This is a genomic window from Coleofasciculus sp. FACHB-542, assembly GCF_014695825.1.
In the GTDB taxonomy this organism is placed as follows: domain Bacteria; phylum Cyanobacteriota; class Cyanobacteriia; order Cyanobacteriales; family FACHB-T130; genus FACHB-T130.
Map to the genome: position 1 here is coordinate 1 of NZ_JACJPB010000027.1, position 114,020 is coordinate 114,020.

Sequence of the window (114,020 nt, forward strand, 5' to 3'; positions counted from 1 at the left end):
CTCTTGCTAAATGTTTCAGAATTTGTAATTCTACATCCATTGCCCTACTTACCTTCCAGAGTTTTTTCTTTTAATCCTTTTATTCAGAATACTCGGAAAGTGACAGAAGAGGGGTAGAACTAGAGCTGACAGCAGGAGACGAAGAAGGATGGTGGGAGCTGGATGAATTAATTAATCATTCTCTAGAACTCATCGGAGCTGATTCCAGCTCTTTTGATGCAGATGATTTTTATCCAGTAACTCCTACAGACCTTTTTACACAAATCTACGCAACTGAATTTTATGTTTCTTCGTTAGGTGTCACTCTCGACCAAAAGACACAGGAAGCATTTGACTGTCTGAACCAGCTTTTTGAGCATTGTGGTTTGATTTTCCCGTTTGAGAAGGTTTGTGTAGTATGCGATCGCCCGACTAAAATCTTGCTCGACAGCCAAGATCGCCTACATGCTGAACGTGAACCCGCGATTCAGTTTGCCGATGGATGGCATACAGGATATTATTATCACGGTGTGAAATTACCTGAAAAATATGGCAAATTGCATCCCCATCAATGGCAGGCGCAATGGATTTTAGAAGAAGACAACGCCGACCTGAGGCGAGTGCTAATTCAGGGGATTGGCTATGCACGAATTTGTCAAGAATTACAAGCAACTGAATTAGATTCTTGGCAAGAATACACTTTGCTAAAACTTGATGCTGATATTGATGGTTTCCAGCCTGATGATTTTGATGATGATGCTCAAAAAGAGCCAATTCACTTGCTGAAAATGACCTGTCCTAGCACAAGCTTTATTCATGCTATGCGAGTTCCGCCGGATATTATATCGGCTCGTGCAGCGATTCGCTGGATCAATTGGGACATCGATCCAGAAGAATTTTCTGTGCAAACCTGAATAGTAAGTTTTAGAGTAATTAACCACAGATAAACACTGATAAATTATCTTGCGTTTCTTTGGGGTTTAATTTTGAAAAGGTTGATTTTTAGCGCTACTTACTTAAATAAAATACAGACCTAACCCCTAGCCCTTTACCTACTAGGGAAACTACCGTGTATACATAAGTCTTCTTGAACTTGCAAGTCCCGTTTTGATCCCCCCAACCCCCCTTAAAAAGGGGGGCAATCAAGTCAAAGTCCCCCTTTTTAAGGGGGATTTAGGGGGATCAATTAACGTTTTGCTAATTAATGAAAGATGTGTATACACCGTAGACTAGGGAAGAGGGAAAGACCCTCTCCTCGTAGGAGAGCGGTTTGGGGAGAGGTTAAGTTTGTGTATCGCATCCAACTTCTGACACTATAGGCAATAATTTTATCTATACATAACAAAACGTCAACATGAACTTACCCGAATCAAGCAGATTGCAATTTACCCCAAATTTGAATATCTGCCGCGTACTCAATGGAATGTGGCAAGTGTCAGGCGCACATGGAAGAATTGACTCAAAAGCCGCGATCCAAAATATGTTTGATTACATGGATGCAGGCTTCACGACTTGGGATTTAGCCGACCATTATGGCCCCGCTGAGGACTTTATTGGAGAGTTCCGGCGACAATTAGTAGCAAGTCGTGGTGAAGAGGCGCTGTCTAACTTGCAAGCTTTCACAAAATGGGTACCAAGACCTACTAAAATGACGCGCAAGTTGGTAGAAGATAACATTAATATCTCCCTAAGAAGAATGGGAGTTGATTCCTTAGACTTAATGCAGTTTCATTGGTGGGATTACCGCGATAAAAACTACTTGGATGCGCTCAAGTATATGGCGGAACTCCAAGAGGAGGGAAAAATCAAGCATCTAGCTTTGACAAATTTTGATACAGAACGTCTGAAAATTATTACCGAAGCAGGTATCAAAATTGTGTCCAATCAGGTGCAGTTTTCTCTGATTGACAGGCGTCCTTTAGCGAACATGGTGCAATTTTGTCAAGAGAATAACATCCAGCTTTTTGCTTACGGGACACTCTGCGGCGGCTTGCTGTCAGAAAAGTACCTGGGACAACCAGAACCGCGAGGAGGAGAACTGAAGACGGCTAGCTTGCGAAAATACAAGAATATGGTGGATGCGTGGGGTGGTTGGAGTTTATTTCAAGAGTTACTTTCTGTCCTCCAAGAGATTGCCCAGAAGCACGGGGTAAATATCTCGAATGTGGCGGTGCGTTATATTCTAGAGCAGCCAGCAGTCGCCGGTGCAATCGTCGGCGCACGGTTAGGGGTGTCGGAACATATTGAAGACAATGCCAGGGTGTTTGATTTGATACTGGATGCAGAGGATGATCGGCAAATGAATGCGATCGCTCAACAATCGCGCGATCTATACCAGGTTATCGGTGACTGCGGCGACGAGTACCGACGATAAGCCGCAACTTTGCTACGGTTAACCACCCTGTAAGGGTAGCTGATTTTTTTCTTAAGATCGGATAACAAGGACGATTCAGCCCAAATACGTTTACAAACAAATCACCTATGAGTGCAAACGCCATTATTACTGATAACCCGTTACTCATCGGCAAAGGGCTGCCCCCGTTTGATGCCATCAAGCCGGAACACGTCGTTCCGGGGATGACGCAGCTACTGGCTGAACTAGAACAGGAACTTGCCACCCTAGAAACCCAGGTAGAGCCGACTTGGAGCGGTTTAGTCGATCCCCTCCAACAACTGGTAGAACGCTTAACCTGGAGTTGGGGGATTGTCGGTCATTTGATGGCTGTGAAAAATAGCCCCGAAATCCGCGAAGCGCACGAAACCGTGCAGCCAAAAGTGGTGCAGTTTTCCAACAAGCTGAACCAAAGTAAGCCGCTGTATGAAGCATTTAAGGCACTGCAAAGTAGCAACGCTTGGGATAGCCTGGAATCAGCCCAAAAGCGGATTGTAGAATCAGCGATCAAGGATGCCGAACTTTCCGGTGTTGGGTTGGAAGGAGAAAAGCGCGATCGCTTCAACGCCATTCAACTCGAATTAGCAGAACTTTCTACCAAGTTCTCTAACCACGTCCTCGACGCCACTAAAGCATTTAGCCTGACCCTCACCAACAAAGAGGAAGTTGACGGCTTACCGCCCAGTTTAGTGAGTCTAGCCGCTCAAACTGCCCGTGCTGCTGGCGAAGAAAATGCCACCCCTGAAAATGGCCCTTGGCGCATCACCCTGGATTTTCCCAGCTTTGGCCCTTTCTTGCAGCACAGCACCCGTCGGGACTTGCGCGAAAAGCTTTATAAAGCCTATGTCAGCCGTGCATCGAGTGGCGAGTTGGATAACACCCCACTCATCGAACGCATATTGCAACTGCGCCAAGAAAAGGCAAAGCTACTCGGTTTTGACAGTTTTGCCGAGTTAAGCTTAGCCCGAAAAATGGCTCCTAGCGTTGAAGCAGTTGAGGCGCTGCTAGATGAACTGCGCGGCGCTAGTTATGATGCTGCTAAGAAGGAATTAGAAGAATTAAAAGCGTATGCTGCTAGTAAAGGAGCCGCAGAAAGCAGCGACTTGAAGCACTGGGATATCAGCTTTTGGTCGGAACGCCAGCGGGAAGAAAAGTTCGCCTTCAGTGCAGAAGAGTTACGCCCTTACTTCCCCTTACCGCAAGTGCTAGATGGGCTATTCAGCCTCGTCAAGCGGTTATTTGGAATTACCGTCACGGCGGCTGATGGTCAAGCCCCAGTGTGGAATGAGGATGTGCGTTACTTCCAGATTGCCGATGAAACAGGGAATGCGATCGCATACTTCTATTTAGATCCTTTCAGCCGTCCAGCCGAAAAGCGCGGCGGTGCCTGGATGGACGAGTGCCTAGTCCGTGCCAAAATTATCGAAGCTGGCACGCCCACCACACGCTTACCCGTCGCCTATTTGGTCTGCAACCAGACTCCCCCAGTCGATGGCAAACCCAGCCTGATGACCTTTGGCGAGGTAGAAACCTTATTCCACGAATTTGGTCACGGCTTGCAACATATGCTGACCAAGGTGGATTATCCTGGGGCGGCAGGCATCAACAATGTGGAATGGGATGCTGTAGAATTACCCAGCCAGTTCATGGAAAACTGGTGCTATGACCGACCCACTTTGATGGGAATGGCGAAGCACTACGAAACCGGGGAAACCTTACCAGAGCATTATTACCAAAAGCTGTTGGCAGCACGCAACTACATGAGCGGTACTGGCACGCTGCGGCAATTGCACTTTAGCTTAGTTGACATCGAACTGCACCATCGCTATCAACCGGGTGGCAATGAAACTGTGGCTAATGTGCGGAACCGCATTGCCAAAACCACAACAATTTTGTCCCCTCTGCCAGAAGACTCCTTTTTATGCGGGTTCGGACATATCTTTGCTGGCGGCTATGCGGCGGGTTATTACAGCTACAAGTGGGCTGAAGTTCTCAGTGCTGATGCCTTTGCAGCTTTTGAAGACGCTGGTTTAGAAGATGAGACGGCTGTAGCTTCTACAGGTAAGCGCTTCCGCGACACCGTGTTGGCGCTGGGTGGTAGCTTGCACCCGATGGAAGTGTTCAAGTCCTTCCGGGGACGCGAACCGAGTACGGAGCCTTTACTGCGCCATAGCGGCTTAGCCGTGGCGTCGCGTTAAGGAATCATTTCGCCGGGAAATCTCGCCGGGAGTAGAGAGAAATCCCATCCTGTAGAGACGTAGAATTTTGCGTCTCTACAATTCCTAAGATTTTGCACAATCTGTGTGCGTTCACATTTGTGCGTTAGCACTTGTGCGTTAACACTTAGTCATCCGACTTGATAATTTTGCTGAGTTTTATAAAATTAATACTTGCATATAAGCAAGGATTCGCAAATGCCGTCTAATGTTGTTGTTGGGAATGCTCATAGTGAAGGTGCAAATCGTTCTGGTTGGTTTCTCGGTCATTTTATAAACCCAATCGACGACATTCGTTCGACTTCCAGCCTAGAAGTGAAATGGGGTATTCACCCAGCAGGAGATGGTAGATCCGAATGGGCAATGAATGAGGAAGCAACGACACTTTCTATCCTGATTAAAGGACGATTTCACGTTAAATTTCCAGAGCAAGAAGTCTTATTGTCTCGTGAAGGCGACTACGTTCTCTGGTCTCCAGGCGTGCCCCATTCTTGGTCTGCTGAGTCAGATTGTACCATTCTGACTGTCCGCTGGCCCTCGAAGTTGGGAGATAGTGTAGCAGTTAGTTAATTGCTTTCAATATCGCGTTAATCATCAAAAAAATTCATGTTTGCACAGAAAATTATTCTGGATTAATTCCCCAATTCACCCAAGCGATCGCTTCCCGTGCCGATATCATCTCAGGTGGTACGCGCAACACATGAATAAATCCGGTGCTTGGGCAAGTCATCTTCAACAAAGATATTGGCTCAACATCAATATCAGTATCAATTTTAAATAAAGTGTATTCTTGATAAGAATCTAACTCAATTGCTCCTAATTCCTGGGCAATTCTATCGTAGCCAATTCCCTGAATTAGCACTCGCCGTAGTTCGGCGTTATCTTCTTCTATTATCCATTTAGCTTCCCACTGTGTTGGGTGTAGCTTGCCGTATTTTTCAGGTAATCTTACCCCATGATAAACGTAGAGGCTGTATCCGTCTGCAAACTGGATCGCGGGTGCGCCTTCCGCGTGGAGGCGCTGCTGGTTGTCCAGGGAGAGGATGCGAGGGCGATCGCAGACAATTACCATCTTCTCATAAGGGAAAATACAACCGCAATTCTTGGCTATTGTCTGAAATGCTTCCCATTCTTTTTGCTTATACTCAAAATTTAATACGTTAATGCAAAAGTCATACAAACTGCCCGAACTAACCCATTGAGCGGGTTCAATATATATATCATCATTACCAAAGATAATATTCAGTAGGTTTTCCTGTTGGCTAAGGTTATCCGTTTCCTGGGATATGCGATTTGCAAGTTGATGATTCGTTTCACTTCCTATGAGTAAATCCTGTAGTATTAACCGATCCACCAAATTATTTGGTATTGGTATATCAAGCTGTACCCACATTTCCTCGCATAGCTTCTGTATTTGCTTTTCTTTAAATTCTATTTCCTCCCATAGTTGATTTCGCACTTGCTCCATTGTTTGGAAGAACATTATAAGTTCCTCCGTTAGTAACCCCTCTAATTTCCAACTTATATCATTATGTAGTTCGCTACCCAGTCGGCTCATAACTGTATTACAAAAACTAGACTTTATAGCTGATAATAAATAGTCGGAAAAATCTTGGTTAAATATTCTTCTGGTTTCATACAATTCTCCATATATTCTATTTTTATCTATGACTAATTGTTTGTCGCTACCTACTGCATAAGGACTATCGTAAAAAAGTATCTCTGGTTCAGATAATTCAATCAAAATATAAACTGCTTTTACCGCTTTAGCAGCTTTTTCTCTATCAATTGGCTCAGTTGAATATGCTATATCTCTCCACTTCTCCCGATAAACCGGAATTAAAGCTTCTTGTTCTGGAGTCAGCTTTTCAATCTTTTCCTGTGACATACTGCGGCGGCTTTGCTGAATATATCTGGTGCAAAAAAGACCCCGGCGATTAGAAATCGCGGCTACACAAACAAAGTCCGCCTTCGCGGACTAAGAGTAAATTCCTCTTCAAACCTGCGTAGGCAAGTTTCGTCTGTGTAGACGCGAATTACATTCGCCAAGGCGTTCTCATTACCCAACCTCTAAGGGCACAGGGCGCAATCTTCCGGCTACTTCAACACTGGGAAAATTTGGATCGAAAGTCAGATTTTCTAGTCCATCTTTGAGAAGTACAAAAGTATCCTCAATCTTTGCACCCCGTACACTGGGATTCCAGGCGATAGCCATATTTTCTTCCAACGTGTCATTAGTCGTCGGATTCGCTACAACTTCTCGCGCCAAATATCCAGTCGTTCCACCTTGATGATGTTCTCGGATGGCATTAGGATATCCGTGCTTTTGATAAACATCAGCTAAAGTGTCATAAACTGCATTCAGAGCGATTCCAGGCTTTAAAAAATTCAAAGCTTCCGCTTCAATTTGCCGGACATCACCATGCAATTTAGCACTTTCATCGGACGAACCGAATGATACAAATCGGGTCAGATTCGCATACAAACCATGTCTTCTGGCGCAAAATACCAGCATCGCTTGCCGTCCAATCTTTTCACCTGTGGCGGTAGCATGACGGTACAGCGGCAAACGTCTCTCGCCTGCTACCAGAGTCAGCGCTGGATGTATCCCCCTCGCCCATAATGCCTCGGCACCCGCACCGGCAAGCTGATATTCTGTCCAATCCGGCTTGGCGGCTTTGAGTACCTCTGTCATCGCCTCGCTTGCCTGACGCCCTAACTGGCGATATCGCTCCAGCTCGCTCGACATCAGGGTTCGTTTATGCTGTTGTAGAGACGCGGGTAATCGCTTTTCGACATGAGGAATCGGGCGATCGCTTAAAATTTTCCCCCCATTGGTCGCTTGCTGCACAAAAGATTCACGCGCCGCAGCATCAGCCCAAGGATTCGCATAATGCTGAAAATTTCCGGGAATTTCCTCATCTTTTAACCGCTGCGCTTCGATTTCATCGGTTAATATCCAGGCATCCTCAGCAGTCACCAGCACTTCTGCGATTCCAGTTTCAGCCGTCAGCAGTACGGTGCTGGAACCGCCAGCAGTCGCCCAGGCGAACCAATCGGTGCCGCGCAATCGCAACCCCTGCGCGTCAGCTTCCGTTAAGGCGTTTCGGATTAACTCTAGTTTCTGAGAGACTTCTTCACTAACTTGATTCATAACTCACCTCTTACAGCAGGAAATTCCTCCCCCAGCCCCTCCCGGAAACGGGGAGGAAACTGAAGTTCTTGCCCCTTCCCTGCAAACGAAGGGATTCGGGGGTTAAGTTTTGATTCACAACCGCACAGGATTCTCAAGTGTGATGACGACAGCTTGCAACTCCTTCACCTTCTCCTCCGGAAGCGCATCATTGGCAAACATTCCTGCGGCTAGTTCGGTTCCCGCCAGGTACTTAAGCCGATCCTGAGTCCGATAGGGAGGATACAACTCTGCGTGCAGATGTGCTTCTGGGTGCGGATTTCCATCGGTGGGTGCTTGGAACCACGCCATCAAGTAAGGGAAAGGACGATTCCACAAACCGTCATACTTGAGAGTGACAGTTTTTAAGGCTTTGGCGAGTCCTTGGCGCTGCCCATCTGTCAGATCCACAAATGTAGCGGTGGGCTGAATCGGGGCAATCCAGACTTCGTAAGGGTAACGGGCGAAAGCGGGGACAAATGCGATCGCTTCCTCATCCAGATAAATAATTCGCTGATTATCCAAAATCTCTTTTTGGATCAAATCTTGCAGCAAACCCCGCTGATGTTCCTGATAATACGCTTGTTGCCTCTCTAACATCCGCGCTGGGACGGGTGGAACAAACGGATAAGCGTAGATTTGCCCGTGGGGATGCTGTAAAGTTACCCCCATCTCGACCCCTTTGTTCTCAAAGGGCAGTACATACTGAATCTGGGGCATTTCGCCTAAAGCGCGAGTGCGATCGCCCCAAACTTGCAACAATAACTCTAATTGATCCAGTTCTAAAGAACTGAGGGAAGCTTGCGGATCTTGCGTAAATACGACCACTTCGCACGCGCCGTTTGCTGGGAGAGTCTGCACAATGCTAGCGGGTGGATTGTGCGCCCCCAAAGCCATTGAGGGAAAGCGGTTGTCGAACACCGCCATATCATATTTCCCCTGCGGGAGTTCCGTCGGAAACTGAGGATCTTTGGTAGGTGCTAACGGATTGTATTCTGGGGGCGGCATAAAAGTCCGCCCCTGACGGTGACTTGCATAAGCAATCCATTCGCCCCGCAACGGATGCCAGCGCAGGTGAGGATTCGCCTGCACTGGCTCATTACTAGGGCTAGTGGCTGTAATTTCCTCCGCAATGGGGAATCTGCTGTATAGAATCAGCTTGCGACCATCCGGCTTCAACAGCTCCTGGGAATACATTGTTTTCTTGCCCCAATGCAGCTTTAACTGTTGTGAGCATAACGTCCTCTTCGTCTTCCTCACCCCTGCCTAGAGTTGCATATGCGATCGCTTCGATAGGAAATTTCGGAGTCCGGTCGGCATATAGCAGTCCGTTCGCTTCTTGGTAGGTATCGGTCAACTGGGTGTAACAAAAACCGCTAAATAACTCGACTCGGTTCACCACATCTAGTAGCGCCGTATACCGGATTTGCAGTTCGGAGACATCATGGGAACGCACATATCCCCAAGCTTTTTTATCTTCCCGACCCGCATAAGCAATACCGCCAAACTCAGTCAGCATGATCGGCTGTCCTTGATGAGGATAGCCATCCAGCGTCAGAACCCGCCCACCCGGACGTTGGCGATCGAAAAGGTCTGATAGCTTCACTTCTGGACCGTAGCGTTTTGCCATCCGAGTCGGCTTATTATCGTAGTCGTGGATAGCCAAAATATCGGTCGCCGCACTTTCCCAACCGTCGTTACCGATGACTGGACGAGTTGGATCGAGAGTCTTGGTCAAATGATACAGTGCTTGGACGCAGTGCTGGTGGGCTGCTGTCGCTGTCAAATCGGGAACACCCCAAGATTCGTTGAAGGGCACCCAGACCACAATGCAAGGATGGCTGGCATCGCGTTCAATGACCTCAGTCCACTCCTTGGTAATCCGTTCCACCGCTTTAGGAGAGAAGCGATAGGCGCTGGGCATTTCTTCCCAAACCATCAGTCCTAGCACATCTGCCCAATACAAGAAGCGGGGGTCTTCAATCTTCTGGTGCTTGCGAACCCCGTTGAATCCCATTGCTTTGACTAGTTCAACATCTTGCCGCAACGCTTCATCGGAAGGTGCGGTCATCAGAGTTTCCGGCCAATAGCCTTGGTCTAGAACCAGTCGCAGATAGTAGGGACGACCATTGAGCATAAAGCGATCGCGCTGGATTCCCACCGTCCGCATTGCGGTATAGGACTTGATTTCATCCAGCAACTCGCCATTAGACCACAACTGCACTTCAACATCGATCAGAGTTGGCTTTTCTGGACTCCAAAGCAATTCGTTGCGGTAGTCGTCAATACCAGGGTCAGAAAGGGCAATCCGTCGGTGAATCTCTCCGTGGATTACTTCATAGGTATCGTTGACTAGCAACTGGCAGCCAACGGTTAGTTTTACCTTTACCTCGATGCCATCGCACTGGTCACCTGCAACAAAAGCTTCAAAGCCAATTTCCCAACGCTCAAAGTGCGGCGTCCAGCGGATGCGCTCAATATAGGTAGAAGGAACGATCTCCGCCCAAACGGTCTGCCAAATCCCAGTGGTGCGCGGGTACCAAATACTGTGCGGTTCCAGTTGCCAATCTTGCTTACCACGAGGTTTTGCCAAGTCTTGGGGGTCGTCTTGCGCCCACACTGTTACCCGCTGCGGTCCGTTCTCATTAAATACTGGCGTAATATCGATGCTGAAGGGAGTATGTCCGCCTTCATGGTCAGCCATAAATTGACCGTTGATCCACACGCGGGCGCGATAATCTACCGCCCCGAAGTGAAGCAGCACCCGACCTGCACCCTTAACAATGTTAAATTCTCGCTCATACCAGCAGTTCGGGTGAAACCCTGTGTCGCCAATGCCACTTTTTGAGGATTCTGGCGCGAAGGGAACTTCAATTGTATGCGTCCACCCGGAAACATCTGAGGGTCGAGTTATTTTCCCCTCATCGTCATAAGTAAACTTCCACGGACCGTTGAGACAAATCCAATGCGATCGCTGTAACTGCGGACGCGGATATGCTCTGTCGAACTGGTCAAAATTAGACTGAGTAGCGCCGCCAGACGCGATATAACAATTCTCCAGCCATTTCCCCAAAGAGTGCATATAGTCATCTATCCAAGGTTATATTTCTAGAGTACCCATAAATATCTGAGTACTAACTCTTTTAAGTGTTTTTCTATAAAATTTTTTAAATGTCTACACAGTCTGGATTTCAGCGATTTAAGGTTATTTTTTTCTAGCAAAAATACAGTTTAAGAACCAAGACTGTTTAATGCCATTAATACGATAAGTAATGCCTATCGTTATTACTACATCCATTTGCCAATCTTTTCCGGATCGAGGTACGTTACCTCTGTACCACATATCCGGCTACTGTGTTATCGACGCCTCAAAATTGTAAGTCTTATCGTGACTCAGATACGTAACTTTTTGTTTGAGTTTCGTTGCAGTAATAGCTTGCATAAAATCCTCTAACGACGATTTAAAATTCGTGTAATCGTTGGAGTGAATTGGGATGGCGTAGAAAGAACAATTTATTGAATTGCCTTAACGCCTTGCTTGGCATCGATTATCAGACGAATTGCGAATGCTTTTGTTCCATACAAGTGCAGCAAAACCAAATCGATATCTGAATACTGTCGAGGAATTTCCTTCAGTTGTTGGTTAGCGAAGGTATTGCCAGTAATAAAGAGACGAAATGCCGTCTTCCCAGAAGCAGGTTGAAGCTTTAGCAGACTCGCATAACAGGTGGTAGTACGGCTGTGAGGAGCATCGACCCGTGTCTTCCAGGCATCGACTTAAGCTAAAAATCAACATTCCCCTTGGTAACAGTTAAAGGTTCCAAGTTTTGAGCAGATTAGGTTGCATTAAACTCCCTTCTTTATTAATTGTAGCAGTTGCGGAAAGGGAAGATATGATGGGAATGTTTGTATTCAGTTTTTGCTCGGCAATGCACTCGAAACGAACTTTGTGCATTTGCGAGAGTAGAATCAAATCGATCGACGGCAGATCGTTAAGATTTATGGCGGGATTTTTCCAGTGATGTGAGCGAAGATATTCGCCCAAATGCACTCTCTCTGGCTAATGGAAAAAAATTGGATTGGTCAGAATTGTAAATCCGGCGTTATGTCAGGATAACTGTGATGGTTGCAATTAAGAAAATTGGGAGATGTTATTAAATTGGGTTATTTGCCGTTCGCAGAAAGAGTATATTACTGTTGCTTCATTGATAACGTACCTTTTCTCAAGAGTAGGATACGTTAGCACAACGCTTGTCAGGCATTGTTAGAAGCAAAAGAGTAATAATTTTGCTGCGTTCATCGTTCAGGAACACACGCTCCAATTTCGGAGAAGAATCGCGAAAACTTAACGATTTAACGAGCCGAAGCAGGCTGGACAGGCGAGCTGGTAGATTTCAGCTTTGGTGAATATGCTGACTTTGACAAGGTTTCTGATATAGGATTAACATTAGCTCGCGCTAAGCTTCCTAAACTTTGAAATCCTTCTGACTTATTAAAGGTTTCCAAAACCTGATCTAAACCCGTCATCTCCAATAAAATCCTAACCTGTTCGCTCTTGGAATAAAGTAAAATTTTGCAACCTGCGGAGCGGGTAAGCCTCACCATTGAAACAAGAGCCATTAAGCCAGAACTACTGATAAAAGTGACATTTTTGAGATCGAGGAGAACAAATTTGACTCCTGCGTCGATCAGATTCTCAATTTCTTGATGAAACTGAGCTGCTCTAGAGCTATCAAAAATGTCTGGGGATTTAACGATTTTAAAAAGAATGCTCATCTTAAAAACCTCAATGGGTAAATGGACTAAGGTGAGCAGTGCCCACCTTAGAGTGGGTTAAAGTATCGATTTTTACAGGGAAATTTTGGATTCTTGGAAGTAGCGGGCGATCGCATTTTCCAGCGACGGCAACAGTACCCCTCGTTCGCTGCCCAGAACGCTGTAGATTGGGCGTGGTGCCAATAGCCTCAGCGCTTGCATGGGACAAGCTTCAATTCGGGTAGCATCGAAACCAGCTTTCTTTGCAGCAAACCGTGCCAAATCTGCCCAAGAACTCTCACCAGGGTTCGCAATGTGCCACAAACCGTTCTCGCTATCAATTAAGAGGTCAAGGCTGGCATTGACCAGATCCGGAACGTAGGTCGGTGAAACGACCGAATCTTCTGCCGCAATAAAGGGTTTTCCTGCCGCTAGGGTGCGGAGCGCCATTGTAATAAAGTTGTACTCGTCCCACGGCCCGAAGAAGGCGCTGGTGCGGACGACGAGCGACGAGGGATGAAACTTTAGAACTTGCGACTCAGCTTCTACTTTGCTGCGTCCATACACATTGAGCGGTGCAACAGCATCGCTCTCCACATAAGGAGCAACACCAGTTCCATCAAATACCAGATCCGATGAGAAGGTGAGCAACGCCACTTTCTGCATCGCGCAAGCAGCCGCAAGAGTTGCTGGGCCAACTGCGTTTTCGCGCAGACAAGCATCCGGTTCGCGCTCCGCATCATCTACGCGAACGTATCCAGCCGCATTTACAACCGCCCAAGGCTTGAGTTCAGCCAGTACCCGCTTAACCGAGGCAGGATGGGCAATATCCAGTTCCTGACGGTTAAGGAGGTGATAGGGGATACCCCGGATGTCGCAAATTCGAGCAAAAGCTTTCCCCAGCGTGCCTCTCGCTCCAATAATGGCGAGCGGACGCGGTGAGGAAGAACGGACAGGTGTGGAGGTGCTTAAGTACTGAGGACTGAGGTGCGTTTCTGGGTTTTTGTGCCTCTGCGCCTCTGTGCCGTTGCTCTCCGCAACGGGTGGATAGAGCAGTCGCTGGTTTCTATGCCACCATCCTGGCACATCCAAAAGGGGATGGTGAGGCATCTCGCCGCGTGCCAACTCGCGCAGCATATGGGCGATCGCCGTTGGGCGGGGTTCGGGCGATCGCAAGTCGAACACCCCAGGCTCGTAATGACCGTTATCTTTTGTTACCAAGCTAGTCCAGTCATAAGAACCCAGGAGCGACCAAGCGGTGATAGCCCGCAGATCGATGCCTTCGGAACGCAGACGGGTTGCTGCTTCCCACACCTCTTTAACCCAGCGCAGTTGTTCCTCGCGGGTGCAACCGTGATGGACTTCAGTGACCGCAATTGGCAAGCCGTAGCGTTCCCATGTCTCTTTGATTAGCGTGTAGGGTCCGGCGATTCCTTCAGCACGCACCCGCACTGCCTCGACATCTGCGTACTGCTGCCGCCCATTTCCCCCATGCGTCCACTGGGGATAGCGTTCTAGGCGCTCATCCAGAAAGCGATCGCTCGTTAAGTAGTGGTTAATCCCAATGATGTCCGGCGGGCAGGGATTTTCTAAAAACCACTCCAGTTCAGCTTCAGGAATTCCAACTTTACATAGATATTGCCACATCGGGCGATCGGGATTGAGGCGACCAGACAGCAGATCGAAACTCAGCCAGCGACGCTCATTTTCAAACTCTGCTTGGTACGCCATCTGTGGCGTGCTGAACACCTTGCACAAGTCCTCGGTTTGCACCAGCTTTGCGTCTGGGTTAACTTGGCGAATGGCCTGCATTGACAGGATTGTGCCGCGGAGTTGCGTCAGCAATGCCTGCAAGAAAGTTAAACTATCCCGACCGTGAGGATACCAGTGACCGTATAATCCGCTAAAACGCGCTGTCGTGAGCGGCTCGTTAACAGGGGTGTAATTTTCCACCCACGGATAGCGTTGGGCAACGGCTTCGGCGAACTGGGCAAGCCCAGAGGCAAAGGTGGGATTCACCAGGCTTGTATGACGAGGGCCACTGCCGTGGTGAACTAAACCGACAATGGGACGGATACCGAGTTCGCGCAAACGTCCCAGTCGTTCATCCGCCCAAGACCAATCGGCGCTATCTGGCCCATCAGGGGCAGTTAATTCCCAGAGGATCGGGTAGCGAATGGCACTTACGCCGAGTTCGGCAAACAAATTGAGATCACTTAAGCGCGTTTTGTGGCCGTTTCGTTCCAACTGGTTGAAATAGCGATCGCCTACGCGGTTAACGGTACACTCTACTCCAGCCCACATCTCCAATTTAGAGTTTTGAGTTTTGGGCTTTGAGTTTTGAGTTCGTTCAGAATTGCTAATGATTAGTTCTTTACTTAAGGCTGCTCTTATCATTCCTCACCCCCGAATAACTTGTGCATGAAGTGTCAGTAGCCCATGACTCATGGCTATTGTTTCCGATGTTTTATTCATCGTTCATGGCAGTAAAAATGATTCAAGCAAGCATTAGTCATTAGCAAATCCCTAATGACTAATGACTGTTGACTACTGACTAATGACTAACGGCTTTTCCGTGACCGTTTCCGTTTGTAGTTGCAACTTCTGTCTGCGGGCGTTGCTCAACGATTTCACTGAGAGAAACATTCTGGGTGTAGTTGCTTCTCGCTTCTACAGGTTCTAAAGTGATTGGTTCCTGTTTCGTGCCAATCTGTTTGTGAACCGTGAGCGCCTGAGCCACGCATTGATCCATGTTGTAATACTTGTAGGTCGCCAACCGTCCGACAAAATGTACCCCCGGCGTTGCATCAGCCAATGCCTTGTATTTCTTGTAGAGTTCGGCATTTTCTGGGCGAGGTACTGGGTAGTAAGGATCTCCCTCTGCCTGGGGGTACTCGTAAACGATGCTAGTTTTACTGTGTTCTTGTCCGGTCAGATACTTGAACTCAGTGATGCGCGTGTATAAATGCTCATTGGGGTAGTTTACGACTGGCGCTGATTGATGCACAGGCTTGTTGTGCGTTTCATGCTTGAATTCAAGGGAACGGTAGGGAAGCTTTCCATAGCGGTAATCGAAGTAAGCATCAACAGGCCCGCTGTAAATCATTTCCCGGTACGGAATGACTTTCTGAATTTCCCGATAATCGGTGTTCAGCATAATTTTGATGTTCGGATGAGACAACATCTTCTCGAACATCCGGGTATAGCCGTGCAATGGCATCGCTTGATAGCTATCGGTGAAATATCGATCGTCTCGATTGGTACGGGTAGGCACCCGTGAGGTGACTGACTTATCGAGATCCGAGGGATCGATTCCCCATTGCTTGCGCGTGTAGTTCCGGAAGAATTTTTCGTACAATTCCCGCCCTACTTTGCTGACAACTACATCTTCGCTGGTACGGATCTGTTCTTTTTTCTCAGCAACCGAGGCGAAAAATTCTTCGAGTTGAAAGGAGGTGAGACTCAGTCCGTAAAGTTTATTAACGGTGTCGAGGTTGATGGGCATGGGTACCAGTTGACCGTCTACACTCGCCAAAACGCGGTGTTCGTAAGAGCGCCATTCGGTGAATTTGGAAAGGTACTCAAAGACTTCGCGGGAGTTGGTATGAAAGATGTGAGGGCCGTATTTGTGTACGAGAACGCCCGCATCATCGTAATGATCGTAAGCATTGCCGCCAATGTGCGATCGCTTGTCAACCACTAGAACCTTCTTGCCCGACTGAGTCGCCAGCCGCTCTGCAAGGACACTTCCAGCGAACCCTGCACCCACAATAAGATAATCGAACATTCTAAAAGCCTCGCTTATTTAATAGAAATATGGCGGTGAAACCCTTACGGGAGTAAGGGAAAAATGAAACAGCTACCCTTGGGTAGAAAGTAAAAATTGAAAAACTGAAAAGTCAGAAAATCAACCAAAAACCAGTCCTGATTCGCTTTGAGCGGACTAGCTCAGGATGTTTGTTGAGGTTTGTTAACCGAGGTAACTCCTGCACGCTCGTCCATTTGAGACGCTGAAGTTTTGGCAACGCGATCGCGCAATTCTTGAGATACACTCGTGTCGTTCATTACACCCTCAATCAGTTGCATCATCCGCGCCCAAGTGGAATCCCACGAATTCTGCGCTAAGAAAGCATCCACCTGACTCAGCCATGCCGACCGATCGTAATTTTGCTCGATTGCTGCTTCGGCTGCGGCGACGAAATCTGCGACGGTATCTGCAATCTGCACTAAACCCATCTCTCCGTAAGGACGAACGACATCCCGGATCGAGGTAGATACAACTGGCTTCCCAGCGGCGAGGTATTCTGGAGTTTTGGTAGGGCTAATAAAGCGGGTTGACTCGTTACGAGCAAAAGGCAACAACGCTACATCCCACCCAGCAAGATATGCAGGCAATTCTTGATAAGACTTCCCACCCAGATAGTGAAGATTGGGATGTTGGGGCAGCTCTTTGGGGTCTATTTTGACGACTGGGCCAATGATAACCAGATGCCAGTCAGGTCGCGCTTGGGCCATGCCACTCAGCAGTTCCAGATCCATGCGCTCATCAATTACCCCATAGAATCCCAGACGCGGGTGGGGAATATTTTTTTGATCTGCTGGTTCCTCTGTCAGAGTTTTTGCTTGTGCAAAGTGCGCTCTCTCGATGCTACTGGGGAAGGCGTGGGCATTCGGGTGCTGGTTGCGCTTGGCTTCGTAAAGGCTCTGTCCGCCTGTAAATACCAAATCTGCACGTTTAAAGAGTTCGGCTTCGCGCTCAATCATCACGGGTGGCGCTCCCTTAAATGCAGATAGCTCATCCATACAGTCGTAGACAACGACTAAAGGATCTAAGTGGTCTGCGATCGCGATTGCCATCGGTGTGTAATACCACAGAATATACTCGCGGATCTGCGCTTGTGCTAACAAATCATCGAGCATCCCCTTTTGAGCAGCAATGATTTCTTCCTCACTCATTCCTTCGCTCAAGTAAGGCACCACCACCGAGACACCACTCTCGCGGAGGCTAACATCCAGCCGCCAAGATGGATCGGAACTGAAAATCGGTTCTTCAATGAAGAATACTCTTCGCTGCTTTGCACAGCGGCTCAAGAGATGTTGCGGTCGTTGGTAGACAAAATCCCAACGCAAATGCGACAAACAAATGAGCGCCGGTGTATTTGACAAGGAATCAGAACCATCCGACTGTAATGTTGGAAATGCACTCGCTGAGGGAGACTCAAGTGCATCTTTTATGGAGAACTGTATCTCCCATGCCCCACCATTACTCACACTATTCTTTATCAAATTTTTGGGCTGGGACATAAATAGCCTCAGATATTTCGTAGATTGGATTTAAGCTTTCAGAATCGCCTACCTACACACAAAGAAGAACAAAGTGGAAAGCCTTGAAGTGAAAAGAACACTTAAAATTAATTCCTAGCTATAACTACAAAAAGCAGCTAGAAATGATGTTTTCCTGCCTTGTTTACCCTTTTTGCGACTCTAAAGCAGTTTTATTGACTTCGCACTTCTGCTTAATTTATCGGGTTTTATTACCATCCGCTTCTGCCTGGAGAAGGAATTTGCTGCCACTGCTAAAAAAATAATAGCTATTGTTGAGTTCTAGCTTCTACCAGAGGAATGACGCGACTTCTTCCTAAAGAATAAATTTAATGTTAAATTAGTTTGTGCTAAATAATACAAAACACCTAAGTATAGTGACTTCTAATGGGAGTAAACAAGAGATGCGGGTGGGTTGCAGGACTTAGAAGACAATGCTTCCAAGTAGCAGCATTATTGCATCCCTATTCGATGGCTGTAGTAGCTTCAGTAACGAGCGCACGTAATCTCACGTAATTTGTTTTACGCCGGTTTATCATTTCAGGTGCTTGCATTTTAGGTTATTCAATAAGAGTTATATTCGCCGAAGCTGTGCGCTTAGCGATCGCTCTAAATGGATTGAATAAAGGTGAATTAAATGCTTTTATCCTAAAAAAATACAGCACTAAATTTATATAATTTATGCTTTATGTATCACCTTTAGTAGCAAATACAAAAGGTGTGCAAAAGTTTTTCGTAAGTATTTTAATAGCTAAAGCTACTAAAGAAAATATCTTATTTAGGCTTTAAATAAAAACCTTAATAATATATTAATAATTTTTATTGAGCGTGGAGTATACTTCGAGGAATTGCCTCAAAAGGCCTTCTGCAAAGTTACTGAACAGTAGATAGTAACTTCTCTAGGAGAATTTGGCGAACCTCCCAAAGGGAGTGATGAATCTTGACTCTGTTTTACAAACTGAGCATTGAGCGATCGCTTGCTCAGAGAAACTGTAAAGCAGATGGATGAAAGGGGAAAATAGCCAAGGAAAGTTAATAACGAAGGGAAAATATTTTCCCCTCAATGACACAGTCTCAACTAATCACTAAGCTTATCTGCTGTGCTATCGGGAGAAGCATAGCATAGCATAGCTCCCCATAGAACTGTTTGTATTTTTAAGCACACACTGGCTTAAAGTAAAGTCAATCCTTCAGGGAGAGGTGGGTCTGTTCCTCTGGTAGAAGTAAAGAGAACTGATGGCAGTTATTCTTCCTAAGAGCGATCGCATCTGAGGAGAATAGCAAAACGCTCTGGTAATTCCAGACCCGTATTCTAAACCACGATCGTCCTAGATCGGGACTTCATGAGCGGGAAGTATATCCAGTCTTCGTAATTTAGCTGCCCATGAAGTTAACAAGACTGTTTTTGAATAATAACAAATCGCAGAGTTCTAGAGAATAAGAAAAACCACTACGATGAAACCTTCTAATTTGTCCAAAGTTCTTTTTGCAAGTACCTTTGCCCTCACTGTAGCGGCTCTACCCTTAACTCTGCCTTCTGTTGCCCAAACAGGCGGTGGTGCTGGTGGTTCAGCTTCCGGTACTGGTACGGGTGCAGGTGGCGCAACTTCTGGTACGACGGGTGCAGGCGGTGCAACTGCCGGTACCACAGGCGCAGGCGGTGCAACTTCTGGTACTACTGGCATCGGTGGCGGAACTGCCGGTACTACAGGTGCAGGCGGTGGCGGAACTGTCGGGACAACGGGCGCGGGTGGCGCAACTGCCGGTACCACTGGCATCGGTGGCGGAACTGCCGGTACCACTGGCATCGGTGGCGGAACTGCTGGTACCACTGGCATCGGTGGCGGAACTGCTGGTACCACTGGCATCGGTGGCGGAACTGCTGGTACCACTGGCATCGGTGGCGCAACTGCCGGGACAACGGGCGCGGGTGGCGCAACTTCTGGTACGACGGGTGCAGGCGGTGCAACTGCCGGTACCACAGGCGCAGGCGGTGCAACTTCTGGTACTACTGGCATCGGTGGCGGAACTGCCGGAACCACAGGCGCAGGCGGTGCAACTCCTGGTACCACTGGCATCGGTGGCGGAACTTCTGGTACCACGGGTGCAGGTGCTACTTCCGGGACAACGGGTGCAGGTGGCACTACTTCAGGGACTTCTACTGCTCCTTACGGCACGGTCACAACGCCTGGGGGCGCAACTACAGGAACTACCACTGCTCCTGACGCCACAACTACGACGCCTGGAGGCACTACTTCAGACACAACTACGGTTCCCGGTAGCACAACTCCTAATGGAGCTACTACAGACACCACCTCTTACCAAGGAGTTCAGTCTGAAAGACGGGATCGCAACTCCAGTTGGGGCTGGTTAGGCTTGCTGGGTCTAATCGGTCTAGCTAATCTGTTCCGTAAGCAGAACCATGAAACTGCACGTCAGCGTTAAATCAAGGCGTGCAAGTATTTAAAAACCAAAGCTAACAACAAAGCCCTGGCTGTAAACCAGGGCTTTACTCATATATATGTAATTTTTCAAAATTTAGGAAAGTTTAGGCGATCGCTTTCAAGCTTTACACAGATCCCAGAATTGAATCCAGACCCCATTGATGCTTCAGCAAGTTCTGATAGATAGTGTCTCGAATTATCATTTGCTTATGTAGCTGAACCAAAAATTGTTGAGCTTGCTCGCGAGACATATGCTGCACTTGATCTGCAAAAGAAATTAGGCTAAATTCTTGCTCTAAAGACAATTCAATGGGGCGTTCCATAATATTCTCCTGTGCCCAACTAGGCCAAAAACTAAAGTTAAGTAATTGATATGTGTCTGAAAATGAAGCTAAATGAACTAGTTTATTTAAACTTCTTTTGTTGCCTGACAATTACAAAATATCATTTTCAAGTTTGCAGCTTCCTCTTCCACCCGATGTAACTTTAATTTCCTTAAGAAATAATCCGATAGATTTATTCAATAAGGATTAGCCAAATATGTAACACTTCTTTGCATTCAGGCTGTTTGAGCTGTCGGAGAGTGAAGGGCAGCACGAGCAGACTAAAGTTGGATAATGCCCATCTGCTTGCGTGTCAGATTGAGAGAGTCCTTTGTCACTATCGGATCTATCTGAACTTTTTTACAGGACACAAGAAAAATAAACTCTCTTTCCGCAGTGATGGGTAAAAAATAGGCATCTCAGGGAAGGAAGGCTAGAAGGTTAGGCTATTCTGCCGTATTTGCTTCAAATAAAAATCGCTAATTCCTGAATTAAAGCGAATCTGCACAAATTAAGCCATTTATTAATGCTTTTGACCATTTTTGGATCTATCCCCAAACAAGGAACATACTTCTAAGCAACCCTTCTAAGAGAAAATATCCACTTAAACTAAATAGCAAGCTCCTTCATCTATAGACCTGTCCGAAAGCTCAACTCCAAGCGAACAGCACAAAATATAACTACTTGTCAGCCAGGTTTAGTGACTCGCTAGCAGCGTAGGTTATCAAACCGAGCGCCCCTCACCGTCGCCGGGAGGGATTGGGAGATGCAGGTTTGCCTCTGAAGATAAGAGGAGGGGGTTCTACTGTCCCCCTTAAACGGGTATCCCTAATCTACATAGCGATTGTCCTGATATAGCTAGCTCAAAGCTGAAGCCAACAGATAACAAAAAGGCTTCCTAGACCCTTCTTCTTCCAGGCTCTGATCTAATGAAACAACTCGCTATTTCTCAATTCCGTAAATATGGCTTAATTGGCGTTATCTCATGCGCCACCATGCTAGGGACAAGTTTCTGCCTCTTGAGTCAAGCAAAAGACTATTCCGCTACTCAAGGTCATCCCTCCCTTGCTTCTGGCTTAATATGGCCCACTCAAGGGAATCTCACTCAAGGCTTTAATACTTATCATGAAGGAATTGATATTGCTAATAGCACTGGAACTCCGATTGTTGCTGCCGCATCGGGTACAGTCATCAAAGCTGGTCGTGATGATTCGGGATGGGGATTAGGCAACGTAATAGAAATCCAGCATCCTGATGGAAGCCACACGGTGTATGGTCACAATAGTCGTCTTTTGGTGAGTAAAGGTCAACAAGTTACTCAGGGTCAAGTAATTGCTGAGATGGGTTCGACAGGGAATAGTACAGGCCCTCATCTCCACTTTGAGTATCATCCTGATGGTCGTCTAGCGGTTGACCCGGCTGCCGGATTGCCCTCTTTAGTCGCAGGCAGGATTCCACCGCCGCAAAGAGCAACCGCTGCGCCTAAACCGATTGATCTGCCTCCAGTGGTTTCTCAGACTGTACGCAACAACGCGGACACGAGAGGCAACACCAAACTTTACCCGAATCTAAATGTTTATTCTGGGGGTCGTCAGCAAGGGAACTCTCTTCGAGTACCGCGCGCGATCGCACCCAAACCACTGCAACCGATTGCAGTGACTCCGGCACCAGCGACTTATGCTGTTGCTGCGACTTTCAATCAATGCGGCAACCCCTTGATTGAAGGTGAGACGGCAAGCTCTCTGGTGAAAGTTTGTCGGGAAAATGGTCAATTGTTTTATATGGGGCAATTAAAGCAACAACCGAGCGCTTCGATGCAGCTTGCTGCTTGGCGTGTTGGGCAGGATCGGTATCAAGCGGATAACGGCAGTTATTCTTATTTTATTAGTCCACGCGGAGTAGAAGTTTGGCGAAATGGTCGTCAGCTCCGTTCTGAGCCTTTTAACGGTTCTTTGAAGATTTCACGGTTCTAAAAGGTTTGGTTTGACGACTGATGGTTACGAATCTTCAAAGAACGTGCTAAGAGAAAGTGCTACCCGATTTCTTCTCTAGATAGACTATCAGGTTCTCTATAGGCGATCGCTCTTTCTACCCTGATTTTCCAAGGGAGGTGACAAAGCGATCGCCTTTTCTTTACTTCTTCTTAATAAAACTTATTTTTCTTCACTTTTTTCTGAATAAAAAATTAAGATTTTAAGATTGCGATAATGTCTACCTTATTGTTTGACTATTGTGAGGAGTTAAAGCCTTACAGTATTGATTAACCAGATAGACAAAGCGTTCTGACCGACACGAGCATTACCATCTCGCATCGATGCAACTTTTCTGAAGGTGCGTCAGTGCGGGAAAACAGCGATCGGACAACTGAGCAAACGATTTATTCTAAAGTGGGGATAGACCAGATATTTCTGGAACTTGACTCGTTGATTGAATTGCCATCTGTCAGTTCACATTATTTGTGTATTGCTGAATTGTCTGTATGTTTTGGAACGGCTACAGTTGAACGTCTCATTTAGAAAGTAAATTGCACATTAGGTTCCTCTAATGTGGCTGAAACTCAACAATTCATAAAAAATCACCTGAGTTTCCGAAAAATGTTTCCGAAAAACTCAGCAGCCATCCTGAAGCATCACAAAGTGTTTCTCAACCATACGGAGAAAAATCATGGAAACTCTTGCTTACATTCATGTTTCTAATACCTATGAAGAGGCAGAAGCTGGTATCGAGTATACTCTGCGTGACTTTTCGCTGAACTGGAAGCAACCACCGAGTTCAGCTTGGCTGGGTTTACTTGGTGTAGCTTTCTTGTTCGGAGGTCTCAGCGAGATCCAACCAGCTAACGCAGCACAGTATTTTGTAAATACAAACGGCAGTTGTCTCAATGCTCGCTACGGTCCCAGCACACGTTACGGAGTGCATAGCTGCGTCCGTAATGGAGCTGCACTTGCACCAGTTGTGGCTTATCGCAACGGGTATGCAAAGCTTTCTACGGGCCGTTATGTTGCTGCTAACTATATCAGCACGAGACCAGGTTCTGGTTCTAATCCTGGTTCTGGTGTTGGCGGTTCCTTTCTCCGCCTAGGCTCTAGAGGTTCTGCTGTTCGACAAGTTCAATCTGCTTTAGGGGTTTCACCGACTGGATATTATGGTTCGGTGACTCAAAGAGCAGTCCGGAATTTTCAGTCGAGAAATGGCTTACGTGCAGATGGAGTAGTGGGACCGCAAACTCGCAGAGCGCTGGGAGTATAGAGAAGATTTAGCTAAGAAGCTGGTCTATCTATCCTAGAACGAGCTGAGTTAACCTCATTTCATCGAATTGATTTTACTGTTTAACAAGAATAGGGCGCACAACTGCGCCCTATTCTTTTGGGTTTCACTCAAATTTGGGATGGGGTGAGTTTGCAGTCGATTGGTAGCAAAACTCAGTTAAATATCCCATCCTAAAGACTTCGCAACTTGATCTGCCAGAGTCATCGGGTCGAAAGGTTTCGCAATTACTGCCTTTACTCCTAGTTGAGCAAAACGGCGTTGGTCAGCAGCCTGCATTTTAGCCGTCAACAACAGCACGGGGATGTGCTGGGTTACTGGATTGGCTTGCAGCTGTTGAAAAGTCGTTGTACCGTCCCAGTCGGGCATCATCACATCTAGAAGGATGGCGTCAAGTGGTTCAACTTCAGCCTTGGCAAGCCCTTCCCTTCCGGAACTCGCTGTCATAACGTCCCAGCTGGCGACCATTTCTAAGCTTAGCTGAGCCACTTCCCGAATATCCTCTTCATCATCAATTACCAGGATGCGCTTCGTTGTCACCATTGCAGTTTTCCTTCCTGTTGGGAACCATCCGATTCAGCAAGGCAATGATGCGCCCTTCAAATTGTTCTGGAGTAATCCGACCTTTAGTGAGAAACTCGGTTTGTTCTAGCCGCAGCCGCTCTCTTTCGGCGTTGTTCAAATCCTTAGCAGAATATACCACGATTGGAATTTGGCGCAGGCGATTGCACTGACGCAGCCAGTCTACTACAGCAAAACCATCGTACTCCGGCAGTACGATATCCAGCACTAGCAGATCGGGATTGATATTTGCTAATTTTTGAATTGCCTCGCGTCCGTTCTTCGCGTGAATCGTTTCCAAACCGTGGCGCTCAAACCGAGCAATCAGTACCCGCGCCAGATCCAGGTCGTCTTCCACCAGCAAAACTCTAGCAATCTTTGCCTGTTGCAACGACTGCTCTAGCGCTTGAAATAAGGATGCTTCATTTAAGGGTTTGCGAACCCAGCCGGTAAAATCAGGAGGGCGCGGCTTGTCATCATCTGAGTTTGGTGGAAGCAATACCTGAGGCGGAATGTCGTTGATTGTAGAATCCGCGCTGTCAATATTAGAACTGGCTGCATTTTCCATTGCAATTGCATTGGAAGCGATCGCATCTGAAGGTTCAGACGGCTGCAACTGACTCAGATCGGTTTGCAGAAGGTTTCCATCTAGCAGGCTACTTAAGGTCTGATTCTCTAAAGAAGATTTGAGGAGATTACTCTGCTCTGGGGATAAAACGCTGAAAATGACGATGGGAATTTCCCTTGTATCGGGTCGCTGTTTCAAAACCGCCATTGTTTGCCAGCCGTTCATACCGGGCATAATCAGGTCGAGCAGAATCACCGCAGGTTGCTCCTGTAGCGCCAATTCTACCGCTTCTTGACCTGAGAAAGCCGTCTTGACTTGGTAGCCGCGCTGTTCTAATAAAGTTTGGACTACGGCACAGACCGCAGGCTCATCATCGCACACCAGCACGAGAGGCGTACCTAGTGCATTCTCAGCGTCCGAAGGTAAGGGCACGGCACTGTCCTGAGTATCCACAGGGGAGTATTCGGCTTGGGCTGTCGTCACATCTCCCGGAGACAGATTCTCCCGTTCATCCTCAGCATTCAGCATTCGTGTCTCACCACCCAAAAGGGGCAGTGTAAAGAAAAAGGTACTGCCTTCATTCAGCGTACTTTCGACCCAGATACGACCTCCATGCTGTTGCACAATGCTGCGGCAGATTGCTAACCCCAGACCTGTGCCACCTTTATCGCGCGAGTCAGAGGCATCAACTTGTTGGAATCGGTCAAAGATGCTTTCCAGCTTCTGTGCGGGAATCCCTCGTCCCGGGTCTTTCACTTTGAACAATACTGTAAGGGTGAGAGGTTGAGGAAGTGAGGGGGTAAATTCTTTCCCTGTTCTACTCTCCCCGGCTCCAGAAGCGGGAAATCGCGTCTCTACAAGCGGTTCCCTGGTCTGCTGAATTTCGGCGCTGAGATAGACGTTGCTGCTAGGAGGCGAGAATTTGATGGCATTGCTGAGTAGGTTCGTCAGGGTCTGGATGATCCGGTCAGGATCGGCGTACAGTTGGGCGGATAGGGGAGACACGGATAGGGTGACTCCAGCTTTGTCAGCCATTGCCCGCATCACCTCTGATGCCTGAAGCATTAGAGTTGCCGCATCGCAAATCTGATTCTCCATCGCCACCTGACCCGACTCGATGCGCTCAATATCGAGGATGTCGTTAATCAGGCGCACTAAGCGGTCGGTATTCGAGACGGCAATCTCCAGCATCCGTTGAGCCTTTTCCGGTTTAGCAGTCAGCAGACCCCCTGCCAGCAAGCCGAGGGCACCGCGAATCGAGGTTAGGGGCGTCCGCAGTTCGTGACTGACGATAGAGACAAACTCATCTTTGAGGCGTTCTATGGCGCGGCGATCGCTAATGTCACGAGCGATCGCTGAGGCACCCGTCACCTGACCCACCCGATTCTTAATTGGAGAAATCGTAATGGCAACATCAATTTGGCTACCGTCTTTTTTAAGGCGCACGGTTTCATAAGGGGGGATGCGTTCTCCCTGCTTGATTCTTGCCAAAATTGACGGCATCTCATTGAAGCGGTCGGGTGTCAACAGAATCGAGATTGGCTGTCCCTTGACTTCTTGGGCGGTATAGCCATAGATTCGTTCAGCCCCTGAGTTCCAGCTGGTAATGATTCCATCTAGTGTTTTGCCCACGATTGCATCCTCTGAGGACTCAACAATCGAGGCTAGTTGGGATAAAGCTTCCTCCCCCCGCTTGCGTTCGGTGATGTCTCGTAAAATTACGGTAAATATTTTTTCCCCAGCTAATTCCAGCTTAGAAATGGAAGCTTCCGCTGGAAACTCCACACCATTTTTACGCTGTCCAAAAACCTCGTTGCGCTCTCCCATCTTCCGGGCGGTACCCACAGAAGTGTCAAAATTGCGAATATGCTGACGGTGAGCGATCGCAGCCCGCTTTGGCAACAGCAAATCCAGGGACTGACCAATTACCTCATTGGCGGTATAGCCAAATATTTTTTCCGCCCCTTGGTTAAATAAGGTAATTTGTTGAGTTTCGTTTACGGAAATAATTGCATCCTCAGCAATATCTAAAATCCCAGCCAGTCGCGCTTGCGATGCCTTTGTCTCCTCCTCTGCCAACTTGCGCTGCGTGATGTCTTGAATCTGAGCAGTAAACAACGGTTCACCCTTGGCATTATGCACCAGCGATCCACTCAAGAAAATCCATACAATGTGTCCCTGTTTGTGGAGGTATCGCTTCTCCACGTTGTAATGCTGAATCTTGCCAGCCAGCATTTGGTGCATATATTCCAGATTGGTTTCTAAATCGTCTGGATGCGTAATCGCTTGGAAGTTCCTAGCCAATAATTCTTGCTCCGAATAGCCAACGATCTCGCATAAAGAACGATTGACTTCCAGCCAGCGTCCATCTGTTGCCACCAGCGCCATTCCCACCGCCGCATAGTCAAAGGCACTCCGAAATCGTTCTTCGCTTGCTTGCAGCGCCTCTTCCATCTGCAAGCGGTAAGCGATTTGGTTTTCCAGTTCTCGGTTCGTTGCTTCCAACACTGCGGGGCTTGGGAGAGCAAGCGCTTTAGGAACTAATGGCACCAGAGATGCAGCAGTGTAAACCGAGACTAAAGCGGTAATTGCTTTGACGAACCCAGACAGCCAATAGGTAGGATGCCAAAGCGTCCAAATCTCCATGACATGGGTGGTACCACACGCGATGATAAATGAGCCAAATAGTAGAAAAATCCAGTCAAATGGGAGATCCTCACGCTTTCGGACAAAGTAGAACAGCGTCACTGGGATCGAATAATAAGCAAGGGCAATCAGAGAATCGGACACGATGTGAAGCCACACCAAACCAGGCTTCCATAGGTAGCAATGACCGTGAGGGATAAACCCTCCTGAACTAAAAAAGACGTTTAAAAATTCCAGCATCCAGCTTCTTTCCTTACCCTTGAAGTAAAAAAGACGTTTAAAAATTCCAGTATCAAGCTTCTTTCTTTAGCAGCTTGAGTCTACCTTAAAGTAAATTTTCTGGCAGAGCGATAAGATACTCTCAGAAGAGGCTTTAATAACCTCCATTCCCCTCGTTGGTAATCCCATTTTGTTTGACCGTTACCATACTTAATTTTCTGAGTTTGATTTTCTGAAGCTACGGACTGGTAGAGACAAGGAAAATCGTAAGTATTTGACAATCGAAAATAGTATAGCAATCAGATTTTAGTTATGAGCTAGAGGTTCAGCTACCCGACTTCTTAGAGAATTCGGGTAGCTCGCCTTCTAATCATTTAGTAAACTTGCTATCAACTCATTCTGCTGGTGGAGGGATGCATAGCTTTCCTAGCCTAACTTATAAATTTTCTCTGTATTTGTTTTCTCTGCCGCCTCTGCGGTTCGTAAAAAACAACATTTTTAAAGTTAAATGTAATTACGATAGCCTTTATTATTTTATTAATACATCTTTTTCATTTAAAATGGTTTATATAGGTAGGATTAAGCCTCATATTATTAAATACAGATTTTAGCAAAGGTGCGTTTGCCAATCAGTCTATGAATCCAGAAGACATTCGGATAGCGATCGCGCAAGCTAGAGACGCTTGGATTGCGCGTGACGGCGAGGCTCTAGCGGCACTGTTTACGCCCAACGGTGAAATCATCGTACCGGGTCAACGATGGCAGGGACAAGAGAGAATTCGGCAAGAAGTCGCTCATTTTGCTCAGCAGTATTCAGATGTAAGAATTGAGATTCAGCAGGTTATCGTTGATGGCGATCGCGCAGTAGTTGAGTGGTATTACGAAGATACTGAAAATGCAACAGGTCGTCGTAACATAGCCGACGATGTTATTGTGATTAATTTCCAAGAGGGTCGGATTGGTCGCTGGCGTGAATATTTTGATACTGAAACCCCTAAACTAAGAACACGATAATCGACTCTTCTATCAGAAATTTAAACGAGGCGGGGCAACAATGAGCGACGAGCAAGAGGTATTAGCAGCAAATCAAGCTTTTTACCGAGCCTTCGAGAAAAAAGATATTGAAGCCATGAGTGCAATCTGTTCGCAGGGAACAGGGACTCTTTGTATTCACCCCGGACGCAAAGCACTGAAAGGCGGCAAGGAAATTCGCTCTTCCTGGGAACAGATATTTAAAAACACCAGTTACATTGAAATAGAAACAGAGATTGTTACTACAGAGATTCGAGATAATATTGCCTACGTTGTACTTGTCGAAAATGTGTTTCAAGTCAGCGGTGGCAGAAGAGTTAAAGCCCAGTCGATGGCAACGAATATTTTTGAGCGAATGGCCCAAAAGTGGTATTTAGTCCATCACCACGGGAGTCCTTTAATGCGTTAAAGGTTGGGAAGCCACCTGAAAACGGAGGCTTCCCCACTCTTGCGACGTGGCGTTTGAGGAACGAAACTTAATGTTGACATAGAGATAGAATGGCGAACTACAAATAATTCTCTCCATCTAATTAGTGATTTTCGTTCCTCAATCTCCGAAGTGGGTAACAGCGTCTCCTAAAGTTTCTGTTGTACCTTACAGAACCCCGGACTAGAGTTGCTTAGCGATAGATTCAAGAGGATTAGGTTGAGCATTTTTTGGATATTGCGGCACCACCGTGGGGTAAGGATTGATCGAAGCCTCATCAACCCAGCCGGAATAATATTTGACGCTAGTAGAATTCTTCGACAAATTCACTAACTCCAAATCGCCTCGCATTGCATTAAGGTTAATGCCACCGCTAGGATCGCGCTCTATAGGCCCAATGCCTCTAGGACCTCCCCCAGAGTGACACTCACACACTTCATCAAATCCTCGGACAAAGCGCGAACCGTCCCAATGCCAGTCATTACCAGGCCAGGAGACAGGAGAAAACCACACCGGCGGCTTTTCCGATGATCCAAAAATTTCAGACCAAGAAGTTGCCCCCTGCCCATCCAGCGTCACTGTGAAGCCTGTTTCATATCTGACTTCGTAACGACCTTTCCGGCGCAGCAGAGGTTGATCGTTACTGGTATAGTCTGTAGGCAACCACCAGAGAACTTCAACGGTTTGTCCCGCAGTCGCATCGAGAGTAGCCGCAGGGGTGTCGTTCAACAATGCGCTGTAGAGAGGTACTTTCTCCGTCAGCAGTTGTGCGGTGATGGCAAATCGCCAGCATTTCCAATCAGGATTATCGGGAACTGACAATTGCAACTGGCAGACCCCGTTGCCTGTACCAACCCAAAGCCGATCTGATTCCAGCAATAGCCGATCGGGAATGGCACCGATGAGGGGACTATTATCGACGCGGTACGAAGTCACGGAGCCAGATTGCAGGTCAGAAGAGTCGGGACGGTATGCGACTAATCCCATTCCTGGTGAATAGTTGTTGCCTTCTCCACTAATTTTTGTTGCCATCCAGAATGTTGGGCGATCGGGGGTTCCCGCAATCTCAAAGTCGAGAATCTCCTGTCTATCCATCCCTTGTGGATGAATAACTGTCCATTTCTGCTGCTGCGGCTGATAACCAACGAGAGTTGTTTTGCCGGTATACCCTTCTCCTTGCGGAAAGGCAAGCGACCACCACAAGCGATCGCCTACAACTTTAGCGGCGGTAATGTAAGGAAAGCTCAGGCAACTTCCTGTGTATAAAGTTTGAGTTTTTGGTTGCTTACTTTCGGGAGTAATTAGCTTAATTACGACTTTTGCTTCTTTTTGGCAATCTGAAGTTTCTGAATTACCTTCACGGCTGACCCGATATTGATAGGTCTTGCCTTGGTATTCAATCGTTTCGTAACGAGAAGGCAGATTTAACTCTCCTCCCAGTGCTTTTTGATGCTTCTCTGGCTGAGAAACAAAATTTTTGGGCAGGTTTCCTGGCTGCACAGAAAAATCGCTACTATTTTTGTCAAAGACAAAATCATACCTGCGAGATTGAAACTTTACAGTATCGGCAGAAGTCACAATGTTGCGGATGTGAAAATCAAACTGCTGGGAGGGCAACTCGTCTTTATCGGAAACCAGTTTCGGTAATTTAGTTGCTGAAATAGCAGAATTGGTTACACGGGCACCTTTGTCAGTTTGCGAAGTCCTTTTTGGGTTTGAAGCCGTTGATTTAGTAGAATTAGTTACTTGCTTAATTGCCTGAGGAGATTGAGGAGTTTGAGCTGCACAGGCATTGAGAATTCCAACAATACCGAAAATTGCCACGAAACGCTTCATCGAGAGGTTTTCTCTCTTTTTGGAAAAATCATTTAATAGGGAAATCACGTCTAAACACAGATGAACACGATAGAGATAGATACAATCTTCGCTTTTGGATTTCCCGATAAGTAAGGATGCGAAAAAAGCTTATTTAAATAACACTTTCGCTAACGTTTATTAAAGGTCTACAAAACAGATTTTTTTCCCGTTTCAGCCTTTTCGAGATGTGTCCGTGCCTTGTAGTCGAGAACACGTGGATCTCTTGAAAATTAAATTGTGCGCTTACGTGCTGTCTCGACTAACGCCTGAAAGATGCGTTGCTGATAGGGATCTTGGAGAGCGAGTTCTGGATGCCACTGAAGTGCGATCGCCCAAGGATGCTGTTCGTGTTCCATCGCTTCAATTACGCCATCAGAAGCGCGTGCCGTAACCCTCCACCCTGGTGGTACTGTCCGCACCGCTTGATGATGCCACGAGACTATCTCCGACTCTGTAATGCCAATCATCGCTGCTAGGCGACTATCGGGGTCAATTTGCACATGATGTTCGCAGAAGCGAGACTGATGGGTGCGGTGCGAGATCGCGTCACCAAATTCATCCGGCAGATGCTGCACCAAATTGCCACCCGTTGCGACTACCAAAATTTCCAAGCCGCGACAAATCCCTAGCACTGGGATATCTGTATCTAAAACCAGCTTGGCTAAAGCTAGCTCAAAGGTATCGCGCTGACGATCGACGTTATAAACTGTGGGATGGGATGAGTCGTTGTAAACCGCGGGGTCAATATCACCCCCGCCAGAAAAGATTAAACCATCAATTCTTTCTAAAATGGCTGCGGGATCGGGTTCTCCCGGCGGTAGTAACATCGGTAAGCCACCCGCTAAGCGCACTGCCTCTACATAGTCGCCTCTAATACTAAACAGGCGCGTATCCATCTGACCAGCGGTAGTAATTCCAATGAGTGGCGGCTTAGATTTCATTTTCTGATGTTAGCAGTTGATCGGGCGATCGCTCTGGCTCTTTAACCTCAGCATTGCGAGATTTTATCCCTGATGCTGGGAATCGAAAAACCTCTCCTATTGCTTCCAGTCTCCATCCTGAGAGAAGCTTCCGGCAATAAAAAGCGATCGCTGTCTGTGCAAGGTAGCCAATTGCGAAATCTACCGAAACATCAAACGAGCGATCGCCGTCTTTGCATTCTTAGGCTGAGTTCCCCTTAAGGATGACTGTTTTTGCAGATTTAGCGTGTCGCAGGCAATACAGTTTGCTGTGCTGTCTTGGGACTTTCAACAGCGTATGGAGGCAAGGAGAAAGTAGCTGAATTTTCGAGGGAGACGCGATCGCCTTTAGATCGCCTTTGTTGGGTGCAACGTGCCGTAAACTCTGCATCGGTGAAGCCAAGCCAGAACATCATCCCTGCTGTTTAGTAATTCAGGAAAGTTTATATTTGTGAATATTCCCTAGGGGGTAATCGAATTAGGTTAAATTTAGGTTAAGGTAACATCTACAAGAGATTTTGAAATTAAGACTCAATGTCATAAAAAGATAGCCATGATTAATCCTGACCAAGCGAGCAAAAACAGCTTTCTTTACCCTCAAAGCCGCTATTACGGCTCATTTACGCCCGAACAACTCGCTTTTAATGCCAATTTGCAAGAGTTTGCTCATAAAGTTGGCTACATTTCTGCTCTAGAGACCGGAGGCAAGCTTGCTCCCGAACAGGCATATGAACAAGTGAAGCGTCTCTGGAAACAGTTGAAACAGAGCAAGAAGGCACTCTCGATTGGTGGAGATCGACCCTCAGAAATAAGATAGTTTTTAGAGAGTCGCATTATAAAACTGATACAAGCCAGTTGAGCAATGGAATTGCTGAATACCCCTTTTGTTGTCAGAGCGTCATTGAATGGCTAGATAGGAACTGATGACAAAAGTGTTGGTGATTGAAGATGAAGAAGTCATCCGTGAGAGCATCCTAGACATCCTGATTGAAGGAGAATTTATTGCCATTGGTGCTGAAAATGGCAGCATCGGAGTGCAATTGGCAAAAGAATTGCGTCCCGATTTGATTTTATGTGATGTGAGAATGCCAGAACTTGATGGGTACGAAGTTCTCAGGGCGCTTCGTTCCGATCCGGTTACAGCTCCAATTCCCTTCATCTTTCTCACGGCTGATACTACTGAAAACTTCTTTCACCAAGGGCAACTCTTAGGTGCAAACGGTTATCTTGCTAAACCGTTTACAACTGCTTCACTTTTAGAAGCGATCGCTACTCATATGAGAAAATAATCCGACTTTCTTATTCTTAAGCAGGTGCTTGGGAATGTCTATTTAAATTTACGACTAAAGGGGGAGGCGGAGCCTCTCTTTTTTTGTCTTTAGGCAGATGCCAGTAAATGAGGAAAGTTTGGCATGGACAAGCGGCTATTTCTCATTGCTTTCTCATCACGCCTGTAGACTTTCAACGCATACTTGTAGAGAAAGTGCAGGAAGCAACGCCGTGGAAAAAACGGAAAAACAGAAGATGCTGGCAGGCGAGCTATATCTAGCGTCTGACCCGGAACTCGCTGCTGGAAGCAAACGGGCGTCTCGTCTATTAAGAATGTACAATGCGACAACTGAGGAAGAGCTAGAGTTGCGATCGCAAATTATCAACGACTTGTTCGCTCAGGTAGGCTCAACGGTTCAAATTGTACCTCCATTTCACTGTGACTACGGTAGCAATATTTACGCTGGCAACGGGTTGTACATGAATTATGGATGCGTAATTCTAGACTGCAATACCGTTCATATCGGTGACAATGTTTTGTTTGGTCCCTACGTGCAAATTTACACCGCCTATCATCCGACCGATCCTGAAATCCGTCAAACAGGTCTGGAACTCGCCGCACCCATTAATATTGGCAATAATGTCTGGATTGGAGGCGGCACTATCATTTGTCCAGGGGTAACAATTGGCGACAACACCACAATTGGAGCTGGAAGTGTTGTTGTTAAAGATATTCCTGAAAATGTTGTGGCTGCTGGAAATACCTGTCGCATTATTCGACCAGCAACTTAAATTTTTGTTGAGTTTAATTAGAATTCATTAGAAAATTTTTAATCATTTAACAGTAGGATGACTCCAGAAGAAACTAGATTACAAGAAGACCGCGATCGCAAAGCTCATTGGCGGCGATGGGGGTCTTATTTGAGCGAACGACAGTGGGGAACGGTGAGAGAAGATTATAGTCCTGATGGCTCGGCTTGGGACTATTTTACTCACGATCAGGCTCGTTCTCGTGCTTATCGCTGGGGAGAAGATGGGATTGGCGGAATTTCGGATAATCATCAGCGGCTTTGTTTTGCGATCGCGCTTTGGAATGGAGAAGATCCGATCCTTAAAGAAAGGCTTTTTGGCTTAACTGGGAAGGAAGGAAATCATGGCGAGGATGTCAAGGAATATTACTTTTATCTTGACAATACTCCCACTCATTCTTACATGAAATGTCTTTATAAATATCCACAACAAGCCTTCCCTTATGCTCAACTCGTTGAAGAAAATAAGTGTAGAGGTTATCAAGATCGAGAATTTGAATTACTTGATACTGGAGTTTTTGATTCTGATGCCTATTTCGATATTTTTGTTGAGTATGCCAAAGCTTCACCAGAGGATATTTTAATTCAAATTAGTGCTATCAACCGAGGAACTGAAGAGAAAACGCTGCATCTTCTCCCGACTCTCTGGTTTCGTAATACCTGGTCTTGGAATAATTCTGAAGATAAGCCCAAAATCAAAAAGCTCAAAAGTGACGATAATCTAAGTATTTTAGAAGCTACTGAAGCAACGCTGGGCGAACGCTGGCTTTATTGTGAGGGGAATCAGGGTGCGGAAACGCCGCCTCTACTGTTGTTTACAGAAAATGAAACAAATCAGGAAAGATTGTTTGGGGTAAATAATCCCTCGCCCTACGTAAAAGATGGAATTAATAATTATATTGTCAGCGGTCAAAAAGATGCTGTAAATCCTAACCAAACAGGAACTAAATTTGCTGCCAATTATAGATTAAGAATTGCTGCGGGCGAAACCAAGGTGATTCGACTACGACTAACTGATTCACCTGACTTTGCAGAACCATTTGGTGCGGATTTTGACACAGCTTTCCAAAATCGCAAACGAGAAGCTGATGAATTTTACGAAAAAGTTACTTCTCCTTGTTCGCTAACAGAAGACAGGCAAAATGTGCAGCGGCAAGCTTTCGCGGGAATGTTGTGGAATAAGCAATATTATTACTATGTTGTAGAAGAATGGTTAAAAGGCGATCCGATTCATCCATCACCCAAGTCGCGGCAAAATATTAGAAATTCTGAGTGGATTCATCTTTTCAATGATGACATTATTTCCATGCCGGACAAGTGGGAATATCCTTGGTTTGCAGCCTGGGATTTAGCCTTTCATGTCATTCCCTTAGCAACAATCGATCCGGATTTTGCAAAGCGGCAACTCGATAGATTGACGCGGGAATGGTATATGCATCCCAATGGTCAATTACCAGCCTATGAATGGGATTTCAGCGATGGTAATCCGCCGGTTCATGCTTGGGCAACATTCCGCATTTACAAGATTGAACAAAAAATGTATGGTCGCACTGATAAGAAGTTTTTAGAGCGCGTATTTCAAAAGTTACTGCTTAATTTTACCTGGTGGGTGAACCGCAAAGATATCGGAGGGAAAAATGTATTTCAGGGAGGTTTCTTAGGAATGGATAACATTGGTGTCTTTGACAGAAATGTAGAACTTCCTACAGGCGGAAACCTAGAACAGTCTGATGGTACAAGTTGGATGGGAATGTACTGTCTAAATATGCTAGCGATCGCGCTAGAGTTGGCACCGGAAAATTCCGCTTACGAAGATATCGCCAGCAAATTTTTTGAACACTTCCTTTATATCGCTGATGCGATGAACTGTATGGGTGATGCAGAGACATCTCTGTGGGATGAAGCTGATGGCTTTTACTACGATATGCTGCATTTACCCGATGGTCGCTATTTGCCCCTAAAAGTGCGTTCAATGGTTGGGCTGATTCCCCTATTAGCAGTTGCCACGATTGAACCAGAAATGTTGGAGAAACTTCCAGGTTTTCAACAACGAATGCAATGGTTTATTCAAAATCGCCCTAACCTGAAGCAAAATGTTGCGTGTATGGAAACGCCAGGGGTTGGTGCTAGAAGATTACTTGCGATCGCTTATCGAGATAAACTGCGCCGGATCTTAGAGAAAATGCTCGATGAAAATGAATTTTTAAGCTCCTATGGGATTCGCTCCGTTTCAAAATTCCATGCGAATAATCCCTACATTTTTCGGGTCAATGGAGAAGAATACCGGGTAGATTACGAACCCGCAGAATCCAGGAGCGGCTTATTTGGGGGGAATTCCAACTGGCGCGGGCCTATTTGGTTTCCGATTAATTATTTAATTATTGAAGCGCTTCAAAAATTTCATTACTACCTGGGTGATGATTTCCAAGTCGAATGTCCCACAGGTTCTGGTCAAATGATGAATCTCTGGGAAGTCGCCACAGAGTTGTCGCAAAGGCTAACCCGAATTTTCCTTCAGGATGAATCAGGTAAACGTCCGGTTTATGGCGACTCGGAAACCTTTCAAAATAATCCCCATTGGCGCGATTTAATTCTGTTCTACGAATATTTTCATGGCGATAATGGCGCAGGACTGGGCGCTAGTCATCAAACTGGCTGGACAGGTGTAGTCGCTAAACTCATTCAGCAATGCGGCGAATACGGCGGACAAAATCAAGCTTCCAAACCTGCTCAAAAATAGACTGAACGGTGAACTATTATCAGTAGCAGGGTGATTCAGCTTACTACTGCAAACTGGACGGGCAAAGTGTTGGGAATTGAAAAACTGGGTAAACCGGAATTCAAGGCTGGAGTCAAATGGTTAGCTTGGTCAGCAGGTCTAGCAGTAGCAAGTATAGGGGGTTGGCTAGTTTATGGGTTGCTGCTAAATCGCTCCGGCGACCCGGTGGCGGTGCGTTTGGTCAAAGTAGAGCGAGGCACCGTTGAGAACACGATCAATGAAAGTGGCGTGGTTGAATTAGGCGGTCAGCAAACCCTCAAATCCCCAGCGGAAAGCGCTGTGGAACGGGTGTTAGTACAACTTGGCGATCGCGTTCAATCCGGTCAAAAACTCATCGTTCTGCGCGACACCAAGCAAGAAACAAGCCTCGACGCCCAGCAGTTGGAGATTACTAAACAGGAACTCACTTTGGCACGCAGTCGCCAGAAAGTTGAAGAAGCCCAGGAAAGGCTAACAACTGCCCGAAGAGAACTCCAAAATCGTGTCAATCAGCAGGCGGCAATTCGGAAACAGGAACTTAGCATCAAACGCAATCAGCAGAAGATTGCCGAAGCTCAGGAAAAGCTAACGGCTGCCCAACAGGAACTCAAGCAGCTGCAAGTCCTCGCTGACAAAGGCTTCATTCCAGCCAACGAACTCCAGAATCAGCAAGAACAAGTCCGCGATGCCCAGTCTGCTTTACGAGATGCTCAGTTAGAAGCGAGTACAAGTAACTTAGAACTCCAGAACCTTCAGCAGCAGCGTCAAACTGACCAGCAAGAAATCTTAGACAAGGTGGCGACTGCACAAACTGAACTGCGGCAGGCACAATTAGAAGTCGCTACCACCAGTCGGGACATCCAGATGAAGGTGCTGGAAATCAAAAATCTTCAGCAGCAACTCCAAAACAACATCGTCACTGCACCCATTCAAGGGAAAGTTCTCAACATCATGGTTAAGAATGGGAATGGCGTCAACATTGGGAATGACCTGCTGACTTTAGGCGATCCAACGCAAGAGTTGGTGAAACTCAATCTTTCCACGCTGAATGCTGCCAAAGTGAAGAGCAATCAACGTGTCCGCATTAGTGTGATTGGTCCCGATGCGAAGAAATTTACCGGACGAGTGCAAAGCTTGTATCCCCAAGCGATCGCTAGCACTTCTAGCAGCAGCGAGCAGGAAAGCCAATCCGGACAAGCCACGGTGCCTGCAACTGTCAAGCTTGACCAACCCACCCGCAGATTAATTCCTAGCAGCCAAGTCAGCGTCGAAATCATTTTGCAGCAGCGCCAGAACGTCGTGGTTTTGAATACGGAAGCCATACAGCGCTCTGGTTCTAAACCCTTTGTCTGGGTACGAGATCAAGGCAAGGCGCAAAAACGGGACGTATCTTTGGGGCTAGAGGGATTAACAACCGTAGAAGTGACTTCAGGTTTGCAACCGGGGGACTCCGTGGTGCTGCCCCCACCGGATGCTTCCTTAGAGCCAGGAACGCCGGTTATTGTTCAAGAGAAATTAGAAAAGAAAGATGAAAAGTGATTGGTAATTGGTAATTGGTAATTGGTAATTGGTAATTAATATCCTTGCTCTCATGCTCAGCCTGGGAAACAGAAAAAAGAAACATGAGAAGTAATTGGTAATTCCTAATTTTTAAGTTGATATGAGCCTCTCCCCCTTCGACCTCCTCGCGCTCACCTGTAACTCCCTACGCAGTAACCCTGTGCGTTCTACCCTTACCACTTTGGGCGTTTTTATGGGTGTAGCAGCAGTCAGCGCCACGCTTCAAGTGGGCAGCATCAGTCGAGCGGTAATTGCCAAGCAACTCGCTGAGAGAGACGCCCCTCAAGTCTCTGTCTACATGAATGGGGAACTCCGGTCAGAAGACATGGAATACTTGCGACAGCGGCTAGAGGGCGTGCGGGCAATCAGTGCCTCTAGTGGGTTCTATCCGAATCCTCAAACCTTATTTCAGGATGAAGAAGCCCAACCTAATATGAGGTCTGTTACTCAAGACTTTCTGCTCACGTCGGGAAAGCAATTGGTAGCGGGGCGCTTCTTCACTCCTGCCGATTTTGAAAACTATCGCCCTGTCGTGGTGCTCGATCAATTTTTAGTAGACAAACTTTTTAAAGGTCAGAAAGCTGTTGGAGAAACCATTTATGCTAATTCAAGACCCTACGTCGTTGTCGGGGTCGTGCCAACCGTTACCCCATCTTTTGGGGAACCTGAAGGTGAGGTATTGATACCGATGTCGTTTTACTACGCCCTGACGGGTAGCCGCGACCTTGGCTCCTTCAAGATACGCCCTTACAAAATAGAAGACTTAGAAGATTTGGCAGACAAAGCCAAGCAACTGATGGAGCAGCGCTTCCCAGGCAAAGAGGTTTATGCCTGGAACAACGTAGACGAAATCTTGGCGCAGCAGCAAACCTTGGAAATGGCATCCAATGGGCTGACAGCCGTGGGAATCATTTCGCTACTCATCGGTGGCGTTGGCATTGCCAATATCACAATCGCAGCAGTAATGGAGCGTACCCCAGAAATTGGGCTGAGGCGGGCAATTGGGGCAAAAAGGCGGGACATCTTGCTGCAATTTATTCTGGAAGCGGCAATCCTGAGTTTATTGGGGGGAACTGCCGCTATTATCTCGGTGCATGGCTTGACGATGGTTGTCGCCGAAACTTTTAAGTTACCTTACGAATTTGAAAGCAAGACGGCTGCTTTGTCCCTAGGATCTGCACTCTTGGTAGGAGTAGGCGCTGGATTTTTGCCTGCTGTGAGAGCTAGTCGGCTCGATCCCGTGAAAGCATTGCGTAACTCTTAGCCTCAGTTACAGGCATTGCGTAAAGCAACTCAATTTTGGATTTTGGATTAAATCGGCAATTGTTCAATCTAAAATCTAAAATCAACCAGCTAAAAGCTATCCGCGATCATGCACAAGCTCGACGACCCAGATTCAAAACCTCCAGCTTCTAGCGGTAGGTTTTTGCCGCCTATCCGCTCTCTTTTTGGGGGGGTCGTTCTGCTTGTGAGTGCAACTTTGGGCACGACGTTAACGTTAGCCACCGTTTTTAAGCTTCATTCAACGGCGGTAAGAGCGACGACAGCTAATGTTCGGACAGCAGCTCAGACACAGACACCGGAACTCGCACGCCCGATTATGGTTTCGCCAACGGATAGAGCAACGGTCAAAACGGCTCCAGTCTCAGAAAGTCCGGGGGTGAACATAGGCAAAGCAATAGTTTTAGGGGGAATTGGTGTAAAGAATGCGATCGCTCCTTCTTCTCTTTCCCCACTCGCAACTAAAACCAGTCCAACTTTTACGCTTAACACCCAGCCAAGACAATTCCCACCCTCTCCGACTACTAGCCCGCCTTTACAAACAGAGTTGGAGGGATCTAGTATCTCCCCATCGGCAAAAAGTATTCGCCCCCAATCTTCGCCTCCCGTTGCCGCATCTCGGTCAATTTTAAAGACGTTCTCTGAAGCCAGGAAACCAGCCGCTTTATTGGCTCAAGCGCAACCAAAACCCAACCAACAAGAAACCGTAACAACTGGGCGGGGGATTCAATTAACCCTAGCTGATGTTGTTATCTTGGTATTGCAAAACAATAAAGATATCAAAAATGCTTATTTAGAAAGAATCGCCCAAAGACAAGACTTAGCAGTGGCAGAAGATAGATTTGTCCCTGATTTTACGCCTAGATTATCATTTAATCTCGATCGCTTTGGTTCGGGTGGAAACACTAGCACGAATAGCGATCTTGGTGTTGGTGCCACTGTTGAGGTCACGGTTCCTACGGGAGGTAGGCTGAGTTTTGGTTGGGAAACGAACGGTCAAACGTCAAATATAAATAATTTCAATGTTGATAGAGATAACAATCTATTTGGCTCAAATCTTCAGCTACGTTTAACTCAACCTCTATTACGAGGGGCTGGTGTTGCAGTTAATCAAGCTCCTATTGAAATTGCTCGACTCGATGAAAGAGCAAATATTCAAGGTTTAAAATCAACTCTCATTAATACCATCACTGAAGCTATCTTAGCCTACCGCAATTTACTTAGAGCGCAGGAAAGACTGAATATTGAGCAGATTTCTCTAGAAAGCGCCCGCCAAATTTTAGAATTTAACCAAGCCTTGATTGAGGCTGGGCGACTCGCGCCAGTTGAAATTGTTCAAAGCCAGACAGACATTGCAAATAGAGAAGTCAGCTTGTTAGAGGCTCGGAATAATCTGGAGTCTGTCAAATTAACTTTGTTAGATATTCTAGATATCGAGCAAACTCTTAATATTGAACCTGTAGAAAAAATAGTATTGCAATCGAAGTCTTTAGATTTAAATAATCTAAAACAAATTGCCTTTCAAAACAGACCGGATTATTTGCAAGCACAGTTCAGCTTGGAAAGAACAAAATTTGAAAGATTAATTGCAGATAATAACCGGCGCTGGAACTTAGACTTAGATGCAGGTTACGGCGATTCCTTAGATGACACAACCCAACTAACAGCTGGGTTAATCTTGTCCCGTACCTTCGGCGATCTCACTGTGGAACGAGATTATCAACGAAGTCAAGTAAACTTCCAGAAAGCAGAAAATACTTTAGAAAGTCTGCGTCAAAGTATCGATATTGAAGTAACAGATAGAGTTAGAAAGGTAAATCTAAGTCTTCGACAGGTGCAACTTGCCCAGCAAGCAAGGCAATTGGCTGAGAGCACACTACAAATAGAACAAGAAAAACTGAGATTGGGAAGAGGGTCAATTTTTCAGGTTGTGAGTTTTCAGAATAATTTAGTAGAGGCAAGAAACCGAGAACTAGATGCAACGATTGATTATCTCAATGCCTTGACAAATCTCGATCAATCTGTCGGTACCACACTGGAAACTTGGCAGGTGACAATTGAAAGAAAATGATATTAAGTCTCAGGAAAAAAACCATTGTTAAACTACCTGAGTCTCTGTCTCCAATAGGGTTTGCTGAACTTAGGCGAAGGGAAAACTATCTTTTTCCAGCTACTTATTAGCCCTGACAGATTCTATCGGCATCACATCATGAAAGCGGGTATAGTCGATCGAGCGCCGCCCGTCCGGCATCCTAGATAAGATGTCCACAAAACGCATATTCCACAGGATATCGGACGTGGCAAAGGAGTGACGGGCATGGATCGTCTGTGAAACGATTTCGTCTAACCCAGTCAGCATCACGACGATCTCGCTTTCCGACTCAGCCAGGGAGTCTACCGTAACCCCATAAAGCGGACTCGTCTCGTCAATCTGATGCATCACCGTCCAGCTCAATGCAAACATGGATGTATGACTGCGAACTAATTTGAGATCGTAAAACCGACGCATGAATTCTCCCTCCCGATTGACTTCGTTGCGAACTAAAGTCACCCGGATCTGCGCTTCTACAATTACGTCGCGCCGCTGGTTAGCCGTCCGAAACATCAGAGTCGGCACCCCATCATAGGGAGCGATCGCTGCCACGCGACTGAAAAGCACTCTCGCCGTTGGCACGGAGAACCGCGCAAACGCCAGTCCCGTCGCCATTGCCACTCCGAAAAGACCCGCCAGCGCTTCGACTGTCACCACCGCATTCGCGTAAGGCGTACGCGGATACATCGCACCGTAGCCGATAGTCGCCATCGTCTGGACGCTGAAAAAGAAGGCGTCAAGGAAGGAACCCGGTTGAGCGTTCTGGATGCAATCTCCTCCAGCTAGATAGATGAGGGCAAACACCGCGTTGGAGACTAGATACAACAGACTGAACAGCGCTAAGAACCATCCCCAGGAAAGGGTAAGCAGCAAATGATATAAATCGCCCCGATGAAATCCCGATACCCCTCGCCGCACGATGTTCAACTGCCCATCCCGGCTCACAAAGCGCGTTAATGAGGGCGAACGATATCTTTTGCCCATAGATTGTTGTTATTAGGAATCGGCGTCACGCAGGCGACCTTTCCTAGAAAGCTATCCCATCAAGAGGACAAACACAAGCATCTCGGTTGAGCCATCGTTCTCCCACCTGCTTTAGCGCTGTCATCACGGGTTGAATTTCTCGCCCCTTCTGGGTGAGCGAATACTCTACGCGGGGAGGAATTTCTGCGTAGACTCGGCGTTCCACTAAACCATACTCTTCTAGTTCTCTGAGCCGTATCATCAGCGTTTTGGTGCTAATTCCAGGCAATGCTTCTAGGAACTCGTGGGTACGGCGATCGCTTGTAAACAACTCTCTGAGAATCAGAATAGACCATTTACTGCCGATTAAGTCCACGGTGAACTGGATTGGGCATTTTGTCTCTATGCACTGGCTGCTGTTAAGCATTGATGCCTCTAGATATCGCTCTTTTCTTTGCTTATTCTGACCAATCTTCTGAACAGAGGGACGCTGAAGTTAGCTCCCGCCAAATATTTTAATCTTTCTTAATAAAGCTCTGGACAAGTTGCAGCGGGTCAATCTTTTACTTTTGGTAACTATAGTGTCCTTCCAGCCACTGTCAGATTTACGGATTTTCTATTTTTAGGAGTTGAGTAGGATGCAAATAGAGGGAACGAACAGCCTTCCTTCCCGCTCAACTTCTTCAATAAATCAAAATATTTGAGGTTTTTCAAATGATTCGATTACTTGTCGGTGTATTAGTCTTTGTTATCAACACAATTTACCGCGATCGCCCTTATCCCCGTTTTTACGTCCTAGAAACAGTTGCTCGTGTTCCTTACTTTGCCTATTTATCAGTTTTGCACCTTTACGAAACAGTTGGAATGTGGCGCAGAGCAGATTGGTTAAAAGTTCACTTTGCGGAATCTTGGAACGAACTCCATCACCTCCTGATTATGGAATCTTTAGGGGGTAATCAGCAGTGGTTCGATAGATTTTTAGCACAACATACTGCTTTACTTTATTATTGGGTGATCGTTGTTCTTTACATTCTCTCGCCTCGTTCTGCCTACAATTTCATGGAATTAGTTGAAGGACACGCTTATCATACTTACGATACATTTTTGCAAGAAAATGAATCAGAATTAAAAGCTACATCTGCCCCAGAAATTGCCATCAATTACTATCGAGACGGCGACTTGTATATGTTCGATGAGTTTCAAACTGGAGGAGTTCCAGAAGAACGCCGTCCCGTCATTAACAACCTCTACGATGTGTTTGTAAACATTCGAGATGATGAAGCGGAACACGTCAAGACAATGATAGCTTGCCAGAAGCCTGATGCTCAATTAACCTTCAAGAGTCCCCATACGATAGAAGTAGGTGGAACATTTCTCGCCCCAAATGAAGAAGTTAAATCAGTTGTTGTGCAATAGGATGTGCTGATAAAAAAACAAAAGGAGAGATATTTACACTATCTCTCCTTTTGTTTTTTTGAAGGAGTTAGAAATGGCTATATCTCTTTTATGTCAATAGATTAACGCCATTTACAAACAGAGGAAAACCAAGTAATGAAGATTAAGCGATCGCATTCTTGTGGAATCTCAACCGTTCAATCAATTCATAAAACGGTGTCCAGTTATCTTCTTGGTCAATTTTCTCCCAAACCGCTTCTATTTCGGGTCTGACTAATGCAGTTTTAGGATTATGACGACGTAACCGTGTTGCTATACTATCCAGTTCGCTATCTGGGAAACTGAGTAAAGTTTGCAGGTATAAATTTCTCCAGTCTTCCAATAATGCTGTAGCCTCAGGCGCATTCAAAAATTCATCTGCTTTCAGAATGTTTGTCGCATCATCACGCCAATTGCGGTCAAACTGATTTGTTACTTCCCAAAAGAAACTGTGATAGCTTACTTGTGTTTCTACCAGGAGTTTCAGAGTTTGCATCACTAATTCTTCTGCGGCTAAATCGGGCAGATTCTCGAATCCCAATTTACCGATCATCCGCGCGGTGTAAGTTCGGTTATAATGCTCGGCAAATTGGGATAGAGCAACTTCCATCTCTGACATAGGAATAACCGCAGATAGGGGTTGTTGGAGCATTTCTAAATTGAGCTGGCAGATCCCTGGTTGATTGCTGTAACTGTACCGTCCGTAATAGTCAAAGTAGGCAGCAGTAAATTTGGGGTCGTAGGTGTTAATAAAAGCGTAGGGACCATAGTCGAAACTTTCCCCAGTAATAGACATATTATCGGTGTTTAGAACCGCATGACAAAATCCCACTGACATCCATTGGGCAGCAAGTTCCGCAACCCGCTTGACTAATTCTGCATAAAATAGAACGTAGCGGTCTTCCTTATCTTTGAGGTGAGGATAATATTGTTCAATTACATGGTCTAAAAGCTTTTCCGTTAAATCCTTGCGTCCAAAAAAGTGCAATCGCTCAAATGTTCCAAAACGAATGTGGGAACGGCTGAAACGAATCATTACCGAGGATCTTGTTGGAGAAGGTTCATCGCCTCGCCAGAGTCCTTCTCCCGTTTCAATCATCGATAAGCAGCGGGAAGTACGCACTCCTAAATAGTGAAGCGCTTCAGCAGCTAAAACTTCTCTGACACCACCTTTAAGCGTGAGTCTACCATCGCCGCCTCTAGAATACGGAGTCGTACCAGACCCTTTCGTTCCAAAGTCATAAAGTTCGCCATCCGTACCGCGCACTTGTCCGTAGAGAAATCCTCTGCCATCGCCTAAGCGAGAGTTATATTCTCCAAATTGATAGCCGTGATAACGCAAAGCTAAAAATGGTCTAACTCCTTGAAACATCCCAAATGCTTCGATAAAATCATCGTCTGTCACCGTGTCTGGTTTCAGTCCCAATATTGGTAATAATTCATCGTTGCGAAAGCGCAGAATATATTTAGGAAAGTCTGCCGCTGCTACTCGATCAAAATAATCATCGCCTAAAGCTTCTAAGGCAGACTCATAATTGAGATTTAAAAAAGGATTGGAAAACTTTTCAGGAGTCATAAGTTACTAAAATACCCAATGAATGTAATTCGTGCCTATACAAACATACGGACTGAAACAAACATTATAAAGACTGCGTAGGCAGTCTTTGTTTGTATAGCGCCAGACTTTAGTCTGTTAGCGAAGCGGCACGAAGTGCGCGCACCTTTGCCAGATGTTTCATTTCTATGCTACGGATAAGCAAGTATACAGTTTCAGCATCAAAAGACTGAAATATGCTTATTCGTCCTGCTACACCTGCTGACGTGCCATCTGTCCTCCCGATGGTTGCCAAGATTTGTGCCTTGCATGAAGCTTGGGATTCAGCAAAGTATGGATTCTTGCCGAATCCAGAGTTGCGTTATGAGAAGTGGTTGAGTCGGATAGCGTCTAGTGCATCGCTGGATGCGCCACCGCAACGCGATCGCAATATCTTCCTAGTCGCTGAGGCTGAAAATAAGCAAGTGGTGGCGTTTCTGGTGGCGACGGTAGAACGGGAAATCCCCATTTACCGTTTACAGGAATATGCTTTTCTTCACGACCTCTGGGTTGAAGAGGAATATCGCCAAGCTGGAATTGCGAAGGCGATGGTGATGCAGGCGATTGAACGCTTTAACTCGATCGGAGTCAAACAAATTCGCCTCGATACGACTGTTGCTAACGAGGCGGCGCGCCGATTATTCTCTTCCTGTGGCTTTCGGATGAGTACGATAGAAATGCTGATTGAATTAGGCTGATACCAAGAGAACGGCTTTTTTTTGTAAGTAGAGGCATCGGGTTGAACAACTCTACCGTAATCCACACGCTTGTTTGGACAGCGACCCGCACCAGAGTGTGACCGTTCCCTTCTCATTCAGACCAAGGTGTGTTTTTCGAGAAGCTTAGCCAATCCCGGTATCCCTTCCTCCACGTTTTTCTTAGCCGAGCCGCGCAATTTTTTATAGGTACCCAACACGAGGCTGTTTCTGACGGTCTCCATCCGGGCATCGGTAACGCTCAGGATAGCATCTGCTGCGGGAGAGCGGCTGGCAACGAAGTGCGTGACTGGATCTCCTTTCTGGACACTCTCGCTCCAAATGGGATCGAGTGCTGTACACAATCCTGGCAGGAACTGCTCCACGGCGTAGCCAATGTACCCTGGCTTTATACCCTTGACCGCGCTGTAGCCTGCCTTTATGGCAAGACCAGATATCCCTGACTTGGAAGCGACCTCCTCATCGATCAATTTGCAGAAGTCATTTACAACTTCAGCCTTTTTGTTTGGGTTCAAGAGCTGGTCGCTAAGTGCCATTTCGATCCTCCTAAGTGTAAAAGCGCTAGTGTAAAAGCGCTGGATTTTGATTCCACTAATTGTTTAGGGAAAAAACAGAATAAATGCTATCACAGTTACAAACTCTTATAAAGAAAAACTTAAGCGCATAGTTAATCTGGGGGAAGCGATCGCCCCTATCTTCTACCTGTTACAACAAGGGTGTCAATAGGGGAATTGCATAATTTGGCAAGATTGCACCCAAAATTTTGTATTTTTCAAAGTCGATTAAGATTACGACTAATCAATCCAACTCGCTATGACTAATACCCTGCGGGTGATTTAGCGCTAGAGCCTTTCCCTAACAAGACTTACGCAGTTAATTAGTAAATCCCTGATTCTATCGTAGGGGCATGGCAATCAAAAAGCCCCTACAGCGTGTTGACCTGCGTAAGCCCTACCTGAAACTGACTCAGGCTAGATTTGAATATCTTCAGCAACTCCGCCAGACAACTCATGCCAAAATTGCCCAAATGTTTGTCAATTTGTCAGAGGATCGGCTACTGCGTGTAATACAAAAACAGGCAATCATTAACAATGTGTTTGAGGGAAAGGCATCCGAACCACCCAGTTAATACTACGGTTTAATTTGACTTGAGCGAGAAACCCCGGCGTGTCTGCCGATATTTACCTAACTGCACTTGGAAACTTACCGTATCAGTCTTTTCCCCACTTCTTGCTTCCAAAGTCCACTGACCGGGACGAAGCTGCCAAAATAGGGAATTCGATGGCTGCGTCGCTAACTTTTCCCCATTCAACCACCACTCTACTGACTGGCTGCGCGTTCCAGCGACTTTAAACTCTAGTTGTTGCATTTCTGTCTGTACATTCTCTGTGCCTTTGGGATTCGTTTTTTCACCTGAGTGCAATAAGAAAACATCGCCATTGTGAGGAGACAAAATCTTGACGCCACTAGAGACAAAACTCGGTTGATGCTGCCTTGCTAACCATTCATCGTACTCTGGAGGCAACTTCGCAGTACCTGACTGACGCTCATAATCGCTAATATCTTCTGCGTAAAAATATTCTTGCACTACTGAGGGGCAGTCTGGGGTAGGGCGTAAGCCAGAAATTGCACAGATTGGGCGTTGCACCAGATTTTCTGGAGGGGGAAAGATGGCAGGTTCTCGATTCTGATGGAGGTGTAACATGATGCGATTCCAGAGGGGTGCTGCACCTGTCACCCCCGAAACTTGTCGCATGGGATCGCCGTTAAAATTGCCCACCCACACGGCTACGGTGTAGTCGGTGGTAAACCCGACCGTCCAAGTATCTCGAAAATCGGAGGAAGTGCCTGTTTTAACTGCTGCGGGGAATGGTAAAGCTAGCACTGAGTCTACCCCAAAGGCACTTGCACGAGCATGGCGATCGCTCAACATATCCGCAATCAATCCCCAGGTGGAAGGGTTGGCAGATGGCACTTTGGAAGGTTTTCGGTCGGCAGATGGCAGGTTGGAGAATGTGGTGACTAGCGGTGTAGCTTCTCCACGTCTTGCTAAAGTCACATACGCCCTCGCCAACTCCCATAAACTGACTTCACCGCTACCCAAAATTAGTCCCAATCCGTAATGTTCGGGCAACCGATTTAAATGCTCAAATCCTAATTGATGCAGATGATTTAGAAAATTTTGCACGCCGACTTTTTCTAATACCCGCACCGCCGGAACATTTAGAGAATTTGCCAAAGCTACGCGAACTCGTACTGGTCCTAAAAAAGTTTCATCATAATCTGTAGGACTGTAGAGTTTCGCGCCGGGAATCGCGTAATGAGTTGGCACATCCGCCAAGATAGTATTCGGGCGAATCGTGCGGTTTTTTAGGGCATATTCATATAAAAAAGGCTTCAAAGTAGAACCGGGTTGACGTAATGCCTGTACCCCGTCGTTGCGACCGAGTTGTGCTTCATTAAAGTAATCGGGAGAACCCACATAAGCCAAAACTTCCCCCGTGTGGTTGTCAATGACTAAGGCAGCAGCATGATTAACATTATTGGGGGTGAGGGTACGAATCACCTGCTGTACTTGCGCTTCCACAAATTGCTGCAAAGGGCGATCGATACTGGTGCGGATCTGGGACATCCGATTGGGGATAGCGCTTTCTGGGGCTTTGCTCGAAGATTTTTGATTTTGAATTGAAGAATTAGATAGTTGATTAGATACCCAAAATAAAAAATGAGAGGCGGCAATAATTCCCTGTTGTCTCGGTGCTAGGGAAATCTCTTCTTTGTAAGCTCGATCTGCTTGTGCGCGAGTAATATAACCGTCTTCAACCATGCGATTCAGGACATAAATCTGCCGCTTTTTAAGGCGTTTCCAATGGTCGTAGGGATTGAAGTAAGTGGGATTATTAGGAACAGCAGCGAGAAGACTTGCTTGGGCAAGATTAAGTTCGCTTGCTGGAATATCGAAATAGTTACGGGATGCAGCTTCTAACCCATAGATATTCCCCCCCATTGGCAGGCGATTGATGTAAGCAGTCAGGATTGCATCTTTATTCATCCCGGCGGCGATGCGCCAAGATAGCCAAATTTCGCGCAACTTGCCCGGTAAGGTGCGGGGAACGGGATCTAACATCCGCGCTAGTTGCATCGTAATCGTGGATGCACCGGAGGTAATCCTTTTCGCCTGAAGTGAATCTTTAAGCGATCGCGCTACAGCCTTCAGATCCAGCGCCCCGTGATGATAATATGAGCCATCTTCAGCAGCTAAAATCGCGTTGATAAAGTGGGGCGAAACTTGATTCAGCGGCACCACAGCGGTATGCTCTTGGTCGCGGGTCAGCAATCTTCCTAAAGGAAGTCCATTGCGATCGCTAAATTCTATCGCTTGCGTATCCTGGGCAATATCTTTGGCGCGAACGGGTGCCAGATAAGGAAGCGATCGCACGGTTAAACCCAGCAACACCAATGCTAAGAATCCGCGAAATTTCTTGTTTCTCCCCCAACGCCAAAAGAGTTCCTGCATTTGGATTTGCCACTGCTTGGGTTGTCTCATCGCTTAACCCTTTCGCCAACGAAGACTTACCCCCTTATCTTCATTGTGACGATCGCCTTTACCGGATGAGGGTGTTTTTAGGGGATGAGCGATCGCATCTTCCCTCTAAGCGCTTGAAACTGGCAGATGGTACGCTTCCACCTCAAGACAATGATGGGTAATTCTTCCTAATCACCCACTAGGGTCAGCCAATCGGATGAAGCAAGTACCCTTAAACCGCCGTAGTTTTGTAGTAATACAAGTAACTCATCTATAAAAAGATACGGTAGCCATTATGAAGATTGTTCTACACACTTATGGTTCGCTAGGCGACCTGCATCCTTATATAGCGATCGCCCTAGAATTAAAGGCAGGCGGGCATCAAGCAGTAATTGCCACCGCTGAGTTCTACCGTAACAAAATCGAAGCGGCTGGTCTTGAGTTCCACCCAGTCCGTCCCGATTTTCCCACAGACGTTGAACAGCAACGAGAACTTGTGCGTCTGATCATGGACAAGCAAAACGGTACAGAATACGTCTTTCGCCAAGCAATCTTACCCTATGTCCAAGAAACTTATGAGGATCTGATGTCGGCAGTGCGCGATGCAGACCTGTTGGTGACACACCCCCTCAGCTTCGCAGCAACGCCCGTTGTTGAGAAAACGGGAATTCGTTGGGTTTCCAGCGTACTGTCTCCGATGTCGTTCCTCTCCGCCTACGATCCCCCAGTAGTGGCGACTTTCCCCAGTTGGCTGAATCTACGCATACTTGGCCCTGGGTTTAATGGAGCGCTCATCCGCCTCGCTAAAAATCGTTTCAGCTCGTGGGATGAACCCCTGCGACAGTTACGGACACAGCTTGGTTTATCTCCCCTTGCTGATTCTATGTTTGAAGGGATGAACTCCCCCGACTTAGTGCTGGCTTTATTTTCAGAAGCTCTCGCAACTCCTCAACCCGACTGGCCAAAACAAACTTGCGTTACCGGATTTACTTTCTACGATCGCAATGGCAATACTGGTCTATCTCCGGAACTGGCATCATTTTTGGATGCGGGAGATCCGCCAATTGTGTTTACTTTGGGAAGTTCCGCCGTGTGGGTTGCTGACAAGTTTTACCTCGAAAGTGCCAAAGCTGCCTTAAAGTTGGGCTATCGGGCTGTATTGCTGGTTGGCAACAATAACCCCTCCCTACCAAAAGAGTTGCAATCTAAAGATATTGCTATTTTTGACTACGCTCCCTACTCGGAACTGTTTCATCGGGCTGCTGCTATTGTGCATCAAGGAGGCGTAGGCACAACCGCACAGGTGTTGCGTTCCGGTCGCCCGATGTTGGTGGTACCCTTTAGCAACGACCAACCAGACAATGCTGCACGGATTACTCGTTTAGGAGTCGGACGAACTATCGATCGCGATCGCTACACAGCTTCTCGTGCGGCTAAGGAACTCGATCGCCTATTGCGCGAACCTCGCTACCAGGCTAAAGCCGCAGAAGTTGGCGCTAAGGTACAGGCAGAAAATGGAGTCAAGGTTGCCTGCGATGCGATCGAAGCACAATTAAAAAAAGACAAGAATGCTACGCTTCATCGTGCGTCCGCCTCGCCTGTTTAACTATTTTGTGGAGAGTGCGCTCGCGTCTTTCAAAGATTGGAGCGATTTTGGATAGACGCGATCGCATCTTTGAATCAGGAAAATTTGTCAAACCCTTAATGACTAAACAAGGGGATTCCATTCTATAAGTTTATGTTATAACATATGTAGTTACTATCCAATTAAGAGGTGATAGTATGCATACTCTAAAAATTCGACGGATTGGCAATTCTTTAGGAGCAACCTTCCCTAAAGAAGTATTGCAAAAGCTAAATGTCAGTGAGGGAGACAGCATTTTCCTGACAGAAACTCCAGATGGAGTTCAAATAACTGCTTACGATCCTGATTTTGAAGCCGCAATGCAGGCTTTTGCAGAGACCCGTAAAAACTACCGCAATGCCTTTCGTGAATTAGCTAAATGAAGGAACCCAAATGGGTGCCTGAGACAGCAGTAAGCGCCATACATGAAGAGCTAATTGCAGAGCATGGAGGGGAGCCTGTATTAAGAGATGCAGGGTTACTTTCAGCGAGTCTAGCCAGACCTCGGCACTTATTCTCTTACAGTGAAAATGCAAAGCTATTTGATCTGGCAGCAGCCTACGGCTATGGTCTGGCAAAAAATCATAGTTTCGTCGATGGCAACAAGCGCATTGCCCTTGCTGTCATCGACGTTTTTTTACGATTGAATGGCTATAAGTTAGTAGCACCAGAACCAGAAGCAGTAGTCATAATGATTAATCTTGTGGATGGTGTGGAAGATCAAGAGAGCCTATCCGCTTGGATTGCTGAAAACTCCCAAGAACTCTAAATCCTCAACTGTGTAGTAAACGGGAACCAAGGAGGGATGCGATCGCGATCACGCCTTTCGGCACATCAACACCAAAGCCAACAATATGCAAAATCTCTTGTGTTGCCAAATCTTAATTATCAACAGCTTGGGTTGTTTCATCGCTTAACCCTCTGCTAAAGAAGACTTAGATTATCTTCACTGAAACCATTGCACTTACCGGAATCAGATTCAAGTAACTGATTTGTGGGGCTATGGTGTTTTAATGGGATGTGACCGCCCTCTATCATAAGATTTATCTACGAGCGATCCTATCCAAGACATATCAGCACCAAAATAAAATGTGCTGATGTTGAACTTCCACTCTTTACTCAATTGTCGCAGTTTCTCTTTGTCTGTGTTCTGTCTGTTATATCTGTTCTAGATACTCTCTCCCACGCTCTGTAATTCTTACATAGTTCCTCAAATTTCCTCCATCTTTCATTGAACCAATGTGTTTTTCCGGAAGACTTTCGATAAAGCCTAGTGTGCGTAAGCGCCGCAATTCCTGTTTGAAACTTTGTCGTTTTACGTAATCGAGGACTGGCTCATTGCTTGCTAACCTTTTGAGATGCTTTAGCTCGTCTTCATTTAGCAAGAATTTATTGATAATTTCTTTTTGCTGAGGGTTGGCAGCCGCCTTCTGCTCCAGCTCCGCTAAACGTTCAATCAACTTCTTATGGGCATCTAAATTTTCTTTTTGCCTTTCTTGTTCTTCCTTGATCTCATTGAGTTCTACTGTTACTTCGCCATCTTTGTATTGTAGCTTGGCTAATCTTTCTACCAAACCTGAATTAAACAACAGGATAATGGTAAAAATTGCTACGTCCGTCGGTTCAACTTTTTTGATTCGTCCGAATGGAACTAAGACTAAGTAAACTAAAGCTACAACAGTGACTATTTTTAATAGCCACCCGTTGAAATTATTTTTGCTCTTACCCTTAAGGCTGGTATCCTGCTCGAAATTATCTTTCTGACTTATAATATTCATGTCTCGACAACCAACTCGCCGCGTGAATCTTGCTTTTTCACAGATTCACTCATTTACATACTGAAGTTGCAGCGAACTTTCCGGACTTTTTTAGCAGATAGACGCGCAAAACACTAAATGCTTTTATCTCTCCCAGAAGAGTAAGTGGCATTGCCTACTTAAGCGATCTCATCCTCGTTCGGAAGGTGTCATCTAGGTCAAATGAAATTCGCTTAAGTAGTAGGATGTACAAAAGTTAACCAGCAAAGCTTGAGAATATCGGGATCTATCCCCCTTTCTTTTAACTTGGCAATTAGCGATCCAAGCTGTTGTTGTGCTTGTTCAGCTTGCTCTTCAGGAGTGGGAAACCGAATTCCCTCGCAGTCATACCAGTACAACCATTCCCGCGTCCATCCCTGATAAGTGCCTCGTCCGCGTCCAATTCCCAAACCAATCTCATTAGCTCTATCTGTCATGTAGTAGATACCCATGTTTAGCCCAAAAAACCAGTCCATACGCTCTTGCTGGAGCAAAGCTAGAATTGCTCTTAGCAAGTGGAGAACTAGGTTTTACAGTTCATTATCCACAGGGGTATCGTCAGAATCTGGTAGTTCTGCTGAGGATGGCAGATCAAGGAACGGGTCGTACTGGACCATGACGGCTTTGCCTAGACTGACTGTCTGATCTTAACCAAGCATGAGTGGCATTAGCTCAGCATAAAGTAAAGATTTTAAGCTTAATTGTTAAGCTAGCCGGAAGGTTGAGCCGTTGAGATGTAGACCTCTTGTTAGCGGGTCATATAGGGATAACTCTTGGGGTTTCCCCTCCGATGAATTACCTGCAATGAGGAAAGACATTATGCCAGTTTCAATTCCTGATACAGATTCGCTGTCTTCCCGTCTTGCAGATGATAGTACAGATAAATCCTTTCAACAGATAGGCACAATCGTGAGAATTTGGTTACGGTTTCTGGTTGTCGTAGCATTCGTACTGGGAATAGCCGGATGTGGCGTGATTAATCTCTCTGGAAATGAACCACTTCCAGCAGTTCCTTCTCTAGCGACGCCGCAACTCCCAGACTGGATTGAGGAAATTAGTCCATCTGGGGAGGTTGAACCTTTAGCGCAGATTCGCATCCGATTTAAAGATGCTTTGATTCCTGTTGAGAGTCTTGATAGCCCCGATCAACAGCAAAAGCTGAAACAATTTGAGATTTTGCCGCCGCTACCGGGACAATTTCGATTTTTGACACCGCGAATGGTGGGATTTCAAGCCGACAAAGCATTGCCGAAAGCAACGCGAGTCAGAGTCACTCTGAAAGCTGGTTTGGCGGATCTAAAAAATCATCGTCTGGATAAGGATTTAGCGTGGACTTTCAATACTGAACCGATTAAACTAACTAATTTACCGACTACTAATCCTGAAAATCCTGATAATCAAGCGATCGCTCTAAAGCCAACTCTAAAATTTAACTCAAATGTAGAACTGGATATCGCTTCAGTCCAAGAGCATTTGAAGCTAGTTCCGGAAGGAAAACAGAAGGATATACGGCTGAAAGTTGACTTAGAAAAAAAAGAGACACCGTTAGAGAATGAACAGCCACAGGAGAAACTTGACCCTTCAACCCGCAACTGGACATATGATTTAGTACCGCAGCAGACTTTAGAAAAAGCGACTCGTTACCGCTTAGAATTTTCTCCGGGTTTGCGTCCTATTCGGGGTAATCTGCCCAGCGAGATGTCTTATGTTAGTCAGCTAGCCACTTATTCGCCTTTGAAATTACTCATAATTAAATATTACGGAGTACCCGATGCTGGAGGTACTTATGGTCGGTTTGTCAAAGGAAGTCCTCAACTGCAATTTAATAACGGGCTTGATGCAAATTCAGCGATTGAGAATATTACTGTAACTCCTGCGCCAAAAGAAACTCCTAAATTGGTTCAAGTTCCTGATGGAGAAAGTCTTGTTAGTCTCAACCCTTGGGCATTAGAACCTGCCACTACTTATACAATTACTATCGGTAAAAAACTTAAGGATAAGTTTGGTCAAACATTGGAAAAGCCAGTTACGCTCAAATATGAGACAGGCGATGTAGCTGGAGATATTTGGGTACCATCAAATCTAAATATTTTCCCATCTGGTAAAGATTTACAGTTAAATGTTTCCACTGTAAACTTGCCAGAATCAAAGTATAAAGCGGCTTATCGGGTATTGCAGCCGACAGATTTAGTTTATGTAGATTCCGCTTATCCCAAAGGCGATGGGAATGATTTATTACCGAATCCCAATTCTTGGCAAAGTGTCAAGGTATCGAGCAAGAAAAATCAGTTAATTGATGTACCTGTTCCCATCCAGGAAAAACTGGGTACTGCTACGGGAATGTTAGCTTATGGAGTTCAGGCGCGAACTAATCGTTATGAAGAAAATGGTAAGCAACAATGGCGCGAACCGACGACTTATGGAATGGTGGAATTGACTAATTTGGGAGTGTTTGCACAGTGGTTCCCAGATTCGGGATTGATTCGCGTGCATCATCTCTCAGATGGTTCTCCCGTAGCATCTGCACCTGTAGAGATTTATGAGTCGAAATTAGAGGCAAAATCTCGTCCTCAACCCGTACCTTGTGCATCAGGGAAAACGGATGAAGCGGGGACATTACTATTGCGTCGTGAGGATATGCAACAATGTACAAAATCCAGTTCTGGATTTGAACAAGGGCCTAAATTGCTCGTCATTGCTCGCGAAAATCAAGATTGGGCATTTGTCCGCACGGAAGAATATAGCGGTGCTTATGGGTATGGTGTTGATGCTGGATGGGATGATGGGAAGCCAGTCTCACGGGGGGTAATCTTCTCGGATAGACAGCTTTACCAGCCAGGGGAAAAAGCATCGTTTACGGGTTTTGCCTACTACTTACAAAATGGCAAGATTCAGCAGGACAAAAATGCTAGTTATAAAGTCACTCTCCTAAATCCAGATGGTAAAAACACGGATTTAGGTACTCAAAAAACCAATGAATTTGGAAGTTTTTCTCTAGAAATGCCGTTTAAGGCTAATCAACCGCTTGGCTATTATTCGATTCAAGCGAAAAGCAAAAGTGGTGTAGAGGTTTTGGGTGACTTTCGCGTTGCCGAGTTTAAACCGCCTAATTTTAAGGTTGAGCTAAATCTAGATAAAGAATTTGCTCTAAAAGACCAGCAAGTTGAAGCGAAATCCACGAGCAATTATTTATTTGGTGCGCCTGTAGAAGGCGGGAAGGCGGAATATTACGTCACGCGATCGCAATCTGATTTTAAACCGAAAGGGTGGGAGCAATTTTCCTTTGGGCGGCAGTGGTTTTGGCCTGAGGAAAGTCCGACTGTTTCTAGTGATGTGTTGCAATCAAAGCAGGTATTAGATGGTAAGGGAAACAGCCAGATTGTCAAAATAGCGAAGGATGTGCCTTACCCGATGACTTATCGGGTGGATGTGCAAGTCTCCGATGTGTCGAATTTGTCAGTATCAGATTCTAAGACATTTACGGTATTGCCAAGCGATCGCTTAATCGGGTTACAATCCAATTTCGTTGCGGATGCTGGTAAAGAGTTTCCCGTCCAAGTTATCGTTACCGATCCTACCGGCAAGGTGATGGAAGGACAACGGGTGCGCGTGGAACTGCAACAGATGAAATATAGCAGCGTCACGCGGGTGGTAGAAGGCAGTAATACTGCTAAAAACCAAGTGGAATACAAAACCGTGGCGCAGGCAGAGGTGAAATCGGGAAATAATCCTCAATCTGTGTCGCTGATACCTCCTGAATCAGGTTCTTACCGGATTCGAGCAAACTTTGCAAACACCAAGGATGAAGTTACCGCAACTGATTTGCAAATTTGGGCGACGGGTGGCAATGCGGTAAGTTGGGGAGAAAGCGATCGCGATCGCTTGGAAGTCAAACTCGATAAAGACACCTATAAACCGGGTGAAACGGCTACCGCTTTAATTCAATCTCCCTATCCGGAAGCTGAGTTATATTTTGCCGTTGTCCGCGATAAACCCCTGTACAAGACAATTACCAAAGTGAAAGGGGGTGCGCCGCAAATTCAATTCCAAGTAACGCCGGAAATGCTGCCAAACGCCGCAGTAGAGGCGGTATTGGTTCGCCAAGGCGTTCCCCTAAGTCAAGTGGAACCTGGAAGCTTAGAAAACTTGGTGCGGATTGGGTTTGCTCCTTTTAAAACTAACTTGGATGATAAGTATTTAAAAGTCCAAGTTACCCCAATTCAAGCGCAACTAGAACCGGGTGTCCCAGAAACCGTACAGCTAGAACTCAAGGATGCACAAGGCAACCCAGCCCAAGGACAGTTTACCGTCATGGCGGTAAATGAAGCGGTGCTGCAACTGAGCGGTTATCGTCCGCCGGATTTGGTGCAGACTGTTTATGCAGAGCAGCCGATTTCAACTCGATTTAGCGATAATCGTCCTAATGTGGTGGTGCAACCAACCTCAATGACGAAACCGAAAGGTTGGGGTTATGGCGGGGGACAATCAGCAGGCGCAGCGAATACCCGCACCCGTAAAGATTTCCAAGCCTTAGCTTACTACAACGGTTCTGTTCTCACAGACGCGACAGGGAAGGCAGAGGTGACATTTAAGTTGCCGGATGACTTGACAACGTGGCGGGTGATGGCAGTTGCTACCGATGGTAATCTGCACTTTGGCAACGGTGAGGCGACATTTATCACGACGAAACCGTTGCTGTCTAACCCTATATTGCCGCAGTTTGCACGTCCGGGCGATCGCTTGGAAGCTGGCTTATCTGTCACGAACAATACCCAACAAACCGGAAATCTGGCAATCAATGGTGTGGCGAATGGTTCTCTTCAGTTTGCAAATAAACCCGCTAATCTGCAAACCAAAGCAGAATCTGGCACTCGTGCGTATCGCTTTCCTATCGTGGCAGGAAGTGCAGGTAAATCTCAGGTGAAGTTTACTACTCAGTTGAATGGAACTGCTGATGCATTTGAAGTGCCTTTGGAAGTGAAAGCGCTAGAGATTACCGAACAAGTCGTAGAAAGCGGTACAACTACAAATCAGGTGAAAATTCCCCTGAATGTGGATAAAAAGGTTGTCCCTGATGCGGGAGGTTTGGAGATTTCCCTTGCCAGTACGCTGATCCCGGAAATTACCGCACCAGCGCGTCAAGTATTGCAGGATGAGCAATTGCCATTTTTGGAACCAGCGGCGAGTCAATTAGCGATCGCATCCAGCTTGCAAACGCTTTCTCAAAAATACGGTCAAACCTTTGCACAATTCAATCCGACTCAACAAGCGAACCAATCTCTAGAACACCTACAAAAACTCCAGCAACCGGATGGTGGATTCGCCGCTTGGCCTGGTCAACAGAAGTCCGATCCGTTAGTATCTCCTTACGCAGCTCAAGCTTTAGCAAGAGCCTCGAAAGCGGGACTGACGGTAGAACCGAGAATGGTGTCTCGCTTGACGACTTACTTGAAGAAAATTCTTGCAGATCCCGGTCAATACGATTTTTGTAAGCAACCACTCTGCAAGAATCAGGTGCGACTAGAAGCACTCTCTGCTTTGGCGGAACTGGGAGAAAAGCGCAATGACTTTCTTGCAGACATTTACGCACAGCGCAGTCAATTCGATCCGGTTACGCAGATTAAGCTGGCGCATTACCTGTCTCAGTTTCCAGAGTGGCAAGAAGAATCTCAAACTCTATCGAAACAATTCCAGCAAAATATTTATCAAACGGGTCGCACTGCTACGGTAAATTTACCCCAAGGTTTATCTTGGCTCAACTCGTCAACAACAGCTCAAGCTCAAGCTTTGCGCCTTGCGATCGCGCAAAAGAGTAACCCAGAAATCTTAGATCGGTTGTTGCAAAGTCTCCTCGCACTGCGACGAAATGGCACTTGGCAGAATACCTATGACAACGCTCAAGCACTCACGGCTTTGGTGGAATATAGTCAGACGCAGCCAACACCGCCTAACTTTGCCGCAATGGTGAAACTCGCTGGCAAAAAATTGACATCGGCGCAGTTTAAGGGATACACCAACCCCAGCCAGGATCTTAAGGTGCCGATGACCCAGTTGCCACGCGATCGCCACGATCTGATTGTGCAAAAATCGGGTCAAGGTACGCTGCACTACTTGGTTGCCTATCGCTACCGCCTACAGGGAAATCAACCGGGAAGATTTAACGGCTTACGGGTGACACGCGAAATCCGTCCCGCTAGTGAAGAAAAGGTGTTGCGAAAGCTCAGCCTCTATGCTTCTGATGAGCCGTTGACGGTGAAAAGCGGTCAGGTGTTTGATATCGGTTTGGAGATTATTACCGATCATCCGGTGAATCGTGTGGTCATTAGCGATCCGCTCCCAGCCGGGTTTGAGGCAGTCGATGCGAGTTTCCAAACTTCTACGGCTGCATTACAGGCAAAAGAGGATAACTTTGGCTTCAAGACGATTTATCGCGATCGCATTGTTGCCTATAGCGATCGCCTGGAAGCCGGAGTCTACTCTCTGCACTACCTCGTCCGTTCCGTGACTCCAGGCACCTTCCTTTGGCCTGGTGCAGAAGCCCATCTACAGTATGCACCAGAAGAATTTGGACGCTCAGCTTCTTCTACTTTGAAAGTGTCGGATTAGAGCGCAAAGGAAACATAAAGTTTCTTCCCGGCTGACGTTAGGGAAGGAGAACTATGGGGTGCCATCATCTGTTTTGCGAATGATGGCACCTCTTTTTTGCCTGATTTTGCCTTTTGTGTGACTTTTGCTTTTTAACTTTTGCTTGTTTGCCGATTAGTTTTGCCGCGATCGCCCTTTCTTTGCAAAGATTAGTTAGATTGTTATGCCACAACGGCAGTTATGGCGATATCAAGACTAAGTAAATTCATAAGGGAAGCAACATGGCTGGAAAAACAATAAATAGTAGTGCCAGTGGTTTTCTTGTTGTCCTCTTGCCATTGGCGTTTGCGATCGCCTTCCTGTTTGTAGCATGGCCTGTAGTGCTGGCACTGGTGTTGGTGGGCATCTGTTTAAGGCTTTGGCAAAACTATCAATGGCAAAAGTGGAGCCAGCAAGTCAATCCCTTTTTTCATCAGCTGATTCAGGAAACCCAAGGGCGCGTTACAGCACTCGACTTGGCAATGAAAGCGAATCTCTCTGGAGCAGCAGCGCAGCGGTACTTGGATACAAAAGCCCAAGAATTTGGGGCAAGTGCCCTTGACTATCAAGACAAAGGCAAAGTGTATTACTTTATCACTGCTAACACTCTAGGTAGCATCTTTGATGACAGCGAACCTTCCCGCCAATCTTATGTCAATGATGCTCCAGAAGCTGTGGCACCTGCCCGGAAAGAGCAGCAACCACAGGAATTAGCTGATGACGAGGAGTTTGAGGAACCTGAAAACGAACCCACTGACGAACAGAGGGCTTCTAAAGCGCTGATTCAATCTGAACTTGCAAGGCGGCTGGATGTTCATTCCAGTACCATTTACAAACGCAGGAGTGAACCATACTTCGCAGATTGGAGCCAAGGTCGAGATCCAGAAGGAATATCCTGGAGATTTGAACCCGATAGTATGCTGTTTTTTCCTATCGAAACCGAGTCTTAAAAGGAAAGCTGAACCGACTCCAAGGTAAAAGATAAATTTTCTGGAAAGAGGCTCAGTTTGGAAAGGCAAAAAGGGTAAGGGACGATTCCCTTGCCTTTTGCCGTTTTTAGGGGATCTGCTTGCCAACAACTTGCCTATAACACGGTTATCCCTCCCTAGAGGATTGAGAAGCATTAAGAAATTAAAATGATCCTTAAAAAAAAGGCAAAATAAGAAAACAAAGGTTAATAAAACGGGTTTGCATCCTACTGTGTCCAACCTGTCGAAAGCATTTATGAATGATCGAACCAAAACGGCCTGCGAATCAAGCAGTTAAGCTGGATACGAATTATCACCCTCGTATCTTTGATAAGAATATAAGCTTCGTGCCGCGTCAGATTAGCCCAAAACAATCCGAAGCACTGCGAATCATCGCTCGTCAGGTTGCGGCTCAACAAGAACTACGCCGTGGTTTGAACCGCTTAACCCGTGCCCCCCAATCGCACCCACGAGGGGAAGAACAGCAGGAGCGTTTCTTTACGCTCTCTGAGGAGCGCCTGCGCCTACTAGAATCCATTGTTATCAATGCAAATGACGCGATTGTCATTACAGAAGCCGAGCCATTGGAAGAGCCGCTTGGCCCCAGAATTGTCTATGTAAATCAGACCTTTACCCAAATGACCGGCTATCAATCGGAAGAGGTAATCGGTAAGACTCCCCGGTTGTTGCAAGGGCCGAAAACTGAGCGATCGCAACTCGATAAAATTCGTCAAGCTTTGTCACGATGGGAGCCGGTCAGAGTCGAGTTGATTAACTACCGCAAAGACGGTTCCGATTTTTGGGTAGAACTGAATATCTTACCGCTGGCAGATAGTACGGGTTGGTTTACCCATTTGCTAGCGGTGCAACGAGATATTACCGAACGCAAAGCTGCTGAGTACGAACTAAAATCCCATGCGCGGGCTTCAGCAGTGGTGGCTCAACTGGGGCAAGGGGCGCTCTCTGGCACCAATCTAGATGTGCTGATGCAAGAAGCGGTGAAGCTGGTTGCCCAAACCCTGGAAGTACCCTTTTGCCAGGTTTTGGAACTGATGCCAGGAGGCAATGCTTTATTCTTGCGGGCAGGCGTTGGCTGGCAGGAAGGGCTGGTAGGTTCTGCAATCATCGGTGCCCACGATCGTTCCCAGGCAGGATATACCTTGCTAACGGGGAAGCCGGTGATTGTGGAAGACCTCCGGATCGAAACGCGCTTTTCTGGAACGCCACTGCTGCACAACCACCGCGCGATCGCTGGCATGAGTGTGATCATTCATAGTCAGGGGAACCCGTTCGGTGTTTTGAGCGTTCACACCCCTAACTACCGAAGGTTTACGGAAGACGAAGTTCATTTTTTGCAAGCGGTTGCGAATGTCTTGGCAACGGCGAACGAACGCCAGCTGGCGGAAGAGGCGCTGCGGGAAAGCGAAGAGCGGTATGCGCTGGCGGTTCGCGGGAGTAATGAAGGTTTGTGGGATTGGAACCTGAAAGCGGAAACCTTCTATTTTTCGCCGCGCTGGAAATCGATGTTGGGTTGCCAGGAGGATGAAATTGGCGACAGCCCGGAGGAGTGGTTTAACCGCGTACATCCAGAAGACTTGGAGCGAGTCAAAAGCGCGATCGCTGCCCATCTAGAAGGGTTGACTCACCACTTCGAGAAAGAATATCGGATGTTACATAAGGATAAAACCTACCGATGGATGCTTTGTCGAGGAATGGCGATTCGAGATGCCAATGACAAAGCCTACCGTATGGCAGGATCGCAGACGGATATTACCGACCGCAAGGTGGCTGAGGAACATCTCATCTATGATGCCTTTCACGATCCGCTGACAGGTTTGCCCAATCGAGCCTTATTTATGGAGCGACTGTCCCAGGCGATCGCGCGAACCAGAAGACAGCCAGAATATCTGTTTGCCGTCTTATTTCTAGATCTCGATCGCTTCAAAGTCGTCAATGATAGCCTCGGTCATGTCATCGGAGACCAGCTGCTGATTGCGTTAGCAAAGCGACTGCAAAGTAGCGTCGCTTCTTGCCTGCAAGCCTCTGTGTGTGGCAGCAATACTGTGGCACGGCTTGGGGGCGATGAATTCGTCATCCTCTTAGAAGAAATTCAAGATATCGACGTTGTAGAAGCGATCGCCAAAAGCATCCAAAAAGACCTCCGGCATCCTTTCAACCTAGACAGACACGAAGTCGTTGTGACAGCCAGCATTGGCATTACCTTAAGTGCAATCGAGCAACGAGGTTCATCAGGCACTTACAAAACTTGCCCCTACCCCGGAGACATTCTGCGTGACGCCGACATCGCCTTATATCAAGCCAAGGCACTAGGCAAAGCCCGTTACGAAGTTTTTACCACCGCTATGCACACTCATGCGGTGGCTCGCTTGCAACTAGAAAACGATCTCAGACAAGCCCTAGCCAGAACCGAGGTAAAAGACCGGCTTCAAACAAAAACTGTCAATTCTTCTGGTTACTCTTCACTCAGTCGTGAGTCCGCATCCTTCAGTCATTCTTTCCTGCTTCACTATCAGCCCATTGTCTGCTTCATGACTGGCAGAATTACTGGTTTCGAGGCACTGGTACGCTTGTCTCACCCGTTTCGCGGCTTGATTTCCCCAGTTGATTTTATCCCGATCGCAGAAGAAACAGGTTTAATCATCCCTTTGGGAGCGTGGGTTCTGCGCGAAGCCTGCCGTCAAATGCGGCTTTGGCAACAAGAATTTCCTGACTTAGCGCCATTAACCATCAGCGTTAATCTTTCCGGCAGACAGTTTTCCAAACCTAATTTAGTCGAGCAAATTCAGCAAATTCTCCAAGAAACCGAGTTACCAGCACCAAGCCTAAAACTGGAAATTACCGAAAGTGTGGTGATGGAAAATGCTGCCGCCGCTACGGCTAGTTTAGAGCAACTAAGCAACTCCGGAATTCAACTTAGTATTGATGACTTCGGAACCGGCTATTCTTCTTTGAGCTATTTGCACCGCTTTCCGCTCAATACTCTGAAGATTGACCGCTCCTTTGTTAGCCGGATGGATGCAGGCGAAAATTCTGAGATTGTAAAAACGATTATTACGCTGGCTCATCATCTGGGATTAGATGTGATCGCAGAAGGTGTAGAAACGGCGGCTCAGATGGAACAACTGCGATCGCTACGCTGCGAAGCTGGGCAAGGATTCTTCTTTTCCAAGCCACTAGATAGCGAATCTGCTAGAGCATTAATCGCCGCAATGCCCCAATGGTAAGACCATTCAAAATCATCTTATTTTTAATTTTTCTGAGTCTGCTAACTATTTATAAAATCCCTCAACGATCTTTGCACTTGTGGTAGGTTGATGTAGACTTTGGCGGCTTCAATTAGATTCATGACATTTGCCGGACTCGCATCATCGATATCGTCACTCAATCGTTTCCCAGTCAACTTGCTATCGAGTTTAAATTGCAAGCGCAAGTAACGACTATCCTCATCAATCACCTGTTTAGCAATGTAACTATTAATATCTGACGAAGCATCAAAAATTACATCAAGAATCGGGAGTGCCCACTGAATCGCACCCCATTGTTGGGCACTTTCAAGCGGAATTGCGCGGGTAAGACTTCCCGTACCGAGGGATAAAACTGAAATTTCGTGGGGTTTATAACCTAACCGCAGGGCTTCAGCGATCGCGCAAGCTGTGGGATTATTTGCCCCAACACCACCGTCAATCACCGAGTATACGTTAGTAATTCGGTAAGCAGAAGTATTATTAGGCACTACGTTCCACGCCTCATCCACAATCGCCATCCGAGTCCCGCCTCTGTAGCCAATGATGCTACGATTCTGACCGCGTCCCGTCCCGCCGGTGATTTCAATCTGCATTTGATTGTAATCACCATTGTCTTCTGCGGCTTCTTGCCCTAAAGTAATCGAGTTCGTATCTCCGCCTTGGGCAATCCCTTCTTCTTTTTTATCCAGTCTATAGGCAGGAAAAAAAGTTGGGGCAGAAGCAGAACAGAGACACGCTTCCCATAAGGGAAGTTCAGCAAATATTTTGCGCCAGCTTTTAAAAATAATCGGTTCTCGCTTAATTGTGTCGTAGGCAGTAATTAAGAGCTTTGTTGAAGTAATATCCGACAGTTTTTTGTATTTAAATTCTTCTTTGAGAGACTCAATCAAACCTTTATTTGAGTATTTGGGGGCAGAAGGGCCGTACTGAAGAAGCAACCCGACCCGTTGCGCCGACCAAAGATTTCGGTAGGGAAAGATTCGAGTTCCTTTGTTCTGATACACATCCACAATGTCCTGGGCTGTGCGATCGCTAGCAATCGACGCCGCCAAAATTGACCCGGTAGAGGTTCCTGCAATTAAGTGGAAGTATTGGCTTAAGGGCTGACCGATAATTTTCTCGATCTCTGTCAGCATCGTTGCTGAAATGACACCCCGGATACCACCTCCGTCAAAGCTCAAAATGCGAAAAGTCACGCTTTTTTCCCCACAAAAGATTGCTGTCAAATCCAATAACTAATTGGTCATTCTTCCTTGTTTAGGGGTCTTCTACCCATTCCCCTTTGGATTCGCCCTCGTAATGTCAATCGTAATTTTGCCGCCAAAGTCTGGAATCGGTGCGCCCGGTTTCGTTAACCGCACTTGGACTTGCGACACTTGCTTGAATTCTAAGATGGCATCTGCGATCGCGCTGATTAACTTTTCTACGAGGGCAAACTTAGCGGTTTTTACCAAATCCTTCACTGTCGAAATCACCGCGCGGTAATCCAGAGTGTCTTCTATGGCATCGCTGATGCCTGCTGGTGCCAAATCTAGCCACAAAGTTACGTCTACTTCAAACCATTGCCCCAATACCTGTTCTTCTGGTAAGTACCCAGTGTAGCCGTAGCAGCGAATTCCTGTTAGCTGAATGCTATCCATTTTCTCAAAAACTTTAATTTCCTTGCTACTTCAAACCTGAGGAGCCAAAATTTCTCCTAAACTTTGCTCCGGTATCTTCGTTAAATCTTCAACATTCTCAATGATTGTGGTGCAAATATCATCTAATGGTAAATCATTCGGATCTCGTCCAAAAGGATTTTCAATTTCATTACCGATTTCTTCAATCCCAAATAAAATAAAACTAATTATACCGACAACTAGCCCTGTCCACCAGCCGGAAGTATCGACAAGTTGAAAAGGTAGCGCAAAGCCATAGATTAGCAACAGTCGCTTTAGGTAAATCGCATAAGCTAAAGGAATGGGGGTTTTTAAAATGCGTTCGCAGCCAGTTAAAGCTTCTACCATTTGATCTAGCAATCCATTCATTGCAGCTAACTGATTATTATTTAAGGAGTTCCGCTCGTGTTGCTGCTGTAGGTAATCCCCAATCCAAAATGCTATTTTTAGCGGAGGGTTTTTAACGCTTTTGAGCTGAAGAAATTGCGATGGAGTTACTATCTCTTCTAACTCGTCGTTTAAAGCCTCTTGTCGCAACTGTAACTTAGTTGCGATCGCAAAGGCTCCTAATAACCGCATCGCTGTTGCTTTATCCTCTCTATCTGTTGATTCTCGTTCCGCAACCGATACTTGAATTTGCCGCGCTAAATTGCGGACGTTCACCACCAAAAGCCCCCAGGATTTGCGCCCTTCCCAAAACCGCTCGTAAGCCGTATTTGTCCGGAAAACCAATAATAAGCCTAAAACCAGATTATAAACAACATTAGTAACCAGATTATCTAAAAGGTTTCCAGCGATCGGTAATTTAAAATAATCGAGAATAGAAACGAAAAAACCAAACCCTCCACACAAAAGAACGCGGGGAAAAATAGTCGGTGCGACCGATCCCCTCAACTGTAAAGCCATTGCAAACCAGTTTTTATTCTCAATCGTCATGCTGCTGTTTATTCACTGAAACTGAAGCAGAAAAAGATTAAATCATCGTTATCGCCTTCATTCAACAATATCTTGCCGAGTGCTGGCAACGATATCAAATAGCTCTTTCTGCTCTGTCTGAGGAACTTCAAACTTATCTAAACTTTGTTGAAAATCCGCCAGAAATACTTCCCACTCTTCAGGAGAAATTTTTAGGTGAGCATGAGAATCGTGCATTGAACGACCCGTATATTGTTGCGGGCCACCTGTCGCCCAGCAAACCATTTCTGTAACCAGATACTTGAAACCTGCTTTTGACACTCGGTGATGTGCTTCATCTACGAGAGGATTTGCATTCAATTTCGGGTCAACCATGATTCTGTCAATGAAATCATCGACTACGGCTGCAATATTGTAAACACCGCCCAGGCGCTCATAAAGTGATAGTTGTGAGTTCATAATGGCTTCTTCTTGAATTAAATAATTCCTAAATTCTCCTTGGCAAGTGGCAAGGTTAGCGATCGCTCGGTAAGCATTTTAAGGTTTTAAAAAACCTCAATCCTACTTTAAAGTACACCCCAGCACTCGCGAATAAAATTTTTCCTGGGCTTCTGTTGGAAAAATTTATCTTCGACCTTCACTGGGCTACTTTCGGGGGTGAGAAAATTTAGGGAGATTCTCCGCCGAGTATTTCTACTACACCTAGATTCGGTGTCTACAAATCTCGATGAGTAAAGAGTTTGGCATCTGCACCGCTGTAGGTGGCAGCAATATGCCCATCGCCTGCGATTTGATATTTGTATGTCACCACTCCTTCTAAGCCTACAGGGCCGCGAGGAGGCATCATTTGAGTACTGATTCCCACTTCTGCGCCCAATCCGTAGCGGAAGCCATCGGCAAAGCGAGTTGAACAGTTATGAAAAACTCCAGCAGCATTGACTTGTGCCAGAAAATTAGTGGCAGCAGCAGTATCTTCTGTCACGATGGCATCAGTATGCCGAGAACCGTAGGTATTAATATGGTCAATCGCTTCTGAGAGAGAATCTACAATTTTGATTGAGAGAATTAAATCGCTGTATTCTGTCGCCCAGTCGGCTTCAGTCGCCTGTGTAATGTTCAGAATTTCGCAGGTGCTTTCATCTCCCCGCAATTCTACATTTTTTGATTGCAAAGTATTCGCAACTTGCGGTAAAAATTCCGATGCGATCGCTTGATGCACTAGCAGAGTCTCCACAGCGTTGCAAGCGGCTGGGTAATGGGTTTTGGCATCTACGGTAATCGAGATAGCTTTTTGCAGATCCGCCGCTTTGTCCACATAGACGTGACAAATCCCTTCCGCATGACCCAAAACAGGAATCCGAGTATTTTCTTGCACAAAACGGACAAAAGAGTTAGAACCTCTAGGAATAATTAAATCTACAAATTGATCTAATTTCAGCAGTTCTAAGGTTTCCTCTCTCGTTGTCAGCAATTGCACTACATCTGGATTTACTTCAGTCTTCGCTAATCCCTGGCGAATCGCTTTCACCAGCGCTTCACAAGAACGCACCGCTTCCTGTCCGCATTTGAGGATAACACCGTTGCCAGATTTGATGGCAAGAGTGGAAATTTGCATCACTGCATCGGGACGCGCTTCAAAAATCACTCCCAGAACGCCTAGAGGACAGGTAACGCGCTTGAGAATTAATCCCTCATCCAGTTCCCGGTGAACCTGCACTGCGCCCACGGGATCGGGCAGACGCCCCACATCTCGCACCCCCGCGATCGCGCCTTTTAGCTTTGTTTCATCCAACTTCAAGCGAGCGTAAAGCGGTTTGGGAATTCCTGCCGCCTCCGCTGCCTTGCAATCTGCCGCATTCGCCGCCACAATCTCTGATGCTGAGGATTCTAGCGCTTGCGCGATCGATTCAATTGCTTGGTTTTTCGCCTCTGCGGACAACACTGCCAAGCTTCGCGCTGCTTGACGAGTTTTTTGAGCGATCGCACTTAAGGACATGGAAGCAATCTGGGAAGTCATGGCTCTGAATCAAACGCCTACGTTCAAGCCAAAGTTTAGCAAAATGTGGCTTCTGTTTAAATTCTAATAGATGGGATGCCTGAGTTTAAATCGGATGAACCTAAGGCTAGAGATAGGTTTACTACTTTTTAATTGATTTATAAATTAAATTTATTAGCTCGATTTTAGCTCATTTTAATAAATTCTTAATTGTTGTTTGTAAAATATATAAGTAGTATGAAAATAAAATTTTCAGAAAAATTACAAAATATAACTTAAATGAGTATACATCAAAAAAAACTGTTAGTTTCTGCTAGCCCACCCGCAGATAAACAGTTGCAATCTAGACAACAGTTACGGATTGATTTGGCTCAAGAGTGCCAAAAATCCCAGCAGTTACGAGCTGATGGCGTTAAAAAGCGCCAAAAATCCCAGCAGTTGCTAGCTAATTTGCCTAAAACCTGTCAAAAATTACAGCAATTGTTGGCTAATAGTGCTGAAGAGTGCCAAAAGTCGCAGCAGTTACGGGCTAGTTCAACTAGAAGTGTTCCGGTCGAGCTGTTAGACATTGATTTAGACATTGATTTAGATGAACGCCTCCCCACGATAGACTTGCCTTTAGATTCATTAGAGTATTTCGACGCGCTTGTGCAATCGCAGTCTGACGTAGAGACTCGTCTCCAAATGGTAGATCGATTGCAGTTAGACTTAGTAGAAAGTTTGCGATCGCTTGAGGACTCCCTTCAGCAATTTCCACTTGATTTAGGTAAATCTCTGCTGAAAGAAGAGCTGTTGATAGAAAATCAGCAGCTAGATGTCTTAGATAGAGATATCCTCCAAGAGTCTTCCGATAGCCCTGAGTGCGGAGAAATTGTAAAAGTTATTGACAAATTTCTTGCTCAATATTTAAGCGGAGATTACTCAGAAGATGATGAATCTACCGCCAGCGATACTCTTTGAGTATCGCTGGCGGCGATGAAATTTTTTATTTAGTTTCATCCCCATAAACCCGGTTTCTTCGAGAAAGCGGGTTTTTCATTTCAATGGTTCTATCTTTTGGTAGATGAATTTCTGAAATTTTCCGAAACTACTGTGACAAACCGTGTATCTAGCGAGTATTTGGTCAACAAATACCGCTGCTCCTTCTTCAGGGAGATGCATTATGTCACTCGAAGCCGGATTTGACGCGCTCAAACAAGGACGATATCAAGAGGCAGTTCCGTTGCTCAGGCAATACTGCCATTGTTCCGATGCTCGCGCTAAAGACTACCTGAGAGGTTTGATGGGGCTAGCGAAAGCCTATCAAGGTAGCGGAGAGACCCAAAAAGCGATCGCGCTTGGTTTTGTCTTCCCATCCCTGTACTAAATTTCGGAAATTTTCTTCATCCAACCTGTAGTTTCAAAAAGGGCGAACACTGCAAGCGCACGGTTCGCCTTCTTCTTGGTGCTGAGGAACTCAAACCGGCAAACCAGGTGCTAGAAAATTTCATCGCAAATTTATATAAGTATTGTTTTCCTATGAAGAGTATATGAAGTTACATAGATTCAGTATTTTGACGGAAGATAATCGAATCCAATGACCTCTAAGTTAGGTAAAGAACAGTCAGGAAGTGGGCTTCAGAAAATGAGTGCAGTTTCAAAAAATGGGTGGGATTCCTGGAGAATGGCATCAATCGCGATCGCTCGGAATTCAAGAGCATTGGAACAGCTATCGGAGAAACTGACTTCAAAGTACACAGATTCAGAGATGGCTGGGATATGGCGGCAGGCACGGTTGGTGCTAGCAGAAGAAGATGAGTGCTGGCTGGAAGAAGAACTGTATCGCATCCTCATTCAGGATTCCCAAATCGCGGCTTAAAAATTTAGCGTTCCTTGTTTAATTCGCCCGAAGCTGCTAACTGAGCTTTCGCTTGTTGCCAAAGCGTTTCCAACTCATCTAATGTGTAATCAGAGAGGGGACGGTCGGCAAAAGCCTCCATTTTTTTCAGACGCTGAATAAATCGCTGATTCGTTCCCTGTAAAGCTTCTGAAGGATCGAGATCGTACCAACGGGCAAGATTAATCACCGTAAATAATAAATCTCCCAGTTCCGCTTGCTGATGGGCTTCGTCTTCCTGTTGCAGTGCCTCTTCAAATTCTGCTAACTCTTCGTGAAACTTCGCCCACACGCCCTCAATATTTTCCCACTCAAACCCAGCCGCAGCTGCCTTTTGAGAAATTTTCATCCCTGCCATCAGTGGCGGCAATGTGCGGGAATAACGAGTCAGTTTGCGACTTAGCTGTTGCGCGTCTTGAGTCGTTTCTCCTTTTTCTGCGGCTTTGATTTTCTGCCAATTTTCGTGGACTTCCTCCGCAGTTTCGACTTCAACCTCTCCAAAGACGTGAGGATGACGGCGGATCAGCTTTTGAGTAAGCCCCTGAACGACATCGGTTAAGCTAAATTGCCCGGATTCGCTGGCAATCTGCGCTTGCAGCACCACTTGTAGCAATAAGTCCCCCAGTTCTTCAGCGATCGCATCTTTATCCCCAGTGCGAATCGCATCTACGACTTCATAAGCTTCTTCGATGACATACGGGGTGAGGGTTTGGGGAGTCTGCGCTAAATCCCACGGACAACCTCCATTGGGCGATCGCAACTGGGCAACAACCTCAATCAACTGTTGCAGGGCTTCTAGTGCAGTTTGAGGCATGGGATGAGCAGATTCTGGGGAATTTGACATAAACGAAAATTCAGTTTGTCTTTCGATCTTACCTTCGCGTCCTCTGCGTCTTGGCGGTTGGTTTCTTGACTCTACGCTGACTCACTTTGCCGGTTCGCTTCCGAGTCTTCACTCGCTTAGGCATCACCGCCTTCAATCCACTTTTTTTAAACCGCTTGTAGGCAGAACCCCCCCAGTCACTGAACGAGTGACTCATTGCACCCAATTCCAAACCCACAAACAGCGCTATCCATTCAGCCGGGTATTGAGTAAGCGATCGCTGCACCTGATTCGCTATCACCTGCCAAGTCCATCCGACACCCCAGACTAGCTGTAGTATCCCCAATATCAACAATCCCACGAGAAAGAGCCAGCAGGCGAGATAAAGCGATCGCACGATTGTCCCAATTGCCAACCCGTGGGAAAAAACCGAGCGGTGACGTAAACACTTCTGGTAGGGTATCCAAATCCACCGCAACCAGCCCCAACGCTGATAAGGACGGGAGTTTAGATCCAAGTCTGGGCTAAACATCAGCCCGCTGAATAAAAATCCTCCGGAAACAATTAACGTGAGGTCGCCGCTGCGAGTCAGCCCGAACGTCATGCCAGCCACCCAAGGCAGGCACCATAAAGTTATACGATCGTGCGTCCGACCAGAGGGCATCCGTTAAATTTGAGATTTTTTAAAATTTATTCTGTTTGAATAGTAGCAGCAGCAGCGTAATCTGCTATTATCTAAAAAGTGTCTGAATTTGGGCGGTTAGCTCAGTTGGTAGAGCGCCTGCCTTACAAGCAGGATGTCACTGGTTCGAGTCCAGTACTGCCCATTAAAAATTGTATAGTGACTAATTATCTGTCACAAATGACAGATGAATGTCATTAACCCAAATTCAGCTTCATCCAGATTCGTTTGGAGAAGCTAAGCGATGCGAGAATCTCGTCACTAAAATAGCACATTATGGAATCGATCGATTGGGGTCGCCTGTTGTGCTATCTTCGAGCGATCGCATTCATCAACGCTTGCGAGAGAACCTTAGAATTTTTGAACGGTAGATGAGTTTGTCTGACGATTGAGGACAGTTGCTAACAGGGAGAAGCGAATCTATGCCGTAGGAAATCGCCTCCCTAAAATCAGGTCAGCCTGACTCCGGTGTGATTGGATAGAATTCACTGCTACGTAGCAAAAAGATTGGCAGGGTAAGAAAACTCTAAACTCTGCATTAGTCTATGCAGTGGCAAGCTTACAGGCTAAAACTAGCTGCCACAAGGAGAGCTGGTATGAAGTAGGGGCAATCTACCAAGAGTAAAATTTTAAATCTGTGGATGAAAAACCCGCACAAGATAGGATTCGACTATGGCAACACTCCACTTTAAAGGCAAGTCTTTTGTCCAAAATCACCATCTGACGGTCAAGTATCACCATCTTGTACCCGATAAGGCAGCTAGTCTTACCGCTAAGGTGAGTCTTCACGACAACCTGATTGTTCATGGGGACAATCTGATTGCCTTGAAAGCATTACTCCCTACCTATGCAGGTAAGGTCAAGTGCATTTACATTGACCCACCTTACAACACGGGCAATGAAGATTGGGTTTACAACGATAATGTCAATTCGCCCATGTTGCAGGAATGGCTTGGCAAAGTAGTTGATAAGGAAGACCTTAGCCGCCACGATAAATGGCTCTGCATGATGATGCCTCGCCTGAAACTTTTGTGGGAACTCCTTCATGAAGAGGGAGTGATTTTCATTTCAATTGACGATCGCGAAGTTCACCACTTGAGAATGTTGATGGATGAGATTTTCCAGGAAGAAAATTTTATCGCTCAACTGGTGTGGGAGAAAGGTAGGAAAAACGATGCCAAGCTATTCTCTGTTGGGCATGAGTATATGGTCGTTTATTCACGTTCATTAGCAACTCTTCGACAGTTAGGAACTGTCTGGCGGGAACCCCAGCCTGGAGCTAAGGAGATTTGGGATGAGTATTGTCGTTTGCGAGAAATACATGGAGAAGACGACAAAGCTATAGGGAATGCTCTTCAAGAGTGGTACGAACAGCTTCCGAAGCAGCACCCTTCCAAAGCACTAAGCCGTTACAAGAATGTTGACAAGTGGGGGCCGTGGAGAGATGACAACATTTCTTGGCCTGGTGGGGGAGGCCCGCGATATGACGTAGTTCATCCTAAGACAAAACAACCTTGTGCAGTTCCTGAACGTGGATGGGGTTTTTCAACTCCCGAAGCCATGCAGAGGAAAATTCAGTTGGGGCTTGTAGTATTCCGAGAAGATCATACTAAGCCCCCTATCCGTAAAACCCATCTCCGTCCAATTCCTGAAGAACTGGAAGAAGATGAGGAATTCTTGCTTAACGAAGATGACGACGAAGATAAGGACGAGGCTAAAGTTGGCATGAAAGTAATGCCGAGCGTTATCTATCGACAATCACAGGTTGCTGTGAAGTATCTGCGTAAACTTATGGGAGCCAAAGTCTTTAACAACCCAAAAGACCATGAAGTGCTTGCTCGGATTTTTCGTTACTGTACCTCTCCTAGTGATATTATTCTCGATTCATTTGCAGGTTCTGGTACAACAGCTCATGCAGTTCTGGCACTTAATAAAGAAGATGGTGGAAATCGTAGATTCATTCTAGTGGAGTGTGAAAAATATGCTAAATCAATTACTGCTGAACGAGTAAAACGAGTGATTCAGGGATTACCAGAGTCCAGAGATCAAAATCTTAAAATAGGACTTGGTGGTACATTTTCTTTCTTTAAATTGGGCGAAGCAATTGAAATGGAGTCAATTTTACAGGGAGATAACCTTCCCAGTTATGAAGATCTTGCTCGGTATGTTTTTTATACAGCTACAGGCGAAGAATTTAATCCATCACAAATTGATTTGGAGCGTAACTATATTGGTGAAGGCAAACAATATGAAGTTTATTTACTTTACAAGCCCAATTTAGAATATTTAAAGACATCTGCTTTAAATTTAGAAACAGTCGAAAAAATGGGTGACTACAAAGGTAAAATAAGAATGGTGTTTGCTCCAATGAAATATCTTGATATAGAGCGGTTACAAGAATACCGAATTGAATATTGTCAGTTGCCATTCGAGATATATAAGCTTAGAGATTAAAGGAAGTAATGGAACTTAAAGATTATCAGCAAAGATGTCTTCTAGATGTCAAAGTTTATCTAGAAGCTCTTGCCGATTGGAAGGCCAGATATGATAAGCTTGCAGCAACAGACCAAGAGCTTGCTTCTGCTGTTGATTTTCCTCGCAAAGCATGGGAAGCAGCCACCAATGAGCTGCAACGATTGCAGTACAGTTCTAAAAAAAATGGTTTAGGTGAACATTTGCCGAGCTTCTGTTTAAAACTGCCTACAGGTGGTGGTAAAACTTTACTGGCTTCCCATACAATTGGCTTAATTAATACTCACTATCTCAAAAAACAAACCGGATTAGTATTATGGATTGTTCCGACAACTCAGATCTATCGACAAACGATTAAAGCTTTAAGAAACCGCGAACACCCTTACCGCCAAATTTTAGATATCAACAGTGGTGGAAGAACCTCAATTCTAGAGAAAACAGATAGATTTACACCGCTTGATATTGCTGAAAATTTAGTAATTCTGCTTTTAATGCTGCCTTCGGCAAACAGACTGAATAAAGAGAGCCTAAAAATCTTTCAAGATGCCAGTGGCTTTGATAGCTTTTTCCCACCGGAAGATCAACTGCAAGAGCATGAAAAGCTGCTTACTGCTTTACCTAATTTAGACTACTTTGGAAGTCAAGATTCCTTCTTAGGAAGGCAAATCAAAACATCCTTGGGAAATACTTTACGCCTTCTTAAGCCCCTCATTGTGATAGATGAGGGCCAGAAGGCATATAGCGAAAATGCTCAGAATACCATAAGAGGTTTTAATCCCTCTATCGTTCTTGAGCTTTCAGCTACGCCCCCACCCGCTAGCAATGTATTAGTCAGTATAAGGGGTCAGGATCTCAATCGCGAGGAGATGATTAAACTCGACATTCATCTCACCAATAAAGCTAGTCACGACTGGAAAGATACCTTACGAGATAGTATAGCAAAGCGCAATGAACTACATCATATAGCCCTTGAATATCAAGCAAGAACAGGTATCTATATTCGTCCAATCTGCCTTATACAAGTAGAACGGACGGGAAAAGATCAGATAGGCGAGATTAGGTACATTCATGCTGAAGAAGCCAAAGGGTTTTTGCTTAGAGAGTGTGGAGTTAGTCCCGAACAAATTGCAATCAAATCCAGCGAAAAAGATGATATAGAAGGTATTGATCTATTCAGCCCTGACTGTCCAATTTGCTACATCATTACTAAACAGGCACTTCAGGAAGGATGGGATTGTTCTTTTGCCTATATTCTCACTGTCCTAACTAACCCTACATCACAAACTTCTATTACACAGCTTGTGGGTCGGATTCTACGGCAACCTTATGCCAGAAAGACTAGAGTTCAAGAACTAGATGAAAGTTATGTTTTCTGCTTTCAACAAAAAGCAAACGTCTTATTAGAAAGTATCAGATGTGGGTTACAGGGGGAAGGTTTGGGAGATATAGCAGGTAATGTAGTTCAGGATGGGGTTGAGAAAAATTATGTAGAAGTTAGAATTAGAGAGAAATTCAAAAAATTTGAGGGCAAAGTTTATTTACCTCGTTTTGTCATACAAGAAGCTAACGATTGGCGAGAATTCAGCTATGAAATGGACTTGTTAAGCAGAATTAATTGGCGAGATGTTAACTTAGATAAAATCAAAAATCTAACTTTGTTAAAAGCTGAAAAAAAAGATGAAACTTTAGCAATTAGCTTAAGTCAGTTGGAATCTGAAGTTATTGAAAAGAGAGCAAGCACACTTGAAAAAAGTAGCCTCTCCCTAGACTACGTTTTTGTAACTCGTCAAATCTTGGATGTTGTTACTAATCCCTGGCTAGCTTTTGAAATAGCCGAAGATGTTTTTTCTATTTTGTCAACAAAATATAATAAAGAAAAAGTAGCAGAAAACCTCGTTTTTATTGTTGAAGAACTTCGTAAAGTTCTTGCTCAAGAACGTGACCGTTTAGCTGAAGAAATTTTTCGCAATCTCATTCAGAATAAGCAACTCTGTTTCTTTCTGCAAGTTGAGCAAAGCCCAGATATACCAACTGTAATAAAAGTCCGAAAAACTGCACGAAGGCTTAATAGAGAAAACGGTGACTCAATTCAGTTAAGTTTATTTGATTATGTTCCTGAAGAGGAGCTTAATGAAACAGAAAAAGCAGTGGGAATTTACCTTGATGAGCAAGAAAAATTACTATGGTGGTACAGAAATATATCTAGAAGAAATTATTATATACAGGGTTGGAAAAAGCACCGCATTTATCCGGACTTCTTATTTACTGAAGTGGATTCTAATAATGATGAAGATTGTTCCACAGTTTATGTTCTTGAAACCAAAGGATTACATCTAAAAAATGAAGATACGCAATACAAACAAAATATTTTCGATATATGCAATGAATTAGGAAAACAAATCCGTTGGAGTGACCTAAAACAAGAATTTTTTGCATCGCGAATTGAGTTCCAGGTCATATTTGAAAATGAATGGAAACGAAAAATAAATGAAATATTTGGTTGAGCAAGATTATTGAAGTCACTTCTTTCTTGACAGGAGGCTGACAATGCGAATGCTATGCCACAATTCAGGCAACAATAACCGGAGGTGGACGCGATGCCCCCACTACTGAATAAAACAACCGACCAACGCATTTTCCATCAGGGAACTTGGGAACAGTTCAAGTTCATCCAAAAGGGCTTTGAGGGTTCTCCTGGAGTGCGGCTGTTTTACTATGACGGGACGGTGGAGGTTCTCATGCCGGGACAAGACCACGAAACTTTTGCTCGTGTCATTGGTTACTTAGTGACTACGTTTCTTGTCGAACAGGGAATCTTCTTCAAGCCCACAGGAGCAATGACCCAGGAAAAAGAAGGAGTTGTCTCTGCCCAAGCAGACGAGTCTTACTGCATTGGGAGTGTAAAGCCGATTCCAGATTTGTCAATTGAAGTTGTCTTTACCAGTGGAGGCACCAGCAAGTTAGAACGCTATAAAGCTTTGGGCGTTCCAGAGGTTTGGTTTTGGGAAGATGGATCGCTGAAGCTTTATCATCTTCGAGACGGTAGCTATGAATCCATTGAGCGCAGCCAGCTACCCGGACTCTGCGAACTCGATCTTGATTTGCTCAGACGCTGCATTTTGATGTCAGAGACTGACGCTGGAGAAGCGATTAGAGCATTCCATCGAGAGATATAGCTTTAAGTAGATTATGCAGATTGTTGTATTGCCATCCTGGGGCATTTCTTCAGAGTTACATCCACCCAACGCGAGGTTGTTAAAACGATGCGATCGCCTTTTGCATGAGATGAGGGCGCGATCGCATTTTTCCTGATAGTGCGATCGCATTTAACCCAGCATGGGAACGTCAGAATTCATCGGTTGAGGGTGAGGAGAGCTAATTTTATAGGCTGCTGAAGATTGCGATCGCAATCTGGCATTGCGATTAATTTACATTAATTTACTTGGCGGGTGCCGATATAAAGAACGCACTGGGAGCAACCTGCACTGAGAACCAACGCCCGAACAGCAGGCATTCTTGCGATCGAGTTGATCCCTATTCCCTCTACAATTGAACAATTCAGAATGTCCAGCAGGACTTGCTTTTGCGCGAGAGGGAAAATGAGCCATCGTCCGATTATTTTAGGCATTGTTGGTGACAGTGCCGCTGGGAAAACAACACTAACACGAGGAATTGCTCAGATATTAGGTGAAGAAAATGTCACCATTATCTGTACCGACGATTATCACAAGTACGACCGGATTCAGCGTGCAGAGAAGGGAATTTCAGCACTGCATCCTGACTGCAACTACTTGGATATCATGGAGCAACACCTGTCCCTGCTTCAAAACGGACAGCCCATCCTGAAGCCGATTTACAACCACGACACGGGGATGTTCGATCCGCCTGAGTATATCAAGCCGAGCAAGTTTGTGATTGTTGAAGGGCTTCTCGGTTATTCAACCATGAAAACCCGTGACTATCACGATGTAAAAGTTTATTTAGCACCGCCTGAAGCTCTACGCGCTGAGTGGAAGATCAAGCGAGATACGATGAAACGGGGCTATAACGAAGAACAGGTTCGCGAACAATTGAGAAAGCGCGAACCAGACTCAGAAGCATACATCCGTCCCCAGCGCCAATGGGCAGATATCGTGGTAAGTTTCTACCCACCTACAGACACGCCAGAGGAGAACAGTTCACACCTGAATGTGCAATTGGTACTCAGACCGACAATTCCACATCCAAGCTTGACCCAAATTTTGAACCCAAGCAGTCCTAATTACAAACCGGCAATTCGCCTGGAACTTGAGCGGGATATGGGTAAGCCGGTTGATGTGCTAGAAATTGATGGTCAAGCAACCAGCGAACAAGTCAAAGACTTAGAGCGGATGCTGTGTAACGACATCCCCGATTTACTGCCTTTCTGTAGCTTGGACGGCACCCCCAATCTGGGTACTCTCGTCGGGACAACTGGGGAAACGCTCCAAAGTTACCCTCTGGCACTGACTCAGCTACTAGTTGCCTATCATATGCTCAAAGCTGCAAATATCCACACAGTAAAGAATTAAAAAATTAAAAATGCAAAATTAAAAGTTGAATTTCTCAATTTTTAATTTTTAATTCTTAATTGTTTTGTTCTTGGCGCGATCGCAACTCTCACGGCACTATCGGGAAAACTAGATATAGTCTTTCCCGGTGCATTTATGACCTATTGCCTCAGAATTGCAGATATACCCCTTAGCGAACGTCCTCGCGAACGATTAATGGCGCAGGGAGCCAAAAATCTTGCAACCGCTGAGCTAATTGCGATTTTGCTGGGCACGGGTCAAGGGGCAGGAAAACTTTCCGCTGTCGGTCTTGGGCAATACATATTACAGGAATTAAGTCAACACCAACGCGATCCGCTGGATATGTTACGAGATATCAGCGTTCAAGAGTTGACAAAAATTCCCGGTGTAGGGCCAGCAAAAGCCACCACAATTCTAGCAGCGGTTGAGTTAGGAAAACGGGCATTTCTATCTCGCCCTGGAGTTAGCACCATGATTGATAGTCCTGCTGCCGCTGCTGCTGCGCTCAGTCATGAGTTGATGTGGCAGATGCAAGAACGATTTGCCGTGGTGCTGTTGGATGTGAAGAATCGCTTGGTGGGTACTCAAGTGATTACTATTGGCACTGCAACTGAAACGTTGGCTCCTCCCCGCGAGATTTTCCGAGAAGTCCTTCGCCAGGGTGCGACGCGGCTGATTATTGCACACAATCATCCGTCAGGGAGCATTGAACCCAGTCAAGAAGATATTGATTTGACCCGTCAGTTGTTGATGGGAGCGCAATATTTAAGTATTCCACTGCTAGATCATTTGATTTTAGGCAATGGTGACTATCTGAGTCTGCGGCAAACAACCACCTTATGGGAGGAGTATCCGCAGGGGGATTGAAGTCGTGACAACGTCCCCATAACCTCTATGCTTTACCCACATCTGTTGAAAACCCTGTCACGCTACGGGAAAGGGCGAAGCCTTTGGATAGCGAGTTGCCCGTTTTTGTCCTCAAGTTATCGCTCAAATGCGAAAATCCCTACAGGGTTTTTGGACTTATGGGTAAAGCATAGCCATTAATCTTGGAGGCTTCTCAATTTCACAAGTGAGAGTTGCTGATTCATGAAGCAGTCGGGGATCTAAATCGCTGGCTCATAACTCAAATAAGATTTCTATATAGACTACTTTTGAAAAGCTTTCTAAAATTCATGAAAAGCATTGGCAAGATCCCTCGCTTCTCCAAGAAGTCTGGGAGTTGAATCGCTGGTAAAAACCGTCTTAACTAACCGGCATCTTTGTAACAATTTCTGTAACAGAACCCCTGTTCGCATCTTATTGCGTCTAGATTCAGGAGAAAGATACGGCTAATCTTACTATTAATCGGCAATGCTGCTAAAAGATGTCCGAGACTATCAAATTCTGTTTCTATCCTTGTTCCTGTTCTTAGGTATTTGGACAAGAGACTGGACGCTAAGACCGGATCTAATTCTAGTGGTCATGGTAACTTGTCTGGGGACTCAGTGGCTAGCAGTATCGATTAAACAAAACTTATTCAATTTGCTTCCGGTACAAGATAATTGTCCCAATGAAATTGATTGTGTTTTAACAAATGCTCCTATCAATCTTTCATTACGGAGTGCTTTTATTACGGCTTTAGGTCTGAGTTTGCTCCTAAGAGCCGATAGTTACAGCACAATGATTTTGGCTGGTTCTTTCGCAATTCTCAGTAAATTTATTTTTAATTTTCGGAATAAGCATTTTTTTAACCCTGCTAATTTTGGTATTATTGCCGCGCTTATCTTGACAAAAGATGCCTGGGTTTCGCCCGGACAATGGGGAGATGAATGGTGGTATGCGCTGTTATTTGCAGGCACCGGGGGCACGATTTTAAAACGAGTTGGTCGTTGGGATACAACTGCTGCTTTTTTAGGTTCCTACGCTTTGTTGGAAGCTACTCGCAATATTTGGCTTGGCTGGACATGGGATGTATTTTTACATCGATTGATGAGCGGTTCTTTGTTGTTATTCGCTCTATTTATGATTACAGATCCTCGTTCTATTCCTAACGCTAGGAGTGGGCGTTTAGTATGGGCAGTTTCTATTGGCTGCTTAACTTTTTTCTTGCGAAATCAATTTTTTATTTCTACTGCTGTTTTCTGGGCTTTATTCGCCCTTGCACCTATGACCGTTCTGTTAGATTTTCTCTGGTCAGCACCCCGATTTTCTTGGGCGGAGACTTCCTCACAGACATTCAGTACTTCAGTCATTGATAAACCTGAGGAAACTGAATCTGAGACGTATCTACAAGTGTAAGTTTTTATTAATTACTAGCAGAGGTAACAATGAAGTTATTTCGGATCTGTAAAACTTTAGTGATAACGCTTCTGGCTGTTATTTGCTTTGCTCCGACAGCCTGGGGATTTTGTGGATTCTATGTAGCGAAAGCGGATACAAAGCTTTACAATAAATCCTCGCAAGTAGTAATTGCTCGCGATCGCGATCGCACTATTTTAACGATGGCGAATGACTATCAAGGCGATGTCAAAGACTTTGCTCTGGTTGTCCCCGTTCCGACAGTGCTTCAGAAAGAACAGGTTCACGTTGGCGACCCTAAAATTATCGAGCGATTGGATGCTTTTAGTGCGCCGCGACTGGTGGAATATTTTGACGAAGATCCTTGTAATCCGGTCATGTACGAGAGGCTCCCTGCACCAGCATCCGCACCAACGTCAGGCGGTGCAAGAGCTAGCAGGGATGAAGACAATAGCTTGGGTGTCACTGTAGAAGCTCGTTTCAATGTGGGAGAGTATGACATTGTTATTCTCAGTGCAAAAGAATCAAACGGTCTAGAAACCTGGCTAAATCGCAACGGATATAAGATTCCACGGGGTGCAAAACAACTGCTGCAACCCTATATCCGGCAAAACATGAAATTCTTTGTTGCAAAGGTCAATCTTAAAGAATTTCAAAATTCCGGTTCTCAATTTCTGCGACCTCTACAGATGGCTTACGAATCGCCTAAATTTATGTTGCCGATTCGTCTAGGGATGATTAACTCTACCAGTGAACAGGATTTAATTGTTTACGTTTTATCACCTAAAGGACAAGCTGAAGTTACGAATTACCGAACTGTAAAAGTCCCCTCAGATGCTGAAATTCCAGTATTCGTCAAAAATGAATTTGGTGATTTCTACAAATCGATGTTTCAAACTTCATACACTCGTGAGGATAAAAAGGTTGCCTTTCTGGAATATGCCTGGAACATGGGGAACTGCGATCCCTGTTCTGCCGAACCTTTAAATCCAGAAGAACTGCGGAAAGCTGGTGTTTTTTGGCTAGATAATTATCCTTCGGATGCCCGCGAGTCAGCGCCTTTCCGTAGAGCCGTTGTTCCCTCTAATAATGTTTTTATCACCCGTCTCCACGTCCGGTACACCCGCGATAAATTCCCGGAAGATTTGGTGTTTCAAGAAACATCAAATGAACAAAGTTTTCAAGGTCGTTATGTTCTTCGTCATCCCTTTACAGGAGATGTGAAGTGTCAAGCGGGTCAACAGTATAAACAGTCTTTGACTAAACGATTTGAACAAGAGGCGCAGACTCTCGCCAAGCTGACTGGGTGGAATATTCAGGATATTCGGAAGAAAATGCCTGTTGCACAAAGCAGTTCTAGACCTTGGTGGCAAAACATCTGGCCTTAATAATGACCTAACATTTTAACCCTCTTTCCTGCAAAGGAAGGGGGAATTTACAGCTTTGGAGTCAATGTTATTCAAGTTAAGTCGCTTCTCGTTCTAGCAGCAAAGTAACAGGGCCATCATTTTCAATTGCTACCTGCATCATCGCCCCAAATTCGCCTGTTTCCACGCGCAAACCGCTCTGGCGCAACTTAGCGATAAACTGTTCGTAAAGATTTTGAGCGATCGCAGGGGCAGCAGATTTATCAAAAGAGGGGCGGCGTCCTTTACGACAATCTCCGTAGAGGGTGAATTGGCTGACTACCAGCAATTCGCCCCCAATTTCTAGAACGGATTTCTCCCAACGCCCGCTACCATTTTGCTCATCTGGAAATAAGCGCAATTCTAGACATTTACGAGCCATCCACTCCAGTTCAGCTTCGGTATCTGTTTCGGCAATGCCTACGAGTAAATTAAGTCCGCGCCCAATTTTGCCGATTACTCGATCTGAAACTTCAACTTGTGAGGATTTAACTCGCTGAATGACAACGCGCATAATTAGCTTCGATACACCTGTCGGGACATGACAATGCCATGCCCCGACCAAAAATTAGAGCCGCAATCTATTTGACCTAACTGAGAAAAGCGATTAGGAATTTAGCAATTAGCTAATTCCTAAAAACTATTTCCCAAAGCCTTTACCGCGAGAAGTAGAAGGCAGACAAACACAACTTTTGATTTGTTGTTGCAGGGTCTCTTTATCTAAATCCTGACCAATCAGTACCAACTGGTTTTTTGGTTTTCCTGCCCAGTCTTCATCATCGATGGAGAAGCGCTTGCCGCACAAGTGGAAGATATGACGCCGAGGACTTTCATCAAACCAAAGAATCCCTTTGGCACGGAAGACGGTCGAGGGCAGCTGATTATCTAGGAAATTTTGAAATTTCTTGATCGCAAAAGGCTTGTCGCTTTCAAAGGAAATCGAGGTAAACCCGTCATTTTCCAAGTGGTGGGAATGATGATCGTGGTCGTGATGGTCGTGAGTGCAAACGCCATGATCGTGATCGCAACTACTATGATCGTCGTGATGATCGTGATGATCGTGGTCATGACCGTGGTCGTGGTGGTGATGGTCGTGACCCTTTTCTGCCTCTTCGTTTTGGAAATATTTGTCAGTCTCAAATAAACCGACGCTGAGGAGTAACGGTAGCGGCACCTGTCCTTTGGTGGTTCGCATAATCCGGGCACCGCCTTTCATATCCCGAATTCTGACTTCTAAGGAGTCTAAGTCGGCTTCATCCACCAAGTCTGCCTTGTTGAGCAGGATGATATCACCGTATGCGATCTGGCTGGCGGCGGCTTCGCTGTTGAATAAATCGAGACTGAAGTTTTCCGAATCTACCACCGTAATGATGGAATCTAGACGAGTCATGTCTCGCAGTTCTGTACCTAAAAAGGTAAGTGCCACTGGCAGGGGATCTGCGAGTCCGGTTGTCTCGACTACCAGATAATCGACCTTTTCTTCGCGTTCCAGAACTTTGTAGACTGCTTCGACGAGATCGTTATTAATGGTGCAGCAGATACAACCGTTACTTAACTCCACCATGTCCTCGCCGGTGGTGACAATCAGCTCATTATCAATGCCGATCTCACCAAATTCATTAACCAGAACAGCGGTTTTGACGCCTTGCTGATTGCTCAAGATGTGATTGAGGAGGGTGGTTTTGCCACTGCCAAGGAAACCTGTAATGATCGTCACGGGTAAGCCGTGCTTGGGGGCATCTATCTCTGGAGATTGACTGGGAGTGGTGGCTGGTTGCATAGTGCGACTTTCAGATTTTCTCAAAAAACGTTGATAGAGCTATACGTAAATTACTGTAGGAGCTAAGCGCTAAGCGGAGTGTAGGTTTAGATCCCGATGATGGCTTGAAATGGAGATCCAACCTTTTACTTTATAGCAAGCGAACAGCTTCGCATACGCGCTAACAGAGCGATCGCTCTCTCCCTCCAGCTTACCTAACTCCGAAGAAGGCATTCTCCAATCCTTTTCGCATCGCCTAAGCATTTTTCATCTTGAAGCGAATTTCGCTCAGTAAAGCAATGTTGTTAGCGTTAGTGTTAGCGGATGCGAACTGACAAGTCAGCGCTAGGCTAACGCCTCGCTTCGCTAACGCTATCGCGTTAAGTCGATGTTGAAGCGCATGATGTTGTGTTGAAGCCGCATTGCTCCCTAGTTACTCTCTTAAGCACCTACTTTTTGAGACTTAATTAGCGACAAAGTAAAATTTTAATTCGGATGAGTGGATGGCTTGCTGACCAGGGAATTTAAAATACTGATACAGATGCACTTTATTTCTTAAGTTCTAGGAATGGCCCTAACACTCTACAACACCCTCACTCGTCGCAAGGAAGCCTTTGAACCCGTTGAACCCGGTAAAGCCGGGATGTACTACTGCGGCGTGACGGTGTATGACTATTGCCACTTGGGTCATGCAAGAGCTTGCATCGTCTGGGATGTGACGCGCCGTTATCTGCAATTTGTCGGCTATGACGTGCGCTATGTGCAGAATTTTACCGATATTGATGACAAAATCCTCAACCGGGCGCGTCTTGAAGGTTCGTCAATGGAAGAAGTCGCCGAACGCTACATCCAAGCTTATTTTGAGGATATGGCGCGGCTGAATATCAAAGAAGCGGATGAATATCCGCGTGCTACACACACGATCAATGGGATTCAGCGGCTGATTCACGAGTTGGAACAGAAAAATTTTGCCTATCCCGCTGCGGGTGATGTTTACTATGCGGTGCGTCAATTTCCGGAGTACGGTAAGCTGTCGGGACGCAAGTTAGAAGATATGCAAGCGGGCGCGAGTAACCGGGTGGAGGTGGAAGACCTGGAAGCGTCCAAGAAAAGAGATCCGTTTGATTTTGCGCTGTGGAAGGCGGCAAAACCGGGGGAACCCGCCTGGGAATCGTCTTGGGGTGCGGGTCGTCCGGGGTGGCACATTGAATGTTCGGCAATGGTGCGCGATCGCTTGGGCGATACAATCGACATCCACGCTGGCGGTGCTGACTTAATTTTCCCTCACCACGAGAACGAAATTGCCCAATCGGAAGCGGTAACTGGCAAGCCGTTAGCGAACTACTGGCTGCATAACGGGATGGTGACGGTAAATGGGGAGAAGATGTCTAAGTCTCTGGGCAACTTTATCACCATCCGTGAGTTACTCGATCGAGGGGTCGATCCGATGGCGGTACGGCTATTTGTTCTTACAGCCCAATATCGCAAGCCGATTGATTTTACCGATGAAGCAATACAAGCGGCGACAAACGGTTGGAATACGCTAAAAGAAGGTCTGTTGTTTGGATATAAGTACGGTTCCCAACTGAGTTGGACGGGAAACCCCGCTAATCTCCCCGTCAGCGAGGGGGGACATGACAACGCTGTGGAAAGATTTCAGGCAGAAGTGGATGATGACTTGAATTTTCCTGGCGGGTTAACCATATTGTTTGAACTTGCCAAAGAGTTAGGCAAGCAGGGAAATATCCTCGTTCATCAGGGTAAAACTGAGATCCCACCCGAACAATTAGAAATTTATTGGCATAATTTGGTTGATTTGTCAAGTGTGTTGGGCTTGGAAGTAAGTGCTGACGAGATCGCAAAGCTACAGGTTGAAACTGCCGCTTCTGGTGGTTTCAGCGATGCAGACATTGAGGCGATGATTCAGCAGCGCCAGGAAGCCAGGATTGCGAAAAATTTTGCTGAAAGCGATCGCATTCGCAACGAGCTACAAGCCAAGGGCATTACTCTAATTGATAGCCCGGATGGTACGCGATGGCATCGTAACTAAGATGAGCATTGCGGCAACTACCTATGCTGCACCAGCGATCGCCTTGTCAGGATTTTCAGCAGGAGCGATCGCTTTCTTCTTTCTCACCCTCACTCTCGTCATCTGAGTCTCATCCTGACTTTGCCAGCGCTGTTTATAACGCTTTTGAGTTTAGCAATTTGGCTACCTTGGCTGATTGCTTGATTAGGAGAGTGGCTAAAAGCCTACAAAATGGCATCTACACAAAAGAAGAGTGCTAATTCACACCCGTGGTAGAGGCTTTGCGTTTAAAGTTTCCGTATAGTGTAGCGAACAACACGTAAATTTACGTAAGCGATCGCGATCGCTGTTTCCGGATTAAGCGATCGCAAACGTGTAGAGATCGGTAGCACTACGCAGCTTTTTCAAAAGCTTGATAGTAGCCATACTGAATCAGGGCATTAACAGAGGTGCGATGGGACTGATGCACAAAATTCCAGAAGACACTTCTCACTGGACGGACTACTCACAAGAAATGCTAAGCAGGACTCAACAACAAGTAATGCCCTGGGCATGGATTGAGCAAGCATCAGTAACCCGGACTGAGGATTTTGAACAAAGCCAAACAGATGCAACTTCCCAACCGTCACCCCTACATTTGGATTCGACGCTAGAAGAATTAACGCTCTACGACGCTAGTATCGAGTCGGAACGTGCCGTAGAGGAAGCAATCCAGATTTTTGAAGCGAACCCATTGCTTCCTGGCATGATTATTACCGAACAAGGTAATTTCGTCGGAATGATTTCGCGACGGCGCTTCTTTGAATCTATGCGCCGTCTCTACAGCTTAGAGTTATCTTCCCCGCCCTCTCTGAAGGCACTCTACAGCATTGCCCGATGTGAGATTTTAGTATGCGATCGCAACAGTTCCATTGTCGAAACTGTACAGCAGTCCTTAAAGCGATCGCCTGAACTCATTTACGAACCGATCGTCGTGCAACTGCAATCGGGAATTTGCAGACTCTTAGACGTACATCAGTTACTCATTGCTCAATCGCAGATTCATCAACAGGCAGCAGAAGCACTGCGGCAATCAGAAGCTCAATCCAGAGAGAAAACAACCCAGTTAGAGCAAACCCTGCTTGAACTCCAGCGCACTCAAGCCCAACTGATTCAGACGGAAAAAATGTCTGGGTTGGGACAAATCGTTGCCGGTATCGCCCACGAAATTAATAACTCTGTCAGCTTTATTTACGGCAATCTCACCCATGCCAGCGAGTATGCCTACGACTTGCTGCACTTGCTGCACCTGTTTATCCAGCACTATCCTCAGCCAGTGCCAGAGATACAAGCAGAGATGGAAGACATTGACCTGGATTTTCTGAGGTCAGATTTGCCGAAACTTCTATCTTCAATGCAGGTAGGTGCAGAACGGATCTCTGAGATTGTTCTTTCCCTGCGGAACTTCTCTCGGCTCGACGAAGCAGAAGTGAAGTGTGTCAATATTCACGAAGGCATCGACAACACGCTCCTGTTTCTACAAAATCGGCTCAAAGGCAGAGGTATACGCCCTGATATTGTGGTTCAAAAAGACTATGGCGACCTTCCTTTTGTAGAATGCAATGCTGGGCAACTCAACCAAGCATTCATGAATATCTTCTGCAATGCAATTGAGGCACTAGAAAAGGAAATTAGTCACAGACAAGGAAATACCCATTACCCATCACCGATAATTCGGATTCGCACGGAAGTCGGAGATAACAATCAAGTTGTAATTCGGATTGCAGACAACGGCATTGGAATGACATCTGAGGTACAGCAACGATTATTCGATCCTTTCTTTACGACTAAACCTATCGGCAAAGGAACTGGCTTAGGGTTGTCAATTAGTTATCAAATCGTGGTAGAAAAACACAGCGGTCAATTGACCTATATTTCCGAAACGGGCAAAGGAACAGAGTTTGCGATCGCGATTCCGATTCAGCAGTACAATTCATCCGCTACTCTGTCTCAGTGCGCCTGAGCCAAAATTGCTGCTTGTCTTTTTCTAAACCTTTTTAACTCAATTGTTATGGCAATCCTATTTGAGTGTGGATGCTAGTAGTTCAGATCCCCGACTTCTTTCTCGAAGTCGGGGATCTCGCCTTCACGAATCATTCAGGCTTGCGATATCAAAGTATAGGTACGGTGGATTTCTATTAGCTGCCTCATTTCAAATCTGGTAGATTTCCCGCAAGAGGAAACCGCTTCCTCTATCTACCCACATTTCAGGGAGGAGAGATAGAGCCAGAGACTTAGACTTGCTTTGGATTTGGGGAAATTGCGAGTAATCAATCAGATTGGATATTACTACCTAATTAGGCAGATTAATTTAACATTAGTACAACTCTTTAGATAGACGAGCCAAGAAAATAATAGAGGTAGGGTTTTAACAAAGAGTTTCAAGAAATATGTCTTTAGGCTGCTAACTGACGTAACTGACTGAAGGTCAATTTTTTTACAACCAACATTTGTTCGCTTTTGGCAAGAAAGTTGCCAAAGTCAGTATTTTTTAGCCTAAGTTCAGGATATTCCCATGAGTACGCAAAATCAGAAACATTCGGTTAAAAAGCTTGTTAGCTTGATGAGCGTTGCTGGCGCTAGTGTTTTCCTCAGTTTTCCAGCATTAGCCCTCATCAATTCCAACTCTAGTACGAGAAGCCAACAATTATTAGCTCAGAGTACTCCAGGTGGGACACAAACAAATCCATCTGGCGCTGGTGCTAACCAACAAACTCCCGCTGGTACGGGTACGGGTACTAACCAACAAACTCCCGCTGGTACGGGTACGGGTACTAACCAACAAACTCCCGCTGGTACGGGTACGGGTACTAACCAACAAACTCCCGCTGGTACTCGTACTGGGCAACCTAACTATGAGGTAATTAGCCCAGGAGTTGTGCAACAGAATCCGGCAGGTGCGGGCACTACCCAGCAAACTCCAGCCGGAACTGGCACTGGTACAACTCAGCAAACTCCAGCCGGAACTGGCACTGGGCAACAGAATCCGGCAGGTGCGGGCACTACCCAGCAAACTCCAGCAGGCACGGGAACTGGCACGGGAACTGGTACAACTCAACAAAATCCAGCCGGAACTGGCGCTGGGCAACAAACTCCAGCAGGCGCGGGTACAACTCAGCAGAATCCCACAGGTACAGGTACAGGTACTGGGCAACAAACTCCAGCAGGTGCGGGAACTGGTACAATTCAGCAAAATCCAGCCGGTACAGGTACTGGACAACAAACTCCAGCAGGTGCGGGAACTGGTACAACTCAGCAGAATCCGGCAGGTACAGGTACAGGTACTGGGCAACAAACTCCATCTGGTGCGGGTGCAACTCAGCAGAATCCAGCCGGAACTGGGACTGGGCAACAAAATCCAGCAGGAACGGGCACTACTCAGCAGAATCCCGCAGGTAATACTCCAGGGGCTACGCAACGGAGTGGTCGGCAGGGGAATTATACTCAGTACATGAGACTTGGGTACGCTGCAACCCAACAAAGGGATTACCAAACTGCTTTGATTAACTTTAGAAGGGCGCTTAATTTACGTCCTGGGGATTCGTATGCGACACGAGCGATTAGCAATGTAGAAAGCTATCTTCAACGCAGTCGTTAGTTAAATCTTCGGTGAGGATCGCCAAACAGGGAGTCGCGATCGCGACTCCCTGTTTTTTAGATCTATTCTGCCTGACGTGCGATCGCTTCCTACCAGTCTGTCATCGGAAGCTCAACGCTTACGCAGCGCTAGTGCGGGTGCGGAGTTTGTCAATCGTCACGGCGATAATGATCACAAGACCTTTAACAACCAACTGCCAGAAAAATGACACGTTCATCAGGGTTAACCCATTGTTGAGGAGGGCAATAATTAAGGCACCGAGTAAAGTCCCCCAGATGGTGCCAATGCCACCCGTGAAGCTGGTTCCTCCTAAAATTACGGCAGCGATCGCATCAAGTTCGTAGCCTTGACCTAACATACCCGTCGCACTGTAGAGACGCGAGGCACTCATCACTCCGCCTAAACCGGAAAGCAACCCACTCACACCATAAACAAATAACAGCACCCGACTCACCTTAATTCCTGTTAGTCGTGCTGCTCGTATGTTACCGCCTACGGCGTAAATATGCCTTCCTAATACTGTCCGTCTTAAGACAAACCAACTCGCGACAACGGCAAGCAAAGCAATCACAACTAGCCAGGGAATGGGGCCAAGATAATTGTTACCTATCCAAGCAAAATTTAGATTTCGATTTAGAACGGTTGTGCCATTAGCAACTAAGTAAGCAACACCCCGCAAGGCTGTATAAGAACCAAGGGTGACGATAAAAGGTGGCAAACCTAAATAGGCAATCAACGACCCATTTAGTAAGCCTAGACCTAATCCTGCTAATAGGGCGGCTGGTATGGCGAGCAAACCAAGACCGGGGATCAACGAGACAAGCACCCCGACAACTGCGGTTACGCCCAAAATTGACCCCACAGAAAGGTCAATTCCTCCGGTCAAAATAACAAATGTCATTCCGGTCGCCAGCACGATATTGATCGATGCTTGCCGAATGACATTAATCAGATTTCCGGGCGAAAGAAAGCTTGGCGTAACAATTGAAAAAATTATACAGATTGCAACCAAAATCGGGAGGATGCCAGCAACCTGAATGAAATTTCTCCAAGCTTGACGCTTACTTGCTTTAGAGCGATCGCTCGTTCCATTTCTGGTGGTTCTTACTTCTGTTTGACTCATGATTTTGCTACCTCTCTTGCCCCTGTGGCATAACCCATGATGTTCTCTTGTGTAATTGCTTCCCCAGTTGAGCCGCCTACTTCACCAACCAGGCTTCCCGCACGCATCACCAAGACGCGATCGCTCATCCCCACGATTTCCGGCAGTTCGCTGGAAATCATCAAAATGGCTACACCTTTTGCTGCCAGATCGCTAATAATTCGATATATTTCGCTTTTCGCGCCGATGTCAACACCGCGCGTAGGTTCATCGAGCAAAAGTACCTTGGGATTAATTGCCAACCAACGGGCTAGCAATAACTTCTGCTGATTTCCCCCAGATAAATCCATTGCCCTGATGCTTGGGCTGGCAAGACGAATCCCTAAGTTGCTAACGGCATCAGCCACAATTTTAAAAAGAGATTTTGAGTTGATGATGCCAGAGGTTGCCTCTCGTCCAAGAACATTCATAGTGATATTTTCACCAGAACTTATCTCCAGAAATAGACCGAGATCCTTACGATCTTCTGGGACATAGGCAATTCCCGCTTTAATTGCATCATCGGGTGTCGAGATATTGAGAGAACGACCTTCCAGTTTTATTTCACCGCTAGCCTTTCGGTCAGCACCAAAAATAAGACGAGCAATTTCAGTTCTGCCTGCGCCAACCAAGCCTGCTAAACCAACAATTTCCCCAGCATGCAGTTTAAAACTCGCAGATTTTACCTTGCGCCCATCACTTAAATTCTTTACCTCAAGGACTACTGAGCCAGGATGGGTTTGACGCTTATGTTCGTATAAATCCTGTAAAGAACGACCCACCATCATTTCTACTAAGCGAGGGGCGGAAATTTCACTCCTCTCCAGAGAGCCTATATACCCGCCATCTCGAATCACGCTAACGCGGTCAGCAAGCGCATAAATCTCTTCCATCCGATGGCTAATGTAAATAATCGCAATCCCTTCATTCCGCAAGCGGCGAACAACCTCAAAAAGTTTCTCTGTCTCTCGGTCTGAAAGCGCTGCTGTCGGCTCATCCATTACTAGAATGCGGCTCTTGTGTTTGAGCGCCCTAGCAATTTCAACTTGCTGCTGTTCTGCAATGGAAAGGGTTGAAACCAGGTCGCCCGCATCAAAACTCGCGTCGAGGTTTCTCAATACCTCAGATGCTTGATGCCGCATTCCGTCTCGGTCAATGAAGGTGCCTCCTTTCTTAAGCTCGCTCCCCATAAAAATGTTTTCAGCAACAGTCAGATTTGGGGCGAGATTAAGCTCTTGATAAATAATGGCTATACCCAAATCTCTGGCTTGACCTGGGTCTGTCATCTTAACAGCTTGACCGTCAATTCTGATTTCCCCTGCATCGGCTATATAGGCTCCAGCCAGGATTTTCATCAGCGTACTCTTGCCTGCACCATTTTCACCCATAAGGGCATGAACTTCCCCAGGATAAATAGTGAGATTTACATCATGCAAGGCGGTGAAACCATTAAAGGTTTTTGTAATTCCTTGCATTTCGAGTACGGGTTTAGTTTTTATTGAGGGTTGAGTGCTACTTGCCATCAGAAATCCCTGTAATGTTTGTGAAAATACGATTCAAATTGATGGATTATCAAGTCATAAATTGGTGCAATTAACGACAAAAACTTGGTTATTCACTTGTCCAGCCTTTATGCTGATTCACGTTTTCACGAGTAACCAACGTGACTGGAATGAGAATGTCTGGATTGGCAGGCTTGTTCCCTTTGATAATGTCATTCCCGACCTCAACTGCCTTGGCTGCCATGCGAAAGGGGTCTTGAGCCGCAGTCGCAACAAATAAACTATTTTCCTGCTTGAGCGCATCTAGAGCTTCGGGTGCGCCATCGACGCCAACAATAAAGAACTCTTTCCGTTGTGCTTGGGTAGCAGCTAGCTCCGCACCAATCCCACAAGGGTCATTAATTGCAAAAACGGCATCAATTTTTGGGAAGGATGTGAGCAAATCGCTCATGACTCTCAATCCCCCATCACGGCTACCTTCTGCATTCTGATCTTTTGAAAGGATCTTGATATTGGGATATTTGGAAAATACGCTCAGACATCCTTGGACTCGCTCAACGACTGAAGCAACAGGAGGGCCGTTGATAATTACAACATTGCCTTGACCCTTCAACCGATCGGCAATGTATTGACAACTTACTTCACCTGCTTGCACGTTATTAGAGGTAACAGTGGCATCAACACCTCCTTCAGCGGCAGTATCAACTGCAATGATTGGAATTCCTGCTTGTTTAGCTTTTTCAACCGCTGCAAAAATCCCCTTACTGTCAGCAGCATTGAGTACAATCATGCTGACATCTGAGGCAATGAAATTTTCGATTTGATTAAATTGCTGATTTAAATCGTCCCCGCTAGAGACGAGCGTTGTGCTAACGTCCGCACCGCCAATTCTCTTAGCTGCCGCCTCTGCACCCTTACCAACTTGTACAAAGAAGGGGTTGCCGAGATCGCGCACTGTGACAGCAACGGATGAAAGTTCTGAACTATTTTGTTGGCTGTTTTGAGCGTTCCGGGGAGCTGATGTGCAACTCACAAGAGCGCTACTAGCTAGACTAAAAAGACTCAATGCGATCGCTACTCGTTTCACCTTAAACTCCAATGAATGCTCATTTGGAAAGAGTCGCGCGAATAATAGCCTGCAAACCCAACAGCAATCCTTGTCGGATCTAAGCTTTAATCCCTAACGTTTTAGGCAAAAAGCTCTCCAAGTCTAGGGTTAGACCATTTTTTTCTTTCTTGCTAGTAAAATTTTCTCGATCCGCTTGGTAGAAGGCTTATTTAAAGAAAAATCTTCAGGAATACCCTCCTTATTTCCTCTTAAGAAGAGTTAGTTTTTCCTAAAAAGTATTAAAATTTGTGTAAGCATTCTAGGGTTTCAAAGCTAGAGAAAACTTTTTAGCAAAAGCCACTAAAGGTTTTGTTTAAAGGCTTGCAGAGTCTTCTTCTATTGAACTCACGATATTGTATATATTGCGACTTAAATACTGAGTTAGCATCAATCTCAAGATAGAGGCAAGACATTTAAAACAAGCAATTTCATTGAGTTTTGTGTATTAATTCTGATAAAAATTATTGGGATTATTTGTTAAATTCTTAATAGTAGACTAAAGTAGTTATAGGTAGGCAATATCGGCTTGTAAATAATTAATAATTTTTTGCTTTAAAGTATCTGATTTAAGGTAACTAGACAGGAAACTTTTAAAAAAGCTGGTATTGCTCAGACGCCTCATATTAGATCCAAACGCCATAATTGCAGAAATGTTTGACTAAGGGGTTATCAAACATTCATGACAAGTTACATAGATGTGGTTACTTGTGTATTAATCGAAATTTTCGTTTTGCAGCGATCGCTCCCATCGTTGAGCTGGGTTGATGAAAACCCAAGTATGCATCTACTGCTTTGTGATTGATGCTCGTTGCGAAAATTGACTGAGGCGGTCACGAATGTCAAAGGGAAGCAGCCACGATCTTCTTGTAGTGACTGGTTTTGAGCGCCTCCTAACTCTATCAACCGTTCAAGTTGACCATTAGATTTTGTCTATAGTGCGCCTATAGTGTGTTAGTTACCGAACCGCATAAATCCTGACACTATGGCATGAGTTAAGCATGAAGTACGAGCATGTCTTACAACACAGTGAAGAAGACTGCGGAGCGGCGTGTCTTGCTGCGATCGCGAAACACCACGGGCGGACTTTTACGCTCAACCGTATCCGTGAAGCCGTAGGCACTGGACAGCTAGGAACCACATTGCTAGGACTCCGGCGGGGTGCAGAAGCACTCGGTTTTAATGCTAGAGCAGTGAAAGCTTCACCACAGATTCTTGACAAATTGAAGCAAGCACCGCTACCAGCCGTCATTCACTGGAAAGGCTACCACTGGGTTGTTTTATACGGGCAACACCGGAAAAAATATGCGATCGCCGATCCCGCTGTCGGCATCCGTTACCTCACTAAAAACGAGCTAGCGGCAGGCTGGACAAATGGCATCATGCTGTTACTAGAGCCAGACTCCGCCCGCTTTTTTGCCCAAGTTGATGATAAAGTTGGCGGTTTTGGGCGTTTCTTTAAACCCGTCTGGGCTTACCGAGGGATTCTGGCTGAGGCATTTATCATTAACCTTGTCTTGGGGTTGCTTTCTCTGACATCCCCCTTCCTCATCCAAATCCTCACCGATGACGTGCTGGTTCGGGGAGATACCCAGCTGCTAACGGGTGTCGTGACTGCCGTTATGGTGATGAACGTTGTATCCAGTAGCCTCAGACTGGTGCAATCTAACCTAATCGCCCATTTTTCTCAACGGCTCCAATTAGGCTTAGTTTTAGAATTTGGCAGAGCAATTTTGCGTTTGCCGCTTTCCTATTATGAAGCTCGTCGCAGTGGCGAAATTGTCAGCCGCTTGCGAGATATTCAAGAAATTAATCAGTTAGTTTCTCAAGTCGTTGTCAGCTTGCCGAGTCAGCTATTTATTGCCATCGTTTCTTTTAGTTTGATGTTGTTCTACAGCATCAAACTAACAAGTGTTGCTGTGTGCATTGCTGTTGTTATGACAATTTCCACAATTATTTTCCTACCGACACTGCAACAAAAAACTCGGAGCTTATTAGTCTTAGAAGCAGAAAATCAAGGCATTTTAGTTGAGACTTTTAAAGGGGCACTGACGCTCAAAACAACTACATCTGCACCGCAATTTTGGGAAGAATTTCAGAGTCGCTTCGGTCGCCTTGCTAATATCACCTTCCGGACAATTCAGATTGTCATTATCAACAGTACCTTTTCTGGATTAGTTTCTAGTATTGGTAGCGTCATTTTACTTTGGTTTGGCAGTAGCTTGGTGATTAGTAAAGAATTAACTATTGGGCAACTGTTAGCTTTTAACGGCATGAATGGAAACTTTCTAGCGTTTATTGGGGCAGCTGTGGGATTTGTCGATGAACTCACTCGCGTTCAAACCGCCACCCAACGTCTTACGGAAGTAATTGACTCTACACCAGAAAATCCAGTTGATGACAAAAGACCCTTTGCTAAAATTCCGGGAGATGCAGATATTATTTCCACAAATCTCAACTTCCACCACTCTGGCAGAACTGACCTTTTAGAAGATTTTTCGCTAACAATTCCTGGAGGAAAAGTTATTGCACTCATTGGTAAATCTGGCTGCGGTAAAAGCACCCTGGCGAAGTTAATCGCTGGATTATATTCACCACATTCTGGAAATCTCCGCATTGGCATGTATAATTTGCAAGATTTATCACTTGATTGCTTGCGACAACAGGTGATTCTCGTTCCTCAAGAGCCTCACTTTTGGAGTCGCTCAATTGTGGAAAACTTCCGCTTAGGTTCCCCTCACGTTGCATTTGAACACATTGTGAGAGCTTGCCAGATTGCGGGTGCAGATGAATTTATCAGCAAGCTACCCGACAAATATCAAACCGTTTTGGGTGAATTCGGGGCAAATATTTCTGGCGGACAGCGGCAACGATTAGCAATTGCCAGAGCGATTGTAAACGAGCCGCCAGTTCTGATTTTAGATGAATCCACGGGGGGACTCGATCCGGTGAGCGAAGCGCAAGTTTTAGAGCAGTTGCTGTCTCACCGCCAAGGCAGAACCACCATTTTAATTAGCCACCGCCCCAGAGTAATTAATCGAGCTGATTGGATTGTTTTTCTGGAGCAAGGTCGATTGAAATTGCAAGGTTCTCTAGAGGAGTTACAAGCCCAAACTGGCGCTCATTTAGACTTTTTGATTCCCTAAAGTGAAATGTTTACTGTCCAGAGGTATTGGTAAGGTTAACATTGCTGGCAGAGGATGCGGAGAGGCTTTTTATGGTAACGTTCGCCGTGGCGGATGTCGTGTTGTCGCCTAAGAAAATCAGGTTGGAAGCTGTGTAAGGGTTGAGATATCCGGGAGGCGGTGTAAATCCGGTATATTGACGCAGATTGCCTTGCAAAACAGGAAAGGTAGAACCGTTCATAAACAGTTGATACTGGTTGTCTTTTACATACAATACATAGTTATTCATCGTTTTCTGGACGTTGAAAGTTACTTTCTCGCCTTGAGTAAAACCAACGTTTTGCGCCCAGATGCTATTTTGCCAGAAACCTAATTCCAGCCCATAAGGTTGCGTTTCACCAGAGACGCCATTGCTCATCACAATCAGACTGAAGCCTGCACGATTGTTGTTGAGGTGAGTTTCTGAACTCACCTTGACGCTGAAACTGATGCTATATCCGGTACTGCGGTCAAGCAGCACTGGCGATACTTTGAAGTAGCCTGCTTGATTACTGGTATTACCCGTATTCAAAATAGTGCCTTCAGTGGAAGGCGTTGCGGTCGGTACAGGAGACTTAAAAGCATTTTCTTTATATTCCCATCCCTGTTGAGCGGGCGTTTGATTTGGCTGCGATACGCCGTCGTAAAGAGGAACGGCGTTAGCAGAAGTGGCTCCCATCGCTAAGGTAAAGCCAACAGTAAGGGCGGCTAGAGTTTTTTTCATGAGTTTGTTTCCTTTGATGACCATCTCGTAAGTAAAAAGCCGATGTTTATAATTTTTTTGCGGGTTGGACTAGCATGAGAATGCAGGTTGTCTTTGAGCTTTAACGCCAAAATTGGCTCTGGAGATTTTGGATGGTACTTAAGACAGAAGACAGAAAAAATTAGTAGTTGCGGGATTTTTAATTGTCATTGCTACCTGTTTCTCCTACCTACCACTTCCAAAAACGTTCATCGCTTAACAAACCTGCAACACCTTACAGGGGCGAGACAAAGCTTCTAAAAACTTCATAACTGGAAGCGATCGCTCTCATACATCTCATAAAGTCGATGTATGACACTAGGAACTCTCGAATTCCTAATCAATCCTGATTCCAGATACTTTACATCTTGCACCTACCAAATCAAAGCTCTGCCTTGATTCCTCTCGTTCTCTAGGCTGACGCTTAGAAACGAGGGGTGGATGGATTGTTGCCTTCCCAGTTCCCAGAGTAAGGTGCAAAATGTCCGTGTTCCCTACCCTACACTCAAACATCCAAATTCAACGAACTGTAGCTTCGCCACTGAAATGAGTAGATTTCACCGCTGATCTGAGGATATTGCTATCAGTATTATCACCGATGAAATAATCCTTTACCCTAAATTTATAATTTAGGGGCTTTAAATGAAGTTTCTGTGAATTAAGCGCGATCCTGCAAGCGATCGCATCATTTTCTGATATTAATCGTGAGCCAGAATCACTTGTTAATATTATCTAGCCAAAGTTTTTTCCTTGAAAACAATAACGATTTACTACAGAAATTACAACTATCAACTATCTATCGATATATATAGCAGTTCTCACTTTGTTTCGATATCTACTCGTAACCTCACCCCTAACCCCTTCTCTGAAAGAGAGGAGGATCAGGGGTGGGGTTATGTACTGCCTCCAAACAAGAATTCCGATATTTTAGCTAAGACCGAGCTAAGTAGGATGGACAATCCTGAACGTAGACAAGTGCTATTTGAGTGCAGCTTTAATTAAAACCTAGAAGGTGTCCAATTGCTTTGAAAATACTCAGATAAAAATTCCCTTCCATCGGTCGAAACAATACAAATTGTCCAGGAGTTCCAAAAAAGGGTCTGAGTGTCCAACCTAATTGACAGCCAACTAAAGCATAAAGAATTAACCAAAATTTCAGAACTCTGGTACGAGTTTCTTGTGCTGCTTCGCTATCTTGTACGGACATAAACTGTATTCCCTGATAGAGGAAAGTGACGCCAGTCAATCCGGTGAGAGCAAAGATACCCACATTTAACAATACAAAAAATTGGTAGTTGTGAGCGGTCAATAGAAAAACTAGCGCAACGGGTGCCAAGCTAAATTCCAGAACGCTAATCACCGCAACAGATGTTAGAAGCATGGCGAAATACTGCCCGATGCTTTTACTTGAGCCAAAAAGAATGCTGAAAAAATAGAGAGTTGGCAAGCAAAGAATCAGCGTGATGAAGTAGAAGCAGGGAAGTTTAACAGCAGAGGACAATGCTTGTAAAAGGCTATGAGATGAACCGATAATTGCGCCATAGGCGGCAAAAAAGAGGGAACTACAAACGAGTAGAGAGGTGATTTTACTGGGAAGTCTTACGCCTTGACGAATTTCTTCCATAAATCCTTGGCGATCGCGTAGCAGCCCCATTAAAACGGTAAAGTAGTGCGTGGTTTGAAATTCTTGTTTAATCATGGTGCGATCTTTTGACTCAGAGCCAAGAGAGGTTCAATAATAAACTGGGGATGATCTACATTCCTTAACCTCGCTTTTTCGAGTTGAGCCGGAAATATTTAGAGATTGGCTTGTTCGCAGTCCTGAAAAACGTGAGAATCGCAAGTCTTCTACAAAAATCTATAGTGGAATCGCGCTGACTTCAGCCCTGAACTAAAGTTAGGGATAAGAGCTAAAATCAGTTGAAATTGGCCCAAATACTGGGGAAACAAAGGCTTTCAACCTGTTTTAAGCTTTAGCTTTAAGGTGAGAGATTTATCTCAAAGCTCTTATATCAGTACCATTCATCTATCGTGAATCGTCTTGATGTCTGCCTTTGAGGAGAAAGCTTTTCATCTCCCCTTTACCTTTTACCTGGATAGTTCCCCGTTCCTGAAACTGGTACTTATGCCGTAAGCGTTCATAAGTTGCTCCTGTCACTTGAATGCAACCCGCAATGCCTTGGGATTCCATACGGCTAGCAATATTCACCGTATCGCCCCATAAATCATAGATAAACTTTTTCGTGCCAATAACGCCTGCAACGACGGGACCCGTATTAATTCCAATTCGGATGGTGTAGTGTTGAGGGCGAGAAGTAGACAACGCTTCGCCAATCTTGGTACTTAAGCAAGTCATTTCCTCCAGCATATCCAGTGCCATTTCCGCGATCGCTTCCGCGTGATCTTCTGAAGGCATTGGCAGTCCTCCTACCACCATATAAGCATCTCCAATCGTCTTAATTTTCTCCAAACCGTGGCGATCTGCCAGCCGATCGAAGGCTGAGAAAATCTGATTGAGCAACTCAACCACATCAGTTGGGGAAATCCGAGCCGAAAGCTCAGTAAAACCAACAATGTCAGCAAACAATACCGTCACATCGGCAAAGTTTTCCGCAATCGTGCGCTGTTCCTGTTTTAATCGATGGGCGATCGCTTCTGGAAAGATATTCAGCAGCAGACGCTCAGATTTTTCCTGTTCTGCTTGCAAATTTTTTAAAGCAGTAGCGAAGATATTCGCAATCACCCCAGATAGCAACACCGCCGTCAATACTGTCATCGCTTGCAGTACCGTAGCTAGCGTGCTGGTTCGGGCGATTTCAAGGCGCGATCGCTGTACGTCAGCATTTGCCAACCCAATTACTTTAGTGGAAACACTTGCCGCTTGCTCGTCAAAAGTGCTGATTTTGCTTCTAATTTGAGCGTCGAGGTTGATAATTTCTCGGATTGCTAACTCGTAAGCATTCAGATACTCCCACGCCGCCGCCTTCTGAGTGGCATTGAGTTGGGGTGCTTGTTGAATTCCCTGGCGCAAACGTTCCACCGCCTCATACACCGCCTGGATTTTGTCCTCCTGACGGTTGGAGAGATATTCTTTCTCCACCGACTGCATTTCCCGATATGAAATCATCAACTCCGAACTGGCAGAGAGTTGCAGCGTGTCGTGCAATAGCCGCGAATTTTGCTCTAACCGCGCCAGCACCCCCACATCATCGATTCCCAGCGTCCCCACCAACGCCACAGCTTCTTTAAAGCTGCTAGCATAGCGCTCGACAAGCTCTACATAAGCCACCAATTCCGGATTGCTCCGACGCAAAGCATCGCTAACCTTCCCACCATTGAGTAACTCTTGCAACTGGCTGCTGATATCTAGGGCTTTGTCAATTTGCTCCCGATGCGCCTGGACATAATCCTGGCTAGCGCTGGAAAATCCCATAGAAGGCCAGCTCAAAAAAAAGTCTTTTTCCAGTTGGCGGGCGTCCTGTAAGGCGGCATCCATCTGAAATACTTTTGCCTGCACCTCAATGCTGGTGAGAATCGCCGCTTCTGTCTCTCGCACCACTGCATTCAGCGACAGCCAGCTCGTCATCGCGACTTGTGTAATCAGCAGCAGCAGCGCCACAACTGCCCAAGTAAACTTGCTGGTAATGCTCAAGCGATGCCAGAGTTTACCTAAGGATAAAGGATGAAGTCTCAAGCGTGAAGTATCAAGTGTAAAATTTCCTCTTTTAGGCTTCATCATGCTTGCCTCTATGGTTTCTTTTACCCTTACCGAAGGGCTTCACCCTAGATTCTTCAGGCTTCTATAATCGCCTCCGGAGCCATATTTCCAAGCTTGGAGGAAGCGATCGCAGTAGTATCGAGGCAGGGGTGGCAACGTCTTCGTCCACGGTTGCAGGGCGGTTGCTAGAGGATATAAAGCCGTGTAAATTCCCAAGTTTAGGTAGTGAACCATCCAATCTAGCAGCATCGGGATTCCTACTAAGGGAATAATTCGAGCCACTAATCCGGGGTAAGTCACGGCTGTTTTCAACAGGGTTTTTGATAAGGCGGGAAACTGGACGACATCTTGTAAAAATGGGCGTAATACCTCGTCTCCCAGCTGTGCCATTGCTTGAAATACGCTAGAAAGCAACTGGTTGATTTGATTTGGGTCAACTTTTTGCTCGATTCCCACGCCCATTGTTTTTTGAAACAGCCAGGTTACAGCAATATTTGGCTGATAAGGTTGCAAAAGTGCCAAAGCATTCTTGTCGAGAGCATCTATTTGTAAAGCCTCGTGAATGCCTTCTGTTAACCGTTTCAGGTGTCGCACCATCGCCCCAAACCCGCCAAAGCTGACGGGAGATTGATTACCACTGCTATCTCCTACCGGCAGAATGCGACTCCAAGGCATCTTTAATGAGTTGCGGTAAGAGGGAAAGAAGCCAAATAGCGCTCGTTGAAATTGCAGTTGGGACACTTCCACGCCTTGATATTCGGGCAACAGGCGCAGGTATTCTTCAAAGAAGAACTCTAAACTGGGACGGCTGGGGTGAGCATCCAGGTAAGTAAATAGATAAGTCGTTCTGCCATCTCGTGCTGGGAAAGCTTCCCAAAAGTATTGGCATTGATTTTGAATCGATGTGAAAGTTGCGATCAGATCGCCGGTTTCGTTACTAGGAAAGCCTTTGGCGCAACTCCCCACGACTAAGCAGACGCCTTCCGGTTTTTCTCCCTGTCGCGCTTGCTGAACAATGGGTGAAAAATGTCCCATCGCATCGATTAATAACCGCGTTTTCAAGCCGCCGGAGGCTTCCACCCTGATGCCATCTGGGTGAACCACTGCCCCTTCAAAGGGAGTGTTTTCAAACAACTGTCCGCCAGCAGCCAGAAACTTTGATTTGAGGGTGTCTAGGAGAAAAACGGGATCGACGCCGATATTCAGAACATCGCGCACCCATACCTCAGAACCGCCTAAAAAGCTGACGCGGGCGGGATTATACTCGGTTGCGATCGCTTGTTCTAATTCCGCTTCAGTCAGTAGATTCAGCTCTAAAAACACTTCTAACTCTTGGCGGGAGATATTCCACTCTTGATCTCTACCGCGCAAGATTCCTCTTTCAATCAAGGCAACTCGCCACCCCAACTGAGCTAAAGCAGCACCGATTAAAATTCCCAAAGTGCCGCCGCAGATTATTGCATCCCAGTCTACGCTTCCTAGCGGCTCTTGGCTTTCTTTCACCACCATCGGAATCGGTGTAGTGTCTTCCTTGATGGCTTGCCAAAGGCTATCGGCTTTACGCAGTCCGAGGAGAGGATTTCCCGGTACCTGAGATAGAATCTGTTCGGTTAGGCTCATGGATATTTGCAAAAGATGCTCCCAATCCATCCTAATCGGCAAGAGTTCTCAAGGTTGAGGGTTTTGGCTTGATGCGCTTTATGTAACCAGATTTCAGAGTCAATAAAATTGCTGCTTAAGTAGAATTACTTTCGACACATGATAAAAAGCGCTATCGCCTAATGTCACAGCAGATTTTACAGCCTCGATTACCGCTTCCTCCACCGCTGATGATGACGGAAGAAGGTTCGTTTGCAAACATGACGCTTCTGAAGCGAATGCCAGCGATCGCGCAGCGAGTAATTGCTGAAAACGACTTTCCAGCATCGATTGTAGACAACCTGGAAACCTTGATCCGGGACTTGCCAAATGGGATCGTGCGATCGCTCAAAGATGACAATGGCCCAGATTTGGCTGCGTGGACAACATATTTGGCTCCTTTTCTGGGGAAGCGTTGGATAGACATTCCCTGGTTATTTGCAGAGTTATACTTTTTCCGGCGGATTGTGGAAGCAACCAATTACTTTCTGCCAGGATCGAGCCAAGGCGTCGATCCCTACGGATTGCAAAAACGCTTGGGTTTAGAAACGGCAATGGATTCAATCCGGGCAATCGCCGCTAGGATTGGGTATCATACAAGCGATCGCCATACTCGTTTAATCCCACTGCTCTATTTTTCACTGTGGGGCAACCGCGCCGATCTCAGCCTTTGGCCTATTGAGGCTGGAGAAAGCGATCGCAGCCGTCAGGAAATTCAGCACGAAGAGGCTCATATTTTGGTCGATGATACACCCATCATTGCGGACAGGATTGCCAGCCTTGATGGGGGAAGAATTGACTTCATCGTCGATAATGCTGGTTTTGAACTCGTCTGCGATTTGTGCTTGGCAGATTTTCTGCTAACCACTCAGGCGGCTGAGATTTCCCTGCACCTGAAGCGGTATCCTATCTTCGTCTCAGATGCGACCATTCAGGATCTGCACCACACTTTAGAGGTTTTGGCTGCTGACATTGATCGAGAAGTGCGATCGCTTTCTCTGCGCTTGCAAGACGCGATCGCTTCCGGTCGTTTGCGATGCTATGACGATTTATTTTGGACAATGCCCTTGCCTTTCTGGGAAATGCCCGAAGCTTTGCGACAAGAGTTAGCACCCGCCAGCCTAATTTTTGTTAAAGGAGATGCTAACTACCGCCGCTGTTTAGGCAATCGCCAGTGGGACTTTACCACCCCTTTTCAAGACATTGCGTGCTACTTCCCAGCGCCGTTGGTAGCACTCCGCACGCTCAAATCGGAACTGGTGGCAGGTTTACAGCCAACTCAGATAAAAACACTTTCTGCTGAAGATCCTCAATGGTTAACCAATGGACAGCGAGGCGTCATCCAGTTCGTTGACTTCGCTGGTTAGAAGCGATCGCGAAAAGTTGCCCATACCGACTACGCACACAAAGCCGACTGCATTATTACAACCAACGGTATCAAATGCTAATCTCCCAAAAGTGGGAGGAAAAGCTGTTTTTATTTACGTAAGTTTTAAGCACGGCACAAGTTTCCAACGCTTCAAAGTTTATTTTGAGGGCAACATCATGACTGTAGGTGCAAACAACCAACCAATGCAACCTCAAGACCAATCCCTGTTTGCAGAACTATCCGAACAGGAACAAGAGGCAGTGGCTGGAGGTTTAGATTTATTCAGTTTTGACTTTGACGATTTGAAGGCTGAGATTCCCAATGGCACTCTCAATCTCAGTCCATTTAACATCAGTTTCACGATTGACGATACCAGCTATACAGCTCAACTAACAGAACCAGCAACAATATCAATCGTGGATGGAACTTTGACTGGAACTGGAGGAAATTTAACAGTTACTAGCAGTTAAATCGTCAATTTATTCGCTGCAACTATATCAGTCAAACCATATCGCAACTGCCCTAATTTAAAATTAGGGCGGTTTTTTATCGCTGAACCAATTCAGTCACCAGCTACGATTTTTCTTTTCTATCAAGTGATAAACGCAGCATTTTTGAAAAGAGCGAGAGAAATTTTGCTTTAATAATCAATTAGTTCAAGGAAAAAGGTTAATCGGGTATTACTTCCAACAAGCTTATTTCAACCCGTTGCCTCCATATTCAGGGAGTGTCGTCGGGATCGTCACATAACCACCTTCTTCACCAAGCCACAGAGTGATAAAATACCCGCCCTCTTCGTTAACTTCCAATGGAGTGACGACATTGCCTCCAATCGGTATACTGCCAGGTGTCGTGGGTGTGTGAAAACCGCCTGTAATGATGGCAGCTTCCTCATCCGTGAGTTCTTCTAGAAGATTGAACTCCACCGTTTCCAGTTCGGAAAGCGCTAGATCAAAGGGATGGGGCATAAAATTCTCCTAAATTTTCAAGTGTATTGTTGTTAACTAATTAGAGTTTTACTCGGTAGCATAAATGACCGTACCCCTCTGAGGTAAGGTTTTACATCAAAATAAACACGCTTTTAATCAACGCTACTCCATTAATTTAAGAGTTTCAAAAAATCGACAAAAAGTATTGTGTAAATTTCAGACAACAGCGTGCGCTAGTAGAAGCAATTGACCGCTCAAATTTTAAACGATGGCAAAGAAATTAAATTTTATTTAAAGTAAATGCAATCATAGTAGAGAACACTCATTCACTGAATGGGACAATCATGCTTAGTGACAGCAACCCCGACTTTCTCCGCCCAGTCTCTAGCGACGAATTTCTTCCTCCCATCAGCCGATGGACAACGCTAGGAGGATTGTTTTTAGTCGGTACTTTTGGGGTAGCTGTAATGCTTGCCGCTTATACGCAGTACAACATTACTGTTAAAGCTGCTGCCGTTGTGCGTCCTGTAGGTGACCTGCGAATCGTGCAAGCTGCAACAGAAGGAACAATTAAAAGCATCTCTGTGAAAGAAAATCAGGTCGTGAAACAAGGGGATGCGATCGCGATTCTGGATAACTCCCAACTCCAGACGAAAAAAAGCCAACTGCAAGGCAATATCCAGAATAACCAACTGCAACTGAGTCAAATCGCAGCTCAAATTAGTGCCCTTGACAGCCAGCAAAAGGCAGAGTGGAACTTGATGAATCGCAACATTGCCGTTTCTCAAGCGGATCTGGGTCGTAACCAACGAGACTATCAAGAGAAGGAAATCATAACTAAGGCAGAAGTGCAAGAAGCACAGGCATCTGTGGATTTAGCAAGGGCGCAGATGAATCAATATCAACAGCTAGCAAATACGGGCGCGATCGCTCAACTGCAAATTAAGGAAAAAGAAGAAGCTTTCAAAGCCGCGCAAGCGAGACTACAACGGGCAAAAGCCATGCTTAATCCCAGTGCGGCACCCGTAGTAATTGCTAACGAGCGAATCGCTCAAGAAAGAGCAACGGGTGAATCTACCTTAGCAACATTGAACAAAGAACGAAAAACCCTGATTCAGCGTCAAATTGAAATTCAAAATCAACTCAACAGCGACACCCGCGAACTCAAACAAATTGGGATGGAACTGCAAAAAAGCGTGATTCGTGCTCCAGCATCTGGCACCATCCTCAAACTAGAACTGCGAAATGCCTCTCAGGTGGTGCGTGCAGCCGAACCAATTGCTCAAATTGCTCCCAGCAACACGCCACTCATCGTGAAAGCGCGGGTAGCGGCTCAGGATATCGGGAAAGTGGCGGTTGGGCAAAAGGTACAAATGCGGGTTTCTGCCTATCCCTATCCCGATTATGGAACTCTCTCCGGACAAGTGAGCGCGATCGCACCCGATGCGATCGCGCCTGAAAATAATAACGCCAACGCTCCTGCGGTTCCGCCCTCCTACGAAGTAACCATCCAGCCAGAAAAAATAAATCTGATCAAAGGCGATCGCCCCTATCCGATTCAACCAGGAATGGAAATTGCCGCAGAGATTATTTCTAGGGAAGAAACCGTACTAACATTTATTCTTAGAAAGGCAAGGCTGCTCACCGATTTGTAGTTAGATGGCTAGCACAGCTAAGTTACTAATTATCCTTTAGTTACAAGCGAGATAGCACGTTGTTTTCTACAATCAGAGGAAGAGTTTCGCTAAACAATTGAATTGCCATGAACTTGCCACTGGGTCGCCTATCCTTTTATCAGGAAATTAATCAGCCAGATGAGCAAATTAATCTGGCAAAAGCTGCTCTGGACATTGCTCAGGAAGAATATCCAGACCTCGACCCGGATGAATACCTCAATGCCCTCGATACAATGGCCGCGGAGATACAAGAACGCCTACCTGCCCAACGATATCCCCTGCGGGTGATTCAAACTATCAATCAGTATCTTTACGACGACTTAGGTTTTACTGGAAATAATGAAAACTATTACGATCCCCGCAATAGCTTTTTAAATGATGTAATCGATCGGCGCACTGGCATCCCGATCGCCCTAGCGCTAGTTTATTTAGAAATTGCACGACGCATTGATTTTCCGATGGTTGGGGTGGGGATGCCGGGGCATTTCCTGATTCGCCCGCAGTTTGAGGATGTGGGAATCTTTGTGGATGCCTTCCATCGCGGCGAGATTCTGTTTGAGCAAGATTGCAGAGATAGACTTGCGAAGATTTACCAACAGTCAGTGCAACTGCAAGCGACTTTCGTAGAACCCGTGAGTTCTCGGCGCTTTTTGACCCGGATGCTGACGAATCTGAAAATGATTTACCTGAACCGGCAGGAGTTGCAAAAAGCACTCGCCACAGTGGAACGGATTTTGCTGTTGTTCCCAGACGCACCGATGGAATTGCGCGATCGCGGTCTTCTCTACTTCCAAATGGGTCGCTGGTCAGAGGCATCCCAAGATTTAAACATTTATCTGGCGATACTTCCCAATGCGGAGGATGCTGGCGTGATTCGCCAGTTACTGACACAAATCGAACAAGATATCTATTAGCCTTTAGCGATCCATCTCCTCTGCCACTCGCTTGAGACGTCGCAATTGAGCTTGCATATCGGCTTTCGTAAAGGCAGCGGCGAAGGTATTAAAACCCCAACGCACGAAAGGACTGGGAATTTCAAACTCAAAGCGATTCAGCAGGCGCGTGCCCTTTCCCGTTGCCTCTGACTGACATTCCCAGCGATCGCGTCCTTTAAAAAATCCTTCAAATCCCCAGACAATTAGCCCTGGTTCTCGCTCCACAACTACCGTTTCGAGCGTGGGTTGCAATAAGGGAATTTGAATAATAAACCGACTTTGACTCCCCACATCTGTTCGCCACTCTCCGACGGGTTCGCACCGCAACGCCGGATTCAGCCATCGATGCATTAAGACACGATCGGTAATGCAGCGCTCAACCACCGTTGCACTAGCATTGATTTGGATAGATTGCTCGAAAACTTCAGTAGGAGACATACTATACAGACTTACTGGAAGCGAACGCTACAGAAACGCAAATCGGGAAGCACCGCTAAAAATCGCAAATATTCGACTTTTTCGGCTTATTTATCTATAAAGATAGATTAAAAACTGAGAACGCTAGTCTATATCTATCTCATCCTGTTTTAGTCGGTTTTTGATTCTCCAATGCAGTAGCGAGAGAATTTATCAGCGTAGGATAAGTCTTGGCGATTCCTGCTAAGCAGCGTAACTTTTGTATATTTGCCCATCCGACGTTAACTCAGAACACCATGAATGGAACTTGGCAAGGAATTACACTCACTCTCTTTCGAGAGGTGCCACTCAGGTTGAACGGGTTGTTAGCGCAGAGTACACCCGTACCAGCGGCGGAATCCTCTCCTGCAACCAATAATAATTTTTCGGTTGACAATATTATCTCAGGCCTCGGCCTCAACTTAGGCAATTCGCTAGTGGATCTGATTAAGGCGATCCTAGCGTTAGTCGTTGGCTTGATCGTGGCTTCACTGGCGGCGGCGGCGGTGCGAGGACTGCTGAATCGCACAAACATCGATAATCGTTTAGCCGCTTGGATTACAGGTCGCCAAGGGGCTGAAGAAGGGCCACCTGTGGAGAAATGGATCTCCAGTGTGGTGTTCTGGCTGATTATGCTCTTTGCCATCGTTGCTAGTTTACAGACTTTAAAACTAACAGCGGTTGCTGGTCCTCTTAACACTCTGTTAGAGCAAGTCACTCAGTTCATCCCCAAACTCGTTAGTGCAGCGATTCTGTTAGGAATTGCCTGGGTACTGGCAACCTTGACAAAGCTAGTGGTAACGCGGGGACTGCGGGCGCTGCGGTTAGACGAACGTTTGGGCGAGCAAACGGGAGGTACGGCACCGGGGGATACGACGCCGGGGGGTACGACGCCAAGGACAAACCAGTATTCTCTGAGCGATACCTTAGGCAACGCTCTGTACTGGTTCATCTTTTTGCTATTTTTACCGCTGATCTTAGATGCCCTACAGCTACAGCAGGCACTGGGTCCGGTTAATAACCTGCTAAATCAAATTTTGGCAGCAGTACCGAATATTTTGACGGCTATCGTCATCGGTGCAGCAGGTTGGTTGCTGGCGCAGGTGGTGCGGCGGATTGTTACAAATCTGCTGACAGCAACCGGAACGGATCGGTTAGGTGCAAGATTTGGAATTTCACGGGCAACCGGCGGACAAACGCTTTCTTGGCTGATCGGGACAATTGTTTTTGTTCTGATTTTAATCCCGACCGCGATCGCTGCTCTCAATGCTTTGGGAATTGCAGCAATTTCGGTTCCAGCGATCGCCATGTTGACCCAGATTCTCAACGCGATTCCGCTAATCTTTACAGCGGCGTTGATTCTCGGCATCGCTTATGTAGTTGGACACTTTGTTTCAGAGTTAGTCACCAACATCCTCACCAGCATCGGATTCAACAATATTTTCTACTGGCTGGGACTCCAATCTAAGCCTTACACCCGCGCCACGCCAATTCTACCTCCGGCTCCAGAGGCACAGATACCGCCTACCGGACAAGAAACTATCCTTCAGGAACCGACGCCTCCCACCCGCACCCCGTCAGAACTCGCCGGGATTGTGGTATTGGTTGGCATTATGCTGTTTGCGACAGTAGCAGCAACCAATATTCTGCAAATTCCGGCGCTGACTCTGTTGGTCAGCGGCATTGTGGTGATATTAGGTCGCATTCTCGCCGGTTTGGTGGTGTTTGCGATTGGTCTGTATCTCGCGAACCTCGCCTTTAACTTGATTACCAGTTCCGGTACTCGCCAAGCGCGGATACTCGGACAAACTGCTCGGATTGCGATTATCGCCCTGGTTTCAGCAATGGCGCTGCAACAGATGGGAATTGCTAGCGATATCGTTAACTTAGCTTTTGGATTGCTATTGGGAGCGATCGCTGTCGCGATCGCCTTGGCTTTCGGGTTGGGTAGCCGCGATGTTGCAGCTGGGCAAGTCCGCGAATGGCTGGCATCCTTTAAAGAAGATAAAACGCCTCGCTAATCACAAATTTTCTTGGTCAGTTAAACGTAGGGTGGGCATCCGTGTCCACCCTTTTCAAATGTTCCTCACGCACCATCATTCCTTAGTACCTGCTTGCTTGAGCAACTCAAGTATTTTGGTGTGTCCTTTATACTTGGCAATATCTAAGGGTGAGTTTCCATTCTTGTCTTGTTCTGTTACATTAGCCCCTTGGTTAATTAAGCTTTTAACCTCATCAATATTGTTTCTAGCTATAGCCAATAAGAGTTTGTCATTTTCATTCTGACTTTGTCCTAAAGACTCTTCCCAGTCTGCCCAAGACTGTTCTAGTTCATGCTTTTCCTCTAGTTCTAATTCTTTTTCAATATCTTTAAGGGTAATAATAAGGCGATTCAGTATAGCTTTTTGCTCTCGATTTAGGAAAATCTCATTGATTTTTTCAATTCGGCTGCAAAATAAGTCTGAAAAACCTCTCTCTTGCAAAACACTTCTGGCTAGCCTGGGGAGAAAGTAACACAAAGCTTCATCCGAAATGAGCGAGTAATCACAGATCATCATTGAGCATTGCTCGTCGCTCATTTCATCTTTTAAAACTTCACCAAAATCTCGCTGAATCGCTAAATATTCACCCTCAATAACTCCCTTTTTTGGAAGAATAGGGATGATCAAAGGCTTTTTGAAGGCTGAGAAAGCTTGGTTAATATCATCTAATAAAGACTTATCTTCCATTCTTTTTGCTATAGAGGTTGGAAAAAAGAGAGTTTACAATTTATTTATAATATCTATATTTTGATTTGCTTTTTAGTACCTTTTCTGGAACTCGCGCAGAGGACATTGTCCTCCGCGCTCCAACTACAACGTCTAGTCAGACAAATACAATTACTATATTATGACTTTAACATGCACAAAACAAGCATTTTATTATAAGTATATTCGAGCTAAATAAAATACATCGATCAGTTGCACTGATCGATGTATTTATAAATCGAATTAGATGAATTTCAAGTAATAAAAAACAAGCGATCGCTTGTTTTTAAAAAGAGCGATCGCTTGTTTTAATTCACTAACTTTGCACTCAACTCATTCTTAATCCGATTCAAAATTGAGGCTTCATCCAGTGAAGTCAGAATGCGACTTACCACGGCTTTTGGGCCATCGGGACCCCAGGAAGCGCCGTTCGCCAAGTAAGTCTTAGTGACTTGTCCAATCCCGTAAGAAGAAACCCCTGAAACACCTGCCTGAGTCACGGCAACTGATAGATAGGGACCTAAAGACACCCCACCCGTTGCGGGTGCGGAGAGTCCTAAGAGACTTTTCAGGGAACTCAGTCCCAAAGTTGCCAAAAGTTCGCTAGCACTAATTCCGCCCATACTGATGGCAATTTTTTGTAGCAGTCCCACCGCTCCCGGCTGGGTCATGGGGATGCCGTAGAGTTTAGATAAGGTGAGAATCATTGCCACGTCGATGACGGCACCGCTGAGGAGATCGACAACCGTGACCGGGTTGAGGGCGATCGCAACTGCCTTCGTCATCACCCCTTTCCAGATGATCTGATTCGCACTTTCATCGCGAATCTGCATCTTCCTAGCAATCATCTGTTCGTTCACATCATCGGCATACAGCATAGTATTGAGCGCTACCAAAGCCTTGCCTTCCCGGTGCAAAATTTCCAGAATTTTCAGCTTCAAATCCAGAACTTGGGGCGTTCCCGGTCGTCGCTGCACTGCCCTCGTTCCGTCAGGACGGCGAACCGCCTGCGCCACCAGGGGAGAGGCAGCAACCATTACAATTTCATCCGGTGAGAGCAATTCCCGCACCCGTTCATCCCGAATTTTGCGGTAAATCGCCATCCGGTCGGCATCCGGATACTGGTCAATTTTGTTAAATACCAGCAACATCGGTTTACCGACTTCCCGCAATTGCGATAGCGCCTCGTATTCCACCTTGTTCATGTCGCCCGAAATGACAAACAGCAGCAAGTCTGCTTGTCTGGCAACTTGTCTGGCTAAGGTTTCGCGGGTTTCTCCGTCTACTTCGTCAATTCCAGGGGTGTCAATTAGCTCGATTTGGGAATTGCCCGCACTCGGCAGCGTGACTCGTAGGATATCGCTGACGCTTCCCGCCTCATTCTCCTGAGTCAGTTGCCAGCTGGCACCTTGATGGGTGCGGGTGACGCCATGAAGTGGTCCCGTTTCAAACACGTTCTGACCTAATAAGGCGTTTAGTACTGAAGATTTACCCCGTCCCACCATCCCAAAGGCGGCAATCTGGACGACCGATCGATCTAACTTCTCCAGCATCGTTGCCAAATCATTAATCTCGGATTCCAGTCCCGTCCGCTCTTGAGGAGTGAGATCCAGGTTATCTACCAAGTCTCGCAGAGCATTTTGCGCCTTTTTGTAATTCAGTTCTGCTTGGATGTCATCAAAGCTCAAAATGGCGTTATCTAGTTCCCGATCCAAATCTGTCGCGTCCGGGGTTTGTGAAGGGAACTGGCTGGCATTTGGGGTTCGGTCAGACGATAAACGACTCAAAATTGCACCTTTTTTGCTCAGATGTTACTCTTCTTTCATCCTAGTCAATACCGATCTAGTCTGGCACTTTCCATATCCAGAGGGATATTTTTACTCGGTTCGTGCCAGCTCAGTATCAGCTGTGAGAATGATGTTATCTCGAAGGCGATCGCAATAAGTTTAGTATTGTTGCTGAATGAAGGTATTTGATCGGCACAGCGATTGTGAGTTCTAAGCGTTTACCTCAAACTACTGCCCACGTCCGAATTACCCATCTTTCCTGGCAACGCGGCTTTCTAGCAGGGGAAGTCACGGCGGCAGAATATGAATGGCAGTTCCAGTGGTGTTTCCGACAGGGTCAATTGTCGGTGACACCTTCTTTGGGACGCGCTTTAATTCAGGAACCTCTGGGTCGATTTTTAGAACAGAAAGATTACCAGCTAGAGCCTGGAGGGGACTATGCGTTTACGATCCGGGCGGAACTTTAAAAGTTTTGAGTTTTGAGTTCAGTTTAAATTAACCTGAGTTCGGGTTAAGCCGAAGGGAGGAAAAACGCATTGATATTGAGAGAGGGCTTCTTAGGCTGATGGCAATAGGCAATTAATCCACAGACCAAATTCACCAAGAAAT

Annotated in this window: 86 protein-coding genes, 1 tRNA gene and 3 pseudogenes; 49 read left to right on the top strand and 41 right to left on the bottom strand. The window is 46.0% G+C overall.

The annotated features are described in order from the left end of the window. Positions 1–317 precede the first annotated feature (317 nt). The 4 genes and pseudogenes from H6F52_RS08690 to H6F52_RS08705 form a co-directional block, all read left to right on the top strand. Positions 318–893: pseudogene (locus tag H6F52_RS08690) on the top strand (DUF6745 domain-containing protein); the annotation flags it as partial. Between the two features lie 440 nt (positions 894–1,333). Next, positions 1,334–2,353, top strand: a complete 1,020-nt coding sequence (locus H6F52_RS08695) for an aldo/keto reductase (RefSeq protein WP_190533798.1) — start codon at positions 1,334–1,336, stop codon at positions 2,351–2,353. Between the two features lie 107 nt (positions 2,354–2,460). Continuing rightward, positions 2,461–4,569: a M3 family metallopeptidase gene (locus H6F52_RS08700; protein ID WP_190533801.1), complete on the top strand. Its 2,109-nt coding sequence runs from the start codon at positions 2,461–2,463 to the stop codon at positions 4,567–4,569. 216 nt (positions 4,570–4,785) lie between these two features. Further along, the gene (locus H6F52_RS08705) at positions 4,786–5,157 is read left to right on the top strand and encodes a signal peptidase I (RefSeq protein ID WP_190410076.1); all 372 of its coding nucleotides are present in this window, start codon (positions 4,786–4,788) and stop codon (positions 5,155–5,157) included. Positions 5,158–5,209: 52 nt separating this feature from the next. On the opposite strand, the gene H6F52_RS08710 is transcribed toward H6F52_RS08705, so the two are convergent. From H6F52_RS08710 to H6F52_RS08745, 8 genes and pseudogenes are all read right to left on the bottom strand, one after another. Next, positions 5,210–6,475, bottom strand: coding sequence for a DUF6745 domain-containing protein (locus H6F52_RS08710; protein WP_190533804.1), 1,266 nt, complete (start codon positions 6,473–6,475; stop codon positions 5,210–5,212). A gap of 171 nt (positions 6,476–6,646) precedes the next feature. Beyond that, entirely contained in the window at positions 6,647–7,741 is a 1,095-nt protein-coding gene (locus H6F52_RS08715) for a M24 family metallopeptidase (protein WP_190410075.1), read from the bottom strand. A gap of 114 nt (positions 7,742–7,855) precedes the next feature. Further along, positions 7,856–8,956, bottom strand: coding sequence for a galactose-1-phosphate uridylyltransferase (galT, locus tag H6F52_RS08720; protein WP_190533806.1), 1,101 nt, complete (start codon positions 8,954–8,956; stop codon positions 7,856–7,858). Then, complete coding sequence (locus tag H6F52_RS08725) at positions 8,868–10,841, bottom strand: glycoside hydrolase family 2 TIM barrel-domain containing protein (protein ID WP_190410073.1); 1,974 nt, start codon at positions 10,839–10,841, stop codon at positions 8,868–8,870. The genes galT and H6F52_RS08725 overlap by 89 nt, the downstream gene beginning before the upstream one ends. A gap of 1,271 nt (positions 10,842–12,112) precedes the next feature. Then, a complete protein-coding gene (locus H6F52_RS08730; RefSeq protein WP_190410072.1) occupies positions 12,113–12,535 on the bottom strand; it encodes an STAS domain-containing protein in 423 nt (140 codons plus the stop codon). 72 nt (positions 12,536–12,607) lie between these two features. Continuing rightward, positions 12,608–14,818, bottom strand: a complete 2,211-nt coding sequence (locus tag H6F52_RS08735; protein WP_347276198.1) for a family 1 glycosylhydrolase — start codon at positions 14,816–14,818, stop codon at positions 12,608–12,610. A 250-nt stretch (positions 14,819–15,068) separates the two neighbouring features. Next, on the bottom strand, positions 15,069–16,301 hold the full coding sequence (gene glf / locus H6F52_RS08740) for a UDP-galactopyranose mutase (protein ID WP_190410070.1): 1,233 nt from the start codon (positions 16,299–16,301) through the stop codon (positions 15,069–15,071). Positions 16,302–16,585: 284 nt separating this feature from the next. Beyond that, positions 16,586–17,818 (bottom strand): annotated as a pseudogene (locus H6F52_RS08745) (glycosyltransferase family 1 protein); the annotation flags it as partial. Positions 17,819–19,291: 1,473 nt separating this feature from the next. Between H6F52_RS08745 and H6F52_RS08750 the strand changes: the two are divergent. After that, entirely contained in the window at positions 19,292–20,281 is a 990-nt protein-coding gene (locus H6F52_RS08750) for a WGxxGxxG family protein (protein WP_190533812.1), read from the top strand. Between the two features lie 124 nt (positions 20,282–20,405). On the opposite strand, the gene H6F52_RS08755 is transcribed toward H6F52_RS08750, so the two are convergent. Next, the gene (locus H6F52_RS08755) at positions 20,406–20,603 is read right to left on the bottom strand and encodes an NblA/ycf18 family protein (RefSeq protein WP_190410067.1); all 198 of its coding nucleotides are present in this window, start codon (positions 20,601–20,603) and stop codon (positions 20,406–20,408) included. Between the two features lie 929 nt (positions 20,604–21,532). On the opposite strand from H6F52_RS08755, the gene H6F52_RS26395 reads away from it, so the two are divergent. After that, on the top strand, positions 21,533–22,576 hold the full coding sequence (locus tag H6F52_RS26395; protein ID WP_190533815.1) for a M23 family metallopeptidase: 1,044 nt from the start codon (positions 21,533–21,535) through the stop codon (positions 22,574–22,576). A 691-nt stretch (positions 22,577–23,267) separates the two neighbouring features. Further along, positions 23,268–23,852: a peptidoglycan-binding domain-containing protein gene (locus tag H6F52_RS08765; protein WP_190410065.1), complete on the top strand. Its 585-nt coding sequence runs from the start codon at positions 23,268–23,270 to the stop codon at positions 23,850–23,852. A 177-nt stretch (positions 23,853–24,029) separates the two neighbouring features. Here H6F52_RS08765 and H6F52_RS08770 read toward each other — a convergent pair whose 3' ends face one another. Beyond that, on the bottom strand, positions 24,030–24,410 hold the full coding sequence (locus H6F52_RS08770; RefSeq protein WP_190410137.1) for a response regulator: 381 nt from the start codon (positions 24,408–24,410) through the stop codon (positions 24,030–24,032). Continuing rightward, positions 24,382–27,885: a PAS domain S-box protein gene (locus H6F52_RS25435; RefSeq protein ID WP_190533818.1), complete on the bottom strand. Its 3,504-nt coding sequence runs from the start codon at positions 27,883–27,885 to the stop codon at positions 24,382–24,384. The genes H6F52_RS08770 and H6F52_RS25435 overlap by 29 nt, the downstream gene beginning before the upstream one ends. Positions 27,886–28,500: 615 nt before the next feature. Here H6F52_RS25435 and H6F52_RS08780 point away from each other — a divergent pair. Continuing rightward, a complete protein-coding gene (locus tag H6F52_RS08780; protein WP_190533821.1) occupies positions 28,501–28,878 on the top strand; it encodes a nuclear transport factor 2 family protein in 378 nt (125 codons plus the stop codon). 40 nt (positions 28,879–28,918) lie between these two features. Further along, a complete protein-coding gene (locus tag H6F52_RS08785; RefSeq protein ID WP_190533823.1) occupies positions 28,919–29,305 on the top strand; it encodes a nuclear transport factor 2 family protein in 387 nt (128 codons plus the stop codon). A gap of 201 nt (positions 29,306–29,506) precedes the next feature. Here the strand turns inward: H6F52_RS08785 and H6F52_RS08790 are convergent, their stop codons facing one another. Together H6F52_RS08790 and H6F52_RS08795 are read right to left on the bottom strand one after the other, a co-directional pair. Then, positions 29,507–31,159, bottom strand: a complete 1,653-nt coding sequence (locus tag H6F52_RS08790) for a hypothetical protein (protein ID WP_190533826.1) — start codon at positions 31,157–31,159, stop codon at positions 29,507–29,509. 251 nt (positions 31,160–31,410) lie between these two features. Beyond that, positions 31,411–32,121 (bottom strand): gamma-glutamyl-gamma-aminobutyrate hydrolase family protein, encoded by a 711-nt coding sequence (locus tag H6F52_RS08795; protein ID WP_190533828.1) that lies wholly within the window; start codon positions 32,119–32,121, stop codon positions 31,411–31,413. Positions 32,122–32,193: 72 nt separating this feature from the next. On the opposite strand from H6F52_RS08795, the gene H6F52_RS08800 reads away from it, so the two are divergent. Beyond that, positions 32,194–32,361 carry a hypothetical protein gene (locus H6F52_RS08800; protein WP_190533831.1) on the top strand — a complete coding sequence of 56 codons (168 nt, stop codon included), beginning with the start codon at positions 32,194–32,196 and terminating at the stop codon, positions 32,359–32,361. A 20-nt stretch (positions 32,362–32,381) separates the two neighbouring features. On the opposite strand, the gene H6F52_RS08805 is transcribed toward H6F52_RS08800, so the two are convergent. Beyond that, positions 32,382–32,555: a hypothetical protein gene (locus H6F52_RS08805; protein WP_190533834.1), complete on the bottom strand. Its 174-nt coding sequence runs from the start codon at positions 32,553–32,555 to the stop codon at positions 32,382–32,384. A gap of 137 nt (positions 32,556–32,692) precedes the next feature. Here H6F52_RS08805 and H6F52_RS08810 point away from each other — a divergent pair, with 137 nt between their 5' ends. The 7 genes from H6F52_RS08810 to H6F52_RS08840 all read left to right on the top strand — a co-directional run bounded on the left by H6F52_RS08810 (position 32,693) and on the right by H6F52_RS08840 (position 41,887). Continuing rightward, a complete protein-coding gene (locus tag H6F52_RS08810) occupies positions 32,693–32,956 on the top strand; it encodes a hypothetical protein (RefSeq protein ID WP_190410057.1) in 264 nt (87 codons plus the stop codon). Positions 32,957–33,062: 106 nt separating this feature from the next. Beyond that, on the top strand, positions 33,063–33,428 hold the full coding sequence (locus tag H6F52_RS08815) for a response regulator (RefSeq protein WP_190410056.1): 366 nt from the start codon (positions 33,063–33,065) through the stop codon (positions 33,426–33,428). A gap of 211 nt (positions 33,429–33,639) precedes the next feature. Next, a complete protein-coding gene (locus H6F52_RS08820) occupies positions 33,640–34,200 on the top strand; it encodes a sugar O-acetyltransferase (RefSeq protein ID WP_190533837.1) in 561 nt (186 codons plus the stop codon). Positions 34,201–34,257: 57 nt separating this feature from the next. Further along, on the top strand, positions 34,258–36,957 hold the full coding sequence (locus H6F52_RS08825) for a glucosidase (protein ID WP_190533840.1): 2,700 nt from the start codon (positions 34,258–34,260) through the stop codon (positions 36,955–36,957). A 30-nt stretch (positions 36,958–36,987) separates the two neighbouring features. Then, positions 36,988–38,514 carry an efflux RND transporter periplasmic adaptor subunit gene (locus H6F52_RS08830; RefSeq protein WP_347276197.1) on the top strand — a complete coding sequence of 509 codons (1,527 nt, stop codon included), beginning with the start codon at positions 36,988–36,990 and terminating at the stop codon, positions 38,512–38,514. Between the two features lie 121 nt (positions 38,515–38,635). After that, complete coding sequence (locus tag H6F52_RS08835) at positions 38,636–39,799, top strand: ABC transporter permease (protein WP_190428460.1); 1,164 nt, start codon at positions 38,636–38,638, stop codon at positions 39,797–39,799. Between the two features lie 204 nt (positions 39,800–40,003). Continuing rightward, on the top strand, positions 40,004–41,887 hold the full coding sequence (locus tag H6F52_RS08840) for a TolC family protein (RefSeq protein ID WP_190533843.1): 1,884 nt from the start codon (positions 40,004–40,006) through the stop codon (positions 41,885–41,887). 99 nt (positions 41,888–41,986) lie between these two features. Here the strand turns inward: H6F52_RS08840 and H6F52_RS08845 are convergent, their stop codons facing one another. After that, the gene (locus H6F52_RS08845) at positions 41,987–42,892 is read right to left on the bottom strand and encodes an ion channel (RefSeq protein ID WP_190533845.1); all 906 of its coding nucleotides are present in this window, start codon (positions 42,890–42,892) and stop codon (positions 41,987–41,989) included. Between the two features lie 43 nt (positions 42,893–42,935). After that, positions 42,936–43,298: a helix-turn-helix domain-containing protein gene (locus H6F52_RS08850; RefSeq protein WP_190410050.1), complete on the bottom strand. Its 363-nt coding sequence runs from the start codon at positions 43,296–43,298 to the stop codon at positions 42,936–42,938. A gap of 287 nt (positions 43,299–43,585) precedes the next feature. On the opposite strand from H6F52_RS08850, the gene H6F52_RS08855 reads away from it, so the two are divergent. After that, positions 43,586–44,287: an alternative oxidase gene (locus H6F52_RS08855; RefSeq protein ID WP_190533848.1), complete on the top strand. Its 702-nt coding sequence runs from the start codon at positions 43,586–43,588 to the stop codon at positions 44,285–44,287. A 142-nt stretch (positions 44,288–44,429) separates the two neighbouring features. Here H6F52_RS08855 and H6F52_RS08860 read toward each other — a convergent pair whose 3' ends face one another. Beyond that, positions 44,430–45,881, bottom strand: coding sequence for a YdiU family protein (locus tag H6F52_RS08860; RefSeq protein WP_190533851.1), 1,452 nt, complete (start codon positions 45,879–45,881; stop codon positions 44,430–44,432). A gap of 215 nt (positions 45,882–46,096) precedes the next feature. On the opposite strand from H6F52_RS08860, the gene H6F52_RS08865 reads away from it, so the two are divergent. After that, complete coding sequence (locus tag H6F52_RS08865; protein WP_190533854.1) at positions 46,097–46,597, top strand: GNAT family N-acetyltransferase; 501 nt, start codon at positions 46,097–46,099, stop codon at positions 46,595–46,597. A 116-nt stretch (positions 46,598–46,713) separates the two neighbouring features. Here H6F52_RS08865 and H6F52_RS08870 read toward each other — a convergent pair whose 3' ends face one another. Next, positions 46,714–47,151, bottom strand: a complete 438-nt coding sequence (locus H6F52_RS08870; RefSeq protein ID WP_190533857.1) for a hypothetical protein — start codon at positions 47,149–47,151, stop codon at positions 46,714–46,716. A 371-nt stretch (positions 47,152–47,522) separates the two neighbouring features. Here H6F52_RS08870 and H6F52_RS08875 point away from each other — a divergent pair, with 371 nt between their 5' ends. After that, positions 47,523–47,744 carry a hypothetical protein gene (locus H6F52_RS08875; protein WP_190533860.1) on the top strand — a complete coding sequence of 74 codons (222 nt, stop codon included), beginning with the start codon at positions 47,523–47,525 and terminating at the stop codon, positions 47,742–47,744. 9 nt (positions 47,745–47,753) lie between these two features. Here H6F52_RS08875 and pbpC read toward each other — a convergent pair whose 3' ends face one another. Beyond that, entirely contained in the window at positions 47,754–50,132 is a 2,379-nt protein-coding gene (gene pbpC, locus H6F52_RS08880; RefSeq protein ID WP_242033883.1) for a penicillin-binding protein 1C, read from the bottom strand. Between pbpC and H6F52_RS08885 the strand changes: the two genes are divergently transcribed. From H6F52_RS08885 to H6F52_RS08900, 4 genes are all read left to right on the top strand, one after another. Further along, positions 50,075–50,323, top strand: a complete 249-nt coding sequence (locus H6F52_RS08885) for a hypothetical protein (RefSeq protein ID WP_190533961.1) — start codon at positions 50,075–50,077, stop codon at positions 50,321–50,323. The genes pbpC and H6F52_RS08885 overlap by 58 nt on opposite strands. 113 nt (positions 50,324–50,436) lie before the next feature. Next, complete coding sequence (locus tag H6F52_RS08890; protein WP_190533866.1) at positions 50,437–51,747, top strand: glycosyltransferase; 1,311 nt, start codon at positions 50,437–50,439, stop codon at positions 51,745–51,747. Between the two features lie 176 nt (positions 51,748–51,923). Continuing rightward, positions 51,924–52,148, top strand: a complete 225-nt coding sequence (locus tag H6F52_RS08895; protein ID WP_190410043.1) for an AbrB/MazE/SpoVT family DNA-binding domain-containing protein — start codon at positions 51,924–51,926, stop codon at positions 52,146–52,148. Next, the gene (locus H6F52_RS08900; protein WP_190533869.1) at positions 52,145–52,534 is read left to right on the top strand and encodes a type II toxin-antitoxin system death-on-curing family toxin; all 390 of its coding nucleotides are present in this window, start codon (positions 52,145–52,147) and stop codon (positions 52,532–52,534) included. Before H6F52_RS08895 ends, H6F52_RS08900 begins: the two co-directional genes overlap by 4 nt. Positions 52,535–52,922: 388 nt before the next feature. On the opposite strand, the gene H6F52_RS08905 is transcribed toward H6F52_RS08900, so the two are convergent. Both H6F52_RS08905 and H6F52_RS08910 read right to left on the bottom strand, forming a co-directional pair. Then, positions 52,923–53,543, bottom strand: coding sequence for a hypothetical protein (locus tag H6F52_RS08905; protein WP_190410042.1), 621 nt, complete (start codon positions 53,541–53,543; stop codon positions 52,923–52,925). Positions 53,544–53,755: 212 nt separating this feature from the next. Then, positions 53,756–54,178: pseudogene (locus H6F52_RS08910) on the bottom strand (hypothetical protein). Positions 54,179–54,380: 202 nt separating this feature from the next. On the opposite strand from H6F52_RS08910, the gene H6F52_RS08915 reads away from it, so the two are divergent. The 3 genes from H6F52_RS08915 (at position 54,381) to H6F52_RS08925 (ending at position 64,398) form a co-directional block, all read left to right on the top strand. Next, the gene (locus tag H6F52_RS08915) at positions 54,381–60,167 is read left to right on the top strand and encodes an alpha-2-macroglobulin (protein WP_190533872.1); all 5,787 of its coding nucleotides are present in this window, start codon (positions 54,381–54,383) and stop codon (positions 60,165–60,167) included. A 260-nt stretch (positions 60,168–60,427) separates the two neighbouring features. Next, complete coding sequence (locus tag H6F52_RS08920; RefSeq protein WP_190410039.1) at positions 60,428–61,135, top strand: hypothetical protein; 708 nt, start codon at positions 60,428–60,430, stop codon at positions 61,133–61,135. A gap of 278 nt (positions 61,136–61,413) precedes the next feature. Continuing rightward, positions 61,414–64,398, top strand: a complete 2,985-nt coding sequence (locus tag H6F52_RS08925) for an EAL domain-containing protein (protein WP_190533875.1) — start codon at positions 61,414–61,416, stop codon at positions 64,396–64,398. Positions 64,399–64,439: 41 nt separating this feature from the next. On the opposite strand, the gene H6F52_RS08930 is transcribed toward H6F52_RS08925, so the two are convergent. The 5 genes from H6F52_RS08930 to H6F52_RS08950 all read right to left on the bottom strand — a co-directional run bounded on the left by H6F52_RS08930 (position 64,440) and on the right by H6F52_RS08950 (position 69,009). Next, positions 64,440–65,615, bottom strand: a complete 1,176-nt coding sequence (locus tag H6F52_RS08930) for a patatin-like phospholipase family protein (RefSeq protein WP_190410037.1) — start codon at positions 65,613–65,615, stop codon at positions 64,440–64,442. Between the two features lie 72 nt (positions 65,616–65,687). Next, entirely contained in the window at positions 65,688–66,059 is a 372-nt protein-coding gene (gene folB / locus H6F52_RS08935) for a dihydroneopterin aldolase (RefSeq protein ID WP_190533878.1), read from the bottom strand. 30 nt (positions 66,060–66,089) lie between these two features. Continuing rightward, entirely contained in the window at positions 66,090–67,013 is a 924-nt protein-coding gene (locus H6F52_RS08940) for a bestrophin family ion channel (protein WP_190533881.1), read from the bottom strand. Between the two features lie 57 nt (positions 67,014–67,070). Beyond that, positions 67,071–67,451 (bottom strand): group 1 truncated hemoglobin, encoded by a 381-nt coding sequence (locus tag H6F52_RS08945; protein ID WP_190527151.1) that lies wholly within the window; start codon positions 67,449–67,451, stop codon positions 67,071–67,073. A 256-nt stretch (positions 67,452–67,707) separates the two neighbouring features. Beyond that, complete coding sequence (locus tag H6F52_RS08950; RefSeq protein ID WP_190533884.1) at positions 67,708–69,009, bottom strand: glutamate-5-semialdehyde dehydrogenase; 1,302 nt, start codon at positions 69,007–69,009, stop codon at positions 67,708–67,710. Between the two features lie 258 nt (positions 69,010–69,267). Between H6F52_RS08950 and H6F52_RS08955 the strand changes: the two genes are divergently transcribed. The 3 genes from H6F52_RS08955 (at position 69,268) to H6F52_RS08965 (ending at position 70,846) form a co-directional block, all read left to right on the top strand. Further along, positions 69,268–69,948, top strand: coding sequence for a hypothetical protein (locus H6F52_RS08955; protein ID WP_190533887.1), 681 nt, complete (start codon positions 69,268–69,270; stop codon positions 69,946–69,948). Positions 69,949–70,150: 202 nt separating this feature from the next. Beyond that, entirely contained in the window at positions 70,151–70,354 is a 204-nt protein-coding gene (locus H6F52_RS08960) for a tetratricopeptide repeat protein (protein WP_190533890.1), read from the top strand. 258 nt (positions 70,355–70,612) lie between these two features. Further along, positions 70,613–70,846 carry a hypothetical protein gene (locus tag H6F52_RS08965; protein WP_190410030.1) on the top strand — a complete coding sequence of 78 codons (234 nt, stop codon included), beginning with the start codon at positions 70,613–70,615 and terminating at the stop codon, positions 70,844–70,846. 4 nt (positions 70,847–70,850) lie between these two features. Here the strand turns inward: H6F52_RS08965 and mazG are convergent, their stop codons facing one another. Then, entirely contained in the window at positions 70,851–71,708 is an 858-nt protein-coding gene (gene mazG, locus H6F52_RS08970; protein WP_190533893.1) for a nucleoside triphosphate pyrophosphohydrolase, read from the bottom strand. Positions 71,709–71,736: 28 nt separating this feature from the next. Then, positions 71,737–72,351 carry a metal-binding protein gene (locus tag H6F52_RS08975; RefSeq protein ID WP_190533896.1) on the bottom strand — a complete coding sequence of 205 codons (615 nt, stop codon included), beginning with the start codon at positions 72,349–72,351 and terminating at the stop codon, positions 71,737–71,739. A gap of 90 nt (positions 72,352–72,441) precedes the next feature. On the opposite strand from H6F52_RS08975, the gene H6F52_RS08980 reads away from it, so the two are divergent. From H6F52_RS08980 to H6F52_RS09020, 9 genes are all read left to right on the top strand, one after another. Then, positions 72,442–72,514 (top strand) — tRNA-Val (locus H6F52_RS08980). A gap of 46 nt (positions 72,515–72,560) precedes the next feature. Beyond that, positions 72,561–72,740: a hypothetical protein gene (locus H6F52_RS08985; RefSeq protein ID WP_190533899.1), complete on the top strand. Its 180-nt coding sequence runs from the start codon at positions 72,561–72,563 to the stop codon at positions 72,738–72,740. A gap of 301 nt (positions 72,741–73,041) precedes the next feature. Beyond that, a complete protein-coding gene (locus H6F52_RS08990) occupies positions 73,042–74,823 on the top strand; it encodes a site-specific DNA-methyltransferase (RefSeq protein WP_190533902.1) in 1,782 nt (593 codons plus the stop codon). An 8-nt stretch (positions 74,824–74,831) separates the two neighbouring features. After that, positions 74,832–77,345, top strand: coding sequence for a DEAD/DEAH box helicase family protein (locus tag H6F52_RS08995; RefSeq protein WP_190533905.1), 2,514 nt, complete (start codon positions 74,832–74,834; stop codon positions 77,343–77,345). Between the two features lie 93 nt (positions 77,346–77,438). Next, positions 77,439–78,017 carry a Uma2 family endonuclease gene (locus H6F52_RS09000; RefSeq protein ID WP_190533908.1) on the top strand — a complete coding sequence of 193 codons (579 nt, stop codon included), beginning with the start codon at positions 77,439–77,441 and terminating at the stop codon, positions 78,015–78,017. Positions 78,018–78,440: 423 nt separating this feature from the next. Next, positions 78,441–79,391, top strand: coding sequence for a phosphoribulokinase (locus H6F52_RS09005; RefSeq protein ID WP_190533911.1), 951 nt, complete (start codon positions 78,441–78,443; stop codon positions 79,389–79,391). 135 nt (positions 79,392–79,526) lie between these two features. Continuing rightward, positions 79,527–80,258, top strand: coding sequence for a DNA repair protein RadC (gene radC / locus H6F52_RS09010; protein WP_190430057.1), 732 nt, complete (start codon positions 79,527–79,529; stop codon positions 80,256–80,258). 486 nt (positions 80,259–80,744) lie between these two features. Then, positions 80,745–81,671: an RnfABCDGE type electron transport complex subunit D gene (locus H6F52_RS09015; protein WP_190533914.1), complete on the top strand. Its 927-nt coding sequence runs from the start codon at positions 80,745–80,747 to the stop codon at positions 81,669–81,671. Positions 81,672–81,700: 29 nt separating this feature from the next. Beyond that, a complete protein-coding gene (locus H6F52_RS09020) occupies positions 81,701–83,059 on the top strand; it encodes a DUF2330 domain-containing protein (RefSeq protein ID WP_190533917.1) in 1,359 nt (452 codons plus the stop codon). A gap of 76 nt (positions 83,060–83,135) precedes the next feature. Here H6F52_RS09020 and dtd read toward each other — a convergent pair whose 3' ends face one another. Next, positions 83,136–83,591, bottom strand: a complete 456-nt coding sequence (dtd, locus tag H6F52_RS09025; protein WP_190410019.1) for a D-aminoacyl-tRNA deacylase — start codon at positions 83,589–83,591, stop codon at positions 83,136–83,138. A 126-nt stretch (positions 83,592–83,717) separates the two neighbouring features. After that, on the bottom strand, positions 83,718–84,857 hold the full coding sequence (locus tag H6F52_RS09030; RefSeq protein WP_190533920.1) for a GTP-binding protein: 1,140 nt from the start codon (positions 84,855–84,857) through the stop codon (positions 83,718–83,720). Positions 84,858–85,404: 547 nt separating this feature from the next. Here H6F52_RS09030 and cysS point away from each other — a divergent pair. From cysS to H6F52_RS09045, 3 genes are all read left to right on the top strand, one after another. Then, on the top strand, positions 85,405–86,886 hold the full coding sequence (gene cysS, locus H6F52_RS09035) for a cysteine--tRNA ligase (protein WP_190533923.1): 1,482 nt from the start codon (positions 85,405–85,407) through the stop codon (positions 86,884–86,886). A gap of 391 nt (positions 86,887–87,277) precedes the next feature. Next, entirely contained in the window at positions 87,278–88,867 is a 1,590-nt protein-coding gene (locus tag H6F52_RS09040; protein ID WP_242030413.1) for an ATP-binding protein, read from the top strand. Positions 88,868–89,419: 552 nt separating this feature from the next. Then, positions 89,420–90,502, top strand: coding sequence for a tetratricopeptide repeat protein (locus H6F52_RS09045; protein ID WP_190533926.1), 1,083 nt, complete (start codon positions 89,420–89,422; stop codon positions 90,500–90,502). A gap of 118 nt (positions 90,503–90,620) precedes the next feature. Here H6F52_RS09045 and H6F52_RS09050 read toward each other — a convergent pair whose 3' ends face one another. The 3 genes from H6F52_RS09050 to H6F52_RS09060 form a co-directional block, all read right to left on the bottom strand. After that, entirely contained in the window at positions 90,621–91,625 is a 1,005-nt protein-coding gene (locus H6F52_RS09050; protein ID WP_190533929.1) for a ribose ABC transporter permease, read from the bottom strand. Beyond that, a complete protein-coding gene (locus H6F52_RS09055) occupies positions 91,622–93,166 on the bottom strand; it encodes a sugar ABC transporter ATP-binding protein (RefSeq protein ID WP_190527183.1) in 1,545 nt (514 codons plus the stop codon). Before H6F52_RS09055 ends, H6F52_RS09050 begins: the two co-directional genes overlap by 4 nt. A gap of 88 nt (positions 93,167–93,254) precedes the next feature. Beyond that, positions 93,255–94,232, bottom strand: coding sequence for a substrate-binding domain-containing protein (locus H6F52_RS09060; RefSeq protein WP_190533932.1), 978 nt, complete (start codon positions 94,230–94,232; stop codon positions 93,255–93,257). A gap of 1,019 nt (positions 94,233–95,251) precedes the next feature. Between H6F52_RS09060 and H6F52_RS09065 the strand changes: the two genes are divergently transcribed. Next, a complete protein-coding gene (locus tag H6F52_RS09065; protein ID WP_190533935.1) occupies positions 95,252–97,396 on the top strand; it encodes a peptidase domain-containing ABC transporter in 2,145 nt (714 codons plus the stop codon). A 10-nt stretch (positions 97,397–97,406) separates the two neighbouring features. Here H6F52_RS09065 and H6F52_RS09070 read toward each other — a convergent pair whose 3' ends face one another. The 4 genes from H6F52_RS09070 to H6F52_RS09085 form a co-directional block, all read right to left on the bottom strand. Further along, entirely contained in the window at positions 97,407–98,138 is a 732-nt protein-coding gene (locus H6F52_RS09070) for a hypothetical protein (RefSeq protein ID WP_190533938.1), read from the bottom strand. Positions 98,139–99,150: 1,012 nt separating this feature from the next. Further along, the gene (locus H6F52_RS09075) at positions 99,151–99,855 is read right to left on the bottom strand and encodes an actin-binding WH2 domain-containing protein (RefSeq protein ID WP_190533941.1); all 705 of its coding nucleotides are present in this window, start codon (positions 99,853–99,855) and stop codon (positions 99,151–99,153) included. A gap of 327 nt (positions 99,856–100,182) precedes the next feature. After that, complete coding sequence (locus H6F52_RS09080; protein ID WP_242033881.1) at positions 100,183–101,895, bottom strand: adenylate/guanylate cyclase domain-containing protein; 1,713 nt, start codon at positions 101,893–101,895, stop codon at positions 100,183–100,185. Between the two features lie 39 nt (positions 101,896–101,934). Continuing rightward, positions 101,935–103,494, bottom strand: a complete 1,560-nt coding sequence (locus tag H6F52_RS09085; protein ID WP_190533944.1) for an FAD-dependent oxidoreductase — start codon at positions 103,492–103,494, stop codon at positions 101,935–101,937. A 161-nt stretch (positions 103,495–103,655) separates the two neighbouring features. On the opposite strand from H6F52_RS09085, the gene H6F52_RS09090 reads away from it, so the two are divergent. Together H6F52_RS09090 and H6F52_RS09095 are read left to right on the top strand one after the other, a co-directional pair. Beyond that, entirely contained in the window at positions 103,656–104,879 is a 1,224-nt protein-coding gene (locus tag H6F52_RS09090; protein ID WP_190533947.1) for a damage-control phosphatase ARMT1 family protein, read from the top strand. 178 nt (positions 104,880–105,057) lie between these two features. Continuing rightward, entirely contained in the window at positions 105,058–105,351 is a 294-nt protein-coding gene (locus tag H6F52_RS09095) for a hypothetical protein (protein WP_190410007.1), read from the top strand. Positions 105,352–105,576: 225 nt separating this feature from the next. On the opposite strand, the gene H6F52_RS09100 is transcribed toward H6F52_RS09095, so the two are convergent. Then, positions 105,577–105,849, bottom strand: coding sequence for a hypothetical protein (locus H6F52_RS09100; RefSeq protein ID WP_190533950.1), 273 nt, complete (start codon positions 105,847–105,849; stop codon positions 105,577–105,579). 305 nt (positions 105,850–106,154) lie between these two features. Between H6F52_RS09100 and H6F52_RS09105 the strand changes: the two genes are divergently transcribed. Together H6F52_RS09105 and H6F52_RS09110 are read left to right on the top strand one after the other, a co-directional pair. Then, complete coding sequence (locus tag H6F52_RS09105) at positions 106,155–107,465, top strand: HlyD family efflux transporter periplasmic adaptor subunit (protein ID WP_190533953.1); 1,311 nt, start codon at positions 106,155–106,157, stop codon at positions 107,463–107,465. A 107-nt stretch (positions 107,466–107,572) separates the two neighbouring features. Beyond that, entirely contained in the window at positions 107,573–108,400 is an 828-nt protein-coding gene (locus H6F52_RS09110) for a SirB1 family protein (RefSeq protein ID WP_190410003.1), read from the top strand. Positions 108,401–108,403: 3 nt separating this feature from the next. Here H6F52_RS09110 and H6F52_RS09115 read toward each other — a convergent pair whose 3' ends face one another. After that, a complete protein-coding gene (locus H6F52_RS09115) occupies positions 108,404–108,859 on the bottom strand; it encodes an SRPBCC family protein (RefSeq protein ID WP_190527197.1) in 456 nt (151 codons plus the stop codon). 275 nt (positions 108,860–109,134) lie between these two features. Between H6F52_RS09115 and H6F52_RS09120 the strand changes: the two genes are divergently transcribed. Next, complete coding sequence (locus tag H6F52_RS09120; RefSeq protein WP_190410001.1) at positions 109,135–110,898, top strand: mechanosensitive ion channel; 1,764 nt, start codon at positions 109,135–109,137, stop codon at positions 110,896–110,898. 75 nt (positions 110,899–110,973) lie between these two features. Here the strand turns inward: H6F52_RS09120 and H6F52_RS09125 are convergent, their stop codons facing one another. Together H6F52_RS09125 and H6F52_RS09130 are read right to left on the bottom strand one after the other, a co-directional pair. Further along, on the bottom strand, positions 110,974–111,606 hold the full coding sequence (locus tag H6F52_RS09125) for an ankyrin repeat domain-containing protein (RefSeq protein ID WP_190410000.1): 633 nt from the start codon (positions 111,604–111,606) through the stop codon (positions 110,974–110,976). Between the two features lie 326 nt (positions 111,607–111,932). Further along, entirely contained in the window at positions 111,933–113,339 is a 1,407-nt protein-coding gene (locus tag H6F52_RS09130) for a GTP-binding protein (RefSeq protein ID WP_242033884.1), read from the bottom strand. 275 nt (positions 113,340–113,614) lie between these two features. Here H6F52_RS09130 and H6F52_RS09135 point away from each other — a divergent pair, with 275 nt between their 5' ends. Next, the gene (locus tag H6F52_RS09135; RefSeq protein WP_190409998.1) at positions 113,615–113,878 is read left to right on the top strand and encodes a DUF3146 family protein; all 264 of its coding nucleotides are present in this window, start codon (positions 113,615–113,617) and stop codon (positions 113,876–113,878) included. Positions 113,879–114,020 lie beyond the last annotated feature (142 nt).

What these genes read in the sequence shown, in the direction of transcription:
- H6F52_RS08695 (WP_190533798.1), top strand. Translation starts at nt 1,334, where the DNA reads ATGAACTTACCCGAATCAAGCAGATTGCAATTTACCCCAAATTTGAAT.
- H6F52_RS08700 (WP_190533801.1), top strand. Translation starts at nt 2,461, where the DNA reads ATGAGTGCAAACGCCATTATTACTGATAACCCGTTACTCATCGGCAAA.
- H6F52_RS08705 (WP_190410076.1), top strand. Translation starts at nt 4,786, where the DNA reads ATGCCGTCTAATGTTGTTGTTGGGAATGCTCATAGTGAAGGTGCAAAT.
- H6F52_RS08710 (WP_190533804.1), bottom strand. Translation starts at nt 6,475, where the DNA reads ATGTCACAGGAAAAGATTGAAAAGCTGACTCCAGAACAAGAAGCTTTA.
- H6F52_RS08715 (WP_190410075.1), bottom strand. Translation starts at nt 7,741, where the DNA reads ATGAATCAAGTTAGTGAAGAAGTCTCTCAGAAACTAGAGTTAATCCGA.
- galT (WP_190533806.1), bottom strand. Translation starts at nt 8,956, where the DNA reads ATGTATTCCCAGGAGCTGTTGAAGCCGGATGGTCGCAAGCTGATTCTA.
- H6F52_RS08725 (WP_190410073.1), bottom strand. Translation starts at nt 10,841, where the DNA reads ATGCACTCTTTGGGGAAATGGCTGGAGAATTGTTATATCGCGTCTGGC.
- H6F52_RS08730 (WP_190410072.1), bottom strand. Translation starts at nt 12,535, where the DNA reads ATGAGCATTCTTTTTAAAATCGTTAAATCCCCAGACATTTTTGATAGC.
- H6F52_RS08735 (WP_347276198.1), bottom strand. Translation starts at nt 14,818, where the DNA reads ATGTGGGCTGGAGTAGAGTGTACCGTTAACCGCGTAGGCGATCGCTAT.
- glf (WP_190410070.1), bottom strand. Translation starts at nt 16,301, where the DNA reads ATGTTCGATTATCTTATTGTGGGTGCAGGGTTCGCTGGAAGTGTCCTT.
- H6F52_RS08750 (WP_190533812.1), top strand. Translation starts at nt 19,292, where the DNA reads ATGAAACCTTCTAATTTGTCCAAAGTTCTTTTTGCAAGTACCTTTGCC.
- H6F52_RS08755 (WP_190410067.1), bottom strand. Translation starts at nt 20,603, where the DNA reads ATGGAACGCCCCATTGAATTGTCTTTAGAGCAAGAATTTAGCCTAATT.
- H6F52_RS26395 (WP_190533815.1), top strand. Translation starts at nt 21,533, where the DNA reads ATGAAACAACTCGCTATTTCTCAATTCCGTAAATATGGCTTAATTGGC.
- H6F52_RS08765 (WP_190410065.1), top strand. Translation starts at nt 23,268, where the DNA reads ATGGAAACTCTTGCTTACATTCATGTTTCTAATACCTATGAAGAGGCA.
- H6F52_RS25435 (WP_190533818.1), bottom strand. Translation starts at nt 27,885, where the DNA reads ATGCTGGAATTTTTAAACGTCTTTTTTAGTTCAGGAGGGTTTATCCCT.
- H6F52_RS08780 (WP_190533821.1), top strand. Translation starts at nt 28,501, where the DNA reads ATGAATCCAGAAGACATTCGGATAGCGATCGCGCAAGCTAGAGACGCT.
- H6F52_RS08785 (WP_190533823.1), top strand. Translation starts at nt 28,919, where the DNA reads ATGAGCGACGAGCAAGAGGTATTAGCAGCAAATCAAGCTTTTTACCGA.
- H6F52_RS08790 (WP_190533826.1), bottom strand. Translation starts at nt 31,159, where the DNA reads ATGAAGCGTTTCGTGGCAATTTTCGGTATTGTTGGAATTCTCAATGCC.
- H6F52_RS08795 (WP_190533828.1), bottom strand. Translation starts at nt 32,121, where the DNA reads ATGAAATCTAAGCCGCCACTCATTGGAATTACTACCGCTGGTCAGATG.
- H6F52_RS08800 (WP_190533831.1), top strand. Translation starts at nt 32,194, where the DNA reads ATGCTGGGAATCGAAAAACCTCTCCTATTGCTTCCAGTCTCCATCCTG.
- H6F52_RS08805 (WP_190533834.1), bottom strand. Translation starts at nt 32,555, where the DNA reads ATGATGTTCTGGCTTGGCTTCACCGATGCAGAGTTTACGGCACGTTGC.
- H6F52_RS08810 (WP_190410057.1), top strand. Translation starts at nt 32,693, where the DNA reads ATGATTAATCCTGACCAAGCGAGCAAAAACAGCTTTCTTTACCCTCAA.
- H6F52_RS08815 (WP_190410056.1), top strand. Translation starts at nt 33,063, where the DNA reads ATGACAAAAGTGTTGGTGATTGAAGATGAAGAAGTCATCCGTGAGAGC.
- H6F52_RS08825 (WP_190533840.1), top strand. Translation starts at nt 34,258, where the DNA reads ATGACTCCAGAAGAAACTAGATTACAAGAAGACCGCGATCGCAAAGCT.
- H6F52_RS08835 (WP_190428460.1), top strand. Translation starts at nt 38,636, where the DNA reads ATGAGCCTCTCCCCCTTCGACCTCCTCGCGCTCACCTGTAACTCCCTA.
- H6F52_RS08845 (WP_190533845.1), bottom strand. Translation starts at nt 42,892, where the DNA reads ATGGGCAAAAGATATCGTTCGCCCTCATTAACGCGCTTTGTGAGCCGG.
- H6F52_RS08850 (WP_190410050.1), bottom strand. Translation starts at nt 43,298, where the DNA reads ATGCTTAACAGCAGCCAGTGCATAGAGACAAAATGCCCAATCCAGTTC.
- H6F52_RS08855 (WP_190533848.1), top strand. Translation starts at nt 43,586, where the DNA reads ATGATTCGATTACTTGTCGGTGTATTAGTCTTTGTTATCAACACAATT.
- H6F52_RS08860 (WP_190533851.1), bottom strand. Translation starts at nt 45,881, where the DNA reads ATGACTCCTGAAAAGTTTTCCAATCCTTTTTTAAATCTCAATTATGAG.
- H6F52_RS08865 (WP_190533854.1), top strand. Translation starts at nt 46,097, where the DNA reads ATGCTTATTCGTCCTGCTACACCTGCTGACGTGCCATCTGTCCTCCCG.
- H6F52_RS08870 (WP_190533857.1), bottom strand. Translation starts at nt 47,151, where the DNA reads ATGGCACTTAGCGACCAGCTCTTGAACCCAAACAAAAAGGCTGAAGTT.
- H6F52_RS08875 (WP_190533860.1), top strand. Translation starts at nt 47,523, where the DNA reads ATGGCAATCAAAAAGCCCCTACAGCGTGTTGACCTGCGTAAGCCCTAC.
- H6F52_RS08885 (WP_190533961.1), top strand. Translation starts at nt 50,075, where the DNA reads ATGCTAAGAATCCGCGAAATTTCTTGTTTCTCCCCCAACGCCAAAAGA.
- pbpC (WP_242033883.1), bottom strand. Translation starts at nt 50,132, where the DNA reads ATGCAGGAACTCTTTTGGCGTTGGGGGAGAAACAAGAAATTTCGCGGA.
- H6F52_RS08890 (WP_190533866.1), top strand. Translation starts at nt 50,437, where the DNA reads ATGAAGATTGTTCTACACACTTATGGTTCGCTAGGCGACCTGCATCCT.
- H6F52_RS08895 (WP_190410043.1), top strand. Translation starts at nt 51,924, where the DNA reads ATGCATACTCTAAAAATTCGACGGATTGGCAATTCTTTAGGAGCAACC.
- H6F52_RS08900 (WP_190533869.1), top strand. Translation starts at nt 52,145, where the DNA reads ATGAAGGAACCCAAATGGGTGCCTGAGACAGCAGTAAGCGCCATACAT.
- H6F52_RS08905 (WP_190410042.1), bottom strand. Translation starts at nt 53,543, where the DNA reads ATGAATATTATAAGTCAGAAAGATAATTTCGAGCAGGATACCAGCCTT.
- H6F52_RS08915 (WP_190533872.1), top strand. Translation starts at nt 54,381, where the DNA reads ATGCCAGTTTCAATTCCTGATACAGATTCGCTGTCTTCCCGTCTTGCA.
- H6F52_RS08920 (WP_190410039.1), top strand. Translation starts at nt 60,428, where the DNA reads ATGGCTGGAAAAACAATAAATAGTAGTGCCAGTGGTTTTCTTGTTGTC.
- H6F52_RS08925 (WP_190533875.1), top strand. Translation starts at nt 61,414, where the DNA reads ATGATCGAACCAAAACGGCCTGCGAATCAAGCAGTTAAGCTGGATACG.
- folB (WP_190533878.1), bottom strand. Translation starts at nt 66,059, where the DNA reads ATGGATAGCATTCAGCTAACAGGAATTCGCTGCTACGGCTACACTGGG.
- H6F52_RS08940 (WP_190533881.1), bottom strand. Translation starts at nt 67,013, where the DNA reads ATGACGATTGAGAATAAAAACTGGTTTGCAATGGCTTTACAGTTGAGG.
- H6F52_RS08945 (WP_190527151.1), bottom strand. Translation starts at nt 67,451, where the DNA reads ATGAACTCACAACTATCACTTTATGAGCGCCTGGGCGGTGTTTACAAT.
- H6F52_RS08950 (WP_190533884.1), bottom strand. Translation starts at nt 69,009, where the DNA reads ATGACTTCCCAGATTGCTTCCATGTCCTTAAGTGCGATCGCTCAAAAA.
- H6F52_RS08955 (WP_190533887.1), top strand. Translation starts at nt 69,268, where the DNA reads ATGAGTATACATCAAAAAAAACTGTTAGTTTCTGCTAGCCCACCCGCA.
- H6F52_RS08960 (WP_190533890.1), top strand. Translation starts at nt 70,151, where the DNA reads ATGTCACTCGAAGCCGGATTTGACGCGCTCAAACAAGGACGATATCAA.
- H6F52_RS08965 (WP_190410030.1), top strand. Translation starts at nt 70,613, where the DNA reads ATGAGTGCAGTTTCAAAAAATGGGTGGGATTCCTGGAGAATGGCATCA.
- mazG (WP_190533893.1), bottom strand. Translation starts at nt 71,708, where the DNA reads ATGTCAAATTCCCCAGAATCTGCTCATCCCATGCCTCAAACTGCACTA.
- H6F52_RS08975 (WP_190533896.1), bottom strand. Translation starts at nt 72,351, where the DNA reads ATGCCCTCTGGTCGGACGCACGATCGTATAACTTTATGGTGCCTGCCT.
- H6F52_RS08985 (WP_190533899.1), top strand. Translation starts at nt 72,561, where the DNA reads ATGTCATTAACCCAAATTCAGCTTCATCCAGATTCGTTTGGAGAAGCT.
- H6F52_RS08990 (WP_190533902.1), top strand. Translation starts at nt 73,042, where the DNA reads ATGGCAACACTCCACTTTAAAGGCAAGTCTTTTGTCCAAAATCACCAT.
- H6F52_RS08995 (WP_190533905.1), top strand. Translation starts at nt 74,832, where the DNA reads ATGGAACTTAAAGATTATCAGCAAAGATGTCTTCTAGATGTCAAAGTT.
- H6F52_RS09000 (WP_190533908.1), top strand. Translation starts at nt 77,439, where the DNA reads ATGCCCCCACTACTGAATAAAACAACCGACCAACGCATTTTCCATCAG.
- H6F52_RS09005 (WP_190533911.1), top strand. Translation starts at nt 78,441, where the DNA reads ATGAGCCATCGTCCGATTATTTTAGGCATTGTTGGTGACAGTGCCGCT.
- radC (WP_190430057.1), top strand. Translation starts at nt 79,527, where the DNA reads ATGACCTATTGCCTCAGAATTGCAGATATACCCCTTAGCGAACGTCCT.
- H6F52_RS09015 (WP_190533914.1), top strand. Translation starts at nt 80,745, where the DNA reads ATGCTGCTAAAAGATGTCCGAGACTATCAAATTCTGTTTCTATCCTTG.
- H6F52_RS09020 (WP_190533917.1), top strand. Translation starts at nt 81,701, where the DNA reads ATGAAGTTATTTCGGATCTGTAAAACTTTAGTGATAACGCTTCTGGCT.
- dtd (WP_190410019.1), bottom strand. Translation starts at nt 83,591, where the DNA reads ATGCGCGTTGTCATTCAGCGAGTTAAATCCTCACAAGTTGAAGTTTCA.
- H6F52_RS09030 (WP_190533920.1), bottom strand. Translation starts at nt 84,857, where the DNA reads ATGCAACCAGCCACCACTCCCAGTCAATCTCCAGAGATAGATGCCCCC.
- cysS (WP_190533923.1), top strand. Translation starts at nt 85,405, where the DNA reads ATGGCCCTAACACTCTACAACACCCTCACTCGTCGCAAGGAAGCCTTT.
- H6F52_RS09045 (WP_190533926.1), top strand. Translation starts at nt 89,420, where the DNA reads ATGAGTACGCAAAATCAGAAACATTCGGTTAAAAAGCTTGTTAGCTTG.
- H6F52_RS09050 (WP_190533929.1), bottom strand. Translation starts at nt 91,625, where the DNA reads ATGAGTCAAACAGAAGTAAGAACCACCAGAAATGGAACGAGCGATCGC.
- H6F52_RS09055 (WP_190527183.1), bottom strand. Translation starts at nt 93,166, where the DNA reads ATGGCAAGTAGCACTCAACCCTCAATAAAAACTAAACCCGTACTCGAA.
- H6F52_RS09065 (WP_190533935.1), top strand. Translation starts at nt 95,252, where the DNA reads ATGAAGTACGAGCATGTCTTACAACACAGTGAAGAAGACTGCGGAGCG.
- H6F52_RS09070 (WP_190533938.1), bottom strand. Translation starts at nt 98,138, where the DNA reads ATGAAAAAAACTCTAGCCGCCCTTACTGTTGGCTTTACCTTAGCGATG.
- H6F52_RS09075 (WP_190533941.1), bottom strand. Translation starts at nt 99,855, where the DNA reads ATGATTAAACAAGAATTTCAAACCACGCACTACTTTACCGTTTTAATG.
- H6F52_RS09080 (WP_242033881.1), bottom strand. Translation starts at nt 101,895, where the DNA reads ATGATGAAGCCTAAAAGAGGAAATTTTACACTTGATACTTCACGCTTG.
- H6F52_RS09085 (WP_190533944.1), bottom strand. Translation starts at nt 103,494, where the DNA reads ATGAGCCTAACCGAACAGATTCTATCTCAGGTACCGGGAAATCCTCTC.
- H6F52_RS09090 (WP_190533947.1), top strand. Translation starts at nt 103,656, where the DNA reads ATGTCACAGCAGATTTTACAGCCTCGATTACCGCTTCCTCCACCGCTG.
- H6F52_RS09095 (WP_190410007.1), top strand. Translation starts at nt 105,058, where the DNA reads ATGACTGTAGGTGCAAACAACCAACCAATGCAACCTCAAGACCAATCC.
- H6F52_RS09100 (WP_190533950.1), bottom strand. Translation starts at nt 105,849, where the DNA reads ATGCCCCATCCCTTTGATCTAGCGCTTTCCGAACTGGAAACGGTGGAG.
- H6F52_RS09105 (WP_190533953.1), top strand. Translation starts at nt 106,155, where the DNA reads ATGCTTAGTGACAGCAACCCCGACTTTCTCCGCCCAGTCTCTAGCGAC.
- H6F52_RS09110 (WP_190410003.1), top strand. Translation starts at nt 107,573, where the DNA reads ATGAACTTGCCACTGGGTCGCCTATCCTTTTATCAGGAAATTAATCAG.
- H6F52_RS09115 (WP_190527197.1), bottom strand. Translation starts at nt 108,859, where the DNA reads ATGTCTCCTACTGAAGTTTTCGAGCAATCTATCCAAATCAATGCTAGT.
- H6F52_RS09120 (WP_190410001.1), top strand. Translation starts at nt 109,135, where the DNA reads ATGAATGGAACTTGGCAAGGAATTACACTCACTCTCTTTCGAGAGGTG.
- H6F52_RS09125 (WP_190410000.1), bottom strand. Translation starts at nt 111,606, where the DNA reads ATGGAAGATAAGTCTTTATTAGATGATATTAACCAAGCTTTCTCAGCC.